Below are 108,036 nucleotides of genomic sequence, written 5' to 3' on the forward strand. Positions count from 1 at the left end.
GACCCCCAATCCGAAACCCGCAACAATCGGACGTGTCGTCCATGACGCGCGCCGGCGACGCGTGGGGCGAGGTCCAGGCGTGGTAGGCAAAGGCGAATTCAAGCCGGGCGACGCGGTGCGTTCGCTGACGCAGATCATAAATGACGGGATCTATCCCCATAGGGATATCGGCGAGACCCTGGTGTATCAGGGCGATGCGGGCATGGTTCGCGAAAGGTGGAGTTTTCTGGGGGAAAGCTACTACACGGTCGAATTCCTTACCCGTGCGGCCGTCGTCATCATGCGTGGCCGGGAGATGGCCCGCGCCGCGCGCCGAGGCGTCAGCCAGCGATACTAGCCATCCGGCATCGCAACGAGTGTGGGTCTATCCGAAAGCGCCTGCTGGGCATCGCTGCGGATGCGTGCGACCATCGAACGAAATCCGTTCGAGCGCTGCGGCGTGAGATGTTCGCGCAAGCCGAGGCGATCGAACAATGCGATCGGGTCGGCCGCCAGGATCTCGCTGGCCGGCTTGCCGGAGACGACTGCGAGCAGGATGGCAACGAGCCCGCGTACGATGTGGGCATCGCTGTCGCCATGGAAGTGGAGGACGGGTTGAGCGTCATCGAAACGAGCGGTGGTCGCCAGCCAGACCTGGCTGGCGCAGCCCTGGACCTTGTTCGCTTCGGTGCGTTGAAACTCGGACAGCGGGCTCATGCCGCGGCCGAGTTCGATGACATAGCGATAGCGGTCGTCCCATTCGTCGAGCAACGAAAAGTTGTCGATGATGTCATCGATCGCCGGAATATCTGCCGCAGGTGAATGGTCCATCGGTTTCGCTGCCTCTGTTCGCTGCCGCCTCGCGGATGTTGTCGTCGTTCCGCCTTCCGTCACCACGCAGCCGATAATGGCATCAGTCCAAGCATGGTCGGGGAAAGGTCGTGGTGCCCGAGCAGGGCATCAACCTTGCAATGAACGGAATCGAAGGTGATGGGTTTCCCCATCACATCGTGAGCCCCCCATTGCAGGCTGGCAATGGCGAGCGGGTCGTTGACGGAATTCGCCACGATCAGGATCTTCGCGCCGGGCAATCTCTTGGCGACCTCGGCCAAAGCGCCTTCTCCGTTGCCATGCACAAAGCCGATCCCGAGCAGGACGACGTCCGGCGTCCGGTCGGCGGCCTTGGCAAAGGCCTGATCGAGGCTCGTGAAGCCGTAGGTCTCGCTGTGGTCCTCCAGGATGAACTGGAGCGCCGATCGGATGACCTCGTCGCTCTCGACCACGAAGATGCGGTCGGTCGCGATCGGGTGGGAGGGTTCGAAACGGGTGCGCATGATGTCCTCGCTGGCTTGATCCGGTCCATCAAGCAAACGCCGTACCGCGGCGGGTAAGCCCGATTGCAACTGGTTTTCACAGCCCCGGCGTCAATTCTCGCGTCCGCGGATCGCCAAGTTGTTTTGTTTGAGACAGGTGCACGACCTGACGTCGGGTGACGGGCAGCTATGTCGGGTTTGCAACAAGCGTCTCGTTCCCCGTCCGAGTCCGTTATGTATTTAGAATCAATGAAAATTTTATCGCCGGCCGGCGCTGGCACAGTCGTTGCAAACCATGTTTGCGCAAGGCGATGGTTGCTGGCTGCCAGCCCTCGAAGACGGAAAAGCAAAGTCCGTAACCGCGCCGCGCGATGGGGATCGACCGAGATCGAGCTGCGCGGCTCGCGTGTACTGGCGAAACTGCAATCGGGTACCGAGGAGAACAAAATGGCTGCACTACGACAAATCGCGTTTTACGGCAAAGGGGGCATCGGCAAGTCGACGACCTCGCAGAACACGCTGGCGGCGCTGGCGGAGATGGGTCACAAGATCCTGATCGTCGGCTGCGACCCCAAGGCCGACTCGACCCGCCTGATCCTGCACGCCAAGGCGCAGGACACCATCCTCAGCCTGGCGGCGGCCGCCGGCAGCGTCGAGGACCTCGAGATCGAAGAGGTCATGAAGGTCGGTTACCGCGATATCCGCTGCGTCGAGTCCGGCGGTCCGGAGCCCGGCGTCGGCTGCGCCGGCCGCGGTGTCATCACCTCGATCAATTTCCTCGAGGAGAACGGCGCCTATGAGGACATCGACTACGTGTCCTACGACGTGCTCGGCGACGTCGTTTGCGGCGGCTTCGCGATGCCGATCCGCGAGAACAAGGCGCAGGAAATCTACATCGTGATGTCCGGCGAGATGATGGCGATGTATGCCGCCAACAACATCTCCAAGGGCATTCTGAAATACGCCAATTCCGGCGGCGTGCGCCTCGGCGGCCTGGTCTGCAACGAGCGCCAGACCGACAAGGAACTCGAGCTGGCGGAAGCGATGGCCAAGAAGCTCGGCACCCATCTGATCTACTTCGTGCCGCGCGACAACATCGTGCAGCACGCGGAACTGCGCCGCATGACCGTTCTGGAGTATGCCCCGGACTCGGTTCAGGCCGGTCACTACCGCAGCCTCGCCGAGAAGATCCACAACAACGGCGGCAAGGGCATCATCCCGACCCCGATCACCATGGACGAACTCGAGGACATGCTGATGGAGCACGGCATCATGAAGCCGGTCGACGAAGCCATCGTCGGCAAGACCGCTGCCGAACTCGCCGCCGAAGCCGCGATCGCGGCGGCCTGAGGCCATCAATCGCTCATATCCGGTCCCTCCTGGGGAGGGGCCGGACCCAAGCACCGCAAACGATCAAGCGAGGACAATCAAAATGAGTTTAGCCACGACGCAGAGCGTTGCAGAGATCAAGGCCCGCAACAAGGAACTGATCGAAGACGTTCTGAAGGTATATCCGGAAAAGACCGCGAAGCGCCGCGCCAAGCACTTGAGCGTGCATGAGGCAGGCAAGTCCGATTGCGGCGTGAAGTCGAACATCAAGTCGGTCCCCGGCGTCATGACGATCCGCGGCTGCGCCTATGCCGGCTCCAAGGGCGTGGTGTGGGGCCCGATCAAGGACATGATCCACATCAGCCACGGCCCGGTGGGCTGCGGCCAGTATTCCTGGGCGGCGCGGCGTAACTACTACATCGGCACGACGGGCATCGACACCTTCGTCACCATGCAGTTCACCTCCGACTTCCAGGAGAAGGACATCGTCTTCGGCGGCGACAAGAAGCTCGCCAAGATCATGGACGAGATCCAGGAGCTGTTCCCGCTCAACAACGGCATCACCGTGCAGTCGGAATGCCCGATCGGCCTGATCGGCGACGACATCGAGGCCGTCTCCAAGCAGAAGTCGAAGGAATACGAAGGCAAGACCATCGTCCCGGTCCGTTGTGAAGGTTTCCGCGGTGTCTCCCAGTCGCTCGGTCACCACATCGCCAACGATTCGATCCGGGACTGGGTGTTCGACAAGATCGCTCCGGACGCGCCGCCGAAGTTCGAGCCGACGCCCTACGACGTGGCCATCATCGGCGACTACAACATCGGCGGTGACGCCTGGTCGTCCCGCATCCTGCTCGAGGAGATGGGCCTGCGCGTGATCGCCCAGTGGTCGGGCGACGGCAGCCTGGCCGAGCTCGAAGCTACCCCCAAGGCCAAGCTCAACGTGCTGCACTGCTACCGCTCGATGAACTACATCTCGCGCCACATGGAAGAAAAGTACGGTATTCCGTGGTGCGAGTACAATTTCTTCGGACCGAGCAAGATCGCCGAGTCGCTGCGCAAGATCGCCGGCTTCTTCGACGACAAGATCAAGGAAGGCGCCGAGCGCGTCATCGCCAAGTACCAGCCGCTGATGGATGCGGTGATCGCAAGATACCGGCCGCGCCTCGAAGGCAAGACCGTGATGCTGTTCGTCGGCGGACTGCGGCCGCGCCACGTGATCGGCGCCTATGAAGACCTCGGCATGGAGGTGGTCGGCACCGGCTACGAATTCGGCCACAACGACGACTACCAGCGCACGGCCCAGCACTACGTCAAGGACGGTACGCTGATCTATGACGACGTGACCGGATACGAGTTCGAGAAGTTTGTCGAGAAGGTCCAGCCGGATCTGGTCGGCTCGGGCATCAAGGAGAAGTACGTGTTCCAGAAGATGGGTGTGCCGTTCCGGCAGATGCACTCCTGGGACTACTCCGGTCCCTACCACGGCTATGACGGGTTCGCGATCTTCGCGCGCGACATGGACATGGCCATCAACTCGCCGATCTGGAAGAAGGCCACGCCGCCCTGGAAGGCGGCGCCGAAGCCTACACTGATGGCAGCGGAGTAACCGGCTCACATCGGCTCCCCCTCGATCGGGGGAGCCGGCAGCCAGGATCGACACACGAATTTTGAAAGGGTGCCACCATGACGCAGAATGCAGACCACGTGCTCGACCATTTCGAGCTGTTCCGCGGTCCGGAATACCAGCAGATGCTGGCGAACAAGAAGAAGATGTTCGAGAACCCCCGCGATCCCGCCGAGGTCGAGCGCATCCGCGAATGGGCCAAGACGCCGGAATATCGCGAGAAGAATTTTGCGCGCGAAGCCTTGACGGTGAACCCGGCCAAGGCCTGCCAGCCGCTCGGCGCGGTATTCGCGGCGGTGGGATTCGAAGGAACCATTCCTTTCGTTCACGGCTCGCAGGGCTGCGTCGCCTATTATCGCAGCCACCTGTCACGGCATTTCAAGGAGCCGAGCTCCTGCGTTTCATCGTCGATGACGGAAGACGCCGCAGTGTTCGGCGGCCTCAACAACATGATCGACGGCCTCGCCAATACCTACAGCATGTACAAGCCGAAGATGATCGCCGTCTCCACCACCTGCATGGCGGAAGTGATTGGCGACGACCTCAATGCCTTCATCAAGACGTCGAAAGAGAAGGGTTCCGTGCCTGCGGAATACGACGTCCCGTTCGCGCATACGCCGGCCTTCGTCGGTAGCCATGTCACCGGCTATGACAATGCGCTAAAGGGCATTATCGAGCATTTCTGGGACGGCAAGGCGGGAACCGCGCCCAAGCTGGAACGCCAGCCGAACGAGAAGATCAACTTCATCGGCGGTTTCGACGGCTACACCGTCGGCAACACCCGCGAGGTCAAGCGCATCTTCGAGACGATGGGAATCGAGTACACGATTCTCGCCGACAACAGCGACGTGTTCGATACGCCGACCGACGGCGAGTTCCGCATGTACGACGGCGGCACCACGCTGGAGGATGCCGCGAACGCGATCCACGCCAAGGCGACGATCTCGATGCAGCACTATTCCACTGAAAAGACGCTGCCGTTCATCGCCGGGCACGGCCAGGAAGTGGTGTCGTTCAATCACCCGATCGGGGTGTCGGCGACCGACGATTTCATCATGGCGCTGTCGCGGATTTCCGGCAAGGAGATACCGGAGCAGCTGGCCCGCGAGCGCGGACGGCTGGTCGACGCAATGGCGGATTCGAGCGCGCACATTCACGGCAAGAAATTCGCGATCTACGGCGATCCGGATCTTTGCCTCGGCCTGGCGGCATTCCTGCTCGAACTCGGCGCCGAACCCACCCATGTGCTGGCGACGAACGGTACCAAGCAATGGGCGGAAAAGGTCCAGGCGGTGTTCGACAGTTCGCCGTTCGGCCAGAATTGCCACGTCTATCCGGGCAAGGATCTCTGGCACATGCGCTCGCTGCTGTTCACCGAGCCGGTCGATTTCCTGATCGGAAATACCTACGGCAAGTATCTGGAGCGCGACACCGGCACGCCGCTGATCCGGATCGGCTTCCCGATCTTCGATCGTCATCACCATCACCGCTATCCGGTCTGGGGCTACCAGGGTGGGATGAACGTGCTGGTGTGGATCCTCGACAAGATCTTCGACGAGATCGACAGGAACACCAACGTTCCCGCGAAGACCGACTACAGCTTCGACATCATCCGCTAGGGATGATCGCGACAACTGCCTCGCCGCCGCTCCGGCATATCGGGACCGGCGGCGAGGCAGGTCTACCGAAGGCGAAGGTTTCGCTGTCGGGGCGTGGGCAAGCCGTTCTGTGGATAGGAGAGACGAATGAGTTCGCTGTCGGCCACGATCCAGGATGTGTTCAACGAGCCCGGCTGCGGCAAGAACGCGAACAAATCGGAGGCCGAGCGGAAGAAGGGCTGCACCAAGCAGCTTCAGCCAGGCGGCGCCGCCGGCGGTTGCGCCTTTGACGGCGCCAAGATCGCGCTGCAGCCTCTGACCGACGTTGCCCACCTTGTCCACGGCCCGATCGCCTGCGAAGGAAACTCCTGGGACAACCGCGGCGCCAAATCGTCCGGCTCGAATATCTGGCGCACGGGATTTACCACCGACATCAACGAGACCGACGTCGTGTTCGGCGGCGAAAAGCGGCTCTACAAGGCTGTCAAGGAAATCATCGAGAAGTACGACCCGCCGGCGGTCTTCGTCTACCAGACCTGCGTTCCCGCCATGATTGGCGACGACATCAACGCGGTGTGCAAGGCGGCCAGCCAGAAATTCGGCAAGCCGGTCATTCCCGTCAACTCGCCCGGCTTCGTCGGGCCGAAGAATCTCGGCAACAAGCTCGCCGGCGAAGCGCTGCTCGAGCACGTGATCGGAACGCAGGAGCCGGACTTTACCACGCCCTATGACCTCAACATCATCGGGGAATACAATCTCTCCGGCGAGTTGTGGCAGGTGAAGCCGCTGCTCGACGAACTCGGCATTCGTATTTTCTCCTGCATCTCGGGCGACGGCAAGTATCGCGAAGTCGCCTATTCGCACCGTGCGCGTGCGGCGATGATGGTGTGCTCCAAGGCGATGATCAATGTCGCCCGCAAGATGGAAGAGCGCTACGGCATCCCGTTCTTCGAGGGATCGTTCTACGGCATCGAGGATACCAGCGACTCCTTGCGCGAAATTGCGCGGCTTCTGATCGAGCGCGGCGCGCCGGACGAGTTGATGGCGAGGACCGAAGCGGTGATCGTCCGCGAGGAGGCAAAGGCCTGGGCTACGATCGAGCCGTACAAGCCGCGTTTTGCGGGCAAGAAGGTCCTGCTGATCACCGGCGGCGTCAAGTCGTGGTCGGTGGTTGCCGCCTTGCAGGAAGCCGGCCTCGAGCTGGTCGGTACCAGCGTCAAAAAATCGACCAAGGAGGACAAGGAGCGCATCAAGGAGCTGATGGGCCAGGACGCCCACATGATCGACGACATGACGCCGCGCGAAATGTACAAGATGCTGAAGGACGCCAAGGCCGACATCATGCTCTCGGGCGGCAAGTCGCAATTCGTCGCCCTGAAGGCGGCGATGCCCTGGCTCGATATCAACCAGGAGCGCAGCCACGCCTATATGGGTTACGTCGGCATGGTGAAGCTGGTCTCGGAAATCGACAAGGCGTTGTTCAATCCGGTGTGGGAGCAGCTCCGCCGGCCGGCGCCGTGGGAGAATGCCGGGAAGAATTGGCAGGCCAAGGCGATCGCGCAGATGGATGCCGAAGCCGCCGAGCTTGCCGCCGATCCGGAGGCGGCGGAAAAGGCCCGCCGCGCCAGGAAGATATGCCATTGCAAGACAGTCGATCTCGGCACCATCGAGGACGCGATCGCGGCGCATGCGCTGACGACGAGGGATGGCGTCAAGCAACACACCAACGCCTCCGGAGGCTGCGGCGCATGCGCGGGGCGGATCGAGGACATCCTGGCGGCGTTGCCGGCCACGGCAATGCCGGCGGTTCCGGTCCTGCAGGCGGCGGAGTAGGGCCCCGCCATGGCGATCGTCACCGTCGGCAAGAAGGCCTGCTCGGTCAATCCGCTGAAGATGAGCCAGCCGATCGGTGGTGCGTTCGCCTTCATGGGGCTGCGCGGGTCGATGCCGCTTCTGCACGGCTCGCAGGGATGCACGTCCTTTGGACTGACGCTCTTCGTTCGGCATTTCAAGGAAGCCGTGCCGCTGCAGACCACGGCGATGAGCGAAGTCGCGACCGTGCTCGGCGGCTATGAGAACGTCGAGCAAGCCATCCTCAACATCTATAACCGGACCAAGCCGGAGATCATCGGCATCTGCTCGACGGGCGTGACCGAGACCAAGGGCGACGATGTCGAAGGCTACATCAGGCTAATCCGGCAGAAGCATCCGCAACTCGCCACCTTCCCATTGGTCTATGTCCCGACGCCCGACTTCAAGGATGCGTTCCAGGACGGCTGGGAGAAGACCGTCGCACGCATGGTCGAGGTGCTGGTCGAGACGCCGAAGACGGCTGCTCGACGTGATCCCAAACAGGTCAATGTTCTCCCCGGATGTCACCTCACGCCGGGAGATATCGACGAGATCAGGACGATCATCGAGGATTTCGGGCTCGAGCCCTCGTTCCTCCCCGATCTCGCAGGCTCGCTCGACGGACACATTCCTGAGGAGTTCGTGCCGACGACGATCGGCGGCATCGGCGTCGAGGAGGTGGCCACCATGGGCCTCGCCTCCTGGACCATCGCCATCGGCGCCCAGATGCGGCGCGCTGCGGAGGCCATGGAGAAGAAGACGGGAACGCCCTTCAAGCTGTTCGAGCGGCTGTGCGGTCTCCTTCCCAATGACGAATTCCTGGTGTTTCTGAGCGAGATCAGTGGCCGGCCGGTGCCGCTGAAATACCGGCGTCAGCGCGGCCAACTGGCCGACGCCATGCTGGACGCGCATTTTCATATCGGCGGCCGGAAGCTTGCGATCGGCGCCGAGCCGGATCTGCTGTTCGATCTCTCTAGCATGCTGCAGGAGATGGGGGCCAAGGTGACGGCGGCGGTGACGACGACGCAGTCGCCGGTGCTGGAGCGGATCAAGACCGAGGAAGTATTGATCGGCGACCTCGAGGATCTCGAGAACCTTGCCAAGGACCGGGGCTGCGATCTGCTCATCGCCCATTCGCACGGCCGCCAGGCGGCGGAGCGGCTGAAGATTCCATTCTATCGCGCGGGTTTTCCGATGTTCGATCGGCTCGGCGCCGGACACCAGCTTTCGGTCGGCTATCGGGGCACCCGGGATCTGATCTTCGACATCGCCAATCTCATCATCGCCGACCACGAGGACAATCGCCAGCCGACGCCCGACACCTGGCGGATCGAGGGCGCCGGCGCCCCTGGCGAGGGTGTCGCGGCCTCGCTGCACTGACCGACACACGAGAGGAAGGACGACGCCATGAAAATCGCATTCGCGACCCAGGACTTGAAGCGCGTCGACGCTCATTTCGGCTGGGCCAAGAACATCGCGATCTATGAGATCGGCCCGCAGGGGCACCGCTTCCTCGAAGCCGTCCAGTTCGACGGCGATCTCAAGGAGGACGGCAACGAGGACAAGCTGGCGCCGAAGATCGAGGCGATCAAGGATTGCGCCATCCTGTACGTCGCCGCCATCGGAGGCTCCGGTGCGGCAAGGGTGGTCGCGAACAACATCCATCCGATGAAGGTCAATCAACCCGAGGAGATCACGGATCTGCTCGGCAAGCTGGAGGATGTCCTGAAGGGCACGCCCCCGCCCTGGTTGCGCAAGGCGCTGTTGAAGGACCAGGAACGAACCCTCGATTTCGAAGATCAGGATTAGGGAAGACCATGGCCGAGATTGCTGCAGTACTCGAACCCACGCCCGCGGCGGAGGCGCCGTTCGTCAAGGAGCTCATCAAGATATGGCGGGCCCAGGACTCCCACGGCGCATGGGAGGGCAAGAGCGACCTCACGCTGCTTGAGCCGTACATCCTGGACAAGGAAGCGCGCCGCGCGCTGCCGATCATCGGCGATCCCGATCCGGAAACCATCTGGCGGATGGAGCTGTTTTTCAACGCGGTGGCGCTGTCGATCGAGCGCGCGACCGGCGTCATGATCTCCCCGATGCTGAAGATGAGCCACGAAGGATTCGGCCGCATGGTCCTGATCGGGGGGCGGCTGATCGTCGTCAACAAGCAGCTGCGCGACGTTCACCGTTTCGGATTCGACAATCTCGGCAAGCTGGCCGAGGAGGGCGAAAAATACGTCAAGGCCGGCGTCGAGATGATCGAGAAGTTCAGGCCTGTTGCTGATTATTGAGGGGACCATGAGTGATCTGGAAACGCTGAAGGCCGAAATCAAGAAACTGTCCGCGAAGGCGACGCAGGCCAAGATGGACCTGCATGACCTGTCCGAGGAGTTGCCGCTGCAATGGGAGTCGATCCTGAGCGTGGCGCAGCGGGCCCACGACGCCTTCGCCGAGCTGGAGCAGAAGCGCGCGGCCTTGAAGAGTCTCGAATCGGCTTAACGCGAAGGCGCTCGCATCATGTCCAATGCAACCCGCGACGGCCGCGACTGGAACCCGGCATATCTGCTCGCCATCGACGAGAAGAAATGCATCGGCTGCGGCCGCTGCTTCAAGGTTTGCGGCCGTGACGTGATGACCCTGAAGGGTCTGAACGAGGAGGGGGAGCTCGTCGCGCTCGACGATGACGAGGACGACGAGATTGAGAAGAAGATCATGGTGATGAATGACGACGGAGCCTGTATCGGCTGTGGCGCCTGCGCCCGGGTCTGTCCGACCAGTTGCCAGACTCACGGCCTGGCGCCCGCTACGACGGGCTGACGCAGAAAGAGCGAGCACTTCCGGGCCATCATGAGCAAGACGTCCTTCGCCAAATTCGGTATCGGCCAGGTCATCCGCCACCGCGTTTATGAGTTCCGCGGCGTGGTGTTCGATGTCGATCCGGAATTTGCCGACTGCAGCGGAACGCACGACGCGATTCTTGTCGAGTTGCGGTCACGCCGGGACCAGCCGTTCTACTACCTGTTCGCCGAGAACGACCAGAACCCCTATATCGCCTACGTCTCCGAGCAGAACCTGATGCCCGATCCGACCGACGAGCCGGTCAGTCATCCGCAGCTCGACCATCTGTTCGCGCGCGATGAGAACGGCGGCTATCGCTGGCGCAACGTGATGATCAACTAGCGCAATAGTGATCCCGCGAACCAAGTCGTGTTAGGATCGAACCCTGTCAGGCTCAGGAGACGTCCCCAATGTTTATCGCCATGAACCGATTCCGTGTTGCCAAGGGATCTGAAGCGGATTTTGAACACGTTTGGGCTTCACGCGACAGCCATCTCGACAAGGTGCCGGGCTTTGTCGAGTTTCACCTTCTCAGAGGTCCCGAAGCTGAGGATCACACGCTTTACGCTTCTCATACGGTCTGGGAAGATTTTGCTACCTTTGAAGCGTGGACGAAATCCGAGGCCTTCCGTGCCGCGCACAGTCGAGCAGGCGGCAACAAGCCGCTCTATCTTGGGCCCCCGCAGTTCGAGGGGTTTGAGGTGCTCCAGACGGTAGGACGCGGCAAGACCGTGGCGGCATGACTCGCAAGGCGGCAAGTGGCCGGCGGCGGTCTCGTCTGAAAATGACCCGCCGGGACCCTCCGAATTGTTCTGCCGACTGGTTGCTCCGGGCGGCCTCCGGCCCTCCTCTGGAGGACGCGAGCAGGCCGGGCGGCTTATGCGAATTTGGACGACATTGACATGGATCAATGCAGGAGGGAACCAGCGCTTAGACTCGTTGGTTTCCTGGGGGCACGGATGCGAAGCTTGCATGCTGCAACGGAGGTCCATCATGTCCATAGCTCCCACACTCCAGCGATATTTGACTGCGGAAAACATTCAATACGATGTGATCCCGCATGACCCCACCATGTCGTCCGCGCGTACCGCCGAGGCGTGCCGGATTTCGGGGGACTGTTTGGCCAAGGCGATCGTGCTGCGGCGCGATGCCGGCTACTTGCTGGCCGTCCTGCCGGCATCGCGTCACCTTCGCCTTTCGGCTTTGAGGAACCAGCTTGGCGAGGACGTTGAAATGGCCGGGGAGTCCGAGATCGATCGGCTGTTCCCGGATTGCGCGCATGGGGCAGTTCCACCCCTCGGTCACTGTTATGCACTGCCGCTCATCGTGGACGACAGCATCGAGGCGCAGCCGGAGATCTATATGGAGGCGGGCGATCACGAGACGCTGCTCCATATGAGTCATGCGCAGTTTGCTCACCTGGTGGCAAGCGCACGACACGGCCGCTTTAGCGAGAAGCTGCCTGGCAGTTCCATTGTTTGGGAGTAAGCTGCCTTGGTTCAGGAATCTCGCCGGCAGCTAGTGTCCGAGGGAGGATTCGAATGACTTCGGTGCGACAGCTGCTTGATCATAAGGGCAGGAAGATCTGGTCTATTCACCCGGATGCTACCGTCTTCGATGCCGTGGCGAAGATGGCCGAAAAGGACGTGGGATCGCTGCTGGTAATGGAAGACGACAAGCTCGTTGGCATCATCACCGAAAGGCACTATGCGCGGAATGTTGTTCTCAAGGGCAAGACGTCTCCCGCAACGCCCGTGCGGGACATCATGGAAAGACGCGTCGTCATTGCGCGGCCGGAACAAACCGTTGAGCAGTGCATGGCCCTCATGAGCGATAAGCGCGTGCGTCATCTGCCGGTGTTCGAGGGAAAGAAGCTGGTTGGCATTGTTTCGATCGGCGACCTTGTCAAGAGCATAATCGGCGATCAGAAGTTCACGATTGATCAGCTCGTACACTACATCCACGGGTGAACAGCCGCCGTGGGCGGCTGCATACGATCCCGGACGGCTGATACTTATTCGATACCCTGCTCGCGAGCCTTCCACATCGCCGCGATCCGGAAGCGTTCGTTGATGGCGGCGGGACTGGCGAGGATCTCCGCCTCCGCCTGCTTGAAGGCGTTCGCTACGATCTCGGCCTCCTCGCGCGTCAGTGCCACCCTCCCGGCCATGTGCGTGGCTTCCGGCATGACCGTCCAGATCGCGCGCTTGTTGGGGTGCATCTTGACCTCGATCAGCTCGAACGCCTCAAGCTCTCCGTCGAGGCAGATCGCCAATCCGATCACTTCCAGCCTTCGGCCGTCCTGGGTGGTCTTTACCAACGTCGCCATGGTCAATCCGCCTCCTGCGCTGCGAGCCAGCTGTAACCGCCCTGATCCCAGAGTTGGGCCAGCGTCTGGTCGGGTTTCCAGTCCGGAAATTGCAATCGGATGGCGTCATAGTCGGTCCGAAAGCGCACCGCATCCTCGCCTTGCAAATGCGCGGCGAAGAAATCAGCCTTCGAACGCAGGATGAAGGCGGCCCCGTCTTCGCTGCCCAGCAGTTCGTATTCCGTGCCCTGTGCGATCAGGCTGACCGATGCTTGATTTCCGCTCATGGGCGCATCTCCCGGTCGGATGAAGGTCTCACGCGGCAACGGCTGGCGTATCCTCCGCCAGTCCCCATTCCGCCCAGGAGCCGTCGTAGACGGCGGCGGTCTTGTGTCCGAGCAGATAGAGCCCGAGCGCTACCACGCAGGATGTTATGCCGGAGGCGCAGCTCGTCACGATCGGGCGTTCGAGATCGATCCCGGCCATGGCAAATCGCGCGGCGAGCATGTCCGGCGCAATGAATGCGCCGGTGTCGGGGTCAATCAGGTCGGCCCACGGAATGTTCGTCGCGTTCGGGATATGGCCGAGCTTCTTGAACGGGAAGACGTCTTGCTGGGTGCCGTCGAATTTGGCGGGGCCGCGGGCGTCGATGACCTGCGCTGCAGCGGTCGCGAGATTCTCCTGCATTTCGCTCAAGGTACGAACCAGCGCGGGATGATACGCGGCCGTGAACGATCTCGGCTCCGGCCGCACCATCGACATGTCGGACGGCCGCTTTTCCTTGGTCCATTTGCCGTAACCGCCTTCAAGCATGGTGACCTTGTCGTAGCCGAAGACCCGAAACATCCACCAGACCCGCGCCGCGGCCGCTCCACCATACAGCCGGTCGTAGACCACGACCCGGTCTCCGTCGCCTATTCCGAGCAATCCGACCTTCTTTGCAAAGTCCGACGCACTGGGCAGCATGTGTGGAAGCGGGCTCGACTTGTCGGCTATGTGATCGATGTCGAAATGCACGGAACCGGGAAGATGACGGCCACGATACTGCGTGCGCCCATCGAGATTCGTGCTGGCGTGATGCCAGGTGCAGTCGAGGATCCGGACATCCGGGTCCGACAGATGCTCCGCAAGCCATTCGGTGCTTACCAGCGCTTCAGGATTTGCATAGGTCATCTCTGAATGATCTCCATGTCAGAAACTCGACAATCGTCGCCAAAGAGACATCTGACCGGCCGTTGCGATATGCCGGGCGGTAGCTCGGTGTTACGCCGTGGGCATCGGATAGCCGGTGCGCGGCCTCGTATCGTAGTATTCCGGCTTCTCCGGCCAGCCGCCCTCGGCGATGAATCTGAACGTCGTCAGCTTCACGGGCGCGCCTTGCGAGAATGAAACCTCGCTGAACTTGATCTCCCGGTCGCCAGGGCCTGCGGAGAAATCGGCAATGACAGTGCCGTCCGCATTGCGGGCGCGCGCGAAGCCGGGTGTGCCGACACTGCTTGCGGCAACGGGATTCGCGGCAAAGACCGGATTTTCGAGGCCGTCCGACCCCGCACCGAAGGCGGGTGAGGCAAAGGTGAATGTCGCCAGCGTCCCGCTGCGTTCGACGGGCTGATCGGCGGTCAGGGGGCGGGCGACCGAATAGATCGTCAATGTTCCGCCATCCAGCAGCGCCTTCAGCTCATCCTGGGAACAGCTGACGAAATCCAGTGTGACATTCATGCCAATCTCCATACGCAAGGGCGTTTGCGTATGGATTTATCAAGTTTTGTGCCAGTTGCCGGGGAAGCGGCGCGGATCGCCGATTTCGTCAGGCCGGATCGGATCTTGCGCGATTCTTGCAGAGCCCGGCCGGGTAGCGAGATCTGTAGGCTGATCGATGTTGGACACGGCGATCATTGGCGGCGGATTATGTGGCCTTGTGCTGGCGAGGAACCTGTGCCGGCAGGGCAGAGCCGTCGGTTTGTTCGAGGCGCGCAAACGCCTCGGTGGCCGCATCTTGTCGGCTACGAGCGCCGGCTCCGGCCTCGCGATGGACCTCGGTCCGACCTGGTTCTGGCCGGACACGCAGCCCCTGATAAAGAGTATCGTCGCCGAGCTCGGGCTTCCCGATATCGCCCAGCATGATGATGGTTCCGTGCTCCATCTGAAGGATCCGGATCAAGCGCCGGAGCGTATTGACGGGAAAATAATTCACCAAGGCGCCCGTCGTCTCCGGGGCGGCATGGCGCAGCTCGTCGATGCGCTGGCAGCGGGGTTGCCGCAGGGCCTGACTCATCTCGATCACGTGCTGACGAGCGTCCGCGATCGCGAGGATCATGTCGCGCTGACATTTGCTGCCGGCGACGGCATTGTCGAGATTACGGCACGACATGTCGTACTCGCCCTTCCGCCCCGGTTGCTGGAACAGCAGGTCCGATTCGAGCCGGATCTCGATGAAGCGACGCGCGAAGCCATGCGTGGCGCTGAAACGTGGATGGCGGCGCAGGCCAAAGTGGTCATCGCCTATGATCGCGCCTTCTGGCGCGAGGCCGGTCATTCCGGCAACGCCTTCGTAACCCACGAGCAGGCGGTGCTGGGCGAGATCTTCGACGCCTGCGATGGCGATCCGGCGAAGGCTGCGCTGGGAGGATTTCTCGCATTGTCGCCGGAGCTGCGCGCAAGCTTCAGCGCGGGCCTGCCGATGCTGATGGACAATCAAATGGCGCAGGTCTTTGGCGCAACTCTCGAACATGGCGAGCAGTATTTTCAGGATTGGGCGACGGAGCTCCATACATGCAGCGCGCTCGACCGGACGTCCGCGCGGACCGAACACGCCGGCGCCGCCAATCCGATGCTGCGCCGGGCGCATTGGAATGGAACATTGTATCTCGGCGGGTCGGAAACCGCGGCGCGCGGCGCCGGCTATCTGGAAGGTGCGCTCGAGGCAGCGCGGCGGATTGATCTCGCGCTCGAGCGCAAATCGGCCGAGGAGGGGGGCAGCGGATCGCATTCCCGTGCTGCCGGCGATGCCGCCGCCCCGATCAATGCTGCGAGCCTCGCGCGCTTCCGCGCCTGGGTTGCCGCGCAGCAAGATGCGGCGTTCGACGGCTACCGCCACCGGCTCAATCGCAGCCTCGCGGCCCAGCAGCGCGAGCAACTCACGCAGCGGGCCATCCTGGAGTCGATGGAAGAGGTCTTCGATCGCGCGCTCGCGGTGCTGGACGGTCTCGACTTCGACGTCGGCGCGGTCACGGTCGAGCACGGCCGCTCGTCGCTAACACCGGGCGTGCAGCAGCCGTTCGGCGACCTGATGCGCTCGGTTCTCGACGACGTCATCGCCTTCAATCGAACGTCCTGCGCGCTGTCGAACTTCCCGGACGAGCATCATTTGTCCAGGGAATATCGGCAGGTGATTCTCCGCGACATCGCCGCCGCATGGCTGGAATTTTCGCTGGCCGCCAACCGCCTGTTGCTGGCCAAGACGGATGCGCGCGACCGCCGCTTGCAGGCAGCAGGATTAACAGGCGTTTCATCATGAACGAGGACAAGATGACGGCTGATTTGGCCTATGCGATCTGCAGGATGAGCGATATCCCCAGCCAGCAGGCGAGGGGCTTTCAGCTGATGATCGTCGGGGACGATGGTGCGAAGCGGCCCTGGCCGATCCTCGTGGTTCGATGGGGCCGTCAGGTCTTCGGTTACGTCAACAAATGCCCGCATGACGGGGTCAATCTGGACTGGGAACGCAATCAGTTCATGGATCCGAACGGCATCCGTCTGATGTGCGGCAAGCACGGATCGTTGTTCGAACTCGGCACCGGCATCTGCGTGGACGGCCCCTGCAAGGGCCGTGGCCTGACACCGGTGGCACTGACCGTGCTGGATGACGACATCTGCGTGACAGGCGTGACGCTGGTCGAGGATGAAGAGGTCCTTCCCGACGACGAAGCGTGATCCCGGCTCGACCGCTCAGACGGGACGATTTTCGTTCCGGTTCTTCACCGGCTCCATCCGCGCCAGGCCTTCCTCGAAGCTGATGACGTCGTATTTGCCATCGAAGCCCGTCGCGGCGTCGAGCAGGTAGTCGAGCTTGCCGGCGGTATCGAGCTTCTTGACGTCGTTCTTGTCGATGCTCATCAGGTCCATCATCTCCTTCCAGACCGTGGATTCATCGCAAGGCAGGACATGGAAGGCGATGCCCCGAAGGGTAACGCGGTATTTCGCCAGAAGATCGATGTTGTTGCAGAACATGAAGTAGGTCCCGTTCGGGCTCAACAGGCCGTCCAGCACCTCGGACGCCACGTCCAGATAGGCAAAGGAGTGGATGTATCCCGCCAGGATCGGAATGGTGCTTTCGCCCTCCTGCGCGATGGTGAGAACCTGCTCGATCGAGAATTCCGGCGGGCGCTTTTCGTCGGCTACCTGGGCCTGGAACTTGAGCGCGATATCGCCCCGGAAGCCAAATCGGCCCGGCTTCTTCGTCGGGCTCTTGAGCACGGCGTTGAGCAGGCGTCCCTCCCGATCGAGCCGGCCGAGGGCAGTCTTCTCGATTGTCATCGGCGCGGTCATCTCGATCGTGGTCATGTGACATTCTCCGGTGTCAGACAAATCAGCGCCGCGTCGGCGCCGGTCTGACCCGTTATGCAAATTGTCTGCCGGTTCGCGTGGCGCGACTTCAACTCGTCGAAAGTGCCGATCGCCGGCCATTCCCTTCTTCCCGCGGCCATTCCGGCTTCCGCCCGAGCCCTCGTGACAGCGATCCGGCGGCGCAAAGCCGCCCTGTCGGAAACCTGACACGCGTCGCAAAGGCGACAGGTGATTGGCTGAAAAGCCCATCTTATCAAAGAATTGCGACGTGGCATGAGACTTGCCAATTCCTTTCTCAAGGGTCCTAGCAATGAGGGCGAGCAATGATCAATCTGACCGATAGTGCGCTGAACGCGGTACGCAACGCGATTTCCACGGCAAACAAGCCGGTCGACGGCCTGCGCATCATGGTCGAGGCGGGCGGCTGCGCCGGCTACAAATACATGCTGGGTCTGGTCGACGTGGTCGACCCCGACGACACCGTGATCGAGCGCGACGGCGTGCGCGTCTTCGTCGACAACAAGAGCCACGAATATCTTGCGGGTACGACGATCGACTTCGTGATCGCGCTCGAGGGGTCGGGCTTCACCTTCGAAAACCCGAACGCGAAGAACAGCTGCTCCTGCGGAAAATCGTTCGGTTGAGTCAACCGGCCGGAGCCGGCCGCGCCATGGAAAGAAATCAAGATCATGCTGATTGAAACCGAACATCTGAAGCATCTGCCGAGCGCGGACGCCGATCGCGCGGAGATCATCAAGGCGGTAATCGAGGAGATCCGCCCGAACCTGCAGCGGGACGGCGGCGACTGCCAGCTGATCGAGATCGACGGCAACAAGATCATGGTCAAGCTCACCGGCGCCTGCGTGTTCTGCAAGCTGAGCAGCGCCACGCTGGAAGGCATCCAGGCCCGCCTGGTCGAAAAGCTCGGCGAGTTCGTGCGTCTTATTCCCGTTGCCGGAGCTGCCAAGGCGCGGCATTGAAAGAGGCGTTCCGTGCGGCCGATCTATCTCGACAACAATGCGACGACGCGCGCGGATCCTGCCGTCGTCGCAGCCATGCTGCCGTATTTCTCGGAGCAGTTCGGAAATGCCTCGTCGGCGCACGCCTTCGGCAGTGAGGTGGCGGGGGCGGTGAAGCAGGCGCGCAAGAGCTTGCAGGCGCTGCTCGGTTCGGCCTTCGACCACGAAATCGTATTCACTTCTGGCGGTACCGAATCCGACAACGCCGCCATTCTGTCGGCCCTCGACAATCAGGACCGCCGTGACGAGATCGTCACGACCGCCGTCGAGCATCCTGCCATCCTGTCGCTGGTGGAATACCTCGCGGCGTCGCGCGGCATCAAAGCGCATTTCGTCGGGGTCGATTCGCGGGGTCGGCTGGATATCGAAGCCTATCGGCGCGCGCTCGGCCCGCGCACCGCGATCGCCTCGGTGATGTGGGCGAACAACGAGACCGGAGCGCTGTTCCCGGTCGAGCGGCTGGCCGTCATGGCACATGAGGCCGGCGCGCTGTTCCATACCGACGCCGTCCAGGCGGTCGGCAAGGTCCCGCTCGATCTGAAGGCGACCGCGATCGACATGCTGTCGTTGTCGGGACACAAGCTGCACGGACCCAAGGGCATCGGGGCGCTATACCTGCGCAAAGGTACGAAATTCAATCCGCTGATTCGTGGCGGACCCCAGGAGCGGCGGCGGCGCGGCGGCACGGAGAATGTACCGGCCATCGTTGGATTGGGAAAAGCAGCCGAGCTGGCGCTGACACAGATGCAGGACGAGCAGGCCGGCGTTCGTGCCCTGCGCGACCGTCTTGAATACGGCATCCTCAAGCTCGGCAATTGTTCGGTACTGGGGGACGCGGACAACAGACTTCCCAATACCTCCAATATCGCCTTCGAGCATCTCGAAGGCGAAGCCATCCTTCATCATTTGAACCGGGCGGGCATCGCAGCTTCGCTGGGCTCGGCCTGCGCCTCCGGTTCGATGGAGCCGTCGCACGTGCTGCGCGCGATGAATGTGCCGATGGCGGCACTGCGCGGCGCTATCCGGTTTTCACTGTCGCGCGACAATACGATCGATGACGTCGTCTGCGTATTGAATTTGCTGCCGGAGATCATTGCCAGGCTGAGGGCGTCGTCGCCGTCATGGCAGGAGCGCGCACATATCACGGCGAATCCATCCCGGTCCACGGAGCTGACCTCATGAAAGTTATGATTCGCCGTTCTCCTGAGACGGGGCTTTCGATCTACGTACCGAAAAAGGATCTCGAGGAGCCGATCGTCGAGTCCGAACACGAATCGCTGTGGGGCGGCTGGATCCGCATCGCCAACGGCTGGGTACTCGATCTGCCGGAAATGGCGGTGGGCACCTCGCTTCCCATCACGGTCAATGCCCGCAAACGCGGCCAGGAAAGTGAAGACTGATGAACGCCCCGATACCGTCGATTGATTTCCTGAAGCACGCCGACGCCGAGGCGACGCTGGCCGAGGTTGCTGCGGGACTGCGCGCAGGCACGGTCATTCCCTATCTGGGACCGGGGGTCGCCGAACTCTCGCAGTCCGCGGTGCCGATGAATCCGGAGGCGCTCGCGGCGTTCTTCGGCATCAAGGTCGCGCTGCCGCGGCGCGCCAAGGGCAATGCCTGGGCCGCCGCGCAGCATATCGAAAGCAACAAGCACCGCTCCACCGTTACCACATTGATGGCGGAGGCTTTCGCGGCGCCGGTGGAGCCGACGGCCCTGCATCGTTATCTTGCTTCGCTGCGCCTGCCGATGATCGTGGATGCCTGGTACGACGGCGCCATGCGCTCGGCGCTGAGGGAGCGGAGCGACTGGGGTGAGGTGCAGGGCATCACTCGCGCCGGTATCGGCGAAGACCGCTGGTACCGGTTTTACGACGCCGCCGGCGCCGAGACGGATCGAGCCGCGGCAAGCGGCTGGACCACCTTGCTCTACAAGCCTCATGGCAGCATCGCGCCGGCGCGGAACTTCCTGATCTCGGACGCCGACTATGTCGAGGTGCTGACGGAAATTGACATCCAGACGCCGATCCCCGACGTCGTCAAGGACCGCCGCACCGAGCGGAGTTTTGTCTTCATCGGCTGCCGCTTCAACGATCAGCTTCTCAGGACCTATGCACGGCAGGTCACGAAGCGGTCGTCGACCCTGCATTATGCGATTGTCGAGCCGGAAACGCTGAGCAAGAACGAACTTCGGTTTCTGTTCGGCCAGGGTCTGACGCCGATCGCCCTTCCGTTGGCTCGAGCTGTGGAAATCCTGACTGCGGCTGGCTGAGAGTTTCGTTCAGCAATGCCTTTCGGCCTGAAGTGGCACAACGCCGTCCGGGCGTGCGCGCGGTGCGGCAATCAGCAGTCCTCGGAAATGCCCGGGCGCATGATGCCGGAAATCACCAAGCAAATCCCAAGTCTGTAACGTTTCTAACATACTTTGAAAATCTTGGTCGGCGCGTGTTGGCAACGCGACAGCTCCCGCTCTCCCAATAACCCATTGAAATGTTGTGAAGTTGTCGACCTCTCGGCAATGGCACGCGAGTTGCTAATTGCCATCTCGCTAATTCTCTTCGGAACTTTTTGGATTTGGCCAGCAGCGAGGATCGCACATGCAAGCTTCAATACACGAAGGTACCGCGGCTCCCAGCGTCGCGAACGTTGGAGAAGTGATGCAGGCGATCGCGGAGCACAAGGGCTGCGGCACCAGTGGCGGCAGCGGCAAGGCGAGCTGCGGCTCGGCGGCGGGGCAAGGCGATTTGCCAACCGAGATCTGGGAGAAGGTGAAGAACCACCCCTGTTACAGCGAGGAAGCCCACCACCACTACGCGCGCATGCATGTGGCGGTGGCGCCGGCCTGCAACATCCAGTGCAACTACTGCAATCGCAAATACGACTGCGCCAATGAATCGCGCCCCGGCGTGGTCAGCGAGAAGCTGACCCCGGAGCAGGCCGCCAAGAAGGTGCTGGCGGTTGCCTCCACCATTCCGCAGATGACCGTGCTCGGGATCGCGGGTCCGGGCGACCCGCTCGCCAATCCCGAAAAGACCTTCAAGACCTTCGAGCTGATCGCCAAGACCGCGCCCGACATCAAGCTCTGCCTGTCGACCAACGGGCTCGCGCTGCCCGATCATGTCGACACCATTGCCGGCTTCAATGTCGATCACGTCACGATCACCATCAACATGGTCGATCCCGAGATCGGTGCAAAGATCTATCCCTGGGTGTTCTGGAAACACAAGCGCTACACCGGCGTCGAGGCCGCCAAGCTCCTGACCGATCGGCAGCTGCAGGGGCTCGAAATGCTCACCGAGCGCGGCATTCTCTGCAAGGTCAATTCGGTGATGATCCCGGGCGTCAACGACAAGCACCTCGTTGAGGTCAACAAGGCGGTGAAGTCGCGCGGCGCCTTCCTGCACAACATCATGCCGCTGATTTCCGCCCCCGAGCACGGCACCGTGTTCGGCTTGACCGGCCAGCGCGGCCCGACCGCGCAGGAATTGAAGGCGCTGCAGGATTCCTGCGAAGGCGAGATGAACATGATGCGTCACTGCCGGCAGTGTCGCGCCGACGCCGTGGGCCTGCTCGGCGAAGATCGCAGCGCCGAGTTCACCACCGACAAGATCATGGCGATGGAGGTCAACTACGACCTCGACACCCGCAAGGCCTATCAGGCCAAGGTCGAAGAGGAGCGCGTCGCCAAGGTCGCTGCGAAGCAGGAGGAGCTTTCGACGCTGGCCGGCGAAATGAGCGAGATCAAGCTGCTGGTCGCGGTGGCGACCAAGGGTTCCGGGCTGATCAACGAGCACTTCGGTCATGCCAAGGAATTCCAGGTCTATGAACTCTCGACCTCGGGAGCGAAATTCGTCGGTCACCGCCGGGTCGATCTCTACTGCCAGGGCGGATTTGGCGACGAAGAAAGCCTCGAGACGGTGATCCGCGCGATCAACGATTGCCACGCGGTGTTCGTGGCCAAGATCGGCGGCTGCCCGAAGGCGGACCTGCTGAAGGCAGGGATCGAGCCGGTCGATCAGTTTGCCCATGAGTTCATCGAGAAATCGGCGATCGCCTGGTTCAAATCCTATCTCGACAAGGTCAACAGCGGTGAGATCGAACACGCCGAGCGCGGCGATGCCGAAATCCGCCAGGGCGCGCTGATCACGGCGGCCTGAACATCCGAAAAATATGAATGAGCTACCAGGAGCAAGCGATGGCGCTGAAGATCATATCCTCACAATGCACCAGCTGTTCGGCATGTGAGCCCGAATGTCCCAACGTCGCAATCACGGAGAAAAACGGAACCTTCGTGATCGATCCGAAGAAATGCACCGAATGCCTCGGGCATTTCGATGCCCCGCAATGCGCGGCGGTCTGTCCGGTCGATGATACCTGCGTCATCGACAATTCCTTCCCGCGTTACCAGGTTCCGGCTTGAGGAGGGCACGATGAATTTCACCCTTACGCCGGCGGCAACCAAATTCATTCGGATGATGATCCGTGCCGACGGGGATGCATCCTCAGGTTTCCGGCTCGCCGTCAGTCCCGGCGGCTGTTCGGGCCTGGCGGCCGATATCAGCGTCCGCAAGGAGCCCGCGGCCGGCGAGGCCGTGGTGGAACGCAATGGCGTCAAGCTCTTCCTGCCTGCGGAGAGCCGTATCCTGCTCGATGGCGTCACCATCGACTTCGCCGATACCCCGTCGCAAACCGGGCTCGTCTTCAAGGATCCGAAGCAGGTCTCCTGCTCGAGCCACTAGACAGGAGGCGCCGATGATGGGGTCTGCGGATCGAGGCGAGCCGCAATCCGTCACGGAGGCGGCAGTCCTGGCCAATGCGTTGCTCGGCGGCGAGCTTCCGCCCGAAGCGGAATTCCATCTGTGGGAGGCCGGGCTTTCCTACCATCTGGACGATGTCGCCGAGCATCATCTGCGGGAAGCCCAGGCGCTTGCCCCCGGACACGCGGCGGTGCTGATCGGCCTCTACCGGTTCTACTTCTACAAGGGACGTTTGGCCGACGCGCTGACGGTCGCGAAGCTGTGTCTGGAGAAGGCGGCGCGCGAAAACAGGCTTGCGGCCGATTGGCAAAAGGTCGCGGCCGGCGATGCCGCGTTCGGCCAATACGAGAACATCCTGCCGCGCTTCTACCTCTTCACGCTGAAGGGGTACGCCTATCTGCAGATGCGGCTCGGCAACCTCGAAGAGGGCCGTGTAGCCGTCCTGAAGCTCCTCGAGCTGGATCCGAGCGACAAGGTGGGCGCGCGGGTGTTGCTCGAGGTCCTCGAACGAATGGGGCAGGACGATGATGGATGACATCGACGAGGCCCGGGATTGGTGTGGCAATGAAATCGATTGCCGCGGCTGCGCTCACCAGGATCTGGCGAGCGCCGGCGGCTGCCGCCTGAAGCATGCCTGCGTCAACGACCGCTATGCGCGGCGTATCGATCGCTTCTTCAACTGGAATCCGGAACTTGCCAATTCCTACATCGCGCATCCGCATTTCGAGGTGCGCGCGATCGCGGCCAAGCACGCCAGCGTATTCCTGCTGCCGCCGCTGCTCGACGATCCCGAAGAAACCGTGCGCTGGAACGCAGCGCGGCGGCTGCCGAAGCGGCTGGTGCTCCGGCTGCGGACGGATGCTCATCGCGAGGTCAGGATTCGCATCGCCTCGTTGCTCGACGATGCCGAGCTGATGCCGATGATGAACGATCCGGATTACTACGTGCGGCTGGTGATCGCGCGTCGCGTCGCGCCGTCGCTGCTTGTGCACATGATCGACGATGAGGAGGCCGAAGTGCGCCGCATCGTGGCGCAGCGCATTCCGCGCGACTGGCTGCTTCGGATGGCGAGCGATCGGGATGCTCGGGTGAGGTTGGAGATCGCTCAGCGCCTGGCTCCGGAACTGCTCTTCCGGCTTCGTTACGATCCGGACTGGCGCGTGCGCTACGAAGTGGCGAGCAGGATCGCGGTCGGGGAACTCGCCGAACTGGCGGACGATAGCGACGGCCTCGTACAGGACATGGCGCGGGCGCGTGCGACCGGCAGACAGGAGCGGCTAGGGGAGTTTCCGGCATGAGTAATATCGTTCGAGACAGCGATGTGGTGGAGCTTTCCGCGCCGCCCTATTTCAATTTCGGCGAAAAGGTGAAGGCGAAGCGCACCATCCGCAACGACGGCACCTATGCCGGCAAGGAGATCGGAGAGGTTCTCGCGAAGAAGGGCGAGGAGGGCTACGTCGTCAGCATCGGGACATTCCTGCAGCAGTTCTACATCTACGGCGTCGAGTTCATGGAGAGCGGCAATCGTGTCGGGATGAAGCGCAAGGAACTGGACCCGGCGATTGCGCGCGACGAAATGTCGGATCTGCCTCTGCCGGGAGGAACCGCAGCATGATCGAACCGAGACTCCCGAAATATCAATGGGGTCAGCGCGTCAAGGCGCTGATCGACCTTCTCAACGATGGGTCGTTTCCCGGCAAGCCCGCCGACGCCATGTTGGTCAGCGTCGGCGATACCGGAGAAATCGTTCAGGTTGGAACGCAGACCGAGGCGAACCTGCCGATTTACCTGGTCGAATTCGACGAGCGGCTCGTCGTCGGATGCCTCGAGGAAGAGATCAGCCCGCTCTAGAGGAGCAGACACCATGCTATCGGCCACTCTGATTCAGCCGGCGATCAGGCCATTCGCTCATCCGAACGATCTCGACCGCAAGCGGATCGAGCGCGCATTGAAGGCGCGCAGACGGTACCGGTACGTCACGCCCAGCGTGACCACGACCATCGGCGGCTATCGGATCGAAAGCCCATGCTGCTCGAGAAATGTCGATCGGGACGGCGGCGTCGTCGACGTCGCGCTGCTGTTGCATGATGCCGATGGCGCGCGATGGCAGCTGTTTCGAAAGGACCACCAGAAGGGCTTGTGGCAACTCGACAGCACCCATGAGCGGCTGCCCGCGGCACTGGAACGATTGAACGCCGATCCCGACCGAAGCTTTTGGCAATGAACTTGCATAACCAGTGCTTGCAAGAGCAGGGGGCGCGATCCTCTCACACAGGGCAACGGGAATGGCGTTAGGCGCAGACGAGTTGATGGAAATCGATCGGGTGCTTTCCGACCCGGGTGCCGATGCGCGCGTCTTTACCGAGCTGCGGCGGCGGTTTCCGCATCTGTCGTGGACGAAGTGCGACGCCAATGACGTGACCGAAACCCCGTTCCGCAGCTATTCGCGATTTGAAATCCACCTCGTCGACCGCACCGACCACTGCCTGCAGATCACGGCGGACCCGGCGCGCGCCAGCGGCATCGTTCTGGCGAACCGGAACGCGATGTCATGACCGAGCTCGCCATCGTGCAGGATATCGAAAGCGACGACGTCGTTGCCGAAGAGGCGGACGAGAGCTTCATCCCGCTTTCGGACCCCGATATCACCTTGGCCGAGCTCGAGGCCGTCGATTCGGTCATGCGGTCGCCTCGGCTTTCCTCAGGGCCTGCAGTGGAGGCCTTCGAGGCGGCGTTTGCGGCCTATCTCGGGCGCAAATATGCGATCGCGGTGCCGAGCGGCACGCTCGGGCTTCTGCTTGCCCTCAAGGCTTACGGGATCGGTCCGGGACAGGAGGTGATCGCGTCGCCCTATTCGTTCCGGGAGACCGCGCATGCCGTCAGCATCGCCGGCGCCAGGCCGGTATTCGCCGACATCGACTACTGGGCCGGAACGCTGGTGGCGGAGAAGGCGGAAGCCCGCATTACTGCGAATACGCGCGCCATCGTCGCTTGCAACAATAACGGTCACCCCGCGCAGTGGTCGGAATTGCGCGCGGTGGCGAAAAAGCACGGCCTCGTGCTGATCGAGGATTCCACCGAAGCCATCGGCTCGCGCTACCAGGGCGCGCTGGTCGGAACTTTCGGCGACGTCGCGGTGTTCGATTTTTCGCAGCCTTCCGCATTGACCTGCGGTGAGGGCGGCATGGTGGTTACCGATGACGTCGACGTCGCGGTGGCGTTGCGGCGTCATCGCGCGCATCGTCTGGAAGAGCGCGCGTCCGTCGTCGTCAGCGCGACACCGGCCCATCAGGCCGGGATGAGCAGTATTGCGGCCGCGCTCGGCCTGGCGCAATTGCGGCGGCTGGACGAGATTCTGGAACGTCGACGGCTGACCGAACATCTCTACTACAAGCATGTGCAGTCCTTTGAGGGAATAAAGCCGCCGTATGTGGGGCCTGACGTGACGGAGGTGAACTGGTTTCTCTACCTCGTTCATCTCGGCACGCGCTTCACGCGCTCCAGCCGCGACGCCATCGTGGAAGATCTGCGGGTCGAGCAGGTGGAAGCGGCGGCCTACTGCAATCCGCTTCATCTGCAGCGGCACTATTTCGAACTCGGCTATCGCCGTGGCGACTATTTCGTCACCGAAAAGGTGGCGGATCGTGCGGTCGCGCTGCCGTTCCACACCCATCTGACGGAAGATCAGATTGAATTCATCGTAGGCACGATGAAGGACGCGTCGATCAATGTCGGGGCGGGTGCGGCAATCTACTAGAAGTGCAACAAAGAGGAATCGAAAAATGTCGATACTTACTGTCATGCCGTCAGGCAAAACGATCGAGGTCGCCGAGGGGACGACCCTGCTGGCCGCGCTGCTCGGCGCGGAGATGGGCATCCTGCACAAGTGCGAGGGACAAGCCAAATGCGGCTCCTGCCACATCTACGTGCAGGAAGGAAGAAAGGGCCTCTCCAAGATAGCCCGCGAGGAGAATGAGAGGCTGGATACCATCGTCGGCATCGGCTCCAAGTCGCGGCTGGCCTGCCAGGCCAAGGTGCTGGGCACCGAGAACATCAAGATCGAATTGCTGGGCTTCGGCTCGGGCATCTAGGAGAGAGCAATGGAATCGCAGACCGTGCTCATACACGTGCGCTTCGCGCCCAACGGCGTCGTCGTCGAAATCAGCGAGCGGCCGACGGCCCTCAGCCCTCAGGAATGGTACAATTTTCTGAGCGACAAGGCTGCCAACGCCTATCAACCGCTTGCCGGCGGCCGCGGCGTGTTCCGGCTGACGAAGGACGCCCTCGATCCGCTCAAGGCCGAGAGCACGCCGACGGCGGCGTGACGACGGCGGCACTGCACGGCGGAGACGGTTTGCGCGTCTCCGCTGCGGCCGTGGATGCGTTCATTTGAGAAATTGAATCCGGAACAAGCTGATCTTTTCCGCGGTGTCGAGACCGCGCCGCGCCGGCCATCTGTTCTGGAAGAAGAACGTGGAGACGTCGCGGGTCACGTCCTTGCCCCTGACGTACCAGCGCTCGACGCCGTCGGGGGAAATCACCGCGGGCCCGTCGCCTCGATGGACCAGATTGTCTTCCAGCCAGAGCCTGGTGTCGGTGTAGAGATAGCAGCCGGCCTTGCGCGACATGTCGTCCTGATTGCGATCTTCCACCACGATCATTTCTGTCATAGCTGCTCCTGCTTCCCGGCCTCCGATTGCGCTGTTCATGCAAGAATCATGCGCTGAGGTCAGGTAGCACATTCATCCGGCATCCTGATCTTCGCGACGTGAAAACCTGGCAAGTGTTGCCGTATTGTACCCTTCCTCGCGCAACACGCGCTGGACTGCGGGGCGCGCGAGCATGCGCATGTAATGCGTCACAAGACTATCCGGCAGCGCAATATTGGTCTTGTCGGCCCAGAATTCGACATAGAAGAGGATTGCATCGGCGACCGAGTAGTCGCCTGCCAGATAGGGTCCGGTTTCGATCGTGTTGTTCAGAATCGCAAAGCCCTTTGCGACGATGTCGCGGCCGAGGTCACGCACCGAGTCGTGGTCGGCTGGATTGCGGGCAAACGTGCTGGTGGCGAAGATGCGGGCGAAGCCCTGGCCGTGGATGGTCCCCACGACATAGGCCATGGCTTCGATCAGGCGGCACTCGCTCTCGATGCCGTTCGGCCACAGTCTGGCGCGCGGATAGCTGCGCGCCAGCCAATAAGCGATGGCCGGAACTTCGGTGAGCGATGTGCCATCGCGGCGTACCAATGTCGGAATCGTCGATTTTGGATTGATCGCGACATAATCCGGCTTGAACTGCTCGCCGGCCGGCAGGTTCACCACGTGGGCCTCGAACGTCTCTTCCAGCTCCTCCAGAATGATATGGATAGCCGTCGAGCACGACCCGGGGGTCATGTAGAGCTTCATGGCTGCCATCGGTGGTCCTTTCGGCATCTCGCGGAACAGTGGATCCCGGGCGCACGCGCCCTCGCGGCATGCTTCATGCAAATATCGGGTCAGTAGTGTTTTGCGGGCTCGTCGATGGGGCGAGTACGACAGCAATGTCGTCTTTGCGACAAGGACAGGTATGGCGATCGATCTCAAGAGCGAATGGTCCGCCGCTGATGTCAGCGCGCTGCTTGCTTCGGTCGAGGATGATCGGAGCTGGCGTCTCGAAGTCCTGGCTGACGGGACGGCCAAGCTGAATGATCTGAGCGCCGTGCCGGACGCAGCTTATGAAGAGTCGCTGCACTGCTTCTTCGAGATCTGGGAGCAGGGAACGGACTTCGTCGGTCCGGGCGCCGCATGCGACAAGAGCTTGTGCAAGAAGATCGAGAAACTCCTTCGAGAGAATTATCCGGCGCTCAAGGGCGCGCGGACGCTTTCAGCGCTCTGAGCGATGGCAGGGGGGTAAGGCATGAAAGGCGCGCCGCTCGCGGAACGAGGTCGGGAGATGTCGTCAACTGAACTTGAGGTCTTCGCCGTTTGCGCTGCCGACGACATCGAGCGGGGCGATGCCAGGGCCTTCAGCCTGTCGCGCGTCACCGAGGCCGGCGAGAACCGGCCGTTTCCGATCGTCATCGTCCGGACCCATGCCGACGGCTATTTCGGCTATGTCAATTCCTGCCCGCATGAAGGCATCTGGCTCAATTTCGGGGAAGGCAACTTCTTCACGCCGGATCGGGCATTCCTCAAATGCGGCAGGCACGGTTCGACCTTCGAGATTGAAACCGGGCTGTGCATCGACGGACGGTGCAAGGACAAGAGCCTGGAGCCGATCGCGCTCGCGGTGGTCGATGGCGACGTCTGTGTTTGCGGCGTTGCGCTGGTCGAGGACCACGGCGTGCCCAATCCGTTCGATGAACTCGACGATACCATGGAAATCATGATTCATCCGGATTGACGAGGGGAGCTGCGCCGCCCGGCGACGGCCCAACGAGGAGGCCTGTGAATGGACGATGTGAATCGGGAGTGCAGGTTCTTCGTCTCCTATAGCGGCGTCAAACTGCCTTTCAACCTCGTGAACCCGATCGATCCGGAAATGCTCTCGCACCGCAACACCTTCATCCGCGCCTATTTCGACCAGGCGGGGAAGTTGAGCGGTTTCGACAAGGTCGTTTATGGCGAGGTTGAACTCTCGCACCGTTACGAATATCACGCCAATGGCGCGTTGAAGCGGGCGGAGATCGCAATGCCGGATGAGGAGCCGGCGGCGCTCGACTTCGACGAGGCCGCGGCGCCCGGTGTTCGGCCCGTGAGGGCGGCGGGAATTGACGAGGAAGGCCCATGACGGTCGCAGGATTGCTTGAAGCGCTGGCGAAGATGCCAAAGGATGCGGTCGTCCTGATGGAGAGCGGCGGCGGTTTGTCGCTTGTCGCCGGGCTCGATTTCGTCGAGGAACAGGGGGCCGGCGCGCCGGCCGAGGTCATCTTGCTGCCGAACATGGATGAGTGATCTTTTCGTCGAACGTCGCCGCCATGCGCGGCGACCCCGGAGTGAATGATGTCTGAGATCGTAGCGGAAATATCGATGTTCGAGCGAATCGGCGGCGCCGTCGTCGTCGATCGGCTGGTGGAGGCATTCTACGGCAGGATGGACGCGCTGCCTGAAGCGACCACGATCAGGGCCATGCACGCGGCGGATCTCGGGCCGGTCAAGAATGTGCTCAAGCGTTATCTGACCGAGTGGACCGGCGGCCCCAAGCTCTATTCTCCGGAAAAGGGCCACCCGCGGCTGCGGCAGCGGCATATGGGATTTGCGATCGGCAACGCCGAGCGCGATGCATGGCTGCTCTGTATGCGCGGTGCGCTCGAGGAGACGGTCGCAGACGGCAATGCGCGGCAGGAACTCGACATGGCGTTGACCAAGCTCGCGGACTGGATGCGCAACCAGGCCGGCAATCCTCACGACGCCGGAACCGGGCGTCCCTGAGACAAGCAGTGAGATCGCTGCGGCAACCTGGCTCCGGCTTCGATCACAGCGGGGTTCCGAAAAACGCCTCTTCGTCGCCGCCCCAGGCCTTGTGCAACGCCAGCGCGCTGCGCCATTTTGCAGCCTCGGAATCGTCGGCGTTGCGATGGGTGATCTTGCCGTCGGGGTTTTCGGCGAGCAGGTAGGCCTTCCCGTTTCGGATGAAACGATTGAGGTCCTTGGTGTCGGTCGGACGCACGACGCATCGCGGCGCCTCGTCGATGACAATGGTGGTCGGAAGCATATCTTCTCTCCTTTCCATCAAGTCCGATGGCTAGAACCCGTCTTCCCGTCGGCCCCAGGGATGTGCGCCGGCTACAAGCGGGGCCTTGACGCCGGCTTTTTCGATGTCGGAGAGGCTCTTGTAGAACGTGCCCTCGTGAACCAATGTGCCGCCCTTGGTGGTGATCGCCACATAGCGGGCCCCGGGATCGGTCTCGCAAAGATAACCGCCGCCCGGATCGAGCGTTGAGCGGGCGTTGCCATCCCAATCGATGAAGAAACCGGCTGCTATCGACATCGAAAGTCTCCTTCAAGTCATTCCCGTCGACCTCTGACGGGTTCGATCGGGTTCGCGACTGCCCCAGCCGCATTGCGCGGACTACGGACCGTCAGCGTCCGAAACCAGCTTCGCCAATCCCTTCTCGATGATGGCAAGGCAGGCCAGAAAGCGATCGTATTCCGCCTTGCTGATGCTGATCATTTCGGATGAGGCGAGCGGCGCCGATCGGGATGTCGCCGCTTCAACCGCCTCGAACAGGACTTTTTCGAGCTGAAAGATCCGCTCGCTCGCCCGCTCCAGGTAGGGCAGGGGATTGGCGCGAATGTTCGCCTCGTGCAAGGCGCTCAGTTCCAGAAGCGTTCGCAGGCGGCGCGCGGCCTTGCGATCCTCGGTACCGAAATCGTGCCTGATGACGCTCATCGCTTTCTCTGCGCCCCGCGCGGCAGGCGATCGATCTCGGAGCGGTCGCCGGTTGCGTTGCAGCTATGTCCTGGCGCTTCACTCCGCATCGTTGTCGCATCAATCCATCGGCGGTTCGAGATCGTCGGCGCCTTCTTTCTTCTTCTTTTTCTTCTCGACCTTGGCCTGGGCGTAGGCCCCGGCATTCTTCAGGGCGATCGGGGGTTGGCCCTCGACATATTGGGAGATCCACACCAGCGTCCGTGCCAGTGCCGCTTTCGCCGCCTCGTCGTGATAGCTGTCGCGGTCGTCGCAATTGAACGCGTGCGCCGCGCCCGGATACGAGAATGCGCTGACATCCGGCCGGTGCGATCGAAACTGGCTAACCTGCTCGAGGGGAGTCAGCGGATCGGCCTCGCCAAAATGCAGCAGGGTAGGCACTTTCCGCTTTTCGCGGTAATCGTCGACGATCCCGCCGCCATAATACCCGACGGTACATGCCACTCCGCTGACGCGATTGGCGGAAACGTAGGCGAGGTATCCGCCCCAGCCATATCCGACGACCGTCACCTTGCCGGCGCTCTTGACGGCATCCACCGTCTCTTGAATATCGCCGATCGCGCGGTCCGTGCCGACCTGTTGCATCAGGTTCGCGCCCTCGGCGAGGCCGCCTTCGTCATAACCCAGTGCGACGTCCGCCTTCACGGAGTCGAAAAGCGCTGGCGCGATGGCGAGATAGCCCTTCGCGGCGAATTCGTCCGTGACCTTTCGGATCTGGGGATTGATGCCGAAGCGATCCTGAATGACGACGACGGCGCCTTTTGGCATCCCGTCGGGATCGGCACGATAGGCGGAAAACCTGTGTCCGTCGCCGGCTGTCAGCTCGATCATGGTGTCCTCGTCTCTCTCGGTTCTGTTGCTGCAAAGGTGGATTTCAGATCAAGCCCAGTTCCAGTTGAACGTCTTCCGACATTCGTGACTTGTCCCAGGGCGGATCGAACACAAGATTGACATCCACGGTGCCGACGCCCTCGACGCCAATGACAGCTGTCTGCACCATCTTCACCATTTCGCCGGCGACGGGACAGCCGGGCGCCGTTAGTGTCATGTCGATCTCAACATGGCCCCATTGTTTCGGCTCTATCCGGTAAATCAGTCCGAGATCGTAGATGTTTACCGGTATCTCCGGATCATGCACCGTGCGCAGCGCAGCGATGATGCGCTCGGTCAGGCTGCTCGAGCCTGTCTCGGAGGGAGCCAGCGCGTCACCGCCCGCAAGCGTCGGTGAGGCGACATCGATTCTGCCATCATCCATCATTCGCCGGTCTCCGTTTTGTGACCATCCCCTCGTCTCAGCTCTTGCGAATCATTCTCTGCAAGGTCGATGCCAGCCGGCTTCTCAACTGACGCCCTCGGCCAGCGCCGCGACGACCGGCCATCCGACGGCGCCCGCGGGATCCAGCCGCTGCAAAGCTGCGAGCATCTGGTTGGCTCGCTGCGGGTCGTTCTGCCGCAGATGGATGAAAGCGAGTGCCTTCAAGGTGTAGAGCGCAAAACGGCCGGGGCCATCGGGAACAACGCGCTGCGGCTGCCATTGCCGCCAGTCGGCGTCCCATCCTGCCTGGCTTGCCGCTTCCCTAAGGCCGCTCTCTGCCGCGATCTGCGCCTGGTCGAGATGGCCCTGATAGGTATGGATCTTGTACAGGCAGAAGTAGATCGGAAGCTGCGCCGGCGCCGCCGCCAGCGCCCGCCGAAACAGCCGGTCCGCCTGCGCGCGATCGTGGCGATAGACCGCGACTCCCTGTTGCAGCAACGCGTCGACGTCTTCGGGAAGGTCTCCGAAATTGATCGTGTCGCGTTCTGCGAACAGCTCGGTCATGTGACGCCCGGAACGTTGATGCTCATCGCTGCGGGCTCACTTGACGAGGTGAAGCGTCTGGCCGGTCTTCTCCGGAACATTCGGCTGATGCAACGAAATAGCCTTTGCCACGGCGTTCGCAATGAGCTGGCCCCGGCTGTCGATGCCGGTCCAGTTCGCCTTGCGCCCGCGGGAATCGATTTCAAGAAGCTTTACGCCCGAGGGCACCTCGGTCCCGTCGCGGACGACGCCTCGCAGGATGCCGTCGAACGGCGCGCGTACCGGGATGTTTCCGAGATGGCCGACGACGTAATCCTTGAAGACACGCGTGCCGATTTCGATTGCCGTCTTCCATCGGCCGGAGCATTCCGAGCGGACGAAGCGTTCCCCCCAGTGATTTCCAAGGCGGCGCGACACGCCATCGGGCGGATCCGCCGGCCCTTGCCGGACGATCTGTCCCGCTTTGCCCGGCCACGTTTCGATCGCGACGTCACAATTGGAGCCGCCGCAAAAGCCGGGGCCGAGACCTATCGTCAATCGGGCGAGCCGGCGCAAATCGGGGGTGGCGAGATATTTCTGCATCCTGGCATCCACCAAAATATCCAGGCTGCGCAGGACAATGAGATCAAGCAGCCCAAGCTCGGTGACGAGAACGCCGGGCGCGCGTCCGAAACTGGCGCGAATTTCGAAGCCGGTGTCGGCCCGCTGCGCTGCAACGCCGGCAACGCTGACCGCATCCTCGAACAGCGCATCATGGAAGGCCATTTTTCGCCGGATCACCGGCGGCAACGGATCATGCGAAAGGACCACTCCATAGCCATTGCGGCGAAGCAGTACCGCGACGGCCGAAGCAATCTCGTTGGTGCCGAGAATCACGGCGAATCGATCAGGTGAATTGAGCCGCATAGTCTGGGTTCTCATGGCTGGCCGTCGAGTTCCATTCTGGAAGCAAGAGCCGGGCCGAGGAGATCGAGGCCAGAATAGAAGAGATAAAAAAACCACTGCGATCGACCGGATGCGGCATTTCAGTGCGGATATGGCGTTTCCGTCGTGATCGGACGCGGGACGCGCGTCATATCCGGAACAGTGCCGGCGTTGGATGTCGTAAACCCGACATCTGACGGCGTGCCTTCGCGCCAAAATGTGAAAATCGGAACGCTATTCCAGCGTTGCGGCGAGAGCCCGGTGCTGTTGGCGAGTTGGTTTGGACCTTGCAAGGAGAAGCCAGGAGATCGTCACAGCAGGAGCGAACGCGATGGCAATGGCCGGACCGGACATCGAACGTCTCATCAAGCAGGCCTTCCCGGATGCGCATGTCGTCGTCGTGGACCTCGCCGGGGACGGCGACCATTACGGCGCGCGCGTCACCTCCGCGGCCTTCACCGGCAAAAGCCGGATCCAGCAGCACCAGATGGTCTACGCCGCGCTGCAGGGGCAGATGGGGGGCGCCCTCCATGCGCTGGCTCTCGAAACCGTGGCGCCGAAGTAGTGGCCCTCGTCGGCATCCGGCGGGCCAAACGCAATCAACCATCGAGGAGAACAAGATGATGAGTTCAACGGCCGGGCGTATCAAGGACGTGATCGCAAGCAGCGACGTCGTGCTGTTCATGAAGGGCGTGCCGGCCGCGCCGCAATGCGGATTTTCCGCAGCCGTGGTGCAGATCCTCTCCAGCCTCGCGGTGCCGTTCAAGAGCGTCGATGTGCTCTCTGATCCGCAAATTCGCGAGGGCATCAAGACCTTCTCGAACTGGCCGACCATCCCGCAGCTCTACGTCAAGGGCGAATTCCTCGGCGGTTCCGACATCGTCAGGGAAATGTTTCAGGCCGGAGAGCTCAAGGCGTTGTTGAGCGACAAGGGAATTGCGACCACGACATGACAGACACGGCTGACATCGCGGAAGCATCCGATTTCGACCTCCCGCAGGTCTATAAACATCACGTCTTTGCCTGCCACACGCAGCGGCCGCCGGGCCATCCGCGTGGAAGCTGCGGGGCCTTGGGCGCCCAGCCGCTATGGGATCGGCTGGGCAAGGCGATCGAGACCGAAGGACTGGCCGAGATCGGCTTTACCGCCTCGGGCTGTCTCGGCTTCTGCAAGGCCGGTCCGCTGATGGTCGTCTATCCCGAGGGAGTCTGGTATCGGCCGACCACACCGGAGGATATCGACGAAATCGTCGAACAGCATTTCAAGCAGGGCAAGCGGGTGGATCGCCTCGTCATGGTGCTGACGCGGCGCTGAGCCGTCGCATTCCGTAGTCGAGAAAATGCTTCGCTCCTTGAAGGCGCCGAGCGGGTTTCAGGGGCCTGGAGATGGGCTGGGGCCGGCGTCCGATTGGGCTGTGCTTCGTCCGCTGCGCTTGGGGCGAAGGAGCGTCAGGCACTCGATGGATTGCGCGAGGTCAAGCGCCGAAAAGCCGTCCAGCATTTCCGGGGTGACGTCGGCCCCCTTTGCCAGCAAACGCTCGACGGCGGCCGCCTTGCCCGACGAGGCCGCGTACATCAGGGGCGTCGCGCCATTGTCGTTCCGATTGTCGAGGTCGATCCCGGCTTCGACCAGGGTGTCGATCAGATCCAGGTGGCCGCCGACGCAGGCGAGCCACAGCGCGTTGTTGCCATCGGCATTTCGTGCATTGACCTCGGCGCCCGCGGCAATCAGCAAGCGAACGATCTTGCCGTCGCCAATGTGGGATGCTCTCATCAGCGGTGTCGTGGCGTTGGCGATGACGGCGTTGACGCCGGCAGGCGGGAAATGCTGCGCGACCAGCCATTGCTCCAACCCAGCATCGGGCGCGCCGCTTCCGCTCGCCGGTGGCCTGCTGCGCCAGGCCTCGTATCCGCCGTCGAGGCTATAGACCTCGGAGAACCCGAAATCGGAAAAGATCTGCGCATATTCGCGGCTGGCGTTGCCGTGATAGCAATAGATCAGAACCGGCCGAATTCTGGCGGTGGCGTTGAGAACGCCCGACAGGTTGGCAGATGAAACGTGCTGCGCGCCATGGATGTGAGAGTTGTCGAAGGAGCCGGCGTCGCGAACGTCGAGCACGAGCAGATCGGCGCGCGAGATGAGAGCCCCGGCCTGCTGGATGTCGATGCGCTGGAACGGGGGGCGCAGTCTCATGCCGGGGTTTCCTTGAACGGTTGTATCCGCCTGCCCGGATAGGCAGGCAATGTCGAAATGCGGCCATCGATCAGAGGCCGTCCGACGGTGAAATGGTAGAGCGCCTGAAATTGCGTGGTGGCGATTCCAAGTATCTCATGCAGGGCATCGTCGAAGTAGCAACCAATGCCGGTGCCGCGCAGTCCGGCGGCTTCCGCCTCCAGGTAGAGGACGTGCCCGAGAAGTCCGGCTTCCCAGTGCAGCTGGCGGTAGCGCCAGGGGTTGGCGCTGACGATGGAGTCGAATTCGCTGAGCATGCTGAGCGCGAAGCAGCCGTCGCTGGCAATCGCCTGGTGGCAGTTCATGGTCCTCGCAATGACCCGGCAATCGGTTCGCAGCAGCCTGACAAAGGGAAGATGTGCCGGCGTTCTTTCCGGGGTCTGCCACTCGAAATCGCCGCGCAGTTGCCTGCGGAGAGCATGTGCCGCCGCGGTGCTTCGCGGCAATGCATAGACGCCGGGGTCGAGCCCATCGACCCGATGGACGAAGAAGATGGGATGAATACACGGCGCAAAATTCCAGACGTCCCAGGGAGCGTTCGGTCGATCGAGCAGGCAATCCAGCAGACGATAGAAGGTATCCGCGCTCATCCTGAATTTGCTGTCGAAGCGTTGCGCGCTGCGCCGGCCGAGGATGACATCTGTGGCGCGGGCTTCGGAGCTTTGCTGCAGGGGCGGATAGTTCGGAAAATCCGATCGCAAGCCGCTGCCCCGTCCCTGCGTGGCCTGGCTCACTTGCCCGATCGCGGGCCAGCGATAGAGGGGATGCGGATCGAGCAGGTTCGCCTGTCCGGCCCATTGATTTCGGTCGCTTTCAGGGGTGCCGGGAACGCCATGTTCCGGCGCCGGGTTCGTCGATGGGGCAGAGTCGATCGCAATCAGGAGCTCGGCGTCTTCGCCTTCCACGCCCGAAAAGGCATCGGTGCGATCGAGGCCCAGCAATGCCGCGAGTTCGGTGCTCGTCAGATCCTCGACCAGCGTCGCGCGCCATCCCAACGCGCCGGCGGCATAGCGCAGAGCGCCGAGGGCATGGCCGACATCGAGCTGACAATAGCGGAACGCGCGCTCGCCATACTTCCAGGCTTCCCGCCATTGCACCGATGAGAGGCCGATCCAGAGCCGGCCCGGCGCGCCGGATTGATCGTTGCTCCGGCATCGCAACTCCAGCAAATGATCGCGGCTCAAATAGTGGTGCAGCCCGTCGATGATGCCGGGCACGTTGCGGGAGAGAATGTAGGCTTCGGTCGGATGCAGATTGCCGCTCGATGGATTGCAGCGCAGCGCCCAGCGATCCGGCCCGTATTCCTTCCAGGCGGAGAGGCCAAAGGAAAGCTCCAGCAGCTTGCCGACCGTTTCGATCGTGAGCGCAGCCGGGGCAATTCCGCCGGGCGTGCAAGCCTGGGCAAAGCTCGTTGCAAGCTGGTCAGCGCCAAGATCGAGTTCAGTTCGCGCGCAGCCCGCGAATTCGCGGAACGGATTGGGCTGCGTGTCCCAGTCGAGCGTTTCGGGGCCGGCGGCGTAGCGCTTGAGCGTGTGCTTTGTCCGCGCGTGATAAGCGAAGACAATGTCCGCGGGGCTCAAGGCCTGTGTTGCCGCGACGTTCATTGCGACGGGGATATCGATGACGGAACAGGATCTGGGCAGGACACCGATACCGGCGGTCGGCTGCAGGCTTCGACGTCGTCGCCGACGGGGTCGCCAAGCAGGGTTGTGACCGGTTCGCGGTCGAAGCCCGCGCATCTTTGCCCTTCCGTTTCCACGAGCGGCCGCCGGATCAGCAGGGGATCGTCGAGCATCAGCGCGAGCGCGCTCGCGGCGTCGAGTTTTGCAGGCACGATCTCGCCGGACTTGACGCGCGGCGCGGCCGGATTGAACCACGCGGTCACCGGGGTTGATCCGAAAAAGCCGCGCAACGCCTCGGCGGTCCATGGTTCCGCTAGCAGGCTCTTTGCGATGACGGTATGACCGGCAGCCTCGAGCATCCGCCTCTGGCGCGCATTCGTCGCACAGCCCGGCTTCTGGTAGAACTGGATCGTCGCCATCCTGGCCAAACCTAGGCGGGAAGGCCGAGCTGGACCAGCGGCGCCGCGCCGTCCCGGCCGAGGATCGTATCCACCTTCTTCCGGACGTTCTCCAGGGTGAGCGGCTTGACCAGTGCGCCATGCGCGCCGGCCTTCAAACCATCCAGGGCGGTGGCTTCGTCAGACTTCGCGCAAATGATGAGAATGCGGACGCCGGGGAATTTCGCCACCAGTTCGCCGATCAATGCCGCGCCCCTCTGCTTCAGGAACGAGACGCCAAGCAGCACGACATGGGGCTTGAGCCAGTCGACGCCCTTTTCATAGGCCTCTTCGGGGCTCACCAGCTCGTGGGTTTCGATTTCGTCGTGCAACATGAACTGCAGCGCGGCGCGGGTGATCTCGTCATCGTCGATGACGAACACGCGCCGCTGGTCGACAGCCTTCGATGTTTCGACGCCGATCTGCATTTCAACCTCCTTTGTTTGCCGGCCATGTTCCGTCGTGTGCGGCCTCTCAGGGCTGCTAGCAATTTTCATTCCGTGCGATGCGGACGCAGCACTTGCACGGAAAGCGCCGGTGATCGGCGATGGACGGCGATCGTCCCGAACACGGGCCGGCTTTCTTGTCTGATTTCGAACAGGCGCCACACAGCCGGAGGGCCGCTGTCGGCTTCAAAACATCCAGCTGTTTTCAGAAAGCCGGGCGTTTCAGAAGCTGAATCATCAACTTAAGGGGAGTGGCACGGCGGTTGCTAATGAGGGTGCGGAACAAGGAGTGAGGGCTGAGTGCACGCAGACGCCTGACGAGCGATGCGCTCCTTCCCGTAACCCATGTGCCCGGTTCTGTAACAGAAACGAGTCTGGCGCTGATGCGCGGGCTCATTGGCAATCGGTTCATGGAGAACAAAATGGCTGCACTACGACAAATCGCGTTTTACGGCAAAGGGGGCATCGGCAAGTCGACGACCTCGCAGAACACGCTGGCGGCGCTGGCGGAGATGGGTCACAAGATCCTGATCGTCGGCTGCGACCCCAAGGCCGACTCGACCCGCCTGATCCTGCACGCCAAGGCGCAGGACACCATCCTCAGCCTGGCGGCGGCCGCCGGCAGCGTCGAAGACCTCGAAATCGAAGAGGTCATGAAGGTCGGTTACCGCGACATCCGCTGCGTCGAGTCCGGCGGTCCTGAGCCCGGCGTCGGCTGCGCCGGCCGCGGCGTCATCACCTCGATCAACTTCCTCGAGGAGAACGGCGCCTATGAAGACATCGACTACGTGTCCTACGACGTGCTCGGCGACGTCGTGTGCGGCGGCTTCGCGATGCCGATCCGCGAGAACAAGGCGCAGGAAATCTACATCGTGATGTCCGGCGAGATGATGGCGATGTATGCCGCCAACAACATCTCCAAGGGCATCTTGAAGTACGCCAATTCCGGCGGCGTGCGCCTCGGCGGCCTGGTCTGCAACGAGCGCCAGACCGACAAGGAACTCGAGCTGGCGGAAGCGATGGCCAAGAAGCTCGGCACCCATCTGATCTACTTCGTGCCGCGCGACAACATCGTGCAGCACGCGGAACTGCGCCGCATGACCGTGCTGGAGTATGCCCCGGACTCGGTTCAGGCCGGCCACTACCGCAGCCTCGCCGAGAAGATCCACAACAACGGCGGCAAGGGCATCATCCCGACCCCGATCACCATGGACGAACTCGAGGACATGCTGATGGAGCACGGCATCATGAAGCCGGTCGACGAAGCCATCGTCGGCAAGACCGCTGCCGAACTCGCCGCCGAAGCCGCGATCGCGGCGGCCTGAGGCCTTTCAGTCGACACTACCCGGTCCCTCGCAAGAGGGGCCGGCACTACCAACGGCATCCGTTCAACGAGATGCGATCGTGAATCCGGGGCGGCTGAAACGAGCAAGACAGCGCGAGGCAGAACAGCCGGCTTTGGAGCGGTTTGTGGTAGCAGCGGTGCAGCGAGAGCAGTCAATCGACGCAGTATCAGTGCTCCCCGCAGTGGAGCAGCCGACTACGCCGCGCGGTCGTGAACATATCGGAACCGCGGCCTACCGGGCGTTGACCGGAGGTCACCCGGCGGACGCCGTCATTGACGATGATGCCGGTTTCGACGGGCATGTGCTGGCCTCGATCCTGGCGGTTGCGGCAATGGAGGACGGCGTGCTGGCCGAGCGGGCGGGACTCGCGGCGGCCGATCTTGCCAGTCTCCTGGCACAGTGGTTTCCGGCGGCCTGCGGCACGGGTGTGGCCTGGTACGCACAGGACGCCGACGCCGAGGATGATGAGGTCGCCATGGTGCGCGATCTGTTGCTGACGCATCGCTCGAGCGAGGGCGACGCCGGTCGCTGGCTCGCCGCCATGATTGCCCGGCGCGCGATGGAACCGAACCATCTGTGGGAAGATCTCGGCCTGCGCGACCGCTCCGAACTCAGTCGCCTGCTGTCGCGGCATTTCGCTCCAATCGCCAACCGCAACACGCAAAACATGCGGTGGAAGCGCTTCTTTTACCGGGCGCTCTGCGAGTCCGACGGCTTCGTGATGTGCACGACGCCGGTTTGTACCGAATGCCGGGACTTCGATCTTTGTTTCGGCGACGAGAGTGGCGAGAGCCGGATGGCGGACCGGCGTCGCGAGGCATCCTTGCAGGTCGTTCTCTCCGCGACCGCAGCATCGCCCTCCCGGCCGCCGGAGTAATGATCATGGATCTGACGGCGACGACGCCCCCGATTGAGCTTGCTTCGGAACCATGCGCCGGCGCGGCAGTGGAAGTTCCGTTCGAGACGCAGCAGGGACTCCTGATCGGGAACGACTGCCTCGATTTGCTCCGCGAGGCCGGTCTGCGGCCGACGTATCAGCGCCTGGTGCTTGGCGGACTTCTGTTCTCGAAGGGCGGCCGTCATGTCACCGCCGACATGCTTTATACCGAGGCAACTTCGATCGGGATTCAGATCTCGCGGGCGACGGTCTATAATGCACTGAACCAGTTCACCAATGCCGGCCTGCTGCGCCAGATCGGCATCGATGGGTCGAAATCGTTCTTTGATACCAATCCGACCGGACATCACCATTTCTTCGTCGATTCTGAGGACAGGCTGCTCGACGTTCCGGAACCGGGCGTCTTGATCGACGTGCTGCCGCAACCGCTGCCGGGCTATGAGATTGCCGGGGTAGATGTCGTCGTCCACCTGCGCCGAAAGCAGGTTTGATCGACGCGTCGCATTTGCGACGCTGTCGCGATTGCGACAATCCGCGAATATATAAAAATGATCGAGTTATCAGCAGCTTAAGGCATGGACTGAGCGCTGGCATGCGGGTTGCTCTGCATCAGCTACGAGGTGGCGCTGCGAACCGCCGTCTCTCGTGAAGCCGCCACCGTGGTGAGGGTTCAATGATCGAGCAGCCGGCATCCGATAGCGCCAAATACCGCGGCGACCACCTCGATCGCGCCGCCGCGGCAAGACTCCTGCCGATCGTTCTCAACGACACCACGCTGCGCGACGGCGAGCAGGCGCCGGGCGTTGCCTTCACGACAGCGGAAAAGGTTGCGATCGCGCGCGCGCTGGCTTGCGCCGGCGTCCCGGAACTCGAGGCCGGTACGCCCGCGATGGGGCGCGAGGAGATCACCGCGATCCGCGCCATTGTCGCCGCGGAACTGCCGCTGACCACCATCGCCTGGTGCCGGATGCGGACCGAGGATGTCGACGCCGCGATCGCGGCCGGCGTGTCGATGGTCAATGTGTCGGTACCGGTTTCCGACGTCCAGATTGCGGCGAAGCTCGGCGGCAAGCGCTCCAACGCGATCGACATGGTCAAGCACGTCGTCGGATATGCGCGCGGCAAGGGCCTCGCCGTCGCCGTCGGCGGAGAGGATTCCTCCCGTGCCGATCGTGATTTTCTGATCGAAATCATCGCCACCGCGAAGGCCGCTGGTGCGCGACGGTTTCGCATCGCCGATACGCTGAGCGTGCTCGACCCGGATTCGAGCTACGCGCTGATGGCAGCGTTGCGCGCGACGACCGACCTCGAACTCGAGTTTCACGGCCACGACGATCTCGGACTTGCCACCGCCAATACGCTGGCGGCGATCAAGGCCGGCGCCACGCATGCTTCGGTCACCGTGATCGGGCTCGGCGAGCGCGCCGGCAACGCACCGCTTGAAGAAGTCGCGGTGGCCCTCCGGCAATTGTATGGGCGGGAGACCGGCATCGTGTTGTCCGAACTCGGCAACGTCGCCGCTATGGTCGCTGCGGCTGCGGCGCGCAGCATCCCGCTCAACAAGGCGATCGTGGGAGAGCATGTCTTCACCCACGAATCCGGTATCCATGTCGATGGATTGCTGAAGGATCAGCGCACCTACCAGTCGCTCGACCCGCTGCTGTTCGGCCGCTCGAATCGCATCGTCATCGGCAAGCATTCCGGCCTGTCGGCCATCACCTCCCTGCTCGCGGATCTGCAGTTGAAGGCAACGGCCGACCAGTTGCGCGGCATTCTCGCCCGGGTTCGCGAGCATGCGGTCTACAACAAGGGGCCGGTGGCGCGTGAGACCGTCATGCGCATCTGGCGCGAGGTTTGCGACCCCAGACTTCCCAATTGTGCGTGAGGCTGCCGGAGAGGTTGTCATGTCCGATGCCGTAGATGTGCAGGTCAGCGATCCCCTGGCGGATGTCCGGTTGCGGCTTCCTTCGCTGCTGCAGCTGATCAGGGAGGACATTGGCTGTGTTCGGCTGCGGGATCCTGCCGCCCGCAGCGAGCTGGAGACCCTGCTGACCTATCCGGGCGTCCATGCCCTGATCTGGCATCGTATCGCCCACCGCTTATGGGTCGCCGGCTGGAAGTTTCCGGCGCGGCTGTTGTCGTGGCTCGGCCGCTTCCTCTCCAATGTCGATATCCATCCGGCAGCGAAGATCGGGCATCGGTTCTTCATCGACCACGGCGCCTGCGTCGTCATCGGCGAGACTGCAGAGGTCGGCGACGACGTCACGCTGTATCACGGCGTAACGCTGGGCGGCACATCGTGGTCGCCGGGCAAGCGTCACCCCAGCCTGGAAGATCGCGTGGTCGTCGGCGCCGGCGCCAAGATTCTCGGGCCCATCACAATTGGACGGGGCACGCGGGTCGGGGCCAATTCGGTGGTGATCGAGAGCACGCCGCCTGAAGTGACCGTGGTCGGCATTCCGGCCAGGGTGGTGCGGCCGGAACTCAGCCATCGCCGCGTGGTCGGCCGCATCGATCTCGATCATCATTTGATGCCAGATCCGGTCGGGGAAGCGATCTCGGTCATGCTGGACCGGGTCGAGTTCCTCGAGGCACGGCTCGCGCACCTGCAGAAGCGCTTGCGCGACAGCAGCGGACCGATGCGGGAAGGCAGGGACGCCGCCCGCCCCGGTCCGCGCGCCGTCGAGCGAACTTGAAGGAGACCGGAAGATGAGTGGTGCACCCGTCGGCATGCTCGAGCAGTTGAACAAGGCTTCCTCCGCCGAGGACTTCTTCGCGCTGCTCGGCGTCGATTATGACCCCAAGCACGTCAACGTGGTGCGGCTGCACATTCTCAGGCGCATGGGGCAATATCTCGTGAGCGAGGATTTTACCGGGCAGCCTGACGAAGTCGTGGCGCAGCGCTGCAAGGCGGTGCTGGAGCAGGCCTATGCCGATTTCGTCACATCATCGCCGCTCGACCAGCGGGTGTTCAAGGTCCTGAAGGATGCGGTGGCGCCGCCCAAGCCGCCGGTATTCGTGCCCCTCACCACGCTCAAGTAAACCTGCTGCACGTTCGCGTCGGATCTCCGGTCTCGCCGAGCCGGACGGCCGGCGGCGAGCTATTTTGACGTCGCTTCCCGCAACGCTTCGTCGCCTCGCTGTCGCATTTGCGACGTGTCGGAATTGTCCCTGTCAGCGACCGCAGAACAATGTCCGGCCGGAAGTCCGCCTGTTCCCTCAAGTCATTGTCGTGACGTCGATATTTCATCGCGACCGCGATTGGTACGGCACTTGCTCTTGCCTTGTCGGGGCCATCAGGCTCGGAGCAATCGCATGCACATTGTCGTCTGCATCAAGCAAGTTCCGGATTCGGCGCAGATCCGGGTTCATCCGGTGACCAATACGATCATGCGCCAGGGGGTGCCGACCATCATCAACCCCTACGATCTGTTCGCGCTCGAGGCGGCCCTCGAGCTGCGCGACCAGTTCGGCGGCGAGGTCACGGTACTGACCATGGGGCCGCCCTCGGCCGAGGACAGCCTGCGCAAGGCGCTGACCTTCGGCGCCGACCGCGCCGTGCTGCTGACGGATCGCTTTTTCGCCGGCGCCGACACGCTGGCGACGACCTATGCGCTCGCCACCGCCATCCGCAAGATCGGCGAGACCTACGGCGCGCCGGATATCATCTTCACGGGCAAGCAGACCATCGATGGCGATACCGCCCAGGTCGGTCCCGGCATCGCCAAGCGCCTCGGTCTGCTGCAACTTACCTATGTCGCCAGGATCGGCACGCTCGATCTCGCCGCGCGCACCATCGAGGCCGAACGGCGGTCGGAGGGCGGGGTGCAAATCCTGCGCACCAGGCTGCCCTGCCTGATCACCATGCTGGAGGCGACCAACGAGATCCGGCGCGGAGCGATGATCGACGCGTTGCGGGCGGCGCGCGCCACGATCGTCAAATGGAGCGCGCAGGAGGCGGGAGTCGAAGACATCGCGAAATGCGGGCTGCGCGGTTCGCCGACCATCGTCAAGCGCGTGTTCGCCCCGCCGCCGCGCGCGGAGAAGGCGGCGCTGATCGACTTCGGCAGCCGGCCGCCCGCCGAAGCATTGATCGAGGATATTTTCAAGCGGCAGCCCAAGCTCGAAGCGGAACTCGTCGCGCTGGCGCGCGGATTCTGAAGGGGGGACCAGGATGAGCGAACCAACCAAGGCGGCAGCGCCCGCGGGCCGGGCGGCGACCAAGAAGGAACTGCCGGAGCACTTCAAGGGCTACAAGCACGTCTGGGTGTTCATCGAGCAGGAGCGCGGCCAGGTCCACCCCGTTTCGTGGGAACTGTTGGGCGCCGGGCGGCAGCTTGCCAACAAGCTGAAGGTCGATCTCGCCGCCGTGGTGATCGGGCCCGAGGGCGAGGCCACGCAGCATGCTGCCACCGAGGCCTTCTGCTACGGCGCCGATCTCGCTTACGTCGTTGCCGACGATATCCTTGCCGACTATCGCAACGAGTCCTACACCAAGGCCCTGACCGACGTCGTCAACGCCTACAAGCCGGAGATCCTGCTGCTTGGCGCGACCACGCTCGGCCGCGATCTCGCCGGCTCGGTGGCGACCACGCTGCTCACCGGACTGACCGCCGACTGCACGGCGCTCGACGTCGATGCCGACGGCTCGCTCGCCGCCACCCGCCCGACCTTCGGCGGATCTCTGATGTGCACCATCTATACGCTGAACTACCGGCCGCAGATGGCGACGGTGCGCCCGCGTGTGATGCCGATGCCGGAGCGCATCGAGCGCGAGCCCGGCCGTATCGTCACCCATCCGCTCGGCCTGGTCGAGGCCGACATCGTCACCAAGGTGCTCTCGTTCCTGCCCGATCGTGAATCCGCGAAGTCGAATCTCGCTTATGCCGATGTCGTGGTGGCGGGCGGGCTCGGGCTCGGATCGCCGGAGAATTTCCAGCTGGTGCGCCAGCTCGCTTCCGTGCTGGGCGCGGAATACGGCTGCTCGCGTCCGCTGGTGCAGAAGGGCTGGGTCACGTCCGATCGCCAGATCGGCCAGACCGGCAAGACCATCCGGCCGAGACTGTACATCGCCGCCGGAATTTCGGGGGCGATCCAGCACCGGGTCGGAGTCGAAGGCGCCGATCTCATCGTCGCCATCAACACCGACAAGAATGCGCCGATCTTCGATTTCGCCCATGTCGGAATCATCACCGACGCGATCCGGCTGCTGCCGGCATTGACTGAAGCGTTCCGCGCGCGGCTGTCGCCGCATTCGCGCGACCGGATCGCAAGCTAGAGGAGGGTGCCATGATCGAGGAAAGATTTGATGCGATCGTCGTCGGCGCCGGAATGGCGGGCAACGCCGCCGCGCTGACGCTGGCCCAGCGCGGCCTCAAGGTGCTGCAGCTCGAACGCGGCGAATATTCCGGATCGAAGAACGTCCAGGGCGCGATCCTCTATGCCGATATGCTCGAGAAGCTGATCCCGGATTTTCGCGAGGATGCGCCGCTCGAACGTCATCTGGTCGAGCAACGGTTCTGGATGATGGACGACCGCGCCCATGTCGGGCTGCACTACCGTTCCGACGACTTCAACGAGGAGCGTCCCAACCGTTACACCATCATCCGCGCGCAATTCGACAAGTGGTTCTCGTCCAAGGTGCGGGAGGCGGGGGCGACCGTGCTGTGCGAGACCACGGTGACCGAATTGGCGCAGGATGCCTATGGCCGGGTGATCGGCGTGCGGACCGACCGGCACGACGGCGAGGTGCACGCCGATGTGGTCGTGCTGGCCGAGGGTGTCAACGGGTTGCTCGGCACCCGTGCCGATCTGCGTGCGAGACCGCGGCCAGACAATGTCGCGCTGGCCGTCAAGGAAATGCATTTCCTGCCGCGCGAGACCATCGAGGCCCGCTTCAACCTCAAGGGCGACGAAGGCACCGTGATCGAGGCGGCCGGCACCATCTCGCGCGGCATGACCGGGATGGGCTTCATCTATGCGAACAAGGAGTGCGTGTCGCTCGGGATCGGATGCCTGGTGGCTGATTTCGAGAAGACCGGGGAGACGCCCTACGGGCTGCTCGAGCGGTTCAAGCGTCACCCTTCGGTGGCGCCGCTGATCGAGGGCTCCGAGGTGAAGGAATATTCCGCCCATCTCATTCCCGAGGGCGGCTACAACGCGATCCCGCAGCTCTACGGTGAAGGCTGGGTTGTGGTCGGCGACGCCGCCCAGCTCAACAACGCCATTCACCGCGAGGGCTCGAACCTCGCCATGACCTCCGGCCGTATTGCCGCGGAGGCGATCTTCCAGGTCAAGTCGCGCCGGGATCCGATGACCAAGGAGAACCTGTCGCTCTACAAGAAGATGCTGGACGACTCCTTCGTCATCAAGGATCTGAAGAAGTACAAGGATATGCCGCAGCTGATGCATATCCAGTCGCAGAACTTCTTCCTCACCTATCCGCAGCTCGTCTCCAAGGCGATGCAGAATTTCGTGCGCGTCGACGGCACGCCCAAGATCGACAAGGAGAAGACCACACTGCGATCGTTCGTCAAGGCGCGGTCATGGATGGGCCTGTTCGGCGATGCCTACCGCTTCGCCCGGGCATGGCGATAGAGCATGATCCGGAAAAGCGGGAACCGGTTTTCCGAAGAGGTCATGCTCAATAATGCGGACCTTTGAGCACGGTCCCAACGATGGAGATCGAACATGACGACTGAGCTCGCTGTGCGTGTCGAGGACAAGCTATTCTACAACCGTTATCTCGTCGATGCCGGCCGTGCCCACATCAAGGTGCGGCCGCACACGGTGCCGTCGCCGGCGCTGCTCACCTTGCTCAAGGTCTGCCCGGCGCGGTGCTACGAACTCAACGATAGCGGTCAGGTGGAGGTCACCGTCGACGGCTGCGTGGAATGCGGCACCTGCCGGGTGATCGGCGAGCCGGGCGGCGATATCGAATGGAGTTATCCGCGCGGCGGCTACGGTGTGCTGTTCAAGTTCGGTTGATGGCCGGCGCGGCGTCCTGCGGCGATATTCCCAGGCTGAAGAGAGGGTGACATGGGCGATCTTTCGGTGGCGCTGCAGTCGGCAAGCATCCTGCTGCGCGAAGGCGTCGAGGCGATGCTGGTGATCGCCGCCCTGGCCGCTTTCCTTCGCCGGGCCGGAGCGTCGGGCGAATTGAAGGCGGTCTATCTCGGCACCACGCTCGCCATCCTCGCCAGCGTGCTGGCGGCGGTGGTGTTCGACGTCTTTCTCGGGGGCGCCCATGACGACCGGGTCGAAGCCGCGGTGATGCTACTGGCTTCGGCGCTGATGTTCTACATGAGCGGCTGGCTGTTCCTGCGTCAGGACCCCGCCGCCTGGAACGCGACCCTGCACCGTTCGGCGGAACGCGCGCTGTCGTCGGGCGCCTCGCTGTCCCTCGGTTCCATCGCCTTCCTTGCGGTGTTCCGGGAAGGCGGCGAGACCGTGCTGTTCCTTCACGTGCTGGCGCGGTCGAGCGGCGGCTGGACCGCCGGCCTCAATGTCGGACTGCTCGCGGCACTGCTCTGTCTGTTCGCGCTCTACGGTGCGATGCAGTGGCTCGCATTTCGCCTGCCGCTGCGGCCGGTGTTCCTGCTGACGTCGGCGTTTCTGTTCCTGATGGGGCTGCGCTTCATCGGCGGTGCCGTTCAGGAATTGCAGGAGCAGGCGCTGGTCTCCTATGACGCCGTGGCCGCGCCGGACTGGTTGCTCGCACTGGGCATCAACCCGACCTGGGAGGCATTCGCTGCGCAGTTGGTGATTGCCGCGCTTGCTGCCGGAAGCACCCTGGCAATGTACAGCCGGCGTCCGCTCGCCATGGTGGCTGCGAAACGCCGGCCGTAACCACCCATGATTATTCGGCCGCGACCGCCGGCTCGATGGCGCTTGCCTCGATCGCCACGGCCACCGATTGAATGATGGCGGCGAAGCGGACCGCCGTCTGGATCGAGGCCGATGCAACGCCGGCATCATGCAGCGCCTTCTCGTGGGCGTCGATGCAAGCGCCGCAGCCGTTGATCGCCGAGACCGCCAGCGACCACAGTTCGAAGTCGACCTTGGCGACGCCAGGATTGGCGATCACGTTCATGCGCAGCCGCGCCGGCATCGTCGCGTATTCCTTGTTCGAGGCGAGGTGCACGAACCGGTAGTAGATGTTGTTCATCGCCATCACGGATGCGGCCGACTTCGTGGCCGCGAGTGCCTCCGGCGTGAGCTTGTCGGCCGCAAGCACCTCCATCGCGGTTATCACGGCCGGGTTGCGCGTCGCGATTGCGGCGGCGAGGAAGAGCCCGTATTTGGCCTGCGTGCCCAGCGTTTCGTCGGACGCCATCGACGTCAGGTTGAGCCTGACGTCCTTGGCGAAATCCGGAATTCTGTCCTTCAGAGCGTCGATCGACATGAGCCCTCACGCCACCTTGAGGGTTTCGCCGCCGATTTCGCGGTTGCAAGGACACAATTCGTCGGTCTGCAAGGCGTCGAGCACGCGAAGCGTGTCCTTCGGGCTGCGGCCGACATTGAGGTTGGTGGCGTAGACGTGCTGGATCACGTTGTCGGGATCGGCAATGAAGGTGTAGCGGTAGGCGACGCCATCCGGCGAGCGGACGCCGAGGCCGTCCACCAGCGAGCCGTTGCTGTCGGCGAACTGCCAGATCGGCAGGTGATGCAGATCCTTGTGCTCGCGCCGCCAGGCCAGCTTGCAGAACTCGTTGTCGGTCGAGCCGCCGAGCACCACGGCGTCGCGGTCGGCGAAATCCCTCGACAATCGCGCGAATTCGGCGATCTCGGTGGGACATACGAAGGTGAAGTCCTTCGGATAGAAGAAGATGATCTTCCACTTTCCGGGGAAGCTCGCTTCCGTCAGCGGCTCGAAGGCGCTCTGTCCCTTCTCCTCCTGCAGGTGAAAGCCGGGCTTCACGCCGACAACGGTGAATGAGGGCAGCTTGTCTCCAATTCCGAGCATCTTCTAACTCCATAGAGGATTTGATTTTGGTTGGGCCATGGTTCCGGTGAAGCAAGCGATATGCCATCGAGGAATCCGGCGGACGTATCGATCAGGTCCGGCCCCGCGCCTTGGCCGGCCGCTGCGTCCGTTCCGGATACCAGTGAAACGCCTTTGATCTGAGCAAAGACCATCATGGCCTCGGCAAGCCCGAGCAGGTCCCACGATCGAAGCGTGATCCGCGCCAGGAGTCGCGCCCCGCGGCCGTCGGCCCCGAGGGCAAGGACCACGATGACCTCGCCATGGCCGAGCATTGATTTCGAGACGATGCGTGCCGGCAGGACGTTGAGGATCGAGCTGGTGTCCGGCGCCGTGCGGGCAATGGAGACATCGCTGGCGGCGATGTGCAGCCGTTGCCGCTTGCCGGCGGCGACCGCTGGCGCCGGCACCAGCAGGTGCCCGCCGGCGACGCGCAGCGTCAGCAATCCATAACCGGCATCATGGGCTTCGACCATTGCGTCCAGGCTGATTGCCGCTTCGCGGGTAGCGGCGAGCGGCAGCGAAGGGTCGCTTTGCAGGACCTGCAGCGGCCCCGCCGCCACGACATGACCGTGCTGCATGAGTATCAGGTGATCGGCGAGCCGCTCGATCTCCGCCATGTCGTGACTGATGTAGATCACCGGCAGCGAAAGCCGCTCGTGCAGCCGCTCGAGGAATGGCAGGATCTCGTTCTTGGTCAGGCGGTCCAGCGCCGACAGCGGCTCGTCCATCAGCAGCAATTTTGGCTGCGACAGCAGGGCGCGGCCGATGGCGACGCGCTGCCGCTCGCCGCCGGAGAGATTTTGCGGCGACCGGTCCAACAGCCTCGCGAGGCCGAGCAGGTCGATCACCTCGTCGAAGCCGATGCCGTCGGCTCTCGGCGCCAGCACGTCTCGTGGCGCGCCGTAAAGTAGATTGCGTCTGACCGAGAGATGCGGGAACAGGCTCGCTTCCTGGAACACGTAGCCGATCGGTCGCTGGTGGGCCTTTCGAAAGCCGGATTGGTCCTGCCAGATCTCGCCATCGACCGCGCAGAAGCTTCCGGGCAGATAGTGCAGGCCGGCCAGACAGCGTGCGACGGTGGTCTTGCCGCAGCCGGAAGGGCCGAAAATGGCAGTTGCGCCCGTTGCCGGAGCAGAGAAGCTGGCATCCAGTTGAAATCCTCCGAGGCGGCCGCGGAACGCTGCCTGAATCTGGCCGGGCGTCTGCGCGGTCATGGGCGGACCGCCGCGCTGCGCTTGTCGATCAGAGTCATCGCCAGGATCACCGCGAAGGCGAAGATCACCATGCCACCGGCGAGGATATTGGCCTCGCGCCACCGCGACGCCTCGACATAGTCGAATATCGCGACCGACAGCACCTTGGTCTGGCCTGGGATATTGCCGCCGATCATCAGCACCAGACCGAATTCCCCGACGGTATGGGCGAATCCAAGCACGGCGCCGGTCAGGAAGCCCGGCCGCGCCAGCGGCACCGCCACCGTCCAGAATGTGCGCCGCGGCGAGGCGCGCAGCGTCGCGGCGACCTCCAGCGGCCGGTCGCCGATCGCCGCGAATGCGTTGCGGATCGGCTGCACCACGAACGGCATCGAGTAGAGCACCGATCCGACCACCAGGCCCTCGAAGGTGAAGGCGAGGGTGCGTCCGCCCCAGAGGCCTGCGATCCATCCGCCGGGCCCGTTGGGCCCAAGCGTCACCAGCAGGTAGAAGCCGAGAACGGTCGGCGGCAGCACCAGGGGCAGCGCAATCACCGCTGCAATCGCTTCCGTCCACCAGGCTTTCGAGCGCGCCAGCCACCAGGCGAGCGGCGTGCCGACCAGAAGCAGGATCACGGTCGTAACCGCCGCCAGTTCAACCGTGAGCCGGACCGATTGCCAGATGTCGTCGGCGAGGCCGTCCATTCAGCTTTGTCCGTCGAGCACGTAACCGTATTTTTCGATGATGACGCGCGCTTCCGGGCTCTTGAGGAAGGCGATAAAGCCAGTGGCTGCCTCGTTCGAAGCCCCGCTCTTGAGCAGCACCGCATCCTGGCGGATCGGCGAATAGAGTTCCTGCGGGACCAGCCAGCGCGAACCGGTCGCGGGTCCCGTTAGTTGCGACAGCGCCACGAAGCCGAGTTCGGCGTTGCCGGTTTCGACGAACTGGTAGGCCTGAATGACCGTGGCGCCCTCGACCAGCTTCGGCTTCAGCATGTCGTAAACCTTGAGGGATTTCATCGTCTCCACGGCTGCCGCACCATAGGGCGCCGCGACCGGATTGATGATCGATAGTTTTGCGAAGGAAGCGGCCTTGAGGGTCGCTTCGCCCTTCACGAGGTTTGGTGTCTTGCTCCACAGCACGAGTTTGCCGACCGCATAGGTGAAGTTGCTGCCGGGGACTGCCAGTCCGTCATCGACCAGTTTCTTCGGACGGGCGTCGTCGGCGGAGAGAAGAACCTGAAACGGCGCGCCCTGCGTGATCTGGCTGTAGAATTGACCGCTGGAGCCAAAGCTCAGCACGGCCTCGTGGCCGGTCTTGGCCCTGAACGCGGCGGCGATCTCCTTGGCAGCGGCCGTGAAGTTGGCGGCGACGGCGACGTTGGTCTGCGCCGCGGGCACGCTGGTGGTTGTGAGGACCCAGGCCGCGATCGCGGCGGCGAGTTGAATGGTTCTGGCAAGTCTCATCGTCAGCTCCTGGTCTCGCTCTGGCGGACCCGCGGGCCCGCCCCGATGCCGTCATCTCAGCAAGCCGCGTGCCGCAACCGTGTTGGTCCGGCGATTGCTTATCCGAGAAGGCAACGGGGTGTTTTCGGTGACGGGCCGGTCAAACCCCGCCGTCATTGTCGCAGTTCCGACAATGATGTCCTTGACCGGACATGACGCAGGACCTTTGAAATGTCTCGCCAAGCTCTGTTGTTGCCGGCACGACTGCATCCCATCAAGTCCCTGAGGCCGGCCGACCGCGCGCCGGCGGTCGCATCCCGCGCCGAACTCGAACAACTCCTCGCCGACGATGTTCCCTATGGCGACCTCACCACGGACGCGCTCGGTATCGGCGCCGCCGCCGGGACGATGGCGTTCACGGCGCGCGACACGATGGTGCTTGCGCTCGCCGAGGACGCGGCCGCCATCATCGAACTTACTGGCTGCCGGGTCGAGCTGCATGCCGCCTCCGGCGCCGCGCTGGAGCAGGGAACGCCGATCCTGACCGCGCACGGTCCGGCCTCGGCGTTGCTGCGCAGCTGGAAGGTGGCGCAGACGTTGATCGAAATCTGGTCGGGTGTTGCGACAGACGCCCGCGCGATCGTTGATGCCGCGACCGCCGTCGCGCCTCATGTCGCCGTTGCCTGCACGCGCAAGAACGTCCCCGGCACCAAGCGCTTCGCGGTCGCGGCGGTGAAGGCGGGCGGCGCGGTGATGCATCGCCTCGGGCTGTCGGAGACAGTGCTGGTTTTTCCGGAGCACCGCGCCTTTCTCGGCGAGGACTTGCTCCCCGACATGATCGAGCGATTGCGGCGAGCCGCGCCGGAAAAGCGCCTGGTGATCGAAGTGACCACGATCGAGGCGGCGATCGTTGCGGCGGCGGCGGGTTTCGACGTGATCCAGGCGGAGAAATTCGCACCGGCCGAAATCGCCGGGCTCGTTGCCCGGATGGCCCGAATGGGGTCGGTGCGATCACGGCCCATCATTGCCGCCGCCGGCGGCATTCATGCCGGAAATGTCGCTGCCTACGCGCTGGCCGGGGCCGACGTCGTGGTCACGTCGTCGCCATATCTGGCGCGGCCCCGCGATGTGCAGGTGCGGATGGCCCCGCTATAGCCTCCGGCAACCTGCCGTCGGCGTAGCCCGCGCCAAGATTCGGGAGGTGTCCGAAGCGTCCAGACATGATGCCCATCTCGTCGTGATGAGCGCCCATCATCACGCGCGGTTGATGCGGGCAATTTCCGGCGGCGTGACGCTAGCCGCCATCAAGCGCGCGACCATTCCGGTATTGATGTCGCAATGACCGGGACGGGCCCGGGTCAGACGTGGACCGCGGTGCGAACGCGGCCGGCGTTGCCGAACACGCGGAGATAGCGCTCGATCTCGGACGCGTCACCGGTCGACTTTTCCGGATTGTCCGACAGTTTTACGGCCGGCCGGCCGTCGACCGAAGTCACCTTGCAGACGATCGAGATCGGATCGAGGTTGGCCGAACCGTCGGGCGCGCATCCGACGAAATCATTGGTCAGGTTGGTGCCCCAGCCGAAGGCGATCCGGACCCGGCCGGCGAAATGACGGTGGGTCTCCTCGATCGATCCGACATCCATGGCGTCAGAGAACACCAGGAGCTTCTCCCGGGGATCGCGGCCCTTCTGTTTCCACCATTTGATGATTTCCTCGCCGGCCGCGATCGGCGGCGCGCTGTCCGGGCGGAAGCCGGTCCAGTCCGCCACCCATTCCGGCGCGTCACGCAGGAACGATTTGGTGCCGAAGGCGTCGGGCAGCGCGATCAAGAGATTGCCGCCATAGGTATGGCGCCACTGGTCGAGAATACGATACGGCGCCCAGCGCAACTCATCGTCGTCATCGGCCAGCGCTGCTGCGACCATCGGCAATTCATGCGCGTTGGTGCCGATCGCTTCGAGGTCGTTGTCCATCGCCAGCAGCACGTTCGAGGTGCCGGTGAAGGACGATCCCAGGCCCTCCTTCACCGCCTCGACGCACCATCGCTGCCACAAAAAGCCGTGCCGCCGCCGCGTCCCGAAATCGGACAGCCGCAGGCCGTCCAGCTTTCGCAACCGCTCGACCTTGGTCCACAGCTTGGCCTTGGCGCGGGCATAGAGAACGTCGAGCACGAACCGGCCCTGGCCCTTCACGACCTGGCGCGAGCGCAACTCGTTGAGAATGGCGAGCGCCGGAATCTCCCACATCGTGGTGTGGGACCAGTTGCCGTGGAAATGCAGCTCATACTGGCCGTCGACCTTGCGCAGCTCGTATTCGGGAAGCCGGAACGCCGCGAGCCAGTTGATGAAGTCGGGCGAGAACATCTGGGTCTTGCCGTAGAAGGTATTGCCGGCGAGCCAGATCAGCTCTTTCTTGGTGAAGCGGATGGTGCGGGCATGGTCGAGCTGGGCGCGCAGTTCGCCCTCGTCGATCACCTCGGCAAGCCGCACATGTCGGCTGCGATTGATCACCGAAAAGGTGACCTGCTGGTCCGGATAGAATTCCCGGATCATCTGCAGCATCAGGAGCTTGTAGAAATCGGTATCGAGCAGGCTGCGCACGATCGGGTCGAGCCGCCAGCCGTGATTGTAGGTCCGGGATGCAATGTCTGTGACTGCCATGGGGGAACCCTAGCCCGCCCGAAGCCCTGCAACCAGTACCCTTTCGCCCCGGGCATGGCAGCTCAGCGCGAAAGCCGCTGCTGGGCCTGGCTGACGGCCGCCCGGACGCCGGTCCAAACAGGCTTTCCCGGGGCGAATTGCCGCCGCAGATAGGTGACGAGCTCGGTCAACTGGTCATCGCTCATGCTGTCCTTGAAGCCTGGCATATAGCCGAGGTCGCTCGTAACAGGAGAAGCGATGCCGTGCAGGATCACCTGGATCAGATTGTCCGGGACGGCGCTGTGCAGGTTGCTGTTCAGCGCCAGCGACGGCCGGCTGCCGAACAGGACCGGCCCGCCGACCGCGTGGCAGACCGCGCAGGCGCCTTCGTAAAGCCGCGCGCCAGCGGGCGAAGCCGAGACCATCCGGGTGCCGGTGGATTTTTCCAGCTGGGCGGCCAGCGTGTCCTGCGCCGCTTTGTCAGGTGCATTCGCGTTGAACGAAGCGAGATAGGTCGCCATGGCGCGAATATCCTGGTCGGGCAGCACCGCAAGCTCCTTCACTACAGGCGCCATCGGCCCCGCGGCCACGCCGTGGAGGCGGGATTTGCCCGTTCGCAAATAGGCGTAAAGCTCGTCTTCGCTCCAGGGGATCGGCGCATGCGACAACGAGGTCAGCGGCGGCGCTTCCCAGCCTTCGGCGAAGCCGCCGGCGAGGTAGGCGCCGGCCTGCTCCGCGCCGAGCGCGTTGCGCGGCGAATGGCAGGCGCCGCAATGGCCGAGGCCCTCGACCAGATAGGCGCCGCGATTCCAGATCGCCGACTTCGTCGCATCGGCTTCGAACGTCGTGGGCTGATGGAACAGCGCGTTCCATCCCGCCATCAGCGGACGCAGGTTAAACGGAAACGCCAGCGTGTTGTCAGGCGTCTCGGCGCGCACCGCAGGCTGCGCCATCAGATAGGCATAGAGCGCCTGCAGGTCGGCATCGCTGGTCCTGGCGAAATGCGGATAGGGAAACGCCGGATAGAGATGCCTGCCGTCGCGATGAATGCCCTCGCGCATGGCGCGCTCGAAGGCGGGATAGGACCAGGCGCCGATGCCGGTCTCGGCATCGGGCGTGATGTTGGTCGCGTAGATGGTGCCGAACGGGGTTTCGATTCCCCGGCCGCCGGCATTGACGGCGCCGTTCACGCTCGTGTGGCAGACCGCGCAGTCGCCGAGCGCGGCGAGCTGCGCCCCGCGCGCGATGGTCGCCGCGGAGAACACGGACGCATCCGGCCGCGCGATCGGTGCGATCGCCCGCCACGGCAGCACGGCGGCGCCGATGCCGATCGCCGCGGCACATAACGCCGCAGCCGTGGCAAAGACGCCGCGCCGCCCGGCGAACGGATTCCTCCATCGGTCGGCCGGAGCTGGCGGCTGCGGCGCGGCCAGCGGCGCCGGGGCTGGTGGCGCGGCTGGCTCGCCGCGCAACCCCGCCAGAATGCGTTCCGGCGTGAACGGCAATTCGCGAAACCGAACCCCGGTCGCATCATAAATGGCGTTGGCGATGGCGGCGGCGCTCGGCACCGACGCGGACTCGCCGACGCCGAGCGGCGGCTGGTCCTGTCGCGGCAGCATCAAGACGTCGATCTTGGGAACGTCGGGGAATTTGATGATGGGGTAGGCGCCCCATTCGCGCGCCGTCACCGCGTTGCGGTCGAACGAAACCTGCTCCATCAGCGCGCGGCTGGTCGACTGGATGACGTTGCCGTGAATCTGGTGGCGGACGCCGTCCGGGTTGATCATCAGCCCGGAATCCTGCCCGGCCACCACGCGGGTGACGCTGACGTCGCCGGTCGCTTTGTTGACGGCGACGTCGGCAATCCAGGCCGACCACGCCGCGCCGTAACCCGGAAACTTGCTGTGCACATAGAGCGCGTAGGCAAAACCGCGCCCACGCACGATGTCGCCTTCGGCCTCAGGCTCCGGCCGCGCCGGACGCGGCACCCAGCCGGCGCGTTCGGCGACGGCGTTGACGAGATCGACCGCGCGCTGGTCTTTCAGGTAGCGCAGCCGGTATTCGACCGGATCGACGCCGGCTTCGGCCGCGAGTTCGTCGATATAGGATTCATGGGCAAAGGTGTTCGGCAGTGCCGAGACGCCACGAAACCATGATGCTCGCACGATCGGCGGCATGTCGTGCGCCACCACGCGCAAATTGTCGTAGTCGTAAGGCGGGATCGCGGTGCGGTCGCCCATCTCGAACACGGCGGGAGTAGGCGCAATCGCTCCGGTGAGCAGCAGCGCCAGCGTCGGCGCGCCGTTCGAGGGATAGCGCGTGGCAAAATCGTAACCGGCGACGCTGCCGTCGGCGTTCAGTCCGCCGTTGACGTCCATCAGCTGCGCGGTGCCCTTCGGCTCCCAGGCGTGCTCCTGTTCGCGCGTCAACTGCACGCGGACGGGGCGGCCGACCGCGCGCGACAGCAGCACCGCGTCGGCGGTGACGTCATCGGCGCAGTTGCGGCCATAGCAGCCCGCGGCTTCCAGCCGGATCACGTCGATGTCGTGCTCCGGCTTCTGCAGCAGCAGTGCGAGGTCGGCGCGCAGCATGTGCGGATTTTGCGTGCCGGACCACACCTTGACCTGATCGTCCCGGACATCCGCGACCGCGCAGGACGGACCGATCGAGCCGTGCATCTGGTACGGCCAGACATAGGTCCGCTGCATCGGCCTGGCGGCAGCGGCGATCGCGGCATCGACATCGCCCTTGTCGATCAGGGTGCGCGGCGCCGACGGATTGGCGCGCAGCGCGGTCTCGATATCTTTCAAGTCCGGCAGCGTCGGGGTCGGCTTCCAGCTCACCTTGAGCTGCGCGGCCGCCTTGACCGCGTTTTCCTCGCGTTCGGCGACGACGCCGACGAAATCGCCGATCCGCACCACCGCCACCAGCCCGGCAATATCGCGGACCGATGCTTCGTCGACCGCGATCAGGCTGGTGCCGACGAAATCGCCGGCATCGACGCCGGCATAGGGCGGCCGCACCACGCGACCGTGCAGCATGCCGGGCACGCGCACGTCATGAACATAGACCAGTTCGCCGGTCGCCTTCGCCGGCAGGTCGGTGCGCGGCACCGATTGCCCGACGATGCTGTAGGCGCTGACGGCCTTGACCGGAACGTCGTCCTCGAGTTCGAGTCGGACGGTCTCGCCGGATATCAATTCGCCGTAGGAGACGCTGCGGTTGTCCCTGCCGCGGATCAGGCCGTCCTCGATGACCAGCTCCTCCGCCGGCATTTCCAGCCGTTCCGCAGCGCGCGCTATCAGGAAGTGCCGCGCCTGTGCCGCCGCCTTGCGCAGCGGCACCGCCGTGATCTGGATGGTTTCACTGGCGATGGTCGCGCCCTGATTGGGGACCAGCGCGGTATCGCCCAACACAATGACGACGCGGGCAAAGGACACGTCGAGCTCTTCGGCGACGATCTGCCCGAGCGCAGTGCGAATCCCGGTGCCGAGATCGACATGGCCGTTGTAGGCCGTGACCGAGCCGTCGGCCGTGATCCTGATGAAGGTTTCGAAGCCGGCCGCGGCCGGACGAACAACGGTCAACGATCCTGACCCGGACTCGCGATTGTCAGTAACGTCTGCGGTCATCAATCCAGCGCCTCCGCGACGCGGCCAGCGGCCCGCATCGCCGCACGCATGATTTCGACATGCGCGCCGCACCGGCACAGATTATAGCGCAGCGCCTCGTGCAGCTCGCTCTCCGTAGGATGCGGGTTGCGATCGAGCAGCGCCCTGGTGGTCATGATCATGCCGTTCAGGCAGTAGCCGCATTGCGCGGCCTGTTCCCGTATGAAGGCCTGCTGCACTGGATCGGGATGTTCGCGCGAGCCCAGGCCTTCGAGCGTCACAATGTCGCGCCCGACGCAGCCTTCGATCGGAATGACGCAAGACCGCGCCGCGACGCCGTCGATCAGTACGGTGCAGCTGCCGCATTCGCCGAGCCCGCAGCCGTATTTCGGTCCGTTCAGTTCGAGATCGTTGCGCAACACATAGAGCAGCGCGGTATCGGGGGCGGCGTCGACCTCGTGAATCCGACCGTTGACCGTCAGGCGGATCGTGCTCTCAGTCATGTCGGTGATCCCGCTCCAACGGTTGCGCTGCAAACATCGCGTCGAAACGCGCTAAAACCTCCGGGCAAGATACCGTTTGCATACAAACGTGCAAGCATGCCGGCAGCGGGCGAAACCGGCTGCCCTGTTTGTGAACAAACCCGGCAGGCAATCTGCGGTATTAATCGGCAGCCGCCGTTTTCGCATTGCACGGCGCTTGACAGCTTTCAGCCGGGCGCGCAACATCGTTCGTGTACGAACAAATACCCCGTTGCGATATGAGGCGTCGTTACCGTTTGGCCGTCCGACAGTTTGACGCTGGCTTGTGAGTTCGTTCATGCTGACCGATACGACTGCTGCCGACGACAAGATCCGCTGCGATGCGTGTCCCGTGATGTGCTACATCAAGCCGGGCGCGGCGGGCGCCTGCGATCGCTATGCCAATCATGATGGCGAGCTGGTGCGCGTCGATCCACATATCCTGCTGGAGCGAACAGTGTCGCATGGCGGACGGCTGGTGCCGTTCCAGGGCAGCGGCGACTGGGACGGCAAGATCGTGCACGAGCCCAGCCTGTTCGTGACCGCGATCGGCGCCGGCACCACCTATCCCGACTACAAGCCCGCGCCGTTCATCGTCTCCTCCGAGGTCGACGGCGTCGACATGGTCACCGTGGTGACCGAAGGCATCTTCAGTTACTGCGGCGTCAAGGTGAAGATCGACACCGACCGCTATCTCGGTCCGGAGACGGCGGCGGTGCGCGCGCAGGGCGAGGCGATCGGCCACGTCACGACAAGCGAATACGGCTCGCAGATGCTGTCGCTGGGCGGCGTGCATCACCTTACCGGCGGCTCCAAGAAGGAAGGCCGCGTCACCTGCGACGCGCTGATGGACCTCAGCAACTGCAAGCCGGTCGAACTGACCATCGACGGCGGCGCCACCGTGGTGGTGCAGGCCGGATATCCGCCTGTTGTCAACGGCGTGCCCGAAGAGCGGATGCGGGTCGGTTGCGGCTCGGCGACCATCGGCATGTTCGCCAAGCAGTGGCACGGCAAGGTCGATGAAGTCGTGGTGGTGGACGACCACATCACCGGCGTACTCAGCGAACACCAGGCCGGCAAGCTGCTCGACATTCCCGATACCGGCATCAAGATGAAAGGGCGGCGTTCGACGCCGGGCCGCTATTTCCAGGTCGCCGAGCCCGGCACCGGCTGGGGCGGCACCAAGATCTCCGATCCGTTGTCGGTGCTCGGTCCGTTCGATCCCAAGAAGGCGCACCCGGGGCTGACCATGCTGATGGTCTCCACCACAGGCGAGCATGCGGCTTATTATGTCCTCGACGATGCGCTGAAGCCGGTCGAGCAGCCGATGCCGGCCGACTTGAAACTGTCGGTCGAGCGGATTCAGGAGAATTGCGAGCCCGCTCTGTGCACCGTGCTGTTCATGGGCGGGGCAGGCGGGTCGTTGCGCGCCGGCGTCACCGACAATCCGGTGCGGCTGACGCGATCGGTCAAGGACGCGCTGACGCGCGTCACCAGCGGCGGCGCGCCGGTCTATGTCTGGCCGGGCGGCGGCATCACTTTCATGGTCGATGTGACGCGATTGCCGGCAGGCGCCTTCGGCTATGTTCCGACGCCGGCACTGGTGGCGCCGATCGAATTCACGTTACGGCTGTCGGATTATGCGGCGCTCGGCGGCCATATGGATCATGTGCGGCCGCTGGCGTCGCTGAAGGACAATACCGAAACGCGCCAGGTGGCTTCGCCGCCATCCGCCCGGGAGCGTTCATGATGCGGGTTCCGCAAATCGGGTTGCTGGCCGACGGCAGGCGGCTTCATCTGCAGGATGGTCCGATCGACCTGATCGTCGAAGCGCGGGGCGGCGAGGCCGATATGCGCGCGGCCTATGATGCGGCAGCACGACGCTTCACCGGCCTGCTCGACGAACTCTGCAGCGAATTGCCGCTCTTGCGGCAGGCGGCCGATCCCGGGCGATGCCCGCTGCAAGGCGTCGTTGCCCGCCGCATGCATGCGGCGGTGGCGCCGTTCGCCGCCGATCACTTCATCACGCCGATGGCGGCGGTCGCGGGTGCCGTCGCGGAAGAAATCCTCGGCGCGATGACCGCCGCGGCGGGCCTTGAACGCGCCTATGTTAACAATGGTGGCGACATTGCCCTGCATCTTTCCGGCGGAGAGAGTTTCACGGTAGGCCTGATGGACCGGCCGGACACCGCCGGATTGCTGCAAACCATGGTGGTCGATGCCGGTGATCCCACCCGTGGCGTTGCGACCTCGGGGCGGCACGGCCGCAGCTTCTCGCTCGGCATCGCCGACGCCGTGACGGTGCTGGCGCGGACGGCTTCCCAGGCCGATGCTGCCGCCACCATCATTGCCAATGCCGTCGATCTGCCCGGACATCCCGCGATCCTGCGTTGCCCGGCCAACGAACTGCAGCCCGACAGCGATCTCGGCGCTCGCCTCGTCACCCGTGACGTCGGCGCGTTGTCCGGGGAAGAGATCGAAAACGCGCTCGCGGCCGGCGCGGCGCGCGCGCGGCGATTATTGCTTTCGGGATTGATCGAGGGCGCGGCTTTGCGCCTGTGCGGTGAGACCGTCGTGGTGGAAGCGAGGCTGCAACCGCCGCAGTCGCAATCGATTCACAGAGACATGCCCGCGAGCCTGATGCATGCTTGACCGGAAACAAGGCTGACAAAGATGAGTGCTGTCATTCGCAAGATAGTCACCGTGGTTGAAGAGACCCGGCTGGAGATGGGCAAGACCATTACGCCGCCGACGCGGCGTGCGGCGGCGATCGCCGTGATCGAGAACCCGTTTGCCGGAAGATATGTCGAAGATCTCAGCCCGCTGATTGCGATCGGCGAGGAACTCGGCGAATTGCTGGCGGCGAGGGCGGTGGCCGCGCTGGGCATCGAGGGCCCGAAAGCGCACAGTTACGGCAAGGCGGCTGCGGTCGGCGAAAACGGCGAGCTCGAACATGCGGCCGCCATCCTGCATCCCAAGATGGGCGCGCCGGTGCGCAAGATCCTGGGCAAGGGCGCGGCGCTGATACCATCGTCGAAGAAGCGAAGCGGGCCGGGGACGACGCTGGATATTCCGCTCGGCCACAAGGATGCGGCGTTCGTGCGCAGCCATTTCGACGGCATGGAGGTCATGATCAACGATGCGCCGCGCGCCAACGAGATCATGGTGGCGGTCGCGGTCACCGACAGCGGCAGGCCGCTGCCGCGTGTCGGCGGCCTGACCGTTGCAGAAGTCAAAGGCGAAGACGGTTTACGATAATTTCTTAACCAGTGGAGGTAAGGGATGCGACGGAGCAGATATTTCTTGAGCGCGGGATTGGCGATCGTGGTCGCGGGCATGGCGCATTCCGCTCTTGCCCAGAGCGAAATCAAGATCGGCGAGATCAACAGTTATTCGCTGTTGCCGGCATTCACCGAACCCTATCGCAAGGGCTGGCAGCTGGCGTTGGAACAAATCAATGCCGCCGGCGGCATCAACGGCAAGAAGCTCGTGGTCATCTCCAAGGATGACGGCGGCAAGCCAGCCGACGCGCAGACCGCCGCCAACGAACTGGTGTCGAGCGAGAAGGTGGTGATGCTGACCGGTACCTTCCTGTCCAACATCGGCCTCGCCGTCAGCGATTTCGCCAACCAGAAGAAGGTTTTCTTCCTGGCGGCCGAGCCCCTGACCGACGCCATCACCTGGGCCAAGGGCAACCGCTACACCTTCCGCCTGCGTCCTTCCAACTACATGCAGGCGGCAATGCTGGTGGAAGCGGCCGCCAAACTGCCGGCCAAGCGCTGGGCAACTGTCGCGCCGAACTATGAATACGGCCAGTCCGCAGTGGCGGTGTTCAAGAAACTGATGTCGGAGAGGCGGCCGGATATCCAGTGGGTCGATGAGCAGTGGCCGCCGTTCGGGAAGCTGGATGCGGGTCCTGTCGTGCAGGCGCTTGCGGCAGCCAATCCGGAAGCCATCCTGAACGTGACCTTCGGTGCCGATCTCGTGAAGTTCGTGCGCGAAGGCAACACCCGCGGCCTGTTCAAGGATCGTGCGGTGGTCTCTTTCCTCACCGGCGAACCGGAATATCTCGATCCGCTGAAGGAAGAGACACCTGCAGGATGGATCGTCACCGGCTATCCCTGGTACTCGATCAAGACGCCGGAGCACGATGCGTTCCTCAAGGCGTACCAGGCCAAATACAACGACTATCCGCGGCTTGGCTCGATCGTCGGCTACCAGACCATCAAGGCGGCGGCGGCGATCCTCACCAAGGCCAACTCCGACGATCCGGAGAAGCTGATCGCGGCCACGGAAGGACTATCGATGCCGTCGCCGTTCGGCGAAATCACCTTCCGCAAGATCGACCACCAGTCGACGCTCGGCGCCTTCGTCGGCAAGACCGCGCTCAAGGACGGCAAGGGCATCATGGTGGACTCGGTCTATCGCAAGGGTTCGGACTTTCTGCCGAGCGACGCCGAAGTCGCCAAGCTGCGCCCGAAGGAGTGATTCCTTACCTCTCCCTCTCTCCCCGCTTGCGGGGAGAGGGAGAAAAGGAACGACCTCATCCTGAGGAGCGGCGGCTTCGCCGCGTCTCGAAGGATGAAGCCAATGAATCAAGATGCGTGAGCCGCGGACCGCCAATGGCCTTTTACTTCGTCCAGTTCCTGACCGGCCTTGCCAGCGCGGCGTCGCTGTTTCTGGTGGCGTCTGGCCTGTCGATCATCTTTGGCGTGACGCGGATCGTCAATTTCGCCCATGGCGCGTTCTACATGCTCGGCGCCTATGTGGCGTTCACGCTGACCGAACGCTTTTCCGGCGCGCTCGGCTTCTGGGGCGGCATCGTGGTTGCCGCGCTGGTCGTGGCCGCGGTCGGCGTGCTGGTCGAGATGGTGCTGCTGCGGCGGATCTATCATGCGCCGGAATTGTTTCAGTTGCTGGCCACCTTCGGTCTGACCCTGATGGTCGAGGATCTGGTGGTCCTGATCTGGGGGCCGAGCGATCTACTCGGCCGCCGCGCTCCCGGCTTCAAGGGCGCGGTCGATTTCTTCGGCCAAAACATTCCCTCCTATGACCTGTTCCTGATCGCGCTCAGTCCGGTCGTGCTCGGACTGTTGTGGCTGGTGTTCCAGCGCACGCGCTGGGGCATCCTGGTTCGCGCCGCGACCCAGGACCGCGACATGGTGGCAGCGCTCGGCGTCAATCAGAAATGGCTGTTCACCAGCGTGTTCGCGCTCGGGGTCTTCCTCGCCGCATTGGGCGGCGCGCTGCAGATCCCGCGCGACGCGGTGCATCACGCGCTGGATTTGCGGATCATCGTCGACGTGTTCGTGGTGGTGGTGATCGGCGGCCTCGGCAGCATCGTCGGCGCCTTTGTCGCCGCCGTGCTGGTGTCCGAGCTGAACGCGTTTGGCATTCTCATCTTCCCGAAGATTTCCATCATCCTGGTGTTCCTGGTGATGGCCGCGGTGCTGATCGTGCGGCCGTGGGGCCTGTTCGGAAAGCCGGAAGCCGCCGCGCGCCGCACGCCGGGGCTGACCGTCAATCCCTGGCGTCCGCTGACCTCGAATGAGCGGCTGGCCGCGCTTGCCGCGCTGGCCGTGGCGGCGGCGCTGCCTTTGATCGGCGGCAACTATGCGCTCACGGTCGGATCCGAGATCGCGATCTTCGTGATCTTCGCCGCCAGCCTGCATTTCCTGATGTCGGTCGGCGGGCTCGCCTCGTTCGGCCATGCCGCGTATTTCGGGCTGGGGGCTTACGGCATCGCCTTCCTCGCCAAGATGGCGGGGCTGCCGATGATCGTCTGCCTGCTGCTTGGCCCGCTGTTGGGGTGTCTTGGCGCGGCGTTGTTCGGATTCTTCGCGGTTCAGCTCTCGGGAGTCTACTTCGCGATGCTGACGCTGGCGTTTGCGCAGATCGTCTGGTCGGTCGCATTCCAGTGGGTCGCGGTGACCGGCGGCGACAACGGCATTTTGGGAGTTTGGCCGGAGAAATGGGCGGCGGGGCCTGCGAGCTTCTACTGGCTCTCCATCGCCGTGGCAGCGGCGGCGGTGGCCGTGCTCCGCATCATCGTATTCTCGCCGTTCGGCTATGCGCTGCGGGCGACGCGCGACTCCCTGCTGCGCAGCGAGGCTGTCGGCATCGACGCCAAGCGCATCCAGTGGACCGCCTTCGTGATTGCCGGCACCGTCGCCGGCATCGCCGGCGCGCTGTTCGCCTACCTGAAGGGCAGCGTGTTTCCCGACAGCCTCGGCATTTCGCTGTCGGTCGATGCGCTGGTCATGGTGCTGCTCGGCGGGGTCGAGACCGTTTCCGGCGCGGTGATCGGCGCCATCGTCTACAAGGCGCTCTCGATCTGGCTGGTCAGCCAGACCGATTTGTCGAAACTGGTGCTGGGCGGCTTCATCGTGCTGATCGTGGTCGCCTTCCCGAAGGGTATCGTCGGCATGCTGGAGACGATCCGGCATCGCCGCCGCGCCGGGGCAGAGAAGTCCGCGATCGTCACTCCCCGGGTAGAGGCCGCCGAATGAGCACCGCGCCCACACTGCTGTCGGTCGATGGCCTGAGCAAATCCTATGGCGGCGTCCACGCCGTGCGCAGCGTGTCGTTTTCACTGAGGGCCGGCGAGATCCTGGCGCTGATCGGCCCCAACGGCGCGGGCAAGAGCACCTGCTTCGACATGCTCAACGGCCAGACCACGCCCGGCGCCGGCACCATCCATCTGCTCGGCGAAGAGACCACCGGCCGGAAACCGCGCGAGATCTGGCGGCTCGGCGTCGGCCGCACCTTCCAGATCACTGCGACCTTCCCGACCATGACGGTGCGCGAAAACGTCCAGGTCGCGCTGGTGTCGTATGGCCGGCAGTTGTTCAATCTGTGGGTCTCGGCGCCGAAATTCGCGCGCGAGGAAGCCGGCCGTCTGCTGGAGCTGGTCGGCATGGGCGGCTATGCGGAGCGGCCCTGCGGCGAGCTTGCCTATGGCGACCTCAAGCGGCTGGAACTCGCCATCGCGCTTGCCAACCAGCCGAAGCTGCTGCTGATGGACGAGCCGACCGCCGGCATGGCGCCGCGCGAGCGCATCGAGCTGATGCGGCTGACCGCCAAGATCGCGCGCGAGCAATCGATCGGCGTGCTCTTCACCGAACACGACATGGACGTGGTGTTCGAGCATGCCGACCGCATCCTGGTGCTCAATCGCGGTACGCTGATCGCCGAAGGTTCGCCCGAGGAAGTTCGGCGCAATCCGCAGGTTCGCGCCGTCTATCTCGGCGAGGGCCTGGTCTATGACGCCCGCCACCGCGAGGGAGCATCGGCATGAAGCTCGCAGTCGAGGGGCTCAACAGCCACTACGGCCCCGCCCATATCCTGTTCGATATCTCGCTTGAGGTCGGCGACGGCGAGGTGGTGGCGCTGCTGGGCCGTAACGGCGCCGGCAAGTCGACCACCTTCCGCTCCATCGTCGGCCTGGTCGAGAGCCGCACCGGCCGCATCGTGTTCGAAGGCAACGACGTCTCGGATCAGCCGACCCATGCGATCGTCAGCCGCGGGCTCGGCTACGTGCCGGAAGAGCGGCGCATCTTCACGGATCTGACGGTCGACGAGAATCTCGAAGTCGGCCGCCAGAAGGTCAGGCCGAACGCGCCGCACTGGACGCGCGAGAAACTGTTCACGCTGTTTCCGAACCTCGCCGAGATGCGCAACCGGCCGGGCGGCCGCATGAGCGGCGGCGAGCAGCAGATGCTGACCATCGCGCGCACCCTGATGGGAAATCCGTCGCTGGTGCTGCTCGACGAACCCTCGGAAGGCCTGTCGCCGAAGATCGTGGAGCAGATGGTGGACGCGATCCTGACCATGAAGAAAGCGGGCGTCAGCATCGTCGTGTCGGAGCAGAACCTGCATTTCGCGCGGCTGATCTCCGACCGCGCCTACATCATCGAGCGCGGCCGGATCTGCTTTTCCGGCACGATGGCCGAACTCGACGCGCGTCCGGACATCAGAGACACGCATCTGGCGCTATGATGGCGACGGCGGAAAAAAAGGGGCGGGCAACGCACATGGCCAGGAGTGTTTCGCCGAAACGCAGCGCAAGACCTTCGAAGGCACCTTACGTGCTGGAGGAGCAGGTCGGCTTCATCCTGCGCCAGGTCTGGCAGCGCCACGCCGCCATCTTCGCGAAGGAAATCGGAATAAATCTCACGCCGACGCAATGGGCGGCGCTGGCGAAACTCACCGAGACCGGGCCCTGCTCGCAGAACCAGCTCGGCCGGCTGACGGCGATGGATGTCGCCACCATCAAGGGCGTGATCGACCGGCTGACCGCGCGCGGCCTGACCGAAACCAGCCCCGATCCCGCGGACGGCCGCCGCCTCCTGGTCAGCCTGACCCGCGCGGGCCAGCAGATGGCCGACAAGGCGATGCCGAACGCGCTGGCGATCACGAGGGAAACGCTGGCGCCGCTCGATGCCAAAGAGCGGGAGACGCTGATGGCGCTGCTCGGCAAGCTGCGGTGATCGGGAATTCGTAGGGGCCCACCGTCATTGCGAGGAGCGGAGCGACGAAGCAATCCAGCTTCCTTCTTGGTGCGACAATGGATTGCTTCGCGGAGCCTGTTATCGGGCGCGCATTCGCGCGACCCGTTGGCTCGCAATGACGGTCAAGCCGTCGGGTGAACACGCGACCGATCAAAGGCTCCGCGCGCAAGCCGACGCCAAGAGGCGGGCACGGCGCAAAGCGCCTTTGCCCCCCTATGCTTTCTGACCCTTGCTGTCCTTGTCTCGTGATTTCGCCGCGTTCTGAATGCGCTCCAGCAGCTTCAAAAGCTCTGCGGTTTCATCGTCTTTCGGCTTCGAGGGTTTGGGGAAGGGTATCACGTCAGACATTGGTCGGTCCCTTACTCTACACGTCCGCGCCGTAGCTCCCTTCTCGTCCGCGATTGCCGCGTTTCTGCGACATCCGATCTTTCCTTGATCCGGAGTTCGCCACAATTTTCTCAAACTTTGCTTGGCGTTGCCCGGCGAGCTGCGCTGATCAGTGCCCCACAATCTCCGGCACTTTTCCCGCCGGCGGCGTGTTGCGGCTGCGCTGGGTGCGGACGATGCCGTCGATGATGGTCATGCCGATGCCGGGGAGGTCGCCGAGCTGCACGCTTTCCAGGATGTTCTTGCCCGGCGAATGCTGCGCCTTGTCCATGATGACGAAGTCGGCCGAGCGGCCGACCTCGATCAGGCCGCAGTCCAGCGCGCGCATCCGGGCGGTGTTGCCGGTGGCAAAGCAGAATGCGATTTCGGCCGGCACCTCGCCGAGCGAGGACAGCAGCGACACCATGCGCAGGATGCCGAGCGGCTGCACGCCGGAACCGGCCGGCGCGTCGGTGCCGAGGATGATGCGGTTGAGGTCGCCCATCTCGCGCGCGGTGCGCAGCGTGAACAGCGCCGAGCGCTCATTGCCGTTGTGCACCAGTTCGAGGCCGCGCTTGCAGCCTTCGCAGATGCAGCGGATCTGGTCGTCGGGCAGCGCGGTGTGGCCGCCATTGATATGGCCGACCACGTCGGTATCGGCTTCCAGCACCACGTCCTTGTCGATCAGGCCGGAGCCGGGGATCGACGGCCCGCCGGTGTGAATGGTGCTCTGGATGCCGTATTTGCGCGCCCATCCCACCATCTTGCGCGCGGTCGGGCCGTCCTTGACGCCGCCGAGCCCGACTTCGCCGAGTAGCTTGACGCCGGCCGCGGCCAGTTCCTTGAAGTCGTCCTCGACCATTTCGCATTCGATCACCGGCGCGCCGGCATGCACCTTCACGCCGCCCGGCCGCAGCGTCCAGAACGCGCGCTGTGCGAAGATAGCCATCGCCTTCAAGCCCACGACGTCGCGCGGCCGGCCCGGCATATGCACTTCGCCCGCCGAGATCATGGTGGTGACCCCGCCATGGAGATAGCTGTCGATCCAGTTGGTCTGGTTCTGCCGCGGCGTCCAGTCGCCGGCGACGGGGTGGACGTGGCTGTCGATCAGCCCGGGCGCGACCGTGGTGCCCATGGCGTCGACGATCGTGGTGGCGCCCTCGGCGTCGACGTCCTTGGCTTTCCCGATCGCCGATATCTTGCCGTTCACGGCCACGCTATATTACGCGCACAGCCTGAATCATGTTGGCAAGGGTCAGTAGTTGCTTCGGTAATCAGCGAGGACATCCATCGACGCTCCACAGTAACTGGTGATGTGATCGTGAGCCTTCACCAGTCCGTCGAACTCAACCCGGGTATAGGCGAACAGCTTCTTGCTGACACTGTGTGGGTACCGGAAAGAGTCGCCCTTCGGGTCTGTGTTGTGCATGTGTTTGATAAGCTTCTCAACGTGCAAGCCCCAAGGGTCCATCTCACCAGGCAGCGCGGCCAAATCAAACTGCTGTCGCTTCAGCTCATTCCAGAGGTCCAGAAGGCTGTGCCCGTAGTCTTTGCCAGAATCTCCAGTATAGCTCGCAAACTCTTCAATTGCCCACTTCAGGTGAAGCTCGACTGAATGCCGGGCAACGTAGAACAAAGGCGCCTGAAGCAGCCCATTGTGACGCCACCGCTCTTTTAGCGCTGTTGCCATCTCCCGGAATGCCACCTCGTACGAATAGGCGAAGAACGACAGCGTTTGATCCGACATCGAAGGGGGTTCTTCACGATGCAGGAAGCGCTCAAATTGTGTGGGGATTTCGAAATTGCCGACATCATTCAGCAGATCGAGAAATTCGCCCATCTCTAGCTTTCGTTCCACTATTTCTTCGAAGCGTTCCAAATCTCTTCTGACTTTTCAGCCTCGTGCTTCAACAGTGCATCGAAGAATTCGGCGGACTCTTTCGTATAGCCGCCCTTTTTCTCGCTATCGTCAGCTTGCTTTAGTATCTCTTTCTTGAACAGCACGACTGCTGCAAGCTCTTTGTCCGACAACCAACCACCTTTTTCCGGCATCCATTCGTCGATTACGGCCGAGAGGCTCTTGTTCTCCAACCGGTCCATGGCCTTGAAGTCTGCGTTGGTCTTCTTCGACCATGGGGTTATGAGATCAGAGTGGGCCATCGAAGCATCCGTTGCCGCCTGACTCTGTGTGGCGTGCATTGCGGCCACCAGCTCGGTAGTCTTGAGGGGCGCTATTCCGCGGACCACTCTCGTGAACAGAAAGAAGAAGTCCGCCTTAATCATCTTGACCCATGGCCGAATGATGACCGCCCGCTCCTCCGGCGTAACCTTCAGCTCGACCAGCTGGGCATCTATATCGTCGAGCACGACCTGCTTCTCCTTCGCAGTAGGCGTGCCAAGACGGTTGCCCCATGAGATCGTCAAATAGCTGGCTCGGGCGCTTATTGCCGCCAGCCTTCGTAGCCTGCCGATGATTTCCTCGGCCCTATCCAACGTCTCACGGAGTTCAACCTGAACCTCCCAGACCTTGAACGTCTTTATTTGCGATAGGAATAGAAAAATGCCGCACACAACAAAAGCAGTGCCTAAACCGGCCGCCGACTTCATGTTGCCTGACCAGGCTTGAAAGGCTGCAAGCAGGAGACAGCCGACGCCCACTACGAAGGCCACAAAGATGTAAATCTCTCTGAGCTTTTCCATGTTATCTGCCGCCACTGGAAGCCTCATAACAAAAAGCCGAGACTCAGTTGATCCGAGAATTCCACCTAAAGGACCCGATATCCCGCCTCGGCTAACATGTCAGCGTTTGAGATACGTCGCAATCAACGTTGCGATAATACCGACAACGCCAATCCCTAGAGCGACCTTGCCTGACTTCCCCGAGCCCATTTGGCGCAATAACAAATAGTAGGTCGGCCACCTGCCGAAATGTCGGACGAGTTCATCTAAAGAATACTTGTCGAGCAAACCCGCTCTCTCTTTCTCAGAGAGAAGTGCCGGTTTGTTCGTCCCATTAGGACGCAATCTTTCGTTCGCCCGTTTAGGCGTTAAGGTACTGTCGCTCATTTTGCGTACAACCTGTAGGTGGCTTTCCACCTAAACAACGCAACACACTTATCTATGTTGCATCGGGACCGTTATCGATTCCTTAGGCTCCGAACCATGTTCGGGTGACACCCTTTCAACATGCGTTCTTTTTCCGCTTTGTCAACAAACTCGGAAAGCCCCTATTTTATAAGGGTTTCTTAAACTACCAATACAACGGCAGACCTATATTGCCTCTGTTTACCGCCAAATGGGACTCTTGTGTTGTTAATTATCTTATAGAGATTCGTGCGCGGCTAGTACATTTCGTAGGAAAATGCAAGATAGATTATCTGGCCCCGGTGTTCTGAACAGATTTCTGACTCGATAAGTGTAACCTCTGCCGGGGTTAAGCTGCGAAGCGGACTGGCCCCTGGATCGACAACGGCAGCTCGTTGAAAAACAGATGGTTTGGCGTCTCGTTCGTCCAACCGATTGTGTGTGCTCTGGCCCGTGCCGGCTTGCCATCGAGCCGGTGCTGAATACTTCGAGCGGCGATCCACCCGACTCCCACGGCTTGTCGGGCTCTTCACGAAAGCAGACATCAGGCTGACGGATCGGCACGTCTGCTGAGTGCCAACAGCCGGCATCGACCACCGCAAACGCTGCGCGCAGCGAATGCTGGCATTCATCGGCCACCGTTGGTACGCTTCGCCAAATCAACGGACATGGAAGATAACGACAACTTCACTTTGGGCCTGAATCTTTTGGGAAGAGTACCGTCTGTGCGGTGTTGAAAAGTGCCAATGCTGAGTCTAGCAGCGCCTGACTTTCCTTGAGCTTTTGCGTGTAAGCTGACTGGGTGAGAAAGCTGTACACGGTTGCCACGCGATCTGGCACGGCGCTACAATAGTCATCTAAAAATTTCACCAAGCTGAAGTTCTCTAAGGACGCTTCAAGATGCTCCAGGTCAGCCAACGTTAAGATGACCAACTTTTCTACTCGCCGTCCTCCGGGAACAGGTCCGAGTAGCGCGTCAAATTCCTTCGCAAGTACTGCGCCCAAGGTTGCCACCTTGGTGTCATGCGCTATAAGCAGCGGGAAAATCCGGCGGACTTCCTTGAAGTCGTCGCCCTGACCTTTCCAAATATCATTTGTGATAGCGCGAACGATCCTCGCGAGTTGCGAGACGCCTTTTCTTCTCTCAATCGACGACGCGGTCGTTTCGCTGTATTTGAGACGAATTTCTTCAAGAAAATCGTCGCCAAGGATGGCTCCTTCTTTCAACCATACAGACTTAGATTCTGAAACAACTAAATCCTTAACGTCATTGAGAATATTGTCGACCTCGAACTCGCCATCGGCGTCTGCGCCTTTAACGTTGCAAGCAAGACGATCGACTAAGCCCCTTGCACTGGGATAGGCGCGGCGAAGCATATCGCTAACATAATCTTCAAAAGCTAAACCAAACCGCCCGAAAACTTCATTGGCGCTTTGAGCTTGCGCTGTAATCTGGAAAAGTGATCCGATTGAAATCCGCTCGCTGAAAAAGACTGGATCGAGAACGACTGCCGTCTTATTTTCAGTAATGAGAATCGGCCGCGCGCGAATCGCGCGATACCCGGACTTGTCAAAGTCGTTCCATAGGTCTTCCGCAAGCTGTTCAGACGACTGAGATTCGTGGGCCAGAAACTTCGGAAACAGGTCACTATAGGCAGTTGCATTCCCAAAAGTCGCCGGTCGAAAAAAAATATCTTGCTCGGTGCCTATTAAGGCCTTTGTGGAAACGCCTGCGAGGCAAACGAAATATTCTTCAACGGAAAGTCCCGTAATGCGTTTGAACTCGGCCTCAAATTCCGGATACCGCTTCGGAAAATACTTAGAGAAAAAAGCCCAGCCGTGGCCGAGCGTTTCACGTGGGTACGGAGCAGGATTTGCTTCCTCGAACGCTTTCCAAAACGGCCCTGCGGCTTTCAGGCGAGCCTCGTCGATGTTGGCTTCGCCGATGCCGTCAAGCTTGTTCCCAAATATTCTGTTGTTCCAGAGGCCACTCGCGATAAGTGCGCACCTGACGAACTTTGATTTTGTCGCTGCATTTTGAAACGTGTCGCCGTCATTCGTCAGGTTTTTGCAATGCTTCGAAATCCATCGCATCAGCTCAAGGAGCTGCCCTCGGAAGAAGAAAGTGGGTGGAATTTTCCACGCCCCGTTCTTCCAGAATTCGTTGACCTTGTTCCGCTCATCATCATTCAAGGCAAGTTGGATTGCACGCTCCTGCCGCACCCTGATATCTTCGGTTCCTGGCCCCGAAACGATCCGATTGATAAGTGCGCAACAGCAAAGGGCTTCGTCGCGACTAAGGCCCTCTAGCGATTGGACCATGCCTTTTTCGCTGACTTCGATGTCGGGGTAGATAGCCTGCGCTGTGACGAATACGCCAATTTGCGTGAGATTTACGACGGAGGGTTTCCTTGGGAGCAGGATCATTATGCAAATCCGTGGCACGGCTCAAGGCTCATAGGCCGGCCCTTCCTCAAACTAATTGTAATTCCTAGCACTCGATGGTGGACGCTCTCAACCCGGCAAAAATGGCGCACATGCAATGATCGCTAAGGTATGTCCGAAAAGTGTCAAAAGCTCACTTGGCGCGCCGCTCAATGCCCCACGATCTCAGGCACCTTCGTCGCCGGCGGCGTGTTGCGGCTGCGGGTGGTGCGGACGATGCCGTCGATGATGGTCATGCCGATGCCGGGGAGATCGCCGAGCTGCACGCTTTCCAGGATGTTCTTGCCCGGCGAATGCTGCGCCTTGTCCATGATGACGAAGTCGGCCGAGCGGCCGACCTCGATGAGGCCGCAGTCCAGCGCGCGCATCCGGGCGGTGTTGCCGGTGGCAAAGCAGAATGCGATTTCGGCCGGCACCTCGCCGAGCGAGGACAGCAGCGACACCATGCGCAGGATGCCGAGCGGCTGCACGCCGGAACCGGCCGGCGCGTCGGTGCCGAGGATGATGCGGTTGAGGTCGCCCATCTCGCGCGCGGTGCGCAGCGTGAACAGCGCCGAGCGCTCATTGCCGTTGTGCACCAGTTCGAGGCCGCGCTTGCAGCCTTCGCAGATGCAGCGGATCTGGTCGTCGGGCAGCGCGGTGTGGCCGCCATTGATATGGCCGACCACGTCGGTATCGGCTTCCAGCACCACGTCCTTGTCGATCAGGCCGGAGCCGGGGATCGACGGCCCGCCGGTGTGAATGGTGCTCTGGATGCCGTATTTGCGCGCCCATCCCACCATCTTGCGCGCGGTCGGGCCGTCCTTGACGCCGCCGAGCCCGACTTCGCCGAGTAGCTTGACGCCGGCCGCGGCCAGTTCCTTGAAGTCGTCCTCGACCATTTCGCATTCGATCACCGGCGCGCCGGCATGCACCTTCACGCCGCCCGGCCGCAGCGTCCAGAACGCGCGCTGTGCGAAGATAGCCATCGCCTTCAAGCCCACGACGTCGCGCGGCCGGCCCGGCATATGCACTTCGCCCGCCGAGATCATGGTGGTGACCCCGCCATGGAGATAGCTGTCGATCCAGTTGGTCTGGTTCTGCCGCGGCGTCCAGTCGCCGGCGACGGGGTGGACGTGGCTGTCGATCAGCCCGGGCGCGACCGTGGTGCCCATGGCGTCGACGATCGTGGTGGCGCCTTCGGTGTTGACGTCCTTGGCGTGGCCGATCGCGGTGATCTTGCCGTTCTCGGCCACGATGGTGTCGGCGTCGAGGATCGGCTTCTCCAGCGCGCCCGACAGCAGCAGTCCGATATTGCGGATCACCAGTTTGGTCGGGCCGGCGGCCTGGGGGGCATCATGGGCCATCAGGTTTATCCTTTTCGTTCAATGCCTTCGCAGGCGCTCCCCGGCATCTTGCGCGCGGCTTGACGCCGGGATCAAGCCGGATTATTCATTCGTATACGAATGAATGTATACAAATGAATTGAACGGCACAATCGGCCGCCAGACAAGCCGGATCGGCGAGATGAGCAACTTCAACCGGGAAAGCGTCCTCAGCGTCCATCACTGGACCGACACGCTGTTCAGCTTCACCACCACCCGCGACCCTTCGTTCCGTTTCCGCAACGGCGAATTCACCATGATCGGCTTGAAGGTTGGCGAGAAGCCGCTGCTGCGCGCCTACAGCGTCGCCAGCGCCAATTACGAAGACCGGCTCGAATTCTTCTCGATCAAGGTGCCAGACGGCCCGCTGACCTCGCGGCTCCAGCATCTGAAGGAAGGCGACCAGGTCATCGTCAGCCGCAAGGCCACCGGCACGCTGGTGATCGACAACCTCGAAGACGGCCGCAATCTCTATCTGATCGGCACCGGCACGGGCCTGGCGCCGTTCCTCAGCGTGATCAAGGACCCCGAGACCTATGAGCGCTTCGAGAAGGTGGTGCTGCTGCACGGCTGCCGCCGCGTCGCCGAACTCGCCTATGGCGAGATGATCACGGAAAAGCTGCCGAACGACGAGCTGATCGGCGAACTCGTCCGCAACCAGCTGATCTATTATCCGACCGTGACGCGCGACCCGTTCCGCAACCGCGGCCGGATCACCGACCTGATCAATTCAGGCAAGCTGTTCAGCGACATCGGGCTGGCCTCGCTCGAGCCCGGCCGCGACCGCGTCATGATCTGCGGCAGCCCGGCGCTGGTTCACGACACCCGCGCGCTGCTGTCGGGCAAGGGCTTTGCCGAAGGCAATCACGGCGAGCCCGGCCAGTTCGTGGTCGAGAAGGCTTTTGCGGAACGGTAGGATAGTCGTCATTGCGAGGAGCGTAGCGACGAAGCAATCCAGCTTTTCGCCCGTTGCGGGAAAGCTGGATTGCTTCGCTGCGCTCGCAATGACGGACTCTGGGTCCGCTATTTCCTCTTTTCCGACAGCTTGTAAATCTCCAGCGCGTCGGCATCCGCGCCGCGCGCGGCTTTTGCCAGCCTGAACAATTGCGCGGCCAGTGCCGCCATCGGCACCGGCGTCGAGGTGTCGTGCGCCACGTCGACCACGGTGTCGAGATCCTTCAGCATGGTGGCGATGTGGCCGAGCGGCGGCGAGTGGATGCCCTGCGCCATGCGCGGCACGAACAACTGTAACGGTATCGAATCGGCAAAGCCGCCGGCGAGCGCTTCCGGCAGCCTGACGGCGTCGATCCCGGCATTGCTGGCGAGTCGCGTCGCCTCCGCCAGCACCGCCATCGCGCAGCCGACGATCACCTGATTGCAGAGTTTGGTGGTCTGGCCCGCGCCGGTCGGGCCCATATGCGTGAACCGGCGCGCCATCGCCAGCACATAGGGCCGCGCCCCAATGCGGACGGTTCCGGCGGCTGTCGGTTCCGGTGGCTGTCCGTAGCGGGTGAAGTTGTCGTATTTTTGTAGCTCGTGATCTGTCGCCTTCGTTATTGAGTTTCGGAGGAGCCGGAAGGCGTGGACGGTTCCGCCGGTTTGGTCATGCCATGGATATTGGTGGCAGGTTAGCCCCTCGGGTTGGTTTCTTTGTTTGACTTGAAGCCCGTTTCTCCGCCCCGACCCGCGCTATCTCGACGGCGGCGCGCGCAGGAGCGGTCAAGGACGCGCACTTGCGCGCCCGTAAGGGCTTGTCCTTGACGGCTCCGAGCACGCTGCCAGGCTGAGGCGCGTCGGGGCTGATCTGCTGTCCATCGGCGGCAAACCTCGCCAATCGGTGCGGGCCAAGGAACACGCCCACGGTGCCATCGGGATACCCGTGAACCCGCACCACGGCCTTGACGAAGTGGGGCCTGAGCCGGCTCTCCGGCAACTGCAGCCGCCGGCCGCTCCATGCGATCGTGTTGTCGTTGGCGACGGTTCGCTCTTCGATCACGCACAGCGCTTCGCGCCAGGCCTCGTGCCGGTCGGCTACGAACGCCGTGCCTTGCTGTTCGGCCACGATCGCAAACGCCGCATTATGCTCGGCGATGTAATGCGCCTTCAACCACGCATTGGCGGCCTCGACCGTCCTGATCCCGGCGAGCCGCAGATCCTTCGGCAGCCGGCCCTGCAGCGTGCCGAACACCCGCTCTGAACGCCCGCGCGCCTGCGGCGAATAGGCCGCGATATGCTCGATCCCAAGATGCGATAAAGCCCGTCCCACCTGGGTTTGTTGCGTCTTCGAGACCTTCGCGCCGGCCTTCGGGGTGTAGAAGTAATGGCTGCCGCGATCGGTGTAGAGCGCGCAGAACAGACCACGCTCGCCAATCACCTCGCCCAAGGCCCGGAACGTCGACGCCGTCCCTTCTTCCTCGACCAGCAGCATCGAGTAGATCTCGCTCGTCGCATCGTCCATCGTGACGATCAGGTCCATCGCCGGCAGACCTTCGATCCAGACGTGGCGCGACCCGTCCTGGTGAAGCAGCATGCCCCGAAGCGGCCGGCGCGGACGCTTCTTGCGGTGCGCCGAACGCTTCGGCGCCTTCTGCACCAAGCCCGCAGCATGCAAGGCCAGCTTCGTCACCGTGTAGCCCAGCACATAGCCATGTCGCTTTTGCAGCTGCTCGTGGAAGTGCTTCACCGTGAAATCGGCGTACTTGTCCCGGAACAGCCCCAGCATCCGCTCCAGCTCTTCCTCCGGCGCACGCCTCGGTGATCGCCGGCCCATGCGCCGGTCGACCAGCCCGTCATCGCCCTCCGCCTCAAAGCGTTCCGCCCAACGTTGGAACGTCCGCACGTTGATCCCCAGAAGCTCAGACGCCGCCTCCTGCGTCAGCTCCTTCGCCTCAGTCCGATCCAGCAAACTCGAAAACCGCATCCGTCGTACACCCTCGTGAATGGATGCCGTGCCCATCGTGCCCCCTTTGTTCCGGGGCACCAAAAACACGACACTTCACGAGCTACAAACAGGCGACAGATCACGAGCTACTGACACTGTCGGTTCCGGTGGCTTGCCTGATTGTTTGAACCATGAAAGGCTTGGCCCTTCCAATTTGCGATGATGCCTGACGGCATCGGAAAAACGGAGTGGGGCGTGATGCGGATATCTTCGAAGTGGATTTTGGCGGCCGGCGCGGCGGCTAGCTTGTTGGCCGGCGTCAGCGCATCTAGCGCGCAACAGACGATCCGTGTCGGCTGGACCATTCCGGCCGAGGAATCGAAATACTGGATGATGCGCCGGCCAGCGGAATTTCCCGATCTCGGCAAGACCTACAAGATCGAATGGACGCAGTTCCAGGGCACCGCGCCGATGACGCAGGCGCTGGCCGCGGGCGCGCTCGATTGCGCGACCCAGGCGGTGCTGTCGCTGTCGAACGGCGTGGTCGGCGGCGGTCTGAAGGCCTACATCGTCGCCCAGCATGTGTTCGAAAAGCCCGGCGGCTTCTCGGTCTATTGGGCGGTCAAGGACGATTCACCGATCAAGACCATTGCCGATCTCAAGGGCAAGACCGTCGGCATCTCCGTGATCGGCGGCGGCACCCAGGGGCCGTTCAACATGCTGTTGAAGAAGAACGGGATCGACCCGGCCAAGGACATCAAGCTGGTCGAAGTCGGCTTCGCGGTTTCCGAGGACGCGCTGCGTCAGGGCCGCGTCGATGCCGTCAACATGAACCAGCCGTTCGCGGCGCGCGCCGAGGCCAAGGGCGGCACCCGCAAGCTGTTTGCGCTTTCCGAGGTGATGCCGAACATCGTCCACATTCTGGAGGCGTGCCGGGCCGACTTCGTCGACAAGAATCCGGAACTCGTCAAAGCCTATGTCCGCGATCTCACCCTGGGCATGAAGAAGGCGCTGGCCAATCGCGAGGAAACGCTGAAGGTCGTCTCCGAGCAGTTGAAGGCGCCGATCCCGGTGCTGGAAACCTATCTGCTCAAGGACAACGACTTCGGCCGCGACCCCGGCGCCGCGCCGAATTTCCCGGCGATGCAGAAGATGCTCGACATCTATGCCGAGACCGGAATGCTGCCCAAGCTCGACGTCGCGCAGTTCAAGCACCCGACCATCGTCGCGCCGCTGCAGTAACGGGAATTATCCACGTTGTCGTCCCGCGAACGCGGGGACTTCTTTTCCCTCTCCCCTTGTGGGAGAGGGTGGACGCGATGCGTAGCATCGCGGACGGGTGAGGGGTTCTCTCCGCGGATAGAGACCCCTCATCCGGCGCGGACTGCGTCCGCGCCACCTTCTCCCACAAGGGGAGAAGGAAGCCGGACCGTTCGCGAGGAAGACACCGTTTAAAGAGACCAGCGCATGAAAAAGTGGCGATCCCGCGTGACGACCGACGGCCTCGATCGTGCGCCGCACCGCGCTTTCATGCGGGCGATGGGGCTCGACGACGCGGCGATCGCAAAGCCGATGATCGGGGTCGTCAGCATGAAGGGCGAGCAGACGCCCTGCAACATGACCCACGATTTCCAGGTCGATGCCGCCAAGGCCGGGATCGCGGAGGCCGGCGGCACGCCGCGCGAATTCGCCACCATTTCGGTATCCGACGGCATCAGCATGAACCATGAGGGCATGAAGTTCTCGCTGCTGTCGCGCGAGCTGATTGCCGACTCGATCGAATCCGTCGTCCATGGCCTCGCCTACGACGCCCTGATCGGCTTCGGCGGCTGCGACAAGACGCTGCCCGGCGTGATGATGGGGATGATCCGCTGCAACGTGCCGTCGATCTTCATCTATGGCGGCAGCGCGCTGCCCGGGCGGTTCGAGGGCAAGACCCTCACGGTGCTGGATTCCTACGAGGCCGTCGGCGGCTTCATGACCGGCGAGATCGACGCTGCGACGCTGGAGGGCATCGAGCGGACCTGTTTGCCGACGATCGGCGCCTGCGCCGGCCAGTTCACCGCCAACACCATGGCGATGGTGTCGGAGGCGATGGGGCTGACCATGCCCAACGTGTCGATGATCCCCGGCGTCTATGCCGAGCGCGCGCAGGTGGCGCGTCAGGCCGGGCGGCTGGTGATGCAGATGCTGGAGCGCGGCGGACCGCTGCCGCGCGAGATCGTCACCCGAAAGGCGCTGGAAAACGGCGCCGCCATCGTCGCCGCTACCGGCGGCTCGACCAATGCCGCGCTGCATCTGCCGGCGTTGGCCAACGAAGCCGGCATCGCCTTCACGCTGGACGACGTCGGCGAGGTGTTTGCCCGCACGCCGCTGATCGGCAATCTGCGCCCGGGCGGCAAGTATACCGCCAAGGACGTCTACGACATCGGCGGCGCCGCCGTCGTGATCCGCGCGCTGGTCGAAAGCGGCCACATCGACGGCTCCTGCCTGACGATCACCGGCCGAACGATCGCGCAAGAATATGGCGGGGCCAATGCGCCCGACGGCGAGATCATTTTCAGTGTCGGCAACTCGATCATGCCCGACGGCGGCGTCGCGGTCCTGAAGGGCAATCTCTGCCCCGACGGCGCCGTCATCAAGGTGGCCGGTCTGAAGAATCTCGTGTTCGAGGGAATCGCGCGGGTATTCGAGGACGAGGAGCAATGCGTCGCCGCCGTCCGCAACCGGAAGTACGCCGCGGGCGAGGTTCTGGTCATCCGCAATGAAGGCCCGGTCGGCGGGCCCGGCATGCGCGAGATGCTGGGCGTCACCGCGCTGATCTACGGGCAGGGGATGGGCGAGAAGGTCGCGCTGATCACCGACGGCCGCTTCTCCGGGGCGACGCGCGGGATGTGCATCGGCTATGTCTCGCCGGAAGCCTTCGTCGGCGGCCCGCTGGCGCTGGTCCATGACGGCGACCGCATCCGGATCGACGCCGCCGCGCGACGCATGGATCTCCTGATCGACGACAACGAATTTGCCAGGCGGCGGCAGGCCTGGCAGCCACGGCCGCCGCGGCATCGCGCCGGCGCGCTCGCCAAATATGCGCGTCTGGTCGGCCAGGCGCCCGGCGGCGCCGTCACCCATGAGGGCGCGGCGGAATGGCCGTGGTTCGACTAGGCCATGATGCTGGTATCGGGCGTCGCGATGCCCTATACGACCGGCATCGGGGAACATCATCCATGGCGCGGTTTGCGAGAATATTCACGACGAAGACGCTGCTGCGGATCGTCTTCGTGCTGGCGGCCACCGTCATGATGAAGGCGCTGAGCGCCCATTTCGGTTTCAGCTGGGCCGTCGCGCTCGCGCAGGGATGAGGATGCGGACTCATTGGCGCGCAGCCAATTTCGGCGGAGATTGAATCACCTTCCAAAGCGACGCTAGCAGAGCAAAACCGGACAGCCGACATTTCCGATAGTGCCCCCTAACCGGATATGGTGAAGAAATTTCCGTTCTATCGTCGATGTTTTTGTTGAATTCAGCTGTGTCGACCATCATATCTCGATTATTGGCTGTCTATCCCGTCGCAACGAGGGAACCGGAAATGGTGATTTTGCGATCGATCGTAAATGCCTGCCTTGCCGGGGCGATGCTCGCAGGTACGCCGGCGCTCGCGGCGGAGGCTACGCGCCCGAACAAGGTCTCGTTCTATTTCGCCGCGCACGAGGACGACTGGCAGCTGTTCATGAATCCATCCGCCTTCCAGGACGTGATCGCTGGCGCCGCCAAGACCATCTTCATCCATGTCACCGCCGGCGACGCCGGGCTCGGCATCGGCTCGGGCGGCCGCAAACATCCATACTATCTCGCGCGGGAAAACGGCGCCGAGCAGGCCGTACGCTTCATGGCCGACGCCCATCATGTGCCGGTCAGCCGCGCGGCGTCGAGCATGTCATTCAATGGGCATCCGATCTTCCGCGTCAGCTACCGCAACACCGAGAGCTATTTCCTTCGCGTCCCAGACGGCAACCCGGCCGGCTCGGGTTATCCTCACACTGGCTTCCAGTCGCTCAAGCGCCTCGCTGACGGCGACAACGACACGCTGGCGGCGGTCGATGGCACTACCGCCTATCACGGCTGGAGCGATCTGGTAAAAACGCTGCGCGCGATCATCGATTATGAGCGCGAGCAGGCAGGGCTGGTGCAGCTCAATATTCCCGAGCTCGATCCGCGCATCAATCCGGAAGACCATTCCGATCATCTGATGACCGCGAAAGCGGCCATCGAAGCCGCGCGCCATTTGTCCTGCGTCCGCCAGGTGTCCTTTGTCGACTATGCCAGTTCGCGACTGCCGGAGAATCTCGACCTGCAGCAGCGCGACATGGAAAGCTCGGTGTTCGCGGTGACGCTCGCCGGTGTACAGGCGTTGGGCCACGGCACCTCCTGGCATCATTACGACAAATCCTACGTTGGCCGGAACTATTTCCGCGTGCAGGAGCCGACGGGCAGCTGTGCCGGACCAGCGACCGAGTTCGCGACGCGCGGTGCGGCACAGAATTAGCCGGTGGTCCGGGCTGATACATGCCGTACGGCACGCAGCCGATCGACCCATAGACTTCCGCGTTTGATTCTACCCCGGTTCGGCGCGTAGCGCTGCGCACCGCATGGCGCATTTCGCCGGCAGGTTAGTCGCAATCACTTGATGCAAGTCAAGAACCATGCGCATTTGTCGGGAAACTTCAGACCGGCTGACGGGCTTGCGGGAACATTGATGCGCCACCTCGAAGCGCCGACGACTGCGCCCCAAACCCACCGTATCGCCTCGGTGGACGCCCTGCGCGGCTTCAATATCTTCTGGATACTCGGCGCCGATGGCATTTTCTGGTCGCTCGACGAGATGTCGCGGGGCAAGGGACCGGTTCTGAGTGTGATCGGAAGCTTTCTCGGTACACAGATGACCCACGTCGCATGGGAAGGCTTCCGCTTCTACGATTTCATTTTTCCCCTGTTCATATTCGTCAGCGGCATGGCGATCGCGCTATCATTGTCGCGGCTGGTCGAAAGAGAGGGCAAGGTGCAGGCGCACGTCCGGGTGCTCCGCCGCGCGCTGCTTTTGTACGGTTTGGGACTGATCTATTACGGTGGCATCAGTGAGCATTGGAGCGACATCCGCTTTGTCGGCGTACTGCAACGTATCGCGCTTTGCTATCTATTCGCATCGCTTCTATTTCTGAATTTGCATATGCGAGGGATCGTCGTGGCGCTGGTCGTGCTGCTGGTCGGCTATTGGGCGTTGATGATGTTCGTGCCGGTGCCTGGGATCGGCACCGGCTCTTTCGCGCCGAACGCCAATTTGGCCAACTGGATTGACGCGCATTATCTGCCCGGGCGGCTGTGGGAGGTCAACCGCGATCCAGAGGGGCTGTTGAGCACTCTACCGGCAATCGGCACGTGCTTGCTCGGCACGCTTGCCGGCTTGCTGTTGATCGACGAGCGGCTGCGAGCGCAACAGAAATCGCTGATGCTGATCGTCGCCGGTATTGCGCTGGTTGCCGGCGGATATCTTTGGGGATTGCAATTCCCGATCATCAAGACGATCTGGACTTCGTCGTTTGTGCTGGTCGCCGGCGGATACAGCCTGATGCTGCTGGGCGCCTCACATCAGGTCATCGATGTGTGGGGTTACAGGCGCTGGGCGACACTATTTGTTTGGCTCGGCGCGAATGCCATCACGCTCTACTTCATCAACAACGTGTTGGGCTTCAACAATGTGTTGGGCTTCAACGATATGCCGGGCTTCGAGCGGTTCGCGATGCGTTTCGTCGGTGGAGATTTTGCTACCTTACTCGATGGCGTGGCGACGCCGGGCGCTGGGCATTTCATCGTGCGTGCGCTGGGTCTGGCATTGGCCATCGCGCTCGCTGGCTTCTTGTATCGCCGCAAGATTTTTCTGCGCGTCTGAGTCGTTGCGGCGAGGGAATGTCGTTGTGAGCTTTCTCGCTACGATCATCCAATCCAAATTCTCCGGGCAAACAGCGCCGCGTTCATGAACAGGGACGCGCTGAAGAGTCCGATCACCCCGACCAAGAGCCACCTCGCCCGCATTCCAAAATCAGCCAACACGACAAACAGAGGAAACGAAACAAGATTGAATCTGCCCATCGACGTGAAACCTGCCGGTCCGCCGCTGAGCGTCAGATAAGGCAACAACAACACGCCCATGGCGAACAGTGTCCAGGAGAAGGGCAGTCGAGACCAGCCGACGAAAATCAGCACGATGAACAGCAGGGTGAGCCAGCTGGCCTGCCCCCACGGGTTCCAATCATTGAGGATCAGCTGGGTGAAGGGTTCAAATTTGAGTGCCGCAACCAGTCTTGTGACCTGCGTCACTCCCAGATGGAAAGCCGTTTGCCCTTTCGAGAATACAAGCGGGTCCCCGAAAGAGTACCAGAGGTAGATCATGAACAGCCAGATGCCCGATGTCGCGAGAAGCACGCAGGGTATGAGGGCAGGAAAAAGCGGCTTATGATCTCGATTGAGCCACATCTCCCGGACAAGCACAGGCAACAAGACGATGCCCGCTGATCGGTCCGCAACTGCCAGACCTGCAAGCAGAGCTGCCGACAAATAGCGTTTTCGCTTCAAAGCAAGAAAGAACGAAACCATCAGGAGCAGTTCCAATGGTTCGGTATACCCGGCTGACAGGAAGACCGAGGCCGGAAAAAAGCTGAGCAATGCAGTGGTGACGAGAGCGAGTTGATCACCAAATTCCTCGCGAACCAGCTTGAAAAGAACGACGATAGCCAGCAGTCCCGCGACGTTTGATACCAACAGCAATGCGTCCGCAGGCGTGAGGCCGCTAATCGCCGCGAGGCCCCGTGCGAGCATCGGATACAACGGGTAAAACACGACATTCTGTTGAATGGTCGGATCGCCGTTATAGCGATATCCCTCTGTTGCTATCCTGAAATACCATTCTGAATCCCATTGCAGCAATTGGTGGTACCAGAACGGTCCTGCAGACCAGACATCGGTCGCGATGGGCAGATATTTTTGCGAGAATACCAGTCCGAGCGCGACTACCGCGCGCGAACACAAAAATATCGAGATGGCCCAAAAGCAGGGAAGCCAGGCATGATATTTCCAGTTCGGACACCGCATCTCCATGCCCATACTGTCGCGTGCCATAGGCACAAGATCAATCGTCCTGCCTGTGCCTCAAATGCGATTCGGCAAAGACGCAGAGGACGGACGTGAGATACGGGCCCACAGCTCAAGCGCTTGATTTGGCTCCGGCATTTCGACACCAAGCGGGCAATGTCGGCTATGGGGCATTTTTCGGACCTCGCGCGATGTCAGACGTCAGTCCGTGCTGCGCACCGAAGCGGACGTCCGCCAATCCCCAACGCCTGTAAATTGATGAGTTCTATGCGCTCACGCCCCAGGCTCGCTGTTTTCGGCCTGCCCCGCCCGAGCCGCAAAACAGCATCGCCAAGCCCCGCCGGTTTCCGCTATGGTCGGTCCGGTAACTCATGGAATGAAGCCGGGAAGCAAAGCGGGAATGAAGGTAGTGTCATCGCGGCCGGATATTCGGACTGAGCTGGCGCCGGCGCGCGGGCAGGCTTCCGCCATGATCGAGATCGATCGGGTCTCGCAGGTTTTTCGTACGTCCGGCCGCCAGGACCATCTGGCGTTGTCGGATATTTCGCTGACAATCGAGGATGGCGCCTTTGTCTCGATTCTCGGTCCCTCCGGCTGCGGCAAGTCGACATTGCTCTATATCGTCGGCGGTTTCGTCAATCCGACCGCAGGCGTGGCGAAAGTCCGGGGCAAGGCCATCACCGGGCCCGGTCCCGATCGCGGGCCGGTGTTCCAGGAGTTCGCGCTGTTTCCCTGGAAGAGCGTGCTCGGCAATGTGATGTACGGCCCGCGCCAGCAGAGCGTGAAACCGGCGGAGGCCGAGGCGCAAAGCCGGGCGCTGATCGAAATGGTCGGGCTCAAGGGCTATGAGCATTTCTACCCGAAGGAATTGTCCGGCGGCATGAAGCAGCGCGTGGCGCTGGCGCGCACGCTGGCCTACCACCCCGCGGTGCTCTTGATGGACGAGCCGTTCGGCGCGCTCGATGCCCATACCCGCACGCGGTTGCAGAACGACCTGCTCAACATCTGGGAGCGCGACCGCAAGACGGTGCTGTTCGTCACGCATTCGGTCGACGAGGCGGTGTTCCTTTCCGACAAGGTCGTGGTGATGACGCGCTCGCCCGGGCGCATCAAGGAGGTCGTCGATATCGACCTGCCGCGTCCGCGCCGCCGCTCGGAGCTGCTGCTCGACCCCCGTTACCAGAAATACGTGGTCGATATCGAGCGCATGATCGACGACACCGGTGCAGACGAGTTGCGGCCATGATCGCGGTGCGCGGCATCGTCTCGCGGCTGGCGCCGCTGCTCGCCTGTCTCGGCCTGCTCGGGATCTGGCAGGTCGGGGCGCTGATCCTGAGTACCGAAAGCTTTCCGACCGCGGTCGAGGCGATCCGCGCGGTGCCCTCCATCCTCGGCGACAAGGAATCGCTGATCAACATCCTCGACTCGGTGCGCCGCATGGCGATCGCCTTCGCCGTCGCGCTGGTCGTCTCCGTTCCGCTCGGATTGATGATGGGCCGCTCGCGCGCCGTGGCCTCGTTCTTCAATCCGCTGTTGATGATCACCTATCCGGTTCCGAAGGCGGCGCTGATGCCGATCATCATGCTGTGGCTCGGCGTCGGCGATCTCGCCAAGATGCTGGTGATCTTTCTCGGCGTCAGCCTGCCCGTGATCTATCACAGTTTCCAGGGCGCCAAGGCGGTCGAGGAAAAGATGCTGTGGTCGGGCGCCGCGATGGGCCTGTCGGCGGCGCAGCGCATGGTCCGGATCGTGCTGCCGGCGGCGCTGCCGGAAATTCTCACGGGATGCCGCACCGGACTGGTGCTGGCGCTGATCACCATGGTGACCTCCGAGATGATCGCGCGGCAGTCGGGTGCCGGCAACATCCTGTTCAATTCGCTCGACATGGGACAGTACGACACCGTCTACGCCATGATCATCATCATCGGCGCGATGGGGATCGGTCTCGACGCCGCGTTCGAAAGCCTGCGCAGCCGGCTGGTCAAATGGTCCGAGCCGGGCTTCGACATACCCTTGAGCTTTGCATGAACGCGCGCGCGCTCACCACGGATGTTCTGTTAGGGATCGCGCCGATCGCGCTCCTGGTCGCATTGTGGCAGGCGATTTCATCGTTCGGCTATGCGCCGGTGACGCTGCTGCCGCCGCCCGGTCAGGTGTTCATGCGGTTGGCGCAGCAGCTCGCCACCGGCGCCTTCCAGCATGAGATCGCCGCCACGCTGTTCCGGCTGTTCGCGGGATTTTCTGTCGCGGTGATCCTGGGCGTCGGCATCGGGCTTGCCGCAGCCGCAAGCCCGGCCGTCAACGCCGTGGTGCGGCCGATCGTGCGGGTCCTGGCGCCGCTGCCCAAGGTGGCGCTGTATCCGGCGCTATTGTTGCTGCTCGGTTTCGGCCATGAATCCAAGATCACGCTGGTCGCCGCGGACGCGCTGTTTCCGATTCTGCTCTCGACCTATTACGGCGCCTCGATGGTCGAGCAGAAGCTGATCTGGTCGGCGATGGCGGCGGGTACGCCGCGCCGCCAGATCCTGCTCAAGGTGGTGTTGCCGGCGGCGATGCCGTCGATCCTCACCGGTTGCCGCATCGGGCTTGTGATTTCCTGCATTGTGGTGTTTCTCGCCGAAATGATCACCTCGACCGAGGGCCTCGGCCATCTGCTGGTGACGGCGGCGCGGACCTTCCAGGCGGTCGACATGTTCGTGCCGCTGATCACGATTTCGCTCTTGGGACTGATCCTCAACGGCCTGCTGCAGGGCTTGCGGTCCTGGCTGCTGCGCGGCTTTCCGGAAGTGTGATGTTCAATTTGCGTGAATCCCGCTCTTCTCGTCATGGCCGGGCTTGTCCCACGGCTGTCCGGCACGTTTTCTGCTTGATGAAGTGCACGGCATTGATTCTGCTTGGGTTCAGTTGGTTGCGAATCATCTGAACAGCAAGAGGATCAACGCCGTGCCGCACCAGAATATCGTTTTTCACTGCCTTCTGAAGCAGATTCCGTGGGCGACGTTTGATCGTCTTGTGGACCGGCACAATGCCGATTGGGACGATCGGGTGACGAAGAGCCGTCCGCATCTGATCGCAATGCTGTACGCACAGTTTTGCGGGGCGCGCGGCCTTCGGGAGATCGAAGCCGGCCTGAGAAGCCACGCCGGTAAGCTTTATCACCTTGGCGGCTGCACGATCTCGAAGTCGGCCTTGTCGACCGCGAACGCTTCGCGCCCTGTGGAAGTGTTTGCCGACCTGCTCTCGGCGCTGATCGCTCAGTTGCAGAACGGCTATCGCAGGAAGATCGGCGATTGCGTTCGCCTGATCGATTCGACCAGCGTGCGGCTGAGCAGCCTGAGCGGCCATTGGGCGACATTTTCGGCCGGCGTTTGCGGCGCCAAGGCCCACATCATCTACGATCCCGATGCCGACCAGCCGCTCTACCTGATGGTGACGCCTTGCAACGTCAATGACATCACGGCGGCCAAAGCGATGCCGATCGAGGCGGGGGCGACCTATGTTTTCGATCTCGGCTATTACGATTACGGGTGGTGGGCGACGCTCGATCAGGCCGGCTGCCGTATCGTAACGCGGCTGAAGCGCAACACGCCCTTTGAGGTCGTCGAGGATCGGCCGGTTGCGGTGGGATCGCCGGTCCTGAGCGATCGGACCGGATATCTTCCGAAGCGGCTCGCCGCCTCCCGCTGCAATCCAATGTCGGGCCTGGTCCGCGAAGTCCAGGTCACGATAGAGACCGGCAAGGTGCTGCGCATCTTCACCAACGATCTGACCGCCAGCGCAGAGGAAATCGCCGATTTGTACAAGCGTCGCTGGGCGATCGAGCTGTTCTTTCGATGGGTCAAACAGACCTTGAAGATCACTCACTTCCTCGGCACATCCGAAAATGCGGTTCGCATTCAGATCACGGTCGCCCTGATTGCCTTCCTGTTGCTGCGCCTGGCTCACGACGCCAACAAGATCGTCAAAAGCCCGCTCGCCTTCACCAGGCTGATCCGTGCCAATCTTATGCATCGGCGGCCGATTGCAGGACTTCTTCAAAAAGCCTCCCCGCCAGGCCCAACACCACACCAGGCCAAATTCGATTTCGAGCCCTCCGCTACCCGGACGGCGCGACGTCGTCGCACCGCCCGCGGTTGCGTCACATTGGAGAAGGCGGCATGAAGCATAACCCGTGCCGGACAGCCGTGGGCTTGTCCCGGCCATCCACGTCTTGTTTGCTGCGACAGTGTCAAGACGTGGATGCCCGGCACGAGGCCGGGCATGACGAGCTCACTTTAACTGGAGATAAGCACATGTTCGCAGATCGCATAGAAGCAAAGTGGATCGACGCGTTCTGCGAGATTTTCGAGCGCTGCGCGGTCAAGCCGGGCGACACCGCAGCGATCCTGTCGGAGACGCAGTCGCGCGCGCTCAACATTCACCTCGCCGAGCTGGCGCTGCTGCGGATGGGCGCCAAGCCGTTCCACATCGTGGTGCCGACGCCGCGCAACCGCGAAGCCGTCCCGATCCGCTCGACCGGCGCCAGCATCGCCATCCAGAAGCTCGGGCCGGTGGTCTCGGCGCTGCAGCAGGCGGGCTTCGTGGTCGACTGCACCATCGAGGGCCTGATGCACGCGGCGGAGACGCCGGAAATCCTGAAAGCGGGCGCGCGCATTCTCAACATATCCAATGAACACCCGGAGGCGCTTGAACGCATGGTGCCGGATACCGCGCTGGAAAAGCGCGTTCGTGCGGCCGTGAAAATGCTGCGCGGTACCAAGCGCATGCGCGTGACCTCGAAGGCCGGCACCGAGCTCGACGTCGACATGGTCGGCGCCTCCACCGCCGGCGTCTGGGGCTGGACCGACCGGCCGGGCACGCTGGCGCACTGGCCGGGCGGCATCGTCGTCAGTTTTCCCAAGAGCAAGACCGTCAACGGAACGATCGTGATGGCCCCCGGCGACATCAATCTCACCTTCAAGCGCTACCTGACGTCGCCGATCAAGATGACGCTGAAGGACGATTACGTCACCGACCTCGAAGGCGAGGGCAGCGATGCGGCGATGATGCGGTCCTACCTCGCGGCATGGGGCGACCGCGAGGCCTATGCGGTGTCGCATGTCGGATGGGGCATGAATCCCGGCGCGCGCTACGAAGCGCTGACCATGTACGACCAGCGCGACACCAACGGCACCGAGCTGCGCGCGGTTTCCGGCAACTTCCTGTTCTCAACCGGCGCCAATGAATTTGCCGGCCGCTACACCTCGGGGCATTTCGACTTGCCGATGATGGGCACCACCATCGAACTCGACGGCGTCGCCGTCGTCAGGGAAGGGGTGCTGCAGGAGGTATTTGGGTAGGGTCAACCAGAACCGTCGGGCGCATCGGTAGGACCCCTTGTTTCTTTGCATGGGGTTGTTTTCGATATTTCACACCAACGCCGTCACATGGACGCTTCGCCGGGCTCCAGTGCCAGTCCGCCGAAGCCCTTTGCGACGGCTGGCAAGCGCGGACATGACGCGTCAGAGATAGAGGCCGCTGGTGTAAGGCGGACACGGTCGCTGCGCTCGCAATGTCGGGCTCTCTACTCCCGATCCAGCACCGGCGGCCGGGCCAGTCCGAAATGCCTGAGCAGGTCGACCATCTCGGCGAGGCGGTTCTCGCGGTAGGCATCGACGTCGAGGCCGGAATAATCGAGAAAGCCGGCGCCGGTGCGCATGCCGATGCGGCCCTCATGCATGTTGTTCGAGATCACCTCGGGCGCGCGGTAGCGGTCGCTGTGCAGCGCGCCTTCGAGATAGCGGCTGGCGTAATAGAGGATGTCGCCGCCGCCCCAGTCGATGAATTCCAGCAGGCCCAGCACCGCGTAGCGGAAACCGAAGCCGTAGCGGATCGCCTTGTCGATATCCTCTGCGCTGGCGACGCCTTCCTCGACCATCCGCGCCGCCTCGTTCATGGCGAGCGCCTGGATCCGCGGCACGATGAATCCGGGCGTGGCCGCGCACACCACCGGCACCTTGCCGATGCCTTCGAGCAGCGCCTTGACCCGTGCGGTGACATCCGGATCGGTCACTGCGCCCGGCGATATTTCGACCAGCGGAATCAGATAGGCCGGATTGAGCCAGTGCACGTTGAGAAAGCGGTTGGGATTCTCGACCGCGCCGGAGAGATCGTCGACCAGGATGGTCGAGGTGGTCGAGGCGACGATCACGTCAGGCCCGACGCATCTCGATGCCGCCGCCAGCACCTCGCGCTTCAGGTCGACCACTTCAGGCACGCCCTCGAATACGATACCGGCGCCGGCGAGCGCGGCAGGCATGCCTTGCGCGGGCGTCACCGAAACGCGGGCGATGACGGTGTCGGCGTCCTCCTCGGCCAGCAATCCGAACCGCGCCAGGCTCGCCAGCGTCTTTTTGACTTCACCGAGCGCCTCGGCTTCGAGTGCCGCGAAGCCGTCCGGGGAACGTTCCTTGACGTCGATCATGGTGACGGCATGGCCGGCATAGGCGAACGCCACCGCGATGCCGCGGCCCATGCGGCCGGCGCCGAGACAGGCGATGGAGGGGCGCGCGGTCATCCGCCGAAGCCCTCGCGCAACAGGGCCTGCAGCGCGGCGCGATCGAGCTGACCGAGCCCGAGACTGGCGAGCGTGCGCCCGGTTCTCGAAAAATCCTCCCCGCAGATCGCGCCGCCGATGGCCAGAAAGGCCTTTGCCAGCGGTGTCGCCACCCCGGCCAGTCCGGCCGCCGACACCAGAAACGACAGACCGAGATGCAGATCCTCGCGCATATAGCGATGCTCCCGGAGCACGATCCGCTCGCGCCAGTCGCCGGAATCGGTCAGGCGATCGTGTGAACCGCGGCCGTACATCCACTGCTCGCCTTCGCTGGCGTAATGATGCGCCAGCGGAAAATGCGGGGCGCCATAGCCAAAACCCTCGCGCACCGCGATACGCTCGGCGTCGAGCGCGTCGGTGACGCGGCGGATCGAGGCTTGGGTGCCTTCCTTGTGGATGTCCCAGCGCTCGAAATGCTCGATCGGACCGGCGTTCATGACGATCAATGGCGGGTGGATGATCGGCCCGGCATTCATCAGCGCACCCGACAGCGCGTCGCCGCAGGGCTCGATCACGCCCGGAAAAGCCCGCCCGATGACGTCGAGCGCATGAGGAGCGGCATCGAGCGGGAATACGCCGACCGGCAGCCGCTTGGCGCGGATGGTGATGGCGACTTCGAACGGCCCGTGCTTGCGCGTCAGCCAGGGCAGCGTGCCGGTCTCGGCAAAGCTGACGCGCGCACGATTGCCGGCGTCGTGAGCCGCCTTGGCGAAGATCATGGAGCCGAAGGTGGCCGGCGGCAGGAACACCACCTGGCCGTCGGCCAGGTGTGGCGCGATCAGCCGCGCGATATCGGGCTGGGCGAAGGCCGGGGCCGGGCACAGGATCAGTTCGGCGCCGCTGATGGCCTCGGCGATGTCGGTGGTTACCAGCGCCAGTTGCACGTCGTGCCGGCCGCCGGCGTCCTTGACGAGAATGCGCGAGCCCGCCGCGCGATGCTGCACGACCTCAGCCGCATCGCGCCGCCACAGCCGGACATTATGGCCCTGCAAGGCAAAATCGCCCGCGGCTGCAAACGAGCCATTGCCGCCGCCGAGCACCGCGATCTTCAAATGGCTTCTCCTTGCGAGGACTCCGGCGCGTCGAGCCGGCGCAGCATGAAGTGCTGAACCTTGCCCAGAGCCGTGCGCGGCAGGTCGTCGACGAAAACGATGTCGCGCGGCACCTTGAAGCGGGCGAGCTCGGTCAGCACATGCGCCTTCAGATCCGCCGCCTCGACCGAACATCCCTTGCGCCGGATCACGTAGGCGACCGGCACCTCGTCCCATCTGGGATCGGGCCGGCCGATCACACCGCATTCGACCACGTCGGGATGTTCCAGCAGCACGCGCTCGACTTCCGCCGGATAGACGTTCTCGCCGCCGGAAATGATCATGTTCTTCTTGCGGTCGTGGACATAGAAATAGCCGTCGGCGTCGCGCAGCCCGATATCGCCGGTGCGGTACCAGCCGTCATGCAGCGCCTCGCGCGTGGCTTCCTGGTTGCCCCAATATTCGTAGAACACGTTGGGGCCGCGCACCGCGATTTCCCCCGGCGTGCCCGGCGGCAGCTCGGCGCCATCGTCGTCGATGATGGTGGCTTCGCAGCACAAGCCGGGAAGGCCGGTCGAGCCGACGCGCGAGAGATCGCCGCCGAGCCGGGTATAGACCGCGACCGGGCAGGTCTCGGTCGAGCCATAGACCTGCAGCACCGGCACCCCGCGCGTGACGAAGCGCTCGATCAGATGCGGCGGCACGATGGTCGATCCGGTCGAGACCGCCCTCAGAGAGGACAGGTCTGCAGTGGCCCAGCCGGGATGCTCGGTCACGGCCTGAATGGTCGCGGGCACCAGCACCGTCAGGGTCGGCCGATCGCGCGCGAATGCTGCGAGCGTCGCATCCGGCGTGAAGCGCGGATGGATGGTCACGGTGGCGCCATGGTGCAGCGCCGGCGTGGTCTGGATATTGAGGCCGCCGACATGGAAGAAGGGCAGCACGGTGAGCACATGATCCTCGGAGGTGAGGCCATGCATGTGCTGGCTCATCACTCCGTTCCACAGCAGCGCCTCCTGCCGCAGCACCGCGCCCTTCGGCCTTCCGGTCGTGCCGGAGGTATAGACGATCAGCAGCGGGCAGGTGAGGTCGGTGTGCGGATTGCGGCCATCGCCGCGGGCGCGGGTCAGCAACTCGTCGAATGCGCTGCCCCGCGGCGGCACGAAATCGAGCCCGACGATGCTGGCCTCGGGCAGGCTGGTTTCCAGCGCGGGGAGGACTTCCGCGAAGGCTTGTTCCAGCGCCAGCACCTTTACCGAAGCATCCGACAGGATGAACAATTGCTCGGCCACCGCGAGCCGCCAGTTCAGCGGCACCAGCATGGCGCCGAGTCGAGCGCAGGCATAGAGCAGCACCAGGTAGTCGGGCCGGTTCTGGCTGAGGATCGCGACGCGGTCGCCGCGGCTGACGCCGTATTCGGCCTTCAGCGCCTGCGCGGTCTGCGCGATGCGGATACTGAACGCCGCGTAGCTCAGAACCTCGCCTTCGAAAATGGTCGCAGGCTTGTCCGGCGTGAACGCCGCATTCCGTTCGATGAGATCGGAAAGGTCCATTTCGAACTAGTCGTCCGTCTCGCCGGTCTCATACAGCGCCTCGCGGCCGATGCGATCGAGACAGAGCTCGGCGGTCCACGGCAGCATCAGCGCGCCGCAACGGCTGTCGCGATAGATCCGCTCCAGCGGCAGCGACTTCAGCATCGACTGGCCGCCGCAGGTGCGGATCGCCAGGGTCGCGATCTCGTTGGCGCCTTCCATGGCGGAATATTGCGCGGCATAGGCGCGCAGCACCTGTTCCTTGCTCGGGTTGGGCCCGGCCTCGGTGACCGCCTGGAACCAGATCGACTTGATCTGCTCGAGCTTGATCTGCATCTGCGCGACCGCGATCTGCTTGGTCGGATACATCCGCCGCTTGACCGGCGGCGTGCCCGGCACCTCGCCGCGCAGGTAGCGCACGGTGAAATCGTAGGCGGCTTGCGCGAGGCCCATATAGGTCGGCGACAGCGTCAGGAACATGTGCGGCCAGCGCATCGCCGCCTGGAAATAGACGCCACGCGGCATCAGCGCCGCATCCTCCGGCACGAACACATCCTTGAACAGCAGCGTGCGCGACACCGTGCCGCGCATGCCGAGCGGATCCCAGTCGCCGACCACCGATACGCCGTCGGTCTTGGCCGGGATCGCGAGATAGAGCGTGTTGCGCCGGGAGGCCGTCTCGCCTTCGGCGACTTCGGTGCAGAGCACGCCGTAGTAGTCGGCGTGACCCGCGAGCGAGGCGAAGATCTTCTTGCCGTTGACGATCCAGCCGCCCTTGACCGGCTTGGCCTCGGTGCCGAACGCGACGCCGCCGGCCGCGGCCGCGCCGCCTTCCGAGAACGGCTGCGAATAAACCGCGCCGTCGTCGACGATGCGCTTGTAGTGCACCGCTCGCCTGCGTTCATGCTCATCGCGGGTGGCGGCGTCCATGTCGAGGTCGTCGGCCAGCGGCCCGGACCACAGCGTCGAGCAGACGTGCATGTTCCAGGTCAGCGCGGTCGCGCCGCAATAGCGGCCGATCTCGGCGGCGGCCAGCGCATAGGTCTGGTAGTCCGCGCCGAGGCCGCGGTGCTTCCTGGGGATGGCGATGCCGAGTAGGCCGGTGCGGTGCAGGTCCCGGTAATTCTCGGTCGGGAATTTCGCCTCGCGATCATAGGCTGCGGCGCGGCCGGCGAACACGCTCTGGCCGAGCTGGCGCGCCCGCGCGATGATTTCGGCCTGTTCGTCGTTGAGGCGAAACGCGTTGGGATCGAAGATCGGCGCATCCAGTACGATCCCGTTCATGGTCGCCACGCTCTTGCTTGCCTGTACCGTCATCATGCCGTCACTTGGGTTGCTGCCACATGGGCCTTCAGGAATTGATCCAGCGCGGCATTGAAGGTGCCGGGGCGCTCCAGATTGACGAGGTGCCCGACGCCTTCGAGCTCGATGTATCTTGCCGACGGAATATAGGTCGCCATCTTCGCCATCATCGGCGCCGGCGCATTCCTGTCCCTGGAGCCCGACAGCACCAGCGTCGGCACCGCAATATTCTTGAGCGCGTTGCGCTGGTCGAACCCCATCAGCGCCAGCATGGTGGCGCGGTAGGTGACCTCGGGAACGGAGGCCATGCAGTCGCGGGCGAGCTTCATGCCAGTCTCGTCGGGATCGTCGCCGACCAATTCCTTCACCAGGGTCGGCGCCAGCGAAACCATGGTTTCACCGCGGTCGAGCGGGCCGAGCCGCGCCTCCAGGAACGATTTCTGCCAGTCGCCATCGGGTTTTCCGAACGCCGGACTGGTCTGCGCAAGGACCACGGCGGCGGCGAGGCGAGGCTCTTTCACCAGCAGTTGCTGAACGATCATGCCGCCGATCGAATGCCCGACCAGGATCGGCTTTGTCGCGCCGACCTGCCGCAGGAAATCGGCCAGGGCATCCGCGAGAGCGGCGATGCTGACGGCTGTCAGCGGTGCCGAGCCGCCATAGCCGGGCATGTCCCAAGCCATGGCGCGATAGCGATCGCCGAAAAAATTTAGCTGGCCCCGCCACGCCCGCGCCGCGCCGCCGATTCCATGCAGGAACACCAGCGGCGGCTTGCCGGGATCGCCCGCGGCCTCATAGCCGAAGCGGCCGTCGCTGGTTTTCATCGGTGCAGAATCGGGCACGCCGGGCCTCCGCCAAGTCGGACCTGCCGATGCCAGCAGACCTCTCCAAGTCCAGCTGACGCTACCTGCAGGGTCCGCTCTGTCAAGCTTATCGCACGCCGGTTTCTTGCAAAAGCTTTAAGTTTAAAATATACGAAAGTCTCGATGCCGATGAACCGTTCAGGGAGGCCGCGCATGTCCGGACTGCCGCAATCCTCGCATGCGCTTGTCACCGGTGGCGGGCGAGGTATCGGCCGCGAGATCGCCTCCGCGCTCGTGCGCGCCGGGGCAACCGTCACGGTGCTCGGCCGCAATCGCGCTGTTCTGGATGAGGCCATTGCCGCCGGCGCTGCACATTTTGCAGGCGTCGCCGATGTCGCGGATCAGGCGGCCCTCAGCGCCGCGATTGCGCAAGCTGCCAGTCGCCAGCCGATCGATATCCTGATTGCCAACGCCGGCAGCGCCGAATCCGCGCCGTTCGGAAAGTCCGATGCGGCGCTGTTTCGGCGGATGATGGACGTCAATTTCATGGGCGTGGTTCACACCGTTCAGGCCGCGTTGCCTTCGATGAAGGGCCGCAGCTATGGCCGCATCGTCGCCGTTGCCTCGACCGCCGGTCTGAAGGGATACGCCTATGTCAGCGCCTACAGCGCGGCAAAACACGCGGTGGTCGGGCTGGTGCGCTCGCTGGCGCTGGAACTGGCCAACACCGGCGTGACCGTCAATGCGGTGTGCCCCGGCTTCACCGACACCGATCTCGTCGCCGGCAGCATCGACAACATCATGAAGAAGACCGGCCGCAGCCGCGAGCAGGCAATCGCCGAACTGGCCAGGCACAATCCGCAGGGCCGCCTCGTCACCCCGGCGGAAGTCGCCGACGCCGTGGTTTGGCTGTGCGGCGAGGGGGCAAGCGCCGTTACCGGACAGGCGATCGCGGTGGCCGGCGGAGAGATTTGAGACGCAAAGGCGCCTTCGGCGATGCCGTCATTGCGAGCGAAGCGAAGCAATCCAGCTTTCTTTCTGAACCATAAGTAAGCTGGATTGCTTCGTCGCAAGAGCTCCTCGCAATGACGACGATGAGCAACGAGAGAACATCAAGGGAGATCCCATGAGCACCCCGGCCAATCCCGTCACGCTGCCGCTGGCGCAGTATTCGCCCAAGCATTTCCTGCTGGCGGTGACCGACGGCGTCGCGACGGTGACCCTGAACCGGCCCGAGCGCAAGAATCCGCTGACGTTCGAGAGCTATCGCGAGCTGACGGATTTCTTCCGCGCCTGTGCGATGGACGATGAAGTGAAGACCATCGTCGTGACCGGCGCCGGCGGCAATTTCTCCTCCGGCGGCGACGTGTTCGAGATCATCGGTCCGCTGGTCAAGATGGACACCAAGGGCTTGACCGCCTTCACGCGCATGACCGGCGATCTCGTCAAGGCGATGCGGGCCTGCCCGCAGCCGGTCGTCGCCGCGGTCGAGGGCATCTGCGCCGGCGCCGGCGCGATCATCGCGATGGCGTCCGACATGCGCCTGGCAGCCACCGGCGCCAAGGTCGCGTTCCTGTTCAACAAGGTTGGGCTCGCCGGCTGCGACATGGGCGCCTGCGCGATCCTGCCGCGCATCATCGGACAGTCGCGGGCCTCGGAGCTGCTCTATACCGGCCGCTTCATGACCGCGGAGGAGGGCGAGCGCTGGGGCTTCTTCAGCCGTATCGTCACGCCGGAGCAGGTGCTGTCGCAGGCGCAATTGCTGGCAAAGCAGATCGCGGAGGGCCCGACCTTCGGCAACACCATGACCAAGCGCATGCTGGCGATGGAATGGGCGATGTCGGTAGAGGAGGCGATCGAGGCGGAGGCGGTGGCGCAGGCGCTGTGTATGACGACGGCGGATTTCGCCCGGGCCTTCGAGGCCTTCGCGAACAAGGCGAGGCCGGTTTTTCAGGGCAATTGAGGTGCCGCTACGGGCTTGCGGGAAAAATGCTTTAGGTTTAAAGTAATTTCATGTCCCGCTACGCCGGAGGCTTTTATGAAAATAGCGATCATCGGCGGAGGGCCGGCCGGTCTCTATTCCGCGATCCTGCTTAAGAAGCAGCGGCCGGAGGCGGAGATCACGGTCTATGAGCGCAACCGCGCCGACGACACCTTCGGTTTCGGCGTGGTGTTTTCCGACGCGACTCTCGACACTTTCGAGAAATGCGACACCCCGAGCTATCGCCGCATCACCGAGCAATTCGCCTATTGGGACGATATCGCCGTGCACTTCCGCGGCACGGTGCACCGGGTCGGCGGCAATGGGTTCTGCGGCTGCTCGCGCCGCACGCTGCTGCTGATCCTGCAGGAGCGGGCGCGCGAACTCGGTGTCTCAGTGCTGTTCGAAACCGACATCGAGGACGAAGCGCGCTTTGCCGATGCCGATCTGGTGGTGCTGGCCGACGGCATCAACAGCCGCTTCCGCGAAAAATATATCGAGCATTTCCAGCCCGAGGTGGATCTGCGCTCCAACAAGTTCGCCTGGATGGGGTCGACCCGGCCGCTCGACGCCTTCACCTTCATCTTCCAGGAGACCGAATGGGGCCCGTTTATCGCTCACGCCTATCAATATGAAGTGGGGCATTCGACCTGGATATTCGAGACCGATCCCGCCACTTTCAAGCGCGCCGGCCTCGAGGGGCTGGACGAACGACAATCCGCCGACCGGATGGCGGAGATTTTCGGCTGGTTCCTCGAAGGTCATCCGCTCCTGATCAACCGCTCGATGTGGCGCAATTTTCCGATGATCCGCAGCAAGCGCTGGGTCAAGGACAACATGGTGCTGCTCGGCGACGCCAAGGCGACCGCGCATTTCTCGATCGGCTCCGGCACCAAGCTGGCGATGGAAGACGCCATCGCCTTGGCGGAGGCCATGAATCGCGCGCCGACGGTCGAGGCCGCGCTGCAGCAGTACGAAGAGGGGCGGCGCGAGGAAGTCGAGAAGATCCAGCACGCCGCCGACGTGTCGCTAGTCTGGTTCGAGCATGTCGATCGGTTTTGGGATTTCGATCCTGTCCAGTTCGCGTTCGGCGTCATGACCCGCGCCAAGGCGATCACCTATGACAATCTCACGCTGCGGGCGCCGGATTTTGTCAGCGAGGTCGACAAGGCGTTCGCAAGGCAGGTCCGCGCCATGGGCTTCGACGTCAATGTCGAGACGCCGGTGGTGCCGATGTTCCAGCCATTGCGGCTGCGCGAGATGGAACTCGCCAACCGCGCGGTGGTGTCGCCGATGTGCATGTATTCGGCCAGGGAAGGCGTGCCCGGCGATTTCCACCTGGTGCATTACGGCTCGCGCGCGGTCGGCGGCGCCGGCCTGATCTTCACCGAGATGACCTGCGTTTCCCGCGACGCCCGCATCACGCCGGGCTGCGCCGGGCTTTGGAACGACGAGCAGGAGACCGCGTGGCGGCGCATCGTCGATTTCGTCCATGCCAATTCGGCGGCGAAGATCGCGCTCCAGCTCGGCCATGCCGGCCGCAAGGGCGCCACCAAACTGATGTGGGACGGCATGGACCGGCCGCTGGAACAGGGCGGCTGGGACGTCGTGTCGGCTTCGCCGCTGCCCTACTTTCCCGACAGCCGGGTGCCGCGCGAACTGGATCGCGCCGCGATGGATGCGGTCAAGGCGGCGTTCGTTCAGGCTGCCGAGCGCGGGGAGGCTTGCGGCTTCGACATGCTCGAGCTGCATTGCGCCCACGGCTATCTGCTGGCGAGCTTCATTTCGCCGCTGACCAACCGGCGTACCGACGCCTATGGCGGCTCGCTCGAAGGTCGCCTGCGTTTTCCGCTGGAAGTGTTCGAGGCGCTGCGGTCGGTATGGCCGGCGCACAAGCCGATGTCGGTACGCATCTCCGCCACCGACTGGGCCGAGGGCGGCATCACCGGCGACGATGCGGTCGATATCGCGCGCGCCTTCGCCGAGGCCGGCGTCGATCTGGTGGATGTGTCCACCGGCCAGACCGTGCGCGACGCCCAGCCGGTCTATGGCCGGATGTTCCAGACGCCGTTCTCCGAACAGGTCCGCAACGAGGCGCGCGTCGCTACCATGTGCGTCGGCAATATCACGACGTCAGACCAGGTGAATACCATCCTTGCCGCCGGGCGGGCCGATCTGGTGGCGCTCGGCCGCCCGCATTTGATCGACCCCTCGTTCACGCTGAAGGCCGCGGCCTGGTATGGTGCAGAGGTTGCCTGTCCGCCGCAATATCTGCCCGGCAAGGAACAGATCTTCCGCAACAGCGTGCGCGACCGGCAGGATTTCGACGACCTCAAAATCAAGGCCAGGCCGAAAACCCGGGCCGAGCTGAAGGCGGAAAAGCCGCTGGCGGCCGAATGATGCCCGTTGCACTGTTGAAAGCCGGTCAGGCAGGTAAGATATGACGATGATTCTCGATTCCGAAACCAAGGCCGTCGAACTGCCGGAGGATCACGGCGACGAGCTGCGGCTGTGGCTGAGGCTTTTGACCTGCACCAATTTGATCGAAGGCGAGGTGCGCAGCCGGCTGCGCGACCGCTTCGACGTCACGCTGCCGCGCTTCGACCTGATGGCGCAGCTCGACAAGGCCCCCGACGGCATGACGCTGTCGGACGTTTCCAAGCGGATGATGGTGTCGAACGGCAATGTCACCGGTCTGGTGGAGCGGCTGGTGGAATCCGGTCACATCGACCGCCGCACCTCGGACCAGGACCGCCGCGTGCAGGTGATCCGGCTGACCAAGGCCGGGCGCGCCGAGTTTCGCAAGATGGCGGCGGAACACGAGATCTGGATCGCGGAGATATTTGCGGACCTGTCCGAAAAGGACGTCCGCGACCTGATGCGGCTGTTGGCGAAGACGAAGCTCTCGGCGCGCAAGGCGACGGAACGAAAGCCGGCCTGAGCTGTCCAAAAAGTGTCGGATGGCCCGGATTCGGGCTATTGCGCCAAATTGCTTTAAGTATAAAATGTTTGGAATAGGGCGCTGCCGGACGGCCTGGATATTGGTCTCATCCCGAAAACGAGGGGCGATGAAATGTCAGGTGCAATTCCCAGCCATGAAATTCAAAGCCTTGGCCCATCGGGTCACATCGACGACTTCGCGCGGCGAAATCTTCCGCCATTCGAGCAATGGCCGGAACTGCTTCTCGACCGGCCGGAGTTTCAGTATCCCGAATATCTCAACGTCGCGGTCGAGCTGACCGATCGGATCGTCGAGAAGGGCTACGGCGATCGCATTGCGCTGATCGGCAACGGCCGCCAGCGCACCTACAAGGAACTCGCCGACTGGTCGAACCGCCTTGCGCATGCGCTGGTGGAAAATTACGGCGTCAAGCCCGGCAACCGGGTTCTCATACGCTCGGGCAACAATCCGGCCCTGGTCGCCGCCTGGCTTGCGGCAACGAAGGCCGGCGCCGTCGTCGTCAATACCATGCCGATGCTGCGTGCCGGTGAATTGACCAAGATCGTCGACAAGGCGGAGATCGCCCTCGCGCTGACTGACAGTCGTATCGCCGACGAACTGGTCGCGTGCGCAAAGACCAGCCGGTTTCTCAAGCAGGTCGTGAATTTTGACGGAACCTCGAACCATGACGCCGAACTCGACCGGGTGGCGTTGAACAAGCCGGTTCGGTTCGATGCGGTGAAGACCGGACGGGATGATGTCGCGTTGCTGGGATTTACCTCCGGCACGACGGGTGAACCCAAGGCGACGATGCATTTCCATCGCGATCTCCTGATCATCGCCGACGGTTATGCCAGGGAAGTGCTCAACGTCACGCCGGATGATGTCTTCGTCGGGTCACCGCCGCTTGCCTTTACGTTTGGACTGGGCGGTCTTGCGATCTTTCCATTGCGGTTCGGCGCTACCGCGACGTTGCTGGAAAATGCGGCGCCCGGCGAGATGGTCAAGATCATTCAAACCTACAAGGCGACGATTTGCTTTACTTCGCCGACCGCGTATCGGGCGATGATGACCGCGATGGACAAGGGCGCCGATCTGTCGTCGCTGCGTCTTGCGGTTTCGGCCGGCGAAACCCTGCCGGCGCCGGTATTCGAAAGCTGGACCCGCAAGACCGGCAAACCGATTCTTGACGGCATCGGCAGCACGGAACTGCTGCACATCTTCATCACCAACCGGATCGGCGACGCCGTCGCCGGAACGACGGGACATCCGGTTTCCGGCTATGAGGCAAAGATTGTCGACGATGACATGAACGAATTGCCGCCGGGTACCGTAGGCAAACTCGCGGTTCGCGGCCCGACCGGATGCCGCTATCTCGCGGATTCCAGGCAGGCGAGCTATGTGCGCGATGGCTGGAACCTGACGGGCGATGCGTTCATCCGCGACCAGAAGGGCCGCCTTTCTTTCGTGGCCCGGTCCGACGACATGATCGTTTCCTCCGGCTACAACATCGCAGGTCCCGAGGTGGAAGCCGCATTGCTGAGCCATCCGGCGGTGGCCGAATGTGGCGTCGTCGGCGCACCGGACGAGGCGCGCGGCATGATCGTCAAGGCTTATGTGGTTCTCGCTGCCGGCATAGAGGGCGAGGCCGCGCTGGCGGCCGACCTGCAGGACCATGTCAAGCGCGAGATCGCGCCTTACAAATATCCGCGCGCGATCGAATTCGTCGCGCAACTGCCGAAGACGGAAACCGGCAAGCTAAGGCGATTTGCCCTGCGGCAGATAGCGCAGGCCGGGGCGGCCTCGGCGGGCATGGCCGCGGAATAATGCATTCGATGGAGAATTGTTTGTGAGCACGCCAAAGGCGCCGACACTCGCCGTGTTGCCGTTGACGAAGGGCGAGACGCCGGCCACCGGTCCGCAGATCCTGCAGCCGAGTGGTTGGCCGGCGCCGAAGGGATATGCCAACGGCATGGCGGCCGACGGCCGCCTCGTGGTGACCGGCGGCGTGATCGGCTGGGACCATCAAGGTCATCTGGCAACCGGCTTTGTCGCGCAGGTCCGCCAGACCCTGAGCAACATTTCCGCCATTCTCGCGGAGGGCGGCGCGCGGCCGGAACATCTCGTCCGTCTCACCTGGTATGTCGTCGATATGGAAGAATATCTGGCGAACCTGAAGACGCTCGGCCGGATCTATCGCGAACTGTTCGGCGCGCATTACCCCGCGATGGCGCTGGTCCAGGTCGTGCGTCTGGTCGAAAAGGCGGCGCGGGTCGAGATCGAGGCGACGGCGGTAGTGCCCCGTTGAACTATTCTCCCGCGCAATTGCCGCAGTTTTGCTATTTTGAAGCCTCAGGACCGCTGATTCGGCGCGTCAGGTAAGCGGGCAGGGGTATCAACAAAACTGTGCAGATCGCGAAATGCGCGGTTTTTGCGCAAGTTTCGCAATACTGTCTGCGATGCGAATCAACCTACAGGAGCCCAAATGGCCGTACAGATGACAAAGTCGCAGCTGATCGAAAAAATCGCTGCCGAGAACGAAGTGGCAAAGAAGGACGTCAAGGGCGTGCTCGAGACCCTGGCGACGATCGGTTACAAGGAGCTCAAGAAGAGCGGCGTGTTCCTGGTTCCCGGATTTGCCAAATTCGTGGTGATCAAGAAGCCCGCCACCAAGGCGCGCAAGGGCACGAACCCCTTCACCGGCGAGCCCATGATGTTCAAGGCCAAGCCGGCCCGGAAGATCGTCAGAGCGCGCCCGGTCAAGGCGGCAAAAGACGCGGTGTGAGTTTCAAAAGGTCCCTTGCGGGACCTTTTGCATTTCGCGGGTAGCCGAGTTCGAAGAGGCGCGCGCGGCCGGGCATCGATGGTGGCTGCACGGCGGACGAGGGATTGTCCGCCGCGCTCAGGCCACGGGACGGAAGTGTCCGGGCGGGTGTCTGGTATCGCGCCGGATCAATCGGCGAAGGGTCGAGGGCTCCGCATACCCGACCTTTCGCGCGATTTGATCGACGGGCAGGCGCGTGGTCTCGAGCAGCAAGCGCGCCGTCTCGACCCTGATCCGCTGCACGAACTGAATAGGGGTGAGGCCGCAGGTCGCCGCAAGCCGGCGCGCGAAGGTGCGGGGCGCCAAAGCGACGGCCCCGGCGAGTTCGTCGATACAGAAGTCCCGGGCAATATTGTCGCGAACCCAGCTTTCGGCCTTCGCCATCCTGGGGTCCTGACCCGCCAGATAGGTGACCGCCATGAACGGCGCCTGCGAACGCCGCTCATCGAGAAGAAGATAGTTTGCGCAGGCCTTGGCCAGGCTTGTTCCGGCGAACCGGCTCACCACCGCAAGCATCAGATCCATCTGCGCCATCGCGGCGCCGCCGGTGGCGATGGGCCAATCGGCCACGACGATCTGGTCGGTCACCAGTTCGACCTCGGGATAGCGGCGCTGGAACGCTGGCGCGAGCCACCATGTCGTGGTCGCCCGCCTACCGTCCAGCAATCCGGCTTCAGCGAGCAGGAATGTGCTCGCACAGGAAGCCGCGAGCGCGGCGCCGGCTTGAAACGCTTCAGCCAGCATGGCGGCCGCGTGCCGGCAGGCGGGGCTCTTCAGTTTCCCGTCCAGTTCATCCGCTGACGCAATGCCGAGCCCGGGGACGATAATCAGTTCGGCATCGCGCAGCGTTTCGCTGTTTCGGCGCGACCCATAGCGGACCGTATCGACGTCGAACGGCAGAGCGCGTTTCGTCGTCCCGCTGATGCGGTTGGCTGTCGCCATCACGTCGTGCGTGATGGCGGCGCTTGAGGCCATGCAGCCCTGGATTTCGACAACCGCAACTCTGGTCATGTCAAAAATTGCTCTATTAATGTCATTTTTGACACTAGCTGGTCAGGCGCGGAATCGCAATGATTGCCGCATGAAAACAGCGATGCGCTGCCTGCGGACCCGATGTCGCTGGTCCGAGGGCTCGCCGCGAGCAGAGAGAGTCCTGATGCCGAATATCATTGTGAAGGTGCCGGAGGGCGCGTTTGACGCTGCCGGATGCGACCGGTTGGGTAAGGGCATTACCGCTGTCGCCAAGCAGGTGGAGCAGATCGGCGATGATCCGCGCCAGGAGTTCACCACTTGGGTTGTGATCGAGGAGGTCAAGGCCGGCCATTTCTTTGCAGGCGGCAACGATCCGGTCTCGCGGGTGCTGCCGGTGATCGTACTGTTCCACGCCCCGGCGGGCGTGATTGACGAAGTCGGCCGCGTTGAGGCCGTGCGCCTCATCCAGGAGGCCGTTGCTGCGGCGAAATCGCCAGCCGACCCGCGACCGGTACTGACGTCGGTGATCATCTCCGAGGTGGCCGACGGGACGTGGGGGGCCAGCGGCGCGTTGTGGCGGCTCGCCGACTTCGTGAAGGCCGCCGGCTACAAGCACCTCCAGTCACTGGCCGCGCCGTCTGCCTGAGCGTCGCCCGATATTGCAGGAGCCCCCGATGCCGAAACGGTCGATGAAGCAGGACGATCCGCTTGATGATTTCATGCGCCGCGAGATTGCGCTCGACGGCGTCACCAAGGCGGTGCATGTGGCCGGTGTCGGGCCTGCGGTCATTGTCATGACGGAAATGCCGGGCATCAGCCCGCACGTCGCGCGCTTCGCCCGCTGGGTTCGGGACGCCGGGTTCAGCGTTTACATGCCGTCGCTGTTCGGCCGCGACGGCGCCGTGCCCGGTGCGGAGGAGGGCGCGGCCGTCTTTCAGCGCGCCTGTGTCAGCGCCGAGTTCCGTGCCTTCGCCGCCAACGAGTCCAGCCCGGTGACGAAGTGGCTGCGGTCGCTGGCGAGATTTGCGCATGAAGAATGCGGCGGTCCCGGCGTCGGCGCCATCGGAATGTGCTTTACCGGAAATTTCGCGCTGACGATGATGCTCGAGCCGTCGATGCTGGCGCCGGTCCTCTCCCAGCCATCGCTGCCGCTGAACAATCCCGCCGGCATCGAGATCGCGCCGGACGAGGTCAAGGCGGTTCGCCGGCGGCTGGAGCGGGACGATCTGACCGTGCTGGCCTATCGCTTCGAGGGCGACAAGTTCTGCATGGCCCAGCGCTTCGCGGCCTATGCCGAGGCGCTCGGCGACCGCTTCATCGGGCGCGTGCTTCCCGATAGCGCGGCGAACCGCGATCTTCCGCCATTTTTCGAACGCCATGTCACGACCCCTCATAGCGTCGTGACCGCTCATTTGATCGACGAGGCGGGCCAGCCGACGATCGCGGCGCGCGACGAGATTTTGGCGTTCTTCACGAAACGGCTGGCTCCCGAAGGCCGGTGAGCGCGGCCTTCAATTGACCTAGCGGGTCCGGCCGCTCCAGAACGGTGCGCGCAAGGCTGCCTTGTCGATCTTGTTGACGCTTGACTGCGGCAACGGCTCGCTGCGCAGATCGACGCTGCGCGGACATTTGTAGCCGGCGATAGAGGCCCGGCAATGCCGCTGGATCTCCTCGGCGGTGAGGTCGGCGCCGGCCCGCGCAACCACGATCGCATGCACGGCTTCGCCCCAGCGCTGATCGGGAATGCCGATGACCGCGCATTCGGCGACGTCCGGATGCGAGGCGATCGCGTTCTCGACTTCGATCGAATAGACGTTCTCACCGCCGCTGATGATCATGTCCTTGATGCGATCGGCGATGAACAGGAATCCGTCATCATCGAAATAGCCGGAATCGCCGGTGTGCATCCATCCGTTGCGCAGGGTCTCCGCCGTGAGTTCAGGCTTGCGCCAATAGCCCATCATCACGATCGGTCCCCGCACGATGATTTCGCCGACTTTGCCGCGCGGCAATTCGCGATCCTCCGTATCGGCGACGCGGACCTCGGCGGAGTAGACCGGCCGTCCGGCGGAGCGCAATCGGCTGGGCAGTGTGCCCGGCAAGTGATGTTCGGCCCCGAGCATGGTCGCAACCGGCGACAGTTCGGTCATTCCGTAGGACTGGGCGAAACGGACCTGGGGCAGGCGCCGCAGGCATTCCTGCAACACCGGTTCGGGCATCGGCGAGGCGCCGTAGGTGATCAGCCGCAGGCTGGACAGGTCATAGCTCTCGAGATCCGGCAGTTCCAGCAGCATCGCCAGCATGGTTGGAACGAAGGTGGCGACCGTGACCTTCTCCCGGGCGATGGTGGCGAGCGCCTGTTGCGGGGTGAAGCGGGAGACCACCACGTGCTTGCCGCCGGCCACTGCCGTGGTGTAGACGCGCGCGCCGGCGCCGAGGTGGAATAACGGACCGGAGTGAAGATGCACCAGGTTTTCGTCGAGGCCGAGATGCGCGATCATCGCCATCGCGTTGGCCCACAGATTGCCGTGGCTCAGCATCACACCCTTCGAGCGGCCGGTGGTGCCGCCGGTGT

Annotated in this window: 125 protein-coding genes and 2 pseudogenes (2 of these 127 running past the window's edge); 82 read left to right on the top strand and 45 right to left on the bottom strand. The window is 63.1% G+C overall.

The window, feature by feature from the left end; genetic code table 11:
• Positions 1–337 carry the 3' portion of a nitrogen fixation protein NifZ gene (locus tag KMZ29_RS08225; RefSeq protein WP_215623240.1) on the top strand. 11 nt of this gene lie to the left of the window's left edge, so the window shows 337 of its 348 coding nt (coding positions 12–348); its start codon lies beyond the left edge, outside the window; its stop codon occupies positions 335–337.
• Here KMZ29_RS08225 and KMZ29_RS08230 read toward each other — a convergent pair.
• A complete protein-coding gene (locus KMZ29_RS08230) occupies positions 334–810 on the bottom strand; it encodes a SufE family protein (RefSeq protein WP_215623241.1) in 477 nt (158 codons plus the stop codon). The two genes, KMZ29_RS08225 and KMZ29_RS08230, sit on opposite strands and share 4 nt — an antisense overlap.
• Positions 811–869: 59 nt before the next feature.
• Positions 870–1,313 carry a response regulator gene (locus KMZ29_RS08235; RefSeq protein WP_215623242.1) on the bottom strand — a complete coding sequence of 148 codons (444 nt, stop codon included), beginning with the start codon at positions 1,311–1,313 and terminating at the stop codon, positions 870–872.
• A gap of 426 nt (positions 1,314–1,739) precedes the next feature.
• Here KMZ29_RS08235 and nifH (KMZ29_RS08240) point away from each other — a divergent pair, with 426 nt between their 5' ends.
• From nifH (KMZ29_RS08240) to KMZ29_RS08300, 13 genes are all read left to right on the top strand, one after another.
• Positions 1,740–2,642 carry a nitrogenase iron protein gene (nifH, locus tag KMZ29_RS08240; RefSeq protein WP_215605566.1) on the top strand — a complete coding sequence of 301 codons (903 nt, stop codon included), beginning with the start codon at positions 1,740–1,742 and terminating at the stop codon, positions 2,640–2,642.
• An 82-nt stretch (positions 2,643–2,724) separates the two neighbouring features.
• Positions 2,725–4,227 (top strand): nitrogenase molybdenum-iron protein alpha chain, encoded by a 1,503-nt coding sequence (nifD, locus tag KMZ29_RS08245; RefSeq protein ID WP_215623243.1) that lies wholly within the window; start codon positions 2,725–2,727, stop codon positions 4,225–4,227.
• Between the two features lie 77 nt (positions 4,228–4,304).
• Positions 4,305–5,864, top strand: a complete 1,560-nt coding sequence (nifK, locus tag KMZ29_RS08250) for a nitrogenase molybdenum-iron protein subunit beta (protein ID WP_215623244.1) — start codon at positions 4,305–4,307, stop codon at positions 5,862–5,864.
• A 126-nt stretch (positions 5,865–5,990) separates the two neighbouring features.
• Positions 5,991–7,676 (top strand): nitrogenase iron-molybdenum cofactor biosynthesis protein NifE, encoded by a 1,686-nt coding sequence (nifE, locus tag KMZ29_RS08255; protein WP_215623245.1) that lies wholly within the window; start codon positions 5,991–5,993, stop codon positions 7,674–7,676.
• A 9-nt stretch (positions 7,677–7,685) separates the two neighbouring features.
• Entirely contained in the window at positions 7,686–9,074 is a 1,389-nt protein-coding gene (nifN, locus tag KMZ29_RS08260; RefSeq protein ID WP_215623246.1) for a nitrogenase iron-molybdenum cofactor biosynthesis protein NifN, read from the top strand.
• Positions 9,075–9,101: 27 nt separating this feature from the next.
• The gene (gene nifX / locus KMZ29_RS08265; RefSeq protein WP_215605571.1) at positions 9,102–9,503 is read left to right on the top strand and encodes a nitrogen fixation protein NifX; all 402 of its coding nucleotides are present in this window, start codon (positions 9,102–9,104) and stop codon (positions 9,501–9,503) included.
• A gap of 8 nt (positions 9,504–9,511) precedes the next feature.
• A complete protein-coding gene (locus KMZ29_RS08270; RefSeq protein ID WP_215605572.1) occupies positions 9,512–9,982 on the top strand; it encodes a NifX-associated nitrogen fixation protein in 471 nt (156 codons plus the stop codon).
• A 7-nt stretch (positions 9,983–9,989) separates the two neighbouring features.
• Positions 9,990–10,190 carry a CCE_0567 family metalloprotein gene (locus KMZ29_RS08275; protein ID WP_215623247.1) on the top strand — a complete coding sequence of 67 codons (201 nt, stop codon included), beginning with the start codon at positions 9,990–9,992 and terminating at the stop codon, positions 10,188–10,190.
• Positions 10,191–10,208: 18 nt separating this feature from the next.
• A complete protein-coding gene (gene fdxB, locus KMZ29_RS08280) occupies positions 10,209–10,508 on the top strand; it encodes a ferredoxin III, nif-specific (RefSeq protein WP_215623248.1) in 300 nt (99 codons plus the stop codon).
• Between the two features lie 30 nt (positions 10,509–10,538).
• A complete protein-coding gene (gene hspQ / locus KMZ29_RS08285; protein WP_215623249.1) occupies positions 10,539–10,871 on the top strand; it encodes a heat shock protein HspQ in 333 nt (110 codons plus the stop codon).
• A 68-nt stretch (positions 10,872–10,939) separates the two neighbouring features.
• A complete protein-coding gene (gene hmuQ, locus KMZ29_RS08290) occupies positions 10,940–11,272 on the top strand; it encodes a heme-degrading protein HmuQ (RefSeq protein WP_215623250.1) in 333 nt (110 codons plus the stop codon).
• 250 nt (positions 11,273–11,522) lie between these two features.
• The gene (locus KMZ29_RS08295) at positions 11,523–12,017 is read left to right on the top strand and encodes an aminoacyl-tRNA deacylase (RefSeq protein ID WP_215623251.1); all 495 of its coding nucleotides are present in this window, start codon (positions 11,523–11,525) and stop codon (positions 12,015–12,017) included.
• A 53-nt stretch (positions 12,018–12,070) separates the two neighbouring features.
• Entirely contained in the window at positions 12,071–12,499 is a 429-nt protein-coding gene (locus KMZ29_RS08300) for a CBS domain-containing protein (RefSeq protein WP_249779858.1), read from the top strand.
• 44 nt (positions 12,500–12,543) lie between these two features.
• Here the strand turns inward: KMZ29_RS08300 and KMZ29_RS08305 are convergent, their stop codons facing one another.
• The 4 genes from KMZ29_RS08305 to KMZ29_RS08320 all read right to left on the bottom strand — a co-directional run bounded on the left by KMZ29_RS08305 (position 12,544) and on the right by KMZ29_RS08320 (position 14,556).
• Positions 12,544–12,858, bottom strand: coding sequence for a hypothetical protein (locus tag KMZ29_RS08305; RefSeq protein WP_215623252.1), 315 nt, complete (start codon positions 12,856–12,858; stop codon positions 12,544–12,546).
• Positions 12,859–12,860: 2 nt separating this feature from the next.
• Positions 12,861–13,163 carry a hypothetical protein gene (locus KMZ29_RS08310; protein ID WP_249779859.1) on the bottom strand — a complete coding sequence of 101 codons (303 nt, stop codon included), beginning with the start codon at positions 13,161–13,163 and terminating at the stop codon, positions 12,861–12,863.
• On the bottom strand, positions 13,153–14,010 hold the full coding sequence (locus KMZ29_RS08315) for a sulfurtransferase (protein ID WP_215623253.1): 858 nt from the start codon (positions 14,008–14,010) through the stop codon (positions 13,153–13,155). The genes KMZ29_RS08310 and KMZ29_RS08315 overlap by 11 nt, the downstream gene beginning before the upstream one ends.
• A gap of 90 nt (positions 14,011–14,100) precedes the next feature.
• Entirely contained in the window at positions 14,101–14,556 is a 456-nt protein-coding gene (locus KMZ29_RS08320; protein WP_215623254.1) for a hypothetical protein, read from the bottom strand.
• Positions 14,557–14,713: 157 nt separating this feature from the next.
• On the opposite strand from KMZ29_RS08320, the gene KMZ29_RS08325 reads away from it, so the two are divergent.
• A complete protein-coding gene (locus KMZ29_RS08325; protein WP_215623255.1) occupies positions 14,714–16,354 on the top strand; it encodes a flavin monoamine oxidase family protein in 1,641 nt (546 codons plus the stop codon).
• An 11-nt stretch (positions 16,355–16,365) separates the two neighbouring features.
• Complete coding sequence (locus KMZ29_RS08330; RefSeq protein WP_215623256.1) at positions 16,366–16,770, top strand: Rieske (2Fe-2S) protein; 405 nt, start codon at positions 16,366–16,368, stop codon at positions 16,768–16,770.
• Positions 16,771–16,785: 15 nt separating this feature from the next.
• Here KMZ29_RS08330 and KMZ29_RS08335 read toward each other — a convergent pair whose 3' ends face one another.
• Positions 16,786–17,400 carry a hypothetical protein gene (locus KMZ29_RS08335; RefSeq protein ID WP_215623257.1) on the bottom strand — a complete coding sequence of 205 codons (615 nt, stop codon included), beginning with the start codon at positions 17,398–17,400 and terminating at the stop codon, positions 16,786–16,788.
• A 326-nt stretch (positions 17,401–17,726) separates the two neighbouring features.
• On the opposite strand from KMZ29_RS08335, the gene KMZ29_RS08340 reads away from it, so the two are divergent.
• The 17 genes from KMZ29_RS08340 to KMZ29_RS08420 all read left to right on the top strand — a co-directional run bounded on the left by KMZ29_RS08340 (position 17,727) and on the right by KMZ29_RS08420 (position 27,501).
• Positions 17,727–18,047 (top strand): iron-sulfur cluster assembly accessory protein, encoded by a 321-nt coding sequence (locus KMZ29_RS08340; RefSeq protein WP_215623258.1) that lies wholly within the window; start codon positions 17,727–17,729, stop codon positions 18,045–18,047.
• A gap of 45 nt (positions 18,048–18,092) precedes the next feature.
• Positions 18,093–18,383, top strand: coding sequence for a NifU family protein (locus KMZ29_RS08345; protein WP_215623259.1), 291 nt, complete (start codon positions 18,093–18,095; stop codon positions 18,381–18,383).
• 12 nt (positions 18,384–18,395) lie between these two features.
• Positions 18,396–19,604, top strand: a complete 1,209-nt coding sequence (gene nifS, locus KMZ29_RS08350; RefSeq protein WP_215623260.1) for a cysteine desulfurase NifS — start codon at positions 18,396–18,398, stop codon at positions 19,602–19,604.
• The gene (nifT, locus tag KMZ29_RS08355) at positions 19,601–19,822 is read left to right on the top strand and encodes a putative nitrogen fixation protein NifT (protein WP_215623261.1); all 222 of its coding nucleotides are present in this window, start codon (positions 19,601–19,603) and stop codon (positions 19,820–19,822) included. Before nifS ends, nifT begins: the two co-directional genes overlap by 4 nt.
• Positions 19,822–20,691, top strand: coding sequence for an SIR2 family NAD-dependent protein deacylase (locus KMZ29_RS08360; protein WP_215623262.1), 870 nt, complete (start codon positions 19,822–19,824; stop codon positions 20,689–20,691). The genes nifT and KMZ29_RS08360 overlap by 1 nt, the downstream gene beginning before the upstream one ends.
• Before the next feature lie 325 nt (positions 20,692–21,016).
• Entirely contained in the window at positions 21,017–22,576 is a 1,560-nt protein-coding gene (gene nifB / locus KMZ29_RS08365) for a nitrogenase cofactor biosynthesis protein NifB (protein ID WP_215623263.1), read from the top strand.
• Positions 22,577–22,614: 38 nt separating this feature from the next.
• Positions 22,615–22,839, top strand: a complete 225-nt coding sequence (locus KMZ29_RS08370; protein ID WP_215605586.1) for a YfhL family 4Fe-4S dicluster ferredoxin — start codon at positions 22,615–22,617, stop codon at positions 22,837–22,839.
• Between the two features lie 10 nt (positions 22,840–22,849).
• A complete protein-coding gene (locus tag KMZ29_RS08375) occupies positions 22,850–23,158 on the top strand; it encodes a HesB/IscA family protein (RefSeq protein WP_215623264.1) in 309 nt (102 codons plus the stop codon).
• 16 nt (positions 23,159–23,174) lie between these two features.
• Positions 23,175–23,711, top strand: coding sequence for a tetratricopeptide repeat protein (locus KMZ29_RS08380; RefSeq protein ID WP_215624193.1), 537 nt, complete (start codon positions 23,175–23,177; stop codon positions 23,709–23,711).
• The gene (locus tag KMZ29_RS08385) at positions 23,701–24,474 is read left to right on the top strand and encodes a 4Fe4S-binding leucine-rich repeat protein (RefSeq protein WP_215623265.1); all 774 of its coding nucleotides are present in this window, start codon (positions 23,701–23,703) and stop codon (positions 24,472–24,474) included. Before KMZ29_RS08380 ends, KMZ29_RS08385 begins: the two co-directional genes overlap by 11 nt.
• Positions 24,471–24,791 carry a nitrogen fixation protein NifZ gene (locus KMZ29_RS08390; protein WP_215623266.1) on the top strand — a complete coding sequence of 107 codons (321 nt, stop codon included), beginning with the start codon at positions 24,471–24,473 and terminating at the stop codon, positions 24,789–24,791. Before KMZ29_RS08385 ends, KMZ29_RS08390 begins: the two co-directional genes overlap by 4 nt.
• Positions 24,788–25,027 (top strand): nitrogen fixation protein NifZ, encoded by a 240-nt coding sequence (locus tag KMZ29_RS08395; RefSeq protein ID WP_215623267.1) that lies wholly within the window; start codon positions 24,788–24,790, stop codon positions 25,025–25,027. The genes KMZ29_RS08390 and KMZ29_RS08395 overlap by 4 nt, the downstream gene beginning before the upstream one ends.
• Before the next feature lie 13 nt (positions 25,028–25,040).
• Positions 25,041–25,400 (top strand): DUF3024 domain-containing protein, encoded by a 360-nt coding sequence (locus KMZ29_RS08400; RefSeq protein WP_215623268.1) that lies wholly within the window; start codon positions 25,041–25,043, stop codon positions 25,398–25,400.
• A gap of 61 nt (positions 25,401–25,461) precedes the next feature.
• Positions 25,462–25,731: a DUF6129 family protein gene (locus KMZ29_RS08405; protein WP_215623269.1), complete on the top strand. Its 270-nt coding sequence runs from the start codon at positions 25,462–25,464 to the stop codon at positions 25,729–25,731.
• Entirely contained in the window at positions 25,728–26,933 is a 1,206-nt protein-coding gene (locus KMZ29_RS08410; protein WP_215623270.1) for a DegT/DnrJ/EryC1/StrS family aminotransferase, read from the top strand. The genes KMZ29_RS08405 and KMZ29_RS08410 overlap by 4 nt, the downstream gene beginning before the upstream one ends.
• Before the next feature lie 25 nt (positions 26,934–26,958).
• On the top strand, positions 26,959–27,267 hold the full coding sequence (locus tag KMZ29_RS08415; RefSeq protein WP_215623271.1) for a 2Fe-2S iron-sulfur cluster-binding protein: 309 nt from the start codon (positions 26,959–26,961) through the stop codon (positions 27,265–27,267).
• Positions 27,268–27,276: 9 nt separating this feature from the next.
• Positions 27,277–27,501, top strand: a complete 225-nt coding sequence (locus KMZ29_RS08420) for a hypothetical protein (RefSeq protein ID WP_215623272.1) — start codon at positions 27,277–27,279, stop codon at positions 27,499–27,501.
• Between the two features lie 60 nt (positions 27,502–27,561).
• On the opposite strand, the gene KMZ29_RS08425 is transcribed toward KMZ29_RS08420, so the two are convergent.
• Positions 27,562–27,846 carry an aldehyde dehydrogenase gene (locus KMZ29_RS08425; RefSeq protein ID WP_215623273.1) on the bottom strand — a complete coding sequence of 95 codons (285 nt, stop codon included), beginning with the start codon at positions 27,844–27,846 and terminating at the stop codon, positions 27,562–27,564.
• Positions 27,847–27,918: 72 nt separating this feature from the next.
• Entirely contained in the window at positions 27,919–28,581 is a 663-nt protein-coding gene (locus tag KMZ29_RS08430) for a glutathione S-transferase family protein (RefSeq protein WP_215624194.1), read from the bottom strand.
• Between the two features lie 160 nt (positions 28,582–28,741).
• Between KMZ29_RS08430 and KMZ29_RS08435 the strand changes: the two genes are divergently transcribed.
• The 5 genes from KMZ29_RS08435 to KMZ29_RS08455 are packed head-to-tail and all read left to right on the top strand — an operon-like array spanning position 28,742 to position 30,585.
• Positions 28,742–29,050, top strand: a complete 309-nt coding sequence (locus KMZ29_RS08435; RefSeq protein WP_215623274.1) for a hypothetical protein — start codon at positions 28,742–28,744, stop codon at positions 29,048–29,050.
• Positions 29,051–29,107: 57 nt separating this feature from the next.
• The gene (locus tag KMZ29_RS08440) at positions 29,108–29,557 is read left to right on the top strand and encodes a Rieske (2Fe-2S) protein (protein ID WP_215623275.1); all 450 of its coding nucleotides are present in this window, start codon (positions 29,108–29,110) and stop codon (positions 29,555–29,557) included.
• Between the two features lie 48 nt (positions 29,558–29,605).
• Positions 29,606–29,944, top strand: a complete 339-nt coding sequence (locus tag KMZ29_RS08445) for a DUF6156 family protein (RefSeq protein WP_215623276.1) — start codon at positions 29,606–29,608, stop codon at positions 29,942–29,944.
• Complete coding sequence (locus KMZ29_RS08450; RefSeq protein WP_215623277.1) at positions 29,941–30,108, top strand: hypothetical protein; 168 nt, start codon at positions 29,941–29,943, stop codon at positions 30,106–30,108. Before KMZ29_RS08445 ends, KMZ29_RS08450 begins: the two co-directional genes overlap by 4 nt.
• Positions 30,109–30,156: 48 nt before the next feature.
• On the top strand, positions 30,157–30,585 hold the full coding sequence (locus KMZ29_RS08455) for a group II truncated hemoglobin (protein WP_215623278.1): 429 nt from the start codon (positions 30,157–30,159) through the stop codon (positions 30,583–30,585).
• A 43-nt stretch (positions 30,586–30,628) separates the two neighbouring features.
• On the opposite strand, the gene KMZ29_RS08460 is transcribed toward KMZ29_RS08455, so the two are convergent.
• The 7 genes from KMZ29_RS08460 to KMZ29_RS08490 form a co-directional block, all read right to left on the bottom strand.
• The gene (locus KMZ29_RS08460) at positions 30,629–30,868 is read right to left on the bottom strand and encodes a hypothetical protein (protein ID WP_215623279.1); all 240 of its coding nucleotides are present in this window, start codon (positions 30,866–30,868) and stop codon (positions 30,629–30,631) included.
• A gap of 30 nt (positions 30,869–30,898) precedes the next feature.
• A complete protein-coding gene (locus KMZ29_RS08465; protein ID WP_215623280.1) occupies positions 30,899–31,144 on the bottom strand; it encodes a hypothetical protein in 246 nt (81 codons plus the stop codon).
• 81 nt (positions 31,145–31,225) lie between these two features.
• Positions 31,226–31,546: a hypothetical protein gene (locus KMZ29_RS08470; RefSeq protein ID WP_215623281.1), complete on the bottom strand. Its 321-nt coding sequence runs from the start codon at positions 31,544–31,546 to the stop codon at positions 31,226–31,228.
• 99 nt (positions 31,547–31,645) lie between these two features.
• On the bottom strand, positions 31,646–32,416 hold the full coding sequence (locus KMZ29_RS08475) for a dienelactone hydrolase family protein (RefSeq protein WP_215623282.1): 771 nt from the start codon (positions 32,414–32,416) through the stop codon (positions 31,646–31,648).
• Positions 32,417–32,459: 43 nt separating this feature from the next.
• On the bottom strand, positions 32,460–32,840 hold the full coding sequence (locus KMZ29_RS08480) for a DUF59 domain-containing protein (RefSeq protein WP_215624195.1): 381 nt from the start codon (positions 32,838–32,840) through the stop codon (positions 32,460–32,462).
• An 84-nt stretch (positions 32,841–32,924) separates the two neighbouring features.
• Positions 32,925–33,404: a hypothetical protein gene (locus KMZ29_RS08485; protein ID WP_215623283.1), complete on the bottom strand. Its 480-nt coding sequence runs from the start codon at positions 33,402–33,404 to the stop codon at positions 32,925–32,927.
• A gap of 36 nt (positions 33,405–33,440) precedes the next feature.
• Entirely contained in the window at positions 33,441–34,523 is a 1,083-nt protein-coding gene (locus tag KMZ29_RS08490) for a xanthine dehydrogenase (protein WP_369810089.1), read from the bottom strand.
• A 115-nt stretch (positions 34,524–34,638) separates the two neighbouring features.
• Between KMZ29_RS08490 and KMZ29_RS08495 the strand changes: the two genes are divergently transcribed.
• The 3 genes from KMZ29_RS08495 to KMZ29_RS08505 are packed head-to-tail and all read left to right on the top strand — an operon-like array spanning position 34,639 to position 35,622.
• The gene (locus KMZ29_RS08495) at positions 34,639–34,872 is read left to right on the top strand and encodes a BolA/IbaG family iron-sulfur metabolism protein (protein WP_215623284.1); all 234 of its coding nucleotides are present in this window, start codon (positions 34,639–34,641) and stop codon (positions 34,870–34,872) included.
• Positions 34,873–34,927: 55 nt separating this feature from the next.
• The gene (gene grxD / locus KMZ29_RS08500) at positions 34,928–35,260 is read left to right on the top strand and encodes a Grx4 family monothiol glutaredoxin (RefSeq protein ID WP_215623285.1); all 333 of its coding nucleotides are present in this window, start codon (positions 34,928–34,930) and stop codon (positions 35,258–35,260) included.
• Positions 35,257–35,622, top strand: coding sequence for a (2Fe-2S) ferredoxin domain-containing protein (locus tag KMZ29_RS08505; RefSeq protein ID WP_215623286.1), 366 nt, complete (start codon positions 35,257–35,259; stop codon positions 35,620–35,622). The genes grxD and KMZ29_RS08505 overlap by 4 nt, the downstream gene beginning before the upstream one ends.
• A gap of 57 nt (positions 35,623–35,679) precedes the next feature.
• Here KMZ29_RS08505 and KMZ29_RS08510 read toward each other — a convergent pair whose 3' ends face one another.
• The 4 genes from KMZ29_RS08510 to KMZ29_RS08525 all read right to left on the bottom strand — a co-directional run bounded on the left by KMZ29_RS08510 (position 35,680) and on the right by KMZ29_RS08525 (position 39,027).
• Positions 35,680–36,432 (bottom strand): ankyrin repeat domain-containing protein, encoded by a 753-nt coding sequence (locus KMZ29_RS08510; RefSeq protein ID WP_249779932.1) that lies wholly within the window; start codon positions 36,430–36,432, stop codon positions 35,680–35,682.
• Positions 36,433–36,497: 65 nt separating this feature from the next.
• Entirely contained in the window at positions 36,498–38,144 is a 1,647-nt protein-coding gene (locus tag KMZ29_RS08515; protein ID WP_215623288.1) for a SagB/ThcOx family dehydrogenase, read from the bottom strand.
• Complete coding sequence (locus KMZ29_RS26980) at positions 38,141–38,581, bottom strand: ArsC/Spx/MgsR family protein (protein ID WP_215623289.1); 441 nt, start codon at positions 38,579–38,581, stop codon at positions 38,141–38,143. Before KMZ29_RS26980 ends, KMZ29_RS08515 begins: the two co-directional genes overlap by 4 nt.
• 11 nt (positions 38,582–38,592) lie before the next feature.
• A complete protein-coding gene (locus KMZ29_RS08525) occupies positions 38,593–39,027 on the bottom strand; it encodes a response regulator (RefSeq protein WP_215623290.1) in 435 nt (144 codons plus the stop codon).
• 440 nt (positions 39,028–39,467) lie between these two features.
• On the opposite strand from KMZ29_RS08525, the gene nifH (KMZ29_RS08530) reads away from it, so the two are divergent.
• From nifH (KMZ29_RS08530) to KMZ29_RS08580, 11 genes are all read left to right on the top strand, one after another.
• Positions 39,468–40,370, top strand: a complete 903-nt coding sequence (gene nifH, locus KMZ29_RS08530; RefSeq protein WP_215605566.1) for a nitrogenase iron protein — start codon at positions 39,468–39,470, stop codon at positions 40,368–40,370.
• A gap of 190 nt (positions 40,371–40,560) precedes the next feature.
• Positions 40,561–41,268, top strand: coding sequence for a nitrogen fixation protein NifQ (locus tag KMZ29_RS08535; protein ID WP_369810120.1), 708 nt, complete (start codon positions 40,561–40,563; stop codon positions 41,266–41,268).
• A 5-nt stretch (positions 41,269–41,273) separates the two neighbouring features.
• Complete coding sequence (gene irr / locus KMZ29_RS08540; RefSeq protein ID WP_215623291.1) at positions 41,274–41,780, top strand: Fur family transcriptional regulator Irr; 507 nt, start codon at positions 41,274–41,276, stop codon at positions 41,778–41,780.
• A gap of 182 nt (positions 41,781–41,962) precedes the next feature.
• Positions 41,963–43,174: a homocitrate synthase gene (gene nifV, locus KMZ29_RS08545; RefSeq protein ID WP_215623292.1), complete on the top strand. Its 1,212-nt coding sequence runs from the start codon at positions 41,963–41,965 to the stop codon at positions 43,172–43,174.
• Between the two features lie 19 nt (positions 43,175–43,193).
• Positions 43,194–43,985 carry a serine O-acetyltransferase gene (gene cysE / locus KMZ29_RS08550; RefSeq protein WP_215623293.1) on the top strand — a complete coding sequence of 264 codons (792 nt, stop codon included), beginning with the start codon at positions 43,194–43,196 and terminating at the stop codon, positions 43,983–43,985.
• Between the two features lie 13 nt (positions 43,986–43,998).
• Entirely contained in the window at positions 43,999–44,331 is a 333-nt protein-coding gene (gene nifW, locus KMZ29_RS08555) for a nitrogenase stabilizing/protective protein NifW (RefSeq protein ID WP_215623294.1), read from the top strand.
• A gap of 273 nt (positions 44,332–44,604) precedes the next feature.
• Positions 44,605–45,450 carry an electron transfer flavoprotein subunit beta/FixA family protein gene (locus KMZ29_RS08560; protein WP_215623295.1) on the top strand — a complete coding sequence of 282 codons (846 nt, stop codon included), beginning with the start codon at positions 44,605–44,607 and terminating at the stop codon, positions 45,448–45,450.
• 13 nt (positions 45,451–45,463) lie between these two features.
• The gene (locus KMZ29_RS08565) at positions 45,464–46,567 is read left to right on the top strand and encodes an electron transfer flavoprotein subunit alpha/FixB family protein (protein ID WP_215623296.1); all 1,104 of its coding nucleotides are present in this window, start codon (positions 45,464–45,466) and stop codon (positions 46,565–46,567) included.
• Positions 46,568–46,578: 11 nt separating this feature from the next.
• Entirely contained in the window at positions 46,579–47,886 is a 1,308-nt protein-coding gene (locus KMZ29_RS08570; RefSeq protein WP_215623297.1) for an FAD-dependent oxidoreductase, read from the top strand.
• Positions 47,887–47,979: 93 nt separating this feature from the next.
• Positions 47,980–48,276 carry a ferredoxin family protein gene (locus KMZ29_RS08575; protein ID WP_215605615.1) on the top strand — a complete coding sequence of 99 codons (297 nt, stop codon included), beginning with the start codon at positions 47,980–47,982 and terminating at the stop codon, positions 48,274–48,276.
• A gap of 51 nt (positions 48,277–48,327) precedes the next feature.
• A complete protein-coding gene (locus KMZ29_RS08580) occupies positions 48,328–49,137 on the top strand; it encodes an FTR1 family iron permease (protein ID WP_215623298.1) in 810 nt (269 codons plus the stop codon).
• Positions 49,138–49,147: 10 nt separating this feature from the next.
• Here the strand turns inward: KMZ29_RS08580 and ahpD are convergent, their stop codons facing one another.
• The 5 genes from ahpD to modA are packed head-to-tail and all read right to left on the bottom strand — an operon-like array spanning position 49,148 to position 52,934.
• Positions 49,148–49,693, bottom strand: coding sequence for an alkylhydroperoxidase, AhpD family (gene ahpD, locus KMZ29_RS08585; RefSeq protein ID WP_215623299.1), 546 nt, complete (start codon positions 49,691–49,693; stop codon positions 49,148–49,150).
• Positions 49,694–49,699: 6 nt separating this feature from the next.
• Entirely contained in the window at positions 49,700–50,254 is a 555-nt protein-coding gene (locus KMZ29_RS08590) for a peroxiredoxin (RefSeq protein WP_215623300.1), read from the bottom strand.
• On the bottom strand, positions 50,206–51,489 hold the full coding sequence (modC, locus tag KMZ29_RS08595; RefSeq protein WP_215624198.1) for a molybdenum ABC transporter ATP-binding protein: 1,284 nt from the start codon (positions 51,487–51,489) through the stop codon (positions 50,206–50,208). The genes KMZ29_RS08590 and modC overlap by 49 nt, the downstream gene beginning before the upstream one ends.
• Positions 51,486–52,172 (bottom strand): molybdate ABC transporter permease subunit, encoded by a 687-nt coding sequence (gene modB, locus KMZ29_RS08600; RefSeq protein ID WP_215623301.1) that lies wholly within the window; start codon positions 52,170–52,172, stop codon positions 51,486–51,488. Before modB ends, modC begins: the two co-directional genes overlap by 4 nt.
• Positions 52,173–52,934, bottom strand: coding sequence for a molybdate ABC transporter substrate-binding protein (modA, locus tag KMZ29_RS08605; protein WP_215623302.1), 762 nt, complete (start codon positions 52,932–52,934; stop codon positions 52,173–52,175).
• 210 nt (positions 52,935–53,144) lie between these two features.
• Here modA and modD point away from each other — a divergent pair, with 210 nt between their 5' ends.
• Both modD and KMZ29_RS08615 read left to right on the top strand, forming a co-directional pair.
• Positions 53,145–54,068, top strand: coding sequence for a ModD protein (gene modD / locus KMZ29_RS08610; protein WP_215623303.1), 924 nt, complete (start codon positions 53,145–53,147; stop codon positions 54,066–54,068).
• A gap of 46 nt (positions 54,069–54,114) precedes the next feature.
• A complete protein-coding gene (locus KMZ29_RS08615) occupies positions 54,115–54,255 on the top strand; it encodes a universal stress protein (RefSeq protein WP_215623304.1) in 141 nt (46 codons plus the stop codon).
• A 16-nt stretch (positions 54,256–54,271) separates the two neighbouring features.
• On the opposite strand, the gene pncB is transcribed toward KMZ29_RS08615, so the two are convergent.
• From pncB to KMZ29_RS08630, 3 genes are all read right to left on the bottom strand, one after another.
• Positions 54,272–55,576, bottom strand: a complete 1,305-nt coding sequence (gene pncB, locus KMZ29_RS08620) for a nicotinate phosphoribosyltransferase (protein ID WP_215623305.1) — start codon at positions 55,574–55,576, stop codon at positions 54,272–54,274.
• A 62-nt stretch (positions 55,577–55,638) separates the two neighbouring features.
• Positions 55,639–59,187: a molybdopterin cofactor-binding domain-containing protein gene (locus KMZ29_RS08625; RefSeq protein WP_215623306.1), complete on the bottom strand. Its 3,549-nt coding sequence runs from the start codon at positions 59,185–59,187 to the stop codon at positions 55,639–55,641.
• A complete protein-coding gene (locus tag KMZ29_RS08630) occupies positions 59,187–59,669 on the bottom strand; it encodes a (2Fe-2S)-binding protein (RefSeq protein ID WP_215623307.1) in 483 nt (160 codons plus the stop codon). The genes KMZ29_RS08625 and KMZ29_RS08630 overlap by 1 nt, the downstream gene beginning before the upstream one ends.
• A 316-nt stretch (positions 59,670–59,985) precedes the next feature.
• Here KMZ29_RS08630 and KMZ29_RS08635 point away from each other — a divergent pair, with 316 nt between their 5' ends.
• The 8 genes from KMZ29_RS08635 to KMZ29_RS08670 all read left to right on the top strand — a co-directional run bounded on the left by KMZ29_RS08635 (position 59,986) and on the right by KMZ29_RS08670 (position 68,176).
• Positions 59,986–61,437 (top strand): 6-hydroxynicotinate reductase, encoded by a 1,452-nt coding sequence (locus KMZ29_RS08635; RefSeq protein WP_215623308.1) that lies wholly within the window; start codon positions 59,986–59,988, stop codon positions 61,435–61,437.
• Positions 61,434–62,339, top strand: a complete 906-nt coding sequence (locus tag KMZ29_RS08640; protein WP_215623309.1) for a UPF0280 family protein — start codon at positions 61,434–61,436, stop codon at positions 62,337–62,339. The genes KMZ29_RS08635 and KMZ29_RS08640 overlap by 4 nt, the downstream gene beginning before the upstream one ends.
• Before the next feature lie 21 nt (positions 62,340–62,360).
• The gene (locus KMZ29_RS08645; RefSeq protein ID WP_215623310.1) at positions 62,361–62,945 is read left to right on the top strand and encodes an amino acid synthesis family protein; all 585 of its coding nucleotides are present in this window, start codon (positions 62,361–62,363) and stop codon (positions 62,943–62,945) included.
• Positions 62,946–62,969: 24 nt separating this feature from the next.
• The gene (locus KMZ29_RS08650; protein WP_215623311.1) at positions 62,970–64,175 is read left to right on the top strand and encodes an ABC transporter substrate-binding protein; all 1,206 of its coding nucleotides are present in this window, start codon (positions 62,970–62,972) and stop codon (positions 64,173–64,175) included.
• A gap of 134 nt (positions 64,176–64,309) precedes the next feature.
• Complete coding sequence (locus KMZ29_RS08655) at positions 64,310–66,196, top strand: ABC transporter permease (protein ID WP_215623312.1); 1,887 nt, start codon at positions 64,310–64,312, stop codon at positions 66,194–66,196.
• Positions 66,193–66,984 carry an ABC transporter ATP-binding protein gene (locus KMZ29_RS08660; RefSeq protein ID WP_215623313.1) on the top strand — a complete coding sequence of 264 codons (792 nt, stop codon included), beginning with the start codon at positions 66,193–66,195 and terminating at the stop codon, positions 66,982–66,984. Before KMZ29_RS08655 ends, KMZ29_RS08660 begins: the two co-directional genes overlap by 4 nt.
• Entirely contained in the window at positions 66,981–67,685 is a 705-nt protein-coding gene (locus KMZ29_RS08665) for an ABC transporter ATP-binding protein (protein ID WP_215623314.1), read from the top strand. Before KMZ29_RS08660 ends, KMZ29_RS08665 begins: the two co-directional genes overlap by 4 nt.
• A gap of 35 nt (positions 67,686–67,720) precedes the next feature.
• Positions 67,721–68,176: a MarR family winged helix-turn-helix transcriptional regulator gene (locus KMZ29_RS08670; RefSeq protein ID WP_215623315.1), complete on the top strand. Its 456-nt coding sequence runs from the start codon at positions 67,721–67,723 to the stop codon at positions 68,174–68,176.
• 234 nt (positions 68,177–68,410) lie between these two features.
• On the opposite strand, the gene KMZ29_RS26855 is transcribed toward KMZ29_RS08670, so the two are convergent.
• The 7 genes and pseudogenes from KMZ29_RS26855 to KMZ29_RS08700 form a co-directional block, all read right to left on the bottom strand.
• Entirely contained in the window at positions 68,411–68,545 is a 135-nt protein-coding gene (locus KMZ29_RS26855; protein ID WP_256442501.1) for a hypothetical protein, read from the bottom strand.
• A 148-nt stretch (positions 68,546–68,693) separates the two neighbouring features.
• Positions 68,694–69,779 (bottom strand): annotated as a pseudogene (locus tag KMZ29_RS08675) (amidohydrolase family protein); the annotation flags it as partial.
• A 39-nt stretch (positions 69,780–69,818) separates the two neighbouring features.
• Complete coding sequence (locus KMZ29_RS08680; protein WP_215612895.1) at positions 69,819–70,403, bottom strand: hypothetical protein; 585 nt, start codon at positions 70,401–70,403, stop codon at positions 69,819–69,821.
• Positions 70,404–70,420: 17 nt separating this feature from the next.
• On the bottom strand, positions 70,421–71,263 hold the full coding sequence (locus KMZ29_RS08685) for a hypothetical protein (protein ID WP_215623316.1): 843 nt from the start codon (positions 71,261–71,263) through the stop codon (positions 70,421–70,423).
• Between the two features lie 99 nt (positions 71,264–71,362).
• A complete protein-coding gene (locus tag KMZ29_RS08690; RefSeq protein ID WP_215612893.1) occupies positions 71,363–71,629 on the bottom strand; it encodes a hypothetical protein in 267 nt (88 codons plus the stop codon).
• A gap of 705 nt (positions 71,630–72,334) precedes the next feature.
• Positions 72,335–74,074 carry a hypothetical protein gene (locus KMZ29_RS08695; RefSeq protein WP_215612892.1) on the bottom strand — a complete coding sequence of 580 codons (1,740 nt, stop codon included), beginning with the start codon at positions 74,072–74,074 and terminating at the stop codon, positions 72,335–72,337.
• A 167-nt stretch (positions 74,075–74,241) separates the two neighbouring features.
• A complete protein-coding gene (locus tag KMZ29_RS08700; RefSeq protein ID WP_215623317.1) occupies positions 74,242–75,438 on the bottom strand; it encodes an amidohydrolase family protein in 1,197 nt (398 codons plus the stop codon).
• A 160-nt stretch (positions 75,439–75,598) separates the two neighbouring features.
• Here KMZ29_RS08700 and KMZ29_RS08705 point away from each other — a divergent pair, with 160 nt between their 5' ends.
• Complete coding sequence (locus KMZ29_RS08705; RefSeq protein WP_215623318.1) at positions 75,599–76,372, top strand: ferredoxin--NADP reductase; 774 nt, start codon at positions 75,599–75,601, stop codon at positions 76,370–76,372.
• Between the two features lie 107 nt (positions 76,373–76,479).
• Here KMZ29_RS08705 and KMZ29_RS08710 read toward each other — a convergent pair whose 3' ends face one another.
• Both KMZ29_RS08710 and KMZ29_RS08715 read right to left on the bottom strand, forming a co-directional pair.
• The gene (locus KMZ29_RS08710; RefSeq protein WP_249779861.1) at positions 76,480–76,893 is read right to left on the bottom strand and encodes an NAD-binding protein; all 414 of its coding nucleotides are present in this window, start codon (positions 76,891–76,893) and stop codon (positions 76,480–76,482) included.
• A gap of 166 nt (positions 76,894–77,059) precedes the next feature.
• On the bottom strand, positions 77,060–78,376 hold the full coding sequence (locus KMZ29_RS08715; protein WP_215620016.1) for an ISNCY family transposase: 1,317 nt from the start codon (positions 78,374–78,376) through the stop codon (positions 77,060–77,062).
• Between the two features lie 219 nt (positions 78,377–78,595).
• On the opposite strand from KMZ29_RS08715, the gene KMZ29_RS08720 reads away from it, so the two are divergent.
• The 5 genes from KMZ29_RS08720 (at position 78,596) to KMZ29_RS08735 (ending at position 84,281) form a co-directional block, all read left to right on the top strand.
• A complete protein-coding gene (locus KMZ29_RS08720) occupies positions 78,596–79,579 on the top strand; it encodes an ABC transporter substrate-binding protein (RefSeq protein WP_215616409.1) in 984 nt (327 codons plus the stop codon).
• A gap of 225 nt (positions 79,580–79,804) precedes the next feature.
• Complete coding sequence (gene ilvD, locus KMZ29_RS08725; protein WP_215623319.1) at positions 79,805–81,499, top strand: dihydroxy-acid dehydratase; 1,695 nt, start codon at positions 79,805–79,807, stop codon at positions 81,497–81,499.
• Between the two features lie 62 nt (positions 81,500–81,561).
• Positions 81,562–81,696 (top strand): hypothetical protein, encoded by a 135-nt coding sequence (locus tag KMZ29_RS26860; RefSeq protein ID WP_256442502.1) that lies wholly within the window; start codon positions 81,562–81,564, stop codon positions 81,694–81,696.
• 227 nt (positions 81,697–81,923) lie between these two features.
• A complete protein-coding gene (locus tag KMZ29_RS08730) occupies positions 81,924–82,880 on the top strand; it encodes a PIG-L family deacetylase (protein WP_215623320.1) in 957 nt (318 codons plus the stop codon).
• Positions 82,881–83,090: 210 nt separating this feature from the next.
• A complete protein-coding gene (locus KMZ29_RS08735; protein ID WP_215623321.1) occupies positions 83,091–84,281 on the top strand; it encodes an acyltransferase family protein in 1,191 nt (396 codons plus the stop codon).
• A 44-nt stretch (positions 84,282–84,325) separates the two neighbouring features.
• On the opposite strand, the gene KMZ29_RS08740 is transcribed toward KMZ29_RS08735, so the two are convergent.
• Positions 84,326–85,507 carry a mannosyltransferase family protein gene (locus KMZ29_RS08740; RefSeq protein ID WP_215623322.1) on the bottom strand — a complete coding sequence of 394 codons (1,182 nt, stop codon included), beginning with the start codon at positions 85,505–85,507 and terminating at the stop codon, positions 84,326–84,328.
• Between the two features lie 373 nt (positions 85,508–85,880).
• On the opposite strand from KMZ29_RS08740, the gene KMZ29_RS08745 reads away from it, so the two are divergent.
• The 5 genes and pseudogenes from KMZ29_RS08745 (at position 85,881) to KMZ29_RS08765 (ending at position 90,819) form a co-directional block, all read left to right on the top strand.
• A complete protein-coding gene (locus KMZ29_RS08745; RefSeq protein WP_215623323.1) occupies positions 85,881–86,726 on the top strand; it encodes an ABC transporter ATP-binding protein in 846 nt (281 codons plus the stop codon).
• Positions 86,723–87,508: an ABC transporter permease gene (locus tag KMZ29_RS08750; RefSeq protein ID WP_215623324.1), complete on the top strand. Its 786-nt coding sequence runs from the start codon at positions 86,723–86,725 to the stop codon at positions 87,506–87,508. The genes KMZ29_RS08745 and KMZ29_RS08750 overlap by 4 nt, the downstream gene beginning before the upstream one ends.
• Positions 87,505–88,272 carry an ABC transporter permease gene (locus tag KMZ29_RS08755; RefSeq protein WP_215605643.1) on the top strand — a complete coding sequence of 256 codons (768 nt, stop codon included), beginning with the start codon at positions 87,505–87,507 and terminating at the stop codon, positions 88,270–88,272. Before KMZ29_RS08750 ends, KMZ29_RS08755 begins: the two co-directional genes overlap by 4 nt.
• Positions 88,273–88,423: 151 nt before the next feature.
• Positions 88,424–89,536 (top strand): annotated as a pseudogene (locus KMZ29_RS08760) (IS4 family transposase); the annotation flags it as partial.
• Positions 89,537–89,772: 236 nt separating this feature from the next.
• Positions 89,773–90,819, top strand: a complete 1,047-nt coding sequence (locus KMZ29_RS08765; protein ID WP_215623325.1) for a 2,5-dihydroxypyridine 5,6-dioxygenase NicX family protein — start codon at positions 89,773–89,775, stop codon at positions 90,817–90,819.
• Positions 90,820–91,043: 224 nt separating this feature from the next.
• Here the strand turns inward: KMZ29_RS08765 and KMZ29_RS08770 are convergent, their stop codons facing one another.
• Genes KMZ29_RS08770 through KMZ29_RS08790 form a run of 5 tightly spaced genes read right to left on the bottom strand, consistent with a single transcriptional unit; the run spans position 91,044 to position 96,764 of the window.
• Positions 91,044–92,036: a 3-hydroxybutyryl-CoA dehydrogenase gene (locus KMZ29_RS08770; protein ID WP_215623326.1), complete on the bottom strand. Its 993-nt coding sequence runs from the start codon at positions 92,034–92,036 to the stop codon at positions 91,044–91,046.
• On the bottom strand, positions 92,033–93,127 hold the full coding sequence (locus tag KMZ29_RS08775; protein WP_215623327.1) for an NAD/NADP-dependent octopine/nopaline dehydrogenase family protein: 1,095 nt from the start codon (positions 93,125–93,127) through the stop codon (positions 92,033–92,035). Before KMZ29_RS08775 ends, KMZ29_RS08770 begins: the two co-directional genes overlap by 4 nt.
• Positions 93,124–94,659, bottom strand: coding sequence for a class I adenylate-forming enzyme family protein (locus KMZ29_RS08780; protein WP_215623328.1), 1,536 nt, complete (start codon positions 94,657–94,659; stop codon positions 93,124–93,126). Before KMZ29_RS08780 ends, KMZ29_RS08775 begins: the two co-directional genes overlap by 4 nt.
• A 6-nt stretch (positions 94,660–94,665) precedes the next feature.
• Complete coding sequence (locus KMZ29_RS08785; protein WP_215623329.1) at positions 94,666–95,955, bottom strand: acyl-CoA dehydrogenase family protein; 1,290 nt, start codon at positions 95,953–95,955, stop codon at positions 94,666–94,668.
• Positions 95,955–96,764, bottom strand: a complete 810-nt coding sequence (locus KMZ29_RS08790) for an alpha/beta fold hydrolase (protein WP_369810121.1) — start codon at positions 96,762–96,764, stop codon at positions 95,955–95,957. The genes KMZ29_RS08785 and KMZ29_RS08790 overlap by 1 nt, the downstream gene beginning before the upstream one ends.
• A 192-nt stretch (positions 96,765–96,956) precedes the next feature.
• Here KMZ29_RS08790 and KMZ29_RS08795 point away from each other — a divergent pair, with 192 nt between their 5' ends.
• The 7 genes from KMZ29_RS08795 (at position 96,957) to KMZ29_RS08825 (ending at position 104,450) form a co-directional block, all read left to right on the top strand.
• A complete protein-coding gene (locus KMZ29_RS08795) occupies positions 96,957–97,718 on the top strand; it encodes an SDR family NAD(P)-dependent oxidoreductase (RefSeq protein ID WP_215623331.1) in 762 nt (253 codons plus the stop codon).
• Between the two features lie 151 nt (positions 97,719–97,869).
• Positions 97,870–98,706 carry an enoyl-CoA hydratase family protein gene (locus KMZ29_RS08800; RefSeq protein WP_215623332.1) on the top strand — a complete coding sequence of 279 codons (837 nt, stop codon included), beginning with the start codon at positions 97,870–97,872 and terminating at the stop codon, positions 98,704–98,706.
• Between the two features lie 75 nt (positions 98,707–98,781).
• Positions 98,782–101,124 carry a bifunctional salicylyl-CoA 5-hydroxylase/oxidoreductase gene (locus tag KMZ29_RS08805; RefSeq protein ID WP_215623333.1) on the top strand — a complete coding sequence of 781 codons (2,343 nt, stop codon included), beginning with the start codon at positions 98,782–98,784 and terminating at the stop codon, positions 101,122–101,124.
• Positions 101,125–101,170: 46 nt separating this feature from the next.
• Positions 101,171–101,665: a MarR family winged helix-turn-helix transcriptional regulator gene (locus tag KMZ29_RS08810; RefSeq protein WP_215605652.1), complete on the top strand. Its 495-nt coding sequence runs from the start codon at positions 101,171–101,173 to the stop codon at positions 101,663–101,665.
• Between the two features lie 132 nt (positions 101,666–101,797).
• Positions 101,798–103,492, top strand: coding sequence for an AMP-binding protein (locus KMZ29_RS08815; protein WP_215623334.1), 1,695 nt, complete (start codon positions 101,798–101,800; stop codon positions 103,490–103,492).
• A 22-nt stretch (positions 103,493–103,514) separates the two neighbouring features.
• The gene (locus KMZ29_RS08820; RefSeq protein ID WP_215623335.1) at positions 103,515–103,973 is read left to right on the top strand and encodes a RidA family protein; all 459 of its coding nucleotides are present in this window, start codon (positions 103,515–103,517) and stop codon (positions 103,971–103,973) included.
• Between the two features lie 177 nt (positions 103,974–104,150).
• A complete protein-coding gene (locus tag KMZ29_RS08825) occupies positions 104,151–104,450 on the top strand; it encodes an HU family DNA-binding protein (RefSeq protein ID WP_215612866.1) in 300 nt (99 codons plus the stop codon).
• A gap of 117 nt (positions 104,451–104,567) precedes the next feature.
• Here the strand turns inward: KMZ29_RS08825 and KMZ29_RS08830 are convergent, their stop codons facing one another.
• Positions 104,568–105,464, bottom strand: a complete 897-nt coding sequence (locus KMZ29_RS08830) for a GlxA family transcriptional regulator (protein ID WP_249779862.1) — start codon at positions 105,462–105,464, stop codon at positions 104,568–104,570.
• Between the two features lie 181 nt (positions 105,465–105,645).
• On the opposite strand from KMZ29_RS08830, the gene KMZ29_RS08835 reads away from it, so the two are divergent.
• Positions 105,646–106,107 (top strand): tautomerase family protein, encoded by a 462-nt coding sequence (locus KMZ29_RS08835; protein WP_215623337.1) that lies wholly within the window; start codon positions 105,646–105,648, stop codon positions 106,105–106,107.
• A 28-nt stretch (positions 106,108–106,135) separates the two neighbouring features.
• Positions 106,136–106,963 (top strand): dienelactone hydrolase family protein, encoded by an 828-nt coding sequence (locus KMZ29_RS08840; RefSeq protein WP_215623338.1) that lies wholly within the window; start codon positions 106,136–106,138, stop codon positions 106,961–106,963.
• 18 nt (positions 106,964–106,981) lie between these two features.
• Here KMZ29_RS08840 and KMZ29_RS08845 read toward each other — a convergent pair whose 3' ends face one another.
• Positions 106,982–108,036, bottom strand: partial view of a long-chain-fatty-acid--CoA ligase gene (locus tag KMZ29_RS08845; protein WP_215623339.1) — the 3' portion only. The gene runs 502 nt beyond the window's last position; 1,055 of the gene's 1,557 nt are visible here — the last part of the coding sequence; its start codon lies off the right edge, out of view; it ends in the stop codon at positions 106,982–106,984.

Source organism: Bradyrhizobium sediminis (assembly GCF_018736085.1).
Lineage (GTDB): Bacteria > Pseudomonadota > Alphaproteobacteria > Rhizobiales > Xanthobacteraceae > Bradyrhizobium > Bradyrhizobium sediminis.

What these genes read in the sequence shown, in the direction of transcription:
- KMZ29_RS08230 (WP_215623241.1), bottom strand. Translation starts at nt 810, where the DNA reads ATGGACCATTCACCTGCGGCAGATATTCCGGCGATCGATGACATCATC.
- KMZ29_RS08235 (WP_215623242.1), bottom strand. Translation starts at nt 1,313, where the DNA reads ATGCGCACCCGTTTCGAACCCTCCCACCCGATCGCGACCGACCGCATC.
- nifH (WP_215605566.1), top strand. Translation starts at nt 1,740, where the DNA reads ATGGCTGCACTACGACAAATCGCGTTTTACGGCAAAGGGGGCATCGGC.
- nifD (WP_215623243.1), top strand. Translation starts at nt 2,725, where the DNA reads ATGAGTTTAGCCACGACGCAGAGCGTTGCAGAGATCAAGGCCCGCAAC.
- nifK (WP_215623244.1), top strand. Translation starts at nt 4,305, where the DNA reads ATGACGCAGAATGCAGACCACGTGCTCGACCATTTCGAGCTGTTCCGC.
- nifE (WP_215623245.1), top strand. Translation starts at nt 5,991, where the DNA reads ATGAGTTCGCTGTCGGCCACGATCCAGGATGTGTTCAACGAGCCCGGC.
- nifN (WP_215623246.1), top strand. Translation starts at nt 7,686, where the DNA reads ATGGCGATCGTCACCGTCGGCAAGAAGGCCTGCTCGGTCAATCCGCTG.
- nifX (WP_215605571.1), top strand. Translation starts at nt 9,102, where the DNA reads ATGAAAATCGCATTCGCGACCCAGGACTTGAAGCGCGTCGACGCTCAT.
- KMZ29_RS08270 (WP_215605572.1), top strand. Translation starts at nt 9,512, where the DNA reads ATGGCCGAGATTGCTGCAGTACTCGAACCCACGCCCGCGGCGGAGGCG.
- KMZ29_RS08275 (WP_215623247.1), top strand. Translation starts at nt 9,990, where the DNA reads ATGAGTGATCTGGAAACGCTGAAGGCCGAAATCAAGAAACTGTCCGCG.
- fdxB (WP_215623248.1), top strand. Translation starts at nt 10,209, where the DNA reads ATGTCCAATGCAACCCGCGACGGCCGCGACTGGAACCCGGCATATCTG.
- hspQ (WP_215623249.1), top strand. Translation starts at nt 10,539, where the DNA reads ATGAGCAAGACGTCCTTCGCCAAATTCGGTATCGGCCAGGTCATCCGC.
- hmuQ (WP_215623250.1), top strand. Translation starts at nt 10,940, where the DNA reads ATGTTTATCGCCATGAACCGATTCCGTGTTGCCAAGGGATCTGAAGCG.
- KMZ29_RS08295 (WP_215623251.1), top strand. Translation starts at nt 11,523, where the DNA reads ATGTCCATAGCTCCCACACTCCAGCGATATTTGACTGCGGAAAACATT.
- KMZ29_RS08300 (WP_249779858.1), top strand. Translation starts at nt 12,071, where the DNA reads ATGACTTCGGTGCGACAGCTGCTTGATCATAAGGGCAGGAAGATCTGG.
- KMZ29_RS08305 (WP_215623252.1), bottom strand. Translation starts at nt 12,858, where the DNA reads ATGGCGACGTTGGTAAAGACCACCCAGGACGGCCGAAGGCTGGAAGTG.
- KMZ29_RS08315 (WP_215623253.1), bottom strand. Translation starts at nt 14,010, where the DNA reads ATGACCTATGCAAATCCTGAAGCGCTGGTAAGCACCGAATGGCTTGCG.
- KMZ29_RS08320 (WP_215623254.1), bottom strand. Translation starts at nt 14,556, where the DNA reads ATGAATGTCACACTGGATTTCGTCAGCTGTTCCCAGGATGAGCTGAAG.
- KMZ29_RS08325 (WP_215623255.1), top strand. Translation starts at nt 14,714, where the DNA reads ATGTTGGACACGGCGATCATTGGCGGCGGATTATGTGGCCTTGTGCTG.
- KMZ29_RS08330 (WP_215623256.1), top strand. Translation starts at nt 16,366, where the DNA reads ATGACGGCTGATTTGGCCTATGCGATCTGCAGGATGAGCGATATCCCC.
- KMZ29_RS08335 (WP_215623257.1), bottom strand. Translation starts at nt 17,400, where the DNA reads ATGACCACGATCGAGATGACCGCGCCGATGACAATCGAGAAGACTGCC.
- KMZ29_RS08340 (WP_215623258.1), top strand. Translation starts at nt 17,727, where the DNA reads ATGATCAATCTGACCGATAGTGCGCTGAACGCGGTACGCAACGCGATT.
- KMZ29_RS08345 (WP_215623259.1), top strand. Translation starts at nt 18,093, where the DNA reads ATGCTGATTGAAACCGAACATCTGAAGCATCTGCCGAGCGCGGACGCC.
- nifT (WP_215623261.1), top strand. Translation starts at nt 19,601, where the DNA reads ATGAAAGTTATGATTCGCCGTTCTCCTGAGACGGGGCTTTCGATCTAC.
- KMZ29_RS08360 (WP_215623262.1), top strand. Translation starts at nt 19,822, where the DNA reads ATGAACGCCCCGATACCGTCGATTGATTTCCTGAAGCACGCCGACGCC.
- nifB (WP_215623263.1), top strand. Translation starts at nt 21,017, where the DNA reads ATGCAAGCTTCAATACACGAAGGTACCGCGGCTCCCAGCGTCGCGAAC.
- KMZ29_RS08370 (WP_215605586.1), top strand. Translation starts at nt 22,615, where the DNA reads ATGGCGCTGAAGATCATATCCTCACAATGCACCAGCTGTTCGGCATGT.
- KMZ29_RS08375 (WP_215623264.1), top strand. Translation starts at nt 22,850, where the DNA reads ATGAATTTCACCCTTACGCCGGCGGCAACCAAATTCATTCGGATGATG.
- KMZ29_RS08380 (WP_215624193.1), top strand. Translation starts at nt 23,175, where the DNA reads ATGGGGTCTGCGGATCGAGGCGAGCCGCAATCCGTCACGGAGGCGGCA.
- KMZ29_RS08385 (WP_215623265.1), top strand. Translation starts at nt 23,701, where the DNA reads ATGATGGATGACATCGACGAGGCCCGGGATTGGTGTGGCAATGAAATC.
- KMZ29_RS08390 (WP_215623266.1), top strand. Translation starts at nt 24,471, where the DNA reads ATGAGTAATATCGTTCGAGACAGCGATGTGGTGGAGCTTTCCGCGCCG.
- KMZ29_RS08395 (WP_215623267.1), top strand. Translation starts at nt 24,788, where the DNA reads ATGATCGAACCGAGACTCCCGAAATATCAATGGGGTCAGCGCGTCAAG.
- KMZ29_RS08400 (WP_215623268.1), top strand. Translation starts at nt 25,041, where the DNA reads ATGCTATCGGCCACTCTGATTCAGCCGGCGATCAGGCCATTCGCTCAT.
- KMZ29_RS08405 (WP_215623269.1), top strand. Translation starts at nt 25,462, where the DNA reads ATGGCGTTAGGCGCAGACGAGTTGATGGAAATCGATCGGGTGCTTTCC.
- KMZ29_RS08410 (WP_215623270.1), top strand. Translation starts at nt 25,728, where the DNA reads ATGACCGAGCTCGCCATCGTGCAGGATATCGAAAGCGACGACGTCGTT.
- KMZ29_RS08415 (WP_215623271.1), top strand. Translation starts at nt 26,959, where the DNA reads ATGTCGATACTTACTGTCATGCCGTCAGGCAAAACGATCGAGGTCGCC.
- KMZ29_RS08420 (WP_215623272.1), top strand. Translation starts at nt 27,277, where the DNA reads ATGGAATCGCAGACCGTGCTCATACACGTGCGCTTCGCGCCCAACGGC.
- KMZ29_RS08425 (WP_215623273.1), bottom strand. Translation starts at nt 27,846, where the DNA reads ATGACAGAAATGATCGTGGTGGAAGATCGCAATCAGGACGACATGTCG.
- KMZ29_RS08430 (WP_215624194.1), bottom strand. Translation starts at nt 28,581, where the DNA reads ATGAAGCTCTACATGACCCCCGGGTCGTGCTCGACGGCTATCCATATC.
- KMZ29_RS08435 (WP_215623274.1), top strand. Translation starts at nt 28,742, where the DNA reads ATGGCGATCGATCTCAAGAGCGAATGGTCCGCCGCTGATGTCAGCGCG.
- KMZ29_RS08440 (WP_215623275.1), top strand. Translation starts at nt 29,108, where the DNA reads ATGTCGTCAACTGAACTTGAGGTCTTCGCCGTTTGCGCTGCCGACGAC.
- KMZ29_RS08445 (WP_215623276.1), top strand. Translation starts at nt 29,606, where the DNA reads ATGGACGATGTGAATCGGGAGTGCAGGTTCTTCGTCTCCTATAGCGGC.
- KMZ29_RS08450 (WP_215623277.1), top strand. Translation starts at nt 29,941, where the DNA reads ATGACGGTCGCAGGATTGCTTGAAGCGCTGGCGAAGATGCCAAAGGAT.
- KMZ29_RS08455 (WP_215623278.1), top strand. Translation starts at nt 30,157, where the DNA reads ATGTCTGAGATCGTAGCGGAAATATCGATGTTCGAGCGAATCGGCGGC.
- KMZ29_RS08460 (WP_215623279.1), bottom strand. Translation starts at nt 30,868, where the DNA reads ATGCTTCCGACCACCATTGTCATCGACGAGGCGCCGCGATGCGTCGTG.
- KMZ29_RS08465 (WP_215623280.1), bottom strand. Translation starts at nt 31,144, where the DNA reads ATGTCGATAGCAGCCGGTTTCTTCATCGATTGGGATGGCAACGCCCGC.
- KMZ29_RS08470 (WP_215623281.1), bottom strand. Translation starts at nt 31,546, where the DNA reads ATGAGCGTCATCAGGCACGATTTCGGTACCGAGGATCGCAAGGCCGCG.
- KMZ29_RS08475 (WP_215623282.1), bottom strand. Translation starts at nt 32,416, where the DNA reads ATGATCGAGCTGACAGCCGGCGACGGACACAGGTTTTCCGCCTATCGT.
- KMZ29_RS08480 (WP_215624195.1), bottom strand. Translation starts at nt 32,840, where the DNA reads ATGGATGATGGCAGAATCGATGTCGCCTCACCGACGCTTGCGGGCGGT.
- KMZ29_RS08485 (WP_215623283.1), bottom strand. Translation starts at nt 33,404, where the DNA reads ATGACCGAGCTGTTCGCAGAACGCGACACGATCAATTTCGGAGACCTT.
- KMZ29_RS08495 (WP_215623284.1), top strand. Translation starts at nt 34,639, where the DNA reads ATGGCAATGGCCGGACCGGACATCGAACGTCTCATCAAGCAGGCCTTC.
- grxD (WP_215623285.1), top strand. Translation starts at nt 34,928, where the DNA reads ATGATGAGTTCAACGGCCGGGCGTATCAAGGACGTGATCGCAAGCAGC.
- KMZ29_RS08505 (WP_215623286.1), top strand. Translation starts at nt 35,257, where the DNA reads ATGACAGACACGGCTGACATCGCGGAAGCATCCGATTTCGACCTCCCG.
- KMZ29_RS08515 (WP_215623288.1), bottom strand. Translation starts at nt 38,144, where the DNA reads ATGAACGTCGCGGCAACACAGGCCTTGAGCCCCGCGGACATTGTCTTC.
- KMZ29_RS26980 (WP_215623289.1), bottom strand. Translation starts at nt 38,581, where the DNA reads ATGGCGACGATCCAGTTCTACCAGAAGCCGGGCTGTGCGACGAATGCG.
- KMZ29_RS08525 (WP_215623290.1), bottom strand. Translation starts at nt 39,027, where the DNA reads ATGCAGATCGGCGTCGAAACATCGAAGGCTGTCGACCAGCGGCGCGTG.
- nifH (WP_215605566.1), top strand. Translation starts at nt 39,468, where the DNA reads ATGGCTGCACTACGACAAATCGCGTTTTACGGCAAAGGGGGCATCGGC.
- irr (WP_215623291.1), top strand. Translation starts at nt 41,274, where the DNA reads ATGGATCTGACGGCGACGACGCCCCCGATTGAGCTTGCTTCGGAACCA.
- nifV (WP_215623292.1), top strand. Translation starts at nt 41,963, where the DNA reads ATGATCGAGCAGCCGGCATCCGATAGCGCCAAATACCGCGGCGACCAC.
- cysE (WP_215623293.1), top strand. Translation starts at nt 43,194, where the DNA reads ATGTCCGATGCCGTAGATGTGCAGGTCAGCGATCCCCTGGCGGATGTC.
- nifW (WP_215623294.1), top strand. Translation starts at nt 43,999, where the DNA reads ATGAGTGGTGCACCCGTCGGCATGCTCGAGCAGTTGAACAAGGCTTCC.
- KMZ29_RS08560 (WP_215623295.1), top strand. Translation starts at nt 44,605, where the DNA reads ATGCACATTGTCGTCTGCATCAAGCAAGTTCCGGATTCGGCGCAGATC.
- KMZ29_RS08565 (WP_215623296.1), top strand. Translation starts at nt 45,464, where the DNA reads ATGAGCGAACCAACCAAGGCGGCAGCGCCCGCGGGCCGGGCGGCGACC.
- KMZ29_RS08570 (WP_215623297.1), top strand. Translation starts at nt 46,579, where the DNA reads ATGATCGAGGAAAGATTTGATGCGATCGTCGTCGGCGCCGGAATGGCG.
- KMZ29_RS08575 (WP_215605615.1), top strand. Translation starts at nt 47,980, where the DNA reads ATGACGACTGAGCTCGCTGTGCGTGTCGAGGACAAGCTATTCTACAAC.
- KMZ29_RS08580 (WP_215623298.1), top strand. Translation starts at nt 48,328, where the DNA reads ATGGGCGATCTTTCGGTGGCGCTGCAGTCGGCAAGCATCCTGCTGCGC.
- ahpD (WP_215623299.1), bottom strand. Translation starts at nt 49,693, where the DNA reads ATGTCGATCGACGCTCTGAAGGACAGAATTCCGGATTTCGCCAAGGAC.
- KMZ29_RS08590 (WP_215623300.1), bottom strand. Translation starts at nt 50,254, where the DNA reads ATGCTCGGAATTGGAGACAAGCTGCCCTCATTCACCGTTGTCGGCGTG.
- modC (WP_215624198.1), bottom strand. Translation starts at nt 51,489, where the DNA reads ATGACCGCGCAGACGCCCGGCCAGATTCAGGCAGCGTTCCGCGGCCGC.
- modB (WP_215623301.1), bottom strand. Translation starts at nt 52,172, where the DNA reads ATGGACGGCCTCGCCGACGACATCTGGCAATCGGTCCGGCTCACGGTT.
- modA (WP_215623302.1), bottom strand. Translation starts at nt 52,934, where the DNA reads ATGAGACTTGCCAGAACCATTCAACTCGCCGCCGCGATCGCGGCCTGG.
- modD (WP_215623303.1), top strand. Translation starts at nt 53,145, where the DNA reads ATGTCTCGCCAAGCTCTGTTGTTGCCGGCACGACTGCATCCCATCAAG.
- pncB (WP_215623305.1), bottom strand. Translation starts at nt 55,576, where the DNA reads ATGGCAGTCACAGACATTGCATCCCGGACCTACAATCACGGCTGGCGG.
- KMZ29_RS08625 (WP_215623306.1), bottom strand. Translation starts at nt 59,187, where the DNA reads ATGACCGCAGACGTTACTGACAATCGCGAGTCCGGGTCAGGATCGTTG.
- KMZ29_RS08630 (WP_215623307.1), bottom strand. Translation starts at nt 59,669, where the DNA reads ATGACTGAGAGCACGATCCGCCTGACGGTCAACGGTCGGATTCACGAG.
- KMZ29_RS08635 (WP_215623308.1), top strand. Translation starts at nt 59,986, where the DNA reads ATGCTGACCGATACGACTGCTGCCGACGACAAGATCCGCTGCGATGCG.
- KMZ29_RS08640 (WP_215623309.1), top strand. Translation starts at nt 61,434, where the DNA reads ATGATGCGGGTTCCGCAAATCGGGTTGCTGGCCGACGGCAGGCGGCTT.
- KMZ29_RS08645 (WP_215623310.1), top strand. Translation starts at nt 62,361, where the DNA reads ATGAGTGCTGTCATTCGCAAGATAGTCACCGTGGTTGAAGAGACCCGG.
- KMZ29_RS08650 (WP_215623311.1), top strand. Translation starts at nt 62,970, where the DNA reads ATGCGACGGAGCAGATATTTCTTGAGCGCGGGATTGGCGATCGTGGTC.
- KMZ29_RS08655 (WP_215623312.1), top strand. Translation starts at nt 64,310, where the DNA reads ATGGCCTTTTACTTCGTCCAGTTCCTGACCGGCCTTGCCAGCGCGGCG.
- KMZ29_RS08660 (WP_215623313.1), top strand. Translation starts at nt 66,193, where the DNA reads ATGAGCACCGCGCCCACACTGCTGTCGGTCGATGGCCTGAGCAAATCC.
- KMZ29_RS08665 (WP_215623314.1), top strand. Translation starts at nt 66,981, where the DNA reads ATGAAGCTCGCAGTCGAGGGGCTCAACAGCCACTACGGCCCCGCCCAT.
- KMZ29_RS08670 (WP_215623315.1), top strand. Translation starts at nt 67,721, where the DNA reads ATGGCCAGGAGTGTTTCGCCGAAACGCAGCGCAAGACCTTCGAAGGCA.
- KMZ29_RS26855 (WP_256442501.1), bottom strand. Translation starts at nt 68,545, where the DNA reads ATGTCTGACGTGATACCCTTCCCCAAACCCTCGAAGCCGAAAGACGAT.
- KMZ29_RS08680 (WP_215612895.1), bottom strand. Translation starts at nt 70,403, where the DNA reads ATGGGCGAATTTCTCGATCTGCTGAATGATGTCGGCAATTTCGAAATC.
- KMZ29_RS08685 (WP_215623316.1), bottom strand. Translation starts at nt 71,263, where the DNA reads ATGGAAAAGCTCAGAGAGATTTACATCTTTGTGGCCTTCGTAGTGGGC.
- KMZ29_RS08690 (WP_215612893.1), bottom strand. Translation starts at nt 71,629, where the DNA reads ATGAGCGACAGTACCTTAACGCCTAAACGGGCGAACGAAAGATTGCGT.
- KMZ29_RS08695 (WP_215612892.1), bottom strand. Translation starts at nt 74,074, where the DNA reads ATGATCCTGCTCCCAAGGAAACCCTCCGTCGTAAATCTCACGCAAATT.
- KMZ29_RS08700 (WP_215623317.1), bottom strand. Translation starts at nt 75,438, where the DNA reads ATGGCCCATGATGCCCCCCAGGCCGCCGGCCCGACCAAACTGGTGATC.
- KMZ29_RS08705 (WP_215623318.1), top strand. Translation starts at nt 75,599, where the DNA reads ATGAGCAACTTCAACCGGGAAAGCGTCCTCAGCGTCCATCACTGGACC.
- KMZ29_RS08710 (WP_249779861.1), bottom strand. Translation starts at nt 76,893, where the DNA reads ATGGCGCGCCGGTTCACGCATATGGGCCCGACCGGCGCGGGCCAGACC.
- KMZ29_RS08715 (WP_215620016.1), bottom strand. Translation starts at nt 78,376, where the DNA reads ATGCGGTTTTCGAGTTTGCTGGATCGGACTGAGGCGAAGGAGCTGACG.
- KMZ29_RS08720 (WP_215616409.1), top strand. Translation starts at nt 78,596, where the DNA reads ATGCGGATATCTTCGAAGTGGATTTTGGCGGCCGGCGCGGCGGCTAGC.
- ilvD (WP_215623319.1), top strand. Translation starts at nt 79,805, where the DNA reads ATGAAAAAGTGGCGATCCCGCGTGACGACCGACGGCCTCGATCGTGCG.
- KMZ29_RS26860 (WP_256442502.1), top strand. Translation starts at nt 81,562, where the DNA reads ATGGCGCGGTTTGCGAGAATATTCACGACGAAGACGCTGCTGCGGATC.
- KMZ29_RS08730 (WP_215623320.1), top strand. Translation starts at nt 81,924, where the DNA reads ATGGTGATTTTGCGATCGATCGTAAATGCCTGCCTTGCCGGGGCGATG.
- KMZ29_RS08735 (WP_215623321.1), top strand. Translation starts at nt 83,091, where the DNA reads ATGCGCCACCTCGAAGCGCCGACGACTGCGCCCCAAACCCACCGTATC.
- KMZ29_RS08740 (WP_215623322.1), bottom strand. Translation starts at nt 85,507, where the DNA reads ATGGCACGCGACAGTATGGGCATGGAGATGCGGTGTCCGAACTGGAAA.
- KMZ29_RS08745 (WP_215623323.1), top strand. Translation starts at nt 85,881, where the DNA reads ATGAAGGTAGTGTCATCGCGGCCGGATATTCGGACTGAGCTGGCGCCG.
- KMZ29_RS08750 (WP_215623324.1), top strand. Translation starts at nt 86,723, where the DNA reads ATGATCGCGGTGCGCGGCATCGTCTCGCGGCTGGCGCCGCTGCTCGCC.
- KMZ29_RS08755 (WP_215605643.1), top strand. Translation starts at nt 87,505, where the DNA reads ATGAACGCGCGCGCGCTCACCACGGATGTTCTGTTAGGGATCGCGCCG.
- KMZ29_RS08765 (WP_215623325.1), top strand. Translation starts at nt 89,773, where the DNA reads ATGTTCGCAGATCGCATAGAAGCAAAGTGGATCGACGCGTTCTGCGAG.
- KMZ29_RS08770 (WP_215623326.1), bottom strand. Translation starts at nt 92,036, where the DNA reads ATGACCGCGCGCCCCTCCATCGCCTGTCTCGGCGCCGGCCGCATGGGC.
- KMZ29_RS08780 (WP_215623328.1), bottom strand. Translation starts at nt 94,659, where the DNA reads ATGGACCTTTCCGATCTCATCGAACGGAATGCGGCGTTCACGCCGGAC.
- KMZ29_RS08785 (WP_215623329.1), bottom strand. Translation starts at nt 95,955, where the DNA reads ATGACGGTACAGGCAAGCAAGAGCGTGGCGACCATGAACGGGATCGTA.
- KMZ29_RS08790 (WP_369810121.1), bottom strand. Translation starts at nt 96,764, where the DNA reads ATGAAAACCAGCGACGGCCGCTTCGGCTATGAGGCCGCGGGCGATCCC.
- KMZ29_RS08795 (WP_215623331.1), top strand. Translation starts at nt 96,957, where the DNA reads ATGTCCGGACTGCCGCAATCCTCGCATGCGCTTGTCACCGGTGGCGGG.
- KMZ29_RS08800 (WP_215623332.1), top strand. Translation starts at nt 97,870, where the DNA reads ATGAGCACCCCGGCCAATCCCGTCACGCTGCCGCTGGCGCAGTATTCG.
- KMZ29_RS08805 (WP_215623333.1), top strand. Translation starts at nt 98,782, where the DNA reads ATGAAAATAGCGATCATCGGCGGAGGGCCGGCCGGTCTCTATTCCGCG.
- KMZ29_RS08810 (WP_215605652.1), top strand. Translation starts at nt 101,171, where the DNA reads ATGATTCTCGATTCCGAAACCAAGGCCGTCGAACTGCCGGAGGATCAC.
- KMZ29_RS08815 (WP_215623334.1), top strand. Translation starts at nt 101,798, where the DNA reads ATGTCAGGTGCAATTCCCAGCCATGAAATTCAAAGCCTTGGCCCATCG.
- KMZ29_RS08825 (WP_215612866.1), top strand. Translation starts at nt 104,151, where the DNA reads ATGGCCGTACAGATGACAAAGTCGCAGCTGATCGAAAAAATCGCTGCC.
- KMZ29_RS08830 (WP_249779862.1), bottom strand. Translation starts at nt 105,464, where the DNA reads ATGGCCTCAAGCGCCGCCATCACGCACGACGTGATGGCGACAGCCAAC.
- KMZ29_RS08835 (WP_215623337.1), top strand. Translation starts at nt 105,646, where the DNA reads ATGCCGAATATCATTGTGAAGGTGCCGGAGGGCGCGTTTGACGCTGCC.
- KMZ29_RS08840 (WP_215623338.1), top strand. Translation starts at nt 106,136, where the DNA reads ATGCCGAAACGGTCGATGAAGCAGGACGATCCGCTTGATGATTTCATG.